The sequence below is a fragment of the Sphingobacterium sp. genome (assembly GCF_039596235.1).
Taxonomy (GTDB): domain Bacteria; phylum Bacteroidota; class Bacteroidia; order Sphingobacteriales; family Sphingobacteriaceae; genus Sphingobacterium.
Genome location: NZ_JBCNKE010000001.1, coordinates 749729 through 865071, shown reverse-complemented (window position 1 = coordinate 865071; position 115343 = coordinate 749729). Strand labels below are relative to the sequence as shown.

Annotated in this window: 109 protein-coding genes and 3 tRNA genes (2 of these 112 running past the window's edge); 60 read left to right on the top strand and 52 right to left on the bottom strand. The window is 40.8% G+C overall.

Features of this window, described 5'->3' with window-relative positions:
• The 3 genes from gdhA to ABDW32_RS03720 form a co-directional block, all read left to right on the top strand.
• Window positions 1–781 carry the 3' portion of an NADP-specific glutamate dehydrogenase gene (gdhA, locus tag ABDW32_RS03730; RefSeq protein ID WP_343559495.1) on the top strand. 551 nt of this gene lie to the left of the window's left edge, so 781 of the gene's 1332 nt are visible here — the last part of the coding sequence; the start codon falls outside the window, past its left edge; the stop codon is at window positions 779–781.
• Between the two features lie 101 nt (window positions 782–882).
• Window positions 883–1128 carry a hypothetical protein gene (locus ABDW32_RS03725; RefSeq protein WP_343559493.1) on the top strand — a complete coding sequence of 82 codons (246 nt, stop codon included), beginning with the start codon at window positions 883–885 and terminating at the stop codon, window positions 1126–1128.
• A gap of 8 nt (window positions 1129–1136) precedes the next feature.
• Window positions 1137–1475, top strand: a complete 339-nt coding sequence (locus ABDW32_RS03720) for a hypothetical protein (RefSeq protein ID WP_343559491.1) — start codon at window positions 1137–1139, stop codon at window positions 1473–1475.
• A 32-nt stretch (window positions 1476–1507) separates the two neighbouring features.
• On the opposite strand, the gene ABDW32_RS03715 is transcribed toward ABDW32_RS03720, so the two are convergent.
• The 3 genes from ABDW32_RS03715 to ABDW32_RS03705 form a co-directional block, all read right to left on the bottom strand.
• Complete coding sequence (locus ABDW32_RS03715) at window positions 1508–2164, bottom strand: MgtC/SapB family protein (RefSeq protein WP_343559489.1); 657 nt, start codon at window positions 2162–2164, stop codon at window positions 1508–1510.
• 62 nt (window positions 2165–2226) lie between these two features.
• A complete protein-coding gene (locus ABDW32_RS03710; protein ID WP_343559486.1) occupies window positions 2227–4599 on the bottom strand; it encodes an endonuclease MutS2 in 2373 nt (790 codons plus the stop codon).
• Window positions 4600–4620: 21 nt separating this feature from the next.
• The gene (locus tag ABDW32_RS03705) at window positions 4621–5379 is read right to left on the bottom strand and encodes a DUF4296 domain-containing protein (protein WP_343559484.1); all 759 of its coding nucleotides are present in this window, start codon (window positions 5377–5379) and stop codon (window positions 4621–4623) included.
• Window positions 5380–5451: 72 nt separating this feature from the next.
• Between ABDW32_RS03705 and ABDW32_RS03700 the strand changes: the two genes are divergently transcribed.
• The 10 genes from ABDW32_RS03700 to ABDW32_RS03655 all read left to right on the top strand — a co-directional run bounded on the left by ABDW32_RS03700 (window position 5452) and on the right by ABDW32_RS03655 (window position 13394).
• Window positions 5452–6144: a YggS family pyridoxal phosphate-dependent enzyme gene (locus ABDW32_RS03700; protein ID WP_343559482.1), complete on the top strand. Its 693-nt coding sequence runs from the start codon at window positions 5452–5454 to the stop codon at window positions 6142–6144.
• On the top strand, window positions 6137–6589 hold the full coding sequence (locus tag ABDW32_RS03695; RefSeq protein ID WP_343559479.1) for a GNAT family N-acetyltransferase: 453 nt from the start codon (window positions 6137–6139) through the stop codon (window positions 6587–6589). Before ABDW32_RS03700 ends, ABDW32_RS03695 begins: the two co-directional genes overlap by 8 nt.
• A gap of 26 nt (window positions 6590–6615) precedes the next feature.
• Complete coding sequence (locus tag ABDW32_RS03690; protein WP_343559476.1) at window positions 6616–7407, top strand: DUF4163 domain-containing protein; 792 nt, start codon at window positions 6616–6618, stop codon at window positions 7405–7407.
• Window positions 7408–7432: 25 nt separating this feature from the next.
• Window positions 7433–8695: an aspartate kinase gene (locus ABDW32_RS03685; protein WP_343559473.1), complete on the top strand. Its 1263-nt coding sequence runs from the start codon at window positions 7433–7435 to the stop codon at window positions 8693–8695.
• Window positions 8696–9880 (top strand): hypothetical protein, encoded by a 1185-nt coding sequence (locus tag ABDW32_RS03680; protein WP_343559470.1) that lies wholly within the window; start codon window positions 8696–8698, stop codon window positions 9878–9880. It abuts the gene before it with no gap.
• 46 nt (window positions 9881–9926) lie between these two features.
• A complete protein-coding gene (locus ABDW32_RS03675; protein ID WP_343559467.1) occupies window positions 9927–10916 on the top strand; it encodes an LLM class flavin-dependent oxidoreductase in 990 nt (329 codons plus the stop codon).
• Between the two features lie 59 nt (window positions 10917–10975).
• On the top strand, window positions 10976–11785 hold the full coding sequence (locus ABDW32_RS03670) for a hypothetical protein (protein ID WP_343559464.1): 810 nt from the start codon (window positions 10976–10978) through the stop codon (window positions 11783–11785).
• 9 nt (window positions 11786–11794) lie between these two features.
• Complete coding sequence (locus tag ABDW32_RS03665) at window positions 11795–12451, top strand: DUF1345 domain-containing protein (protein ID WP_343559462.1); 657 nt, start codon at window positions 11795–11797, stop codon at window positions 12449–12451.
• Window positions 12452–12494: 43 nt separating this feature from the next.
• Entirely contained in the window at window positions 12495–12884 is a 390-nt protein-coding gene (locus ABDW32_RS03660) for a hypothetical protein (RefSeq protein ID WP_077433276.1), read from the top strand.
• 90 nt (window positions 12885–12974) lie between these two features.
• The gene (locus ABDW32_RS03655; RefSeq protein WP_343559455.1) at window positions 12975–13394 is read left to right on the top strand and encodes a c-type cytochrome; all 420 of its coding nucleotides are present in this window, start codon (window positions 12975–12977) and stop codon (window positions 13392–13394) included.
• A 192-nt stretch (window positions 13395–13586) separates the two neighbouring features.
• On the opposite strand, the gene ABDW32_RS03650 is transcribed toward ABDW32_RS03655, so the two are convergent.
• Window positions 13587–13666 (bottom strand) — tRNA-Leu (locus ABDW32_RS03650).
• A gap of 182 nt (window positions 13667–13848) precedes the next feature.
• Here ABDW32_RS03650 and ABDW32_RS03645 point away from each other — a divergent pair.
• Window positions 13849–14805 (top strand): aldo/keto reductase, encoded by a 957-nt coding sequence (locus tag ABDW32_RS03645; RefSeq protein WP_343559452.1) that lies wholly within the window; start codon window positions 13849–13851, stop codon window positions 14803–14805.
• 243 nt (window positions 14806–15048) lie between these two features.
• On the opposite strand, the gene coaD is transcribed toward ABDW32_RS03645, so the two are convergent.
• Genes coaD through ABDW32_RS03630 form a run of 3 tightly spaced genes read right to left on the bottom strand, consistent with a single transcriptional unit; the run spans window position 15049 to window position 16854 of the window.
• A complete protein-coding gene (gene coaD, locus ABDW32_RS03640) occupies window positions 15049–15525 on the bottom strand; it encodes a pantetheine-phosphate adenylyltransferase (RefSeq protein WP_343559449.1) in 477 nt (158 codons plus the stop codon).
• A gap of 1 nt (window position 15526) precedes the next feature.
• The gene (gene rsmD, locus ABDW32_RS03635) at window positions 15527–16066 is read right to left on the bottom strand and encodes a 16S rRNA (guanine(966)-N(2))-methyltransferase RsmD (RefSeq protein ID WP_343559446.1); all 540 of its coding nucleotides are present in this window, start codon (window positions 16064–16066) and stop codon (window positions 15527–15529) included.
• Window positions 16057–16854 carry a DUF3822 family protein gene (locus ABDW32_RS03630; RefSeq protein ID WP_343559443.1) on the bottom strand — a complete coding sequence of 266 codons (798 nt, stop codon included), beginning with the start codon at window positions 16852–16854 and terminating at the stop codon, window positions 16057–16059. Before ABDW32_RS03630 ends, rsmD begins: the two co-directional genes overlap by 10 nt.
• Before the next feature lie 85 nt (window positions 16855–16939).
• Between ABDW32_RS03630 and ABDW32_RS03625 the strand changes: the two genes are divergently transcribed.
• The 3 genes from ABDW32_RS03625 to ABDW32_RS03615 all read left to right on the top strand — a co-directional run bounded on the left by ABDW32_RS03625 (window position 16940) and on the right by ABDW32_RS03615 (window position 21488).
• The gene (locus ABDW32_RS03625; RefSeq protein ID WP_343559441.1) at window positions 16940–18364 is read left to right on the top strand and encodes an AAA family ATPase; all 1425 of its coding nucleotides are present in this window, start codon (window positions 16940–16942) and stop codon (window positions 18362–18364) included.
• Window positions 18365–18453: 89 nt separating this feature from the next.
• Complete coding sequence (locus tag ABDW32_RS03620) at window positions 18454–20940, top strand: DPP IV N-terminal domain-containing protein (protein WP_343559438.1); 2487 nt, start codon at window positions 18454–18456, stop codon at window positions 20938–20940.
• Window positions 20941–20948: 8 nt separating this feature from the next.
• The gene (locus ABDW32_RS03615; protein ID WP_343559435.1) at window positions 20949–21488 is read left to right on the top strand and encodes a hypothetical protein; all 540 of its coding nucleotides are present in this window, start codon (window positions 20949–20951) and stop codon (window positions 21486–21488) included.
• Window positions 21489–21519: 31 nt separating this feature from the next.
• Here the strand turns inward: ABDW32_RS03615 and ruvB are convergent, their stop codons facing one another.
• From ruvB to pdxH, 5 genes are all read right to left on the bottom strand, one after another.
• Window positions 21520–22542: a Holliday junction branch migration DNA helicase RuvB gene (gene ruvB, locus ABDW32_RS03610; protein ID WP_343559433.1), complete on the bottom strand. Its 1023-nt coding sequence runs from the start codon at window positions 22540–22542 to the stop codon at window positions 21520–21522.
• Window positions 22543–22554: 12 nt separating this feature from the next.
• Complete coding sequence (locus tag ABDW32_RS03605) at window positions 22555–23292, bottom strand: polyprenol monophosphomannose synthase (RefSeq protein ID WP_077435741.1); 738 nt, start codon at window positions 23290–23292, stop codon at window positions 22555–22557.
• A gap of 346 nt (window positions 23293–23638) precedes the next feature.
• Window positions 23639–24763 (bottom strand): NADH-quinone oxidoreductase subunit D, encoded by a 1125-nt coding sequence (locus tag ABDW32_RS03600; RefSeq protein WP_343559666.1) that lies wholly within the window; start codon window positions 24761–24763, stop codon window positions 23639–23641.
• 77 nt (window positions 24764–24840) lie between these two features.
• Window positions 24841–25329: an NADH-quinone oxidoreductase subunit C gene (locus tag ABDW32_RS03595; protein WP_343559424.1), complete on the bottom strand. Its 489-nt coding sequence runs from the start codon at window positions 25327–25329 to the stop codon at window positions 24841–24843.
• 1 nt (window position 25330) lies between these two features.
• Window positions 25331–25984, bottom strand: a complete 654-nt coding sequence (gene pdxH / locus ABDW32_RS03590) for a pyridoxamine 5'-phosphate oxidase (RefSeq protein WP_343559422.1) — start codon at window positions 25982–25984, stop codon at window positions 25331–25333.
• Window positions 25985–26140: 156 nt separating this feature from the next.
• On the opposite strand from pdxH, the gene ABDW32_RS03585 reads away from it, so the two are divergent.
• The 4 genes from ABDW32_RS03585 (at window position 26141) to ABDW32_RS03570 (ending at window position 30595) form a co-directional block, all read left to right on the top strand.
• Window positions 26141–26704: a YqgE/AlgH family protein gene (locus tag ABDW32_RS03585; RefSeq protein WP_343559420.1), complete on the top strand. Its 564-nt coding sequence runs from the start codon at window positions 26141–26143 to the stop codon at window positions 26702–26704.
• Between the two features lie 250 nt (window positions 26705–26954).
• A complete protein-coding gene (gene htpG, locus ABDW32_RS03580; protein ID WP_343559418.1) occupies window positions 26955–28844 on the top strand; it encodes a molecular chaperone HtpG in 1890 nt (629 codons plus the stop codon).
• 261 nt (window positions 28845–29105) lie between these two features.
• Window positions 29106–29179: transfer RNA gene (locus ABDW32_RS03575), tRNA-His, on the top strand.
• A 384-nt stretch (window positions 29180–29563) separates the two neighbouring features.
• On the top strand, window positions 29564–30595 hold the full coding sequence (locus tag ABDW32_RS03570) for a Gfo/Idh/MocA family oxidoreductase (RefSeq protein WP_343559416.1): 1032 nt from the start codon (window positions 29564–29566) through the stop codon (window positions 30593–30595).
• A 128-nt stretch (window positions 30596–30723) separates the two neighbouring features.
• On the opposite strand, the gene ABDW32_RS03565 is transcribed toward ABDW32_RS03570, so the two are convergent.
• Window positions 30724–31608 carry a cation diffusion facilitator family transporter gene (locus ABDW32_RS03565; RefSeq protein WP_343559413.1) on the bottom strand — a complete coding sequence of 295 codons (885 nt, stop codon included), beginning with the start codon at window positions 31606–31608 and terminating at the stop codon, window positions 30724–30726.
• Window positions 31609–31753: 145 nt separating this feature from the next.
• On the opposite strand from ABDW32_RS03565, the gene ABDW32_RS03560 reads away from it, so the two are divergent.
• Both ABDW32_RS03560 and ABDW32_RS03555 read left to right on the top strand, forming a co-directional pair.
• Window positions 31754–32338, top strand: coding sequence for a Crp/Fnr family transcriptional regulator (locus tag ABDW32_RS03560; RefSeq protein ID WP_343559410.1), 585 nt, complete (start codon window positions 31754–31756; stop codon window positions 32336–32338).
• 61 nt (window positions 32339–32399) lie between these two features.
• A complete protein-coding gene (locus ABDW32_RS03555; RefSeq protein ID WP_343559407.1) occupies window positions 32400–33095 on the top strand; it encodes an alpha/beta hydrolase in 696 nt (231 codons plus the stop codon).
• Between the two features lie 92 nt (window positions 33096–33187).
• On the opposite strand, the gene ABDW32_RS03550 is transcribed toward ABDW32_RS03555, so the two are convergent.
• The gene (locus ABDW32_RS03550) at window positions 33188–33748 is read right to left on the bottom strand and encodes a TlpA disulfide reductase family protein (protein WP_343559404.1); all 561 of its coding nucleotides are present in this window, start codon (window positions 33746–33748) and stop codon (window positions 33188–33190) included.
• A 459-nt stretch (window positions 33749–34207) separates the two neighbouring features.
• On the opposite strand from ABDW32_RS03550, the gene ABDW32_RS03545 reads away from it, so the two are divergent.
• Entirely contained in the window at window positions 34208–35395 is a 1188-nt protein-coding gene (locus ABDW32_RS03545) for a pepsin/retropepsin-like aspartic protease family protein (protein ID WP_343559401.1), read from the top strand.
• 82 nt (window positions 35396–35477) lie between these two features.
• Here ABDW32_RS03545 and ABDW32_RS03540 read toward each other — a convergent pair whose 3' ends face one another.
• From ABDW32_RS03540 to ABDW32_RS03530, 3 genes are all read right to left on the bottom strand, one after another.
• On the bottom strand, window positions 35478–35699 hold the full coding sequence (locus tag ABDW32_RS03540; protein ID WP_343559398.1) for a hypothetical protein: 222 nt from the start codon (window positions 35697–35699) through the stop codon (window positions 35478–35480).
• Window positions 35700–35737: 38 nt separating this feature from the next.
• Complete coding sequence (locus tag ABDW32_RS03535) at window positions 35738–38155, bottom strand: heavy metal translocating P-type ATPase (protein ID WP_343559396.1); 2418 nt, start codon at window positions 38153–38155, stop codon at window positions 35738–35740.
• 169 nt (window positions 38156–38324) lie between these two features.
• Complete coding sequence (locus ABDW32_RS03530) at window positions 38325–40580, bottom strand: excinuclease ABC subunit UvrA (RefSeq protein WP_343559394.1); 2256 nt, start codon at window positions 40578–40580, stop codon at window positions 38325–38327.
• A 71-nt stretch (window positions 40581–40651) separates the two neighbouring features.
• On the opposite strand from ABDW32_RS03530, the gene ABDW32_RS03525 reads away from it, so the two are divergent.
• The 6 genes from ABDW32_RS03525 (at window position 40652) to ABDW32_RS03500 (ending at window position 46681) form a co-directional block, all read left to right on the top strand.
• A complete protein-coding gene (locus ABDW32_RS03525) occupies window positions 40652–41071 on the top strand; it encodes a MarR family transcriptional regulator (protein ID WP_343559392.1) in 420 nt (139 codons plus the stop codon).
• Between the two features lie 175 nt (window positions 41072–41246).
• Window positions 41247–42344, top strand: coding sequence for a DNA alkylation repair protein (locus ABDW32_RS03520; protein WP_343559389.1), 1098 nt, complete (start codon window positions 41247–41249; stop codon window positions 42342–42344).
• A 137-nt stretch (window positions 42345–42481) separates the two neighbouring features.
• Window positions 42482–44032 carry a M20/M25/M40 family metallo-hydrolase gene (locus tag ABDW32_RS03515; RefSeq protein WP_343559386.1) on the top strand — a complete coding sequence of 517 codons (1551 nt, stop codon included), beginning with the start codon at window positions 42482–42484 and terminating at the stop codon, window positions 44030–44032.
• Between the two features lie 254 nt (window positions 44033–44286).
• On the top strand, window positions 44287–45180 hold the full coding sequence (locus tag ABDW32_RS03510; RefSeq protein ID WP_343559383.1) for a metallophosphoesterase: 894 nt from the start codon (window positions 44287–44289) through the stop codon (window positions 45178–45180).
• A gap of 232 nt (window positions 45181–45412) precedes the next feature.
• A complete protein-coding gene (locus ABDW32_RS03505; protein WP_343559380.1) occupies window positions 45413–45997 on the top strand; it encodes a hypothetical protein in 585 nt (194 codons plus the stop codon).
• Window positions 45998–46129: 132 nt separating this feature from the next.
• Window positions 46130–46681 carry a dihydrofolate reductase family protein gene (locus tag ABDW32_RS03500; RefSeq protein ID WP_343559377.1) on the top strand — a complete coding sequence of 184 codons (552 nt, stop codon included), beginning with the start codon at window positions 46130–46132 and terminating at the stop codon, window positions 46679–46681.
• 84 nt (window positions 46682–46765) lie between these two features.
• Here the strand turns inward: ABDW32_RS03500 and eptA are convergent, their stop codons facing one another.
• The 9 genes from eptA to ABDW32_RS03455 all read right to left on the bottom strand — a co-directional run bounded on the left by eptA (window position 46766) and on the right by ABDW32_RS03455 (window position 58550).
• Window positions 46766–48289, bottom strand: a complete 1524-nt coding sequence (gene eptA / locus ABDW32_RS03495) for a phosphoethanolamine--lipid A transferase EptA (RefSeq protein WP_343559374.1) — start codon at window positions 48287–48289, stop codon at window positions 46766–46768.
• Window positions 48290–48548: 259 nt separating this feature from the next.
• Window positions 48549–49133, bottom strand: a complete 585-nt coding sequence (locus ABDW32_RS03490; protein ID WP_343559371.1) for a hypothetical protein — start codon at window positions 49131–49133, stop codon at window positions 48549–48551.
• A gap of 642 nt (window positions 49134–49775) precedes the next feature.
• Entirely contained in the window at window positions 49776–51047 is a 1272-nt protein-coding gene (locus tag ABDW32_RS03485) for a glucose-1-phosphate adenylyltransferase (protein ID WP_343559368.1), read from the bottom strand.
• Between the two features lie 287 nt (window positions 51048–51334).
• Window positions 51335–52519, bottom strand: a complete 1185-nt coding sequence (locus tag ABDW32_RS03480) for a metallophosphoesterase (RefSeq protein WP_343559365.1) — start codon at window positions 52517–52519, stop codon at window positions 51335–51337.
• A 154-nt stretch (window positions 52520–52673) separates the two neighbouring features.
• Window positions 52674–53336 carry a TetR/AcrR family transcriptional regulator gene (locus ABDW32_RS03475; RefSeq protein WP_077433207.1) on the bottom strand — a complete coding sequence of 221 codons (663 nt, stop codon included), beginning with the start codon at window positions 53334–53336 and terminating at the stop codon, window positions 52674–52676.
• Between the two features lie 84 nt (window positions 53337–53420).
• On the bottom strand, window positions 53421–54695 hold the full coding sequence (locus ABDW32_RS03470) for an aminotransferase class I/II-fold pyridoxal phosphate-dependent enzyme (protein WP_343559364.1): 1275 nt from the start codon (window positions 54693–54695) through the stop codon (window positions 53421–53423).
• 1014 nt (window positions 54696–55709) lie between these two features.
• The gene (locus tag ABDW32_RS03465; RefSeq protein ID WP_343559363.1) at window positions 55710–56360 is read right to left on the bottom strand and encodes a VTT domain-containing protein; all 651 of its coding nucleotides are present in this window, start codon (window positions 56358–56360) and stop codon (window positions 55710–55712) included.
• Between the two features lie 301 nt (window positions 56361–56661).
• The gene (locus ABDW32_RS03460) at window positions 56662–57816 is read right to left on the bottom strand and encodes an AhpC/TSA family protein (protein WP_343559360.1); all 1155 of its coding nucleotides are present in this window, start codon (window positions 57814–57816) and stop codon (window positions 56662–56664) included.
• A 71-nt stretch (window positions 57817–57887) separates the two neighbouring features.
• Complete coding sequence (locus ABDW32_RS03455; protein WP_343559358.1) at window positions 57888–58550, bottom strand: hypothetical protein; 663 nt, start codon at window positions 58548–58550, stop codon at window positions 57888–57890.
• Between the two features lie 184 nt (window positions 58551–58734).
• Here ABDW32_RS03455 and ABDW32_RS03450 point away from each other — a divergent pair, with 184 nt between their 5' ends.
• The 4 genes from ABDW32_RS03450 to ABDW32_RS03435 all read left to right on the top strand — a co-directional run bounded on the left by ABDW32_RS03450 (window position 58735) and on the right by ABDW32_RS03435 (window position 62535).
• Window positions 58735–59187 (top strand): DinB family protein, encoded by a 453-nt coding sequence (locus ABDW32_RS03450; protein WP_343559356.1) that lies wholly within the window; start codon window positions 58735–58737, stop codon window positions 59185–59187.
• A 48-nt stretch (window positions 59188–59235) separates the two neighbouring features.
• Window positions 59236–59703, top strand: a complete 468-nt coding sequence (locus tag ABDW32_RS03445; RefSeq protein WP_343559354.1) for an OsmC family protein — start codon at window positions 59236–59238, stop codon at window positions 59701–59703.
• A gap of 166 nt (window positions 59704–59869) precedes the next feature.
• Complete coding sequence (locus tag ABDW32_RS03440; protein ID WP_077433191.1) at window positions 59870–61105, top strand: TCR/Tet family MFS transporter; 1236 nt, start codon at window positions 59870–59872, stop codon at window positions 61103–61105.
• A gap of 134 nt (window positions 61106–61239) precedes the next feature.
• Window positions 61240–62535 (top strand): DUF389 domain-containing protein, encoded by a 1296-nt coding sequence (locus tag ABDW32_RS03435; protein ID WP_343559349.1) that lies wholly within the window; start codon window positions 61240–61242, stop codon window positions 62533–62535.
• A 294-nt stretch (window positions 62536–62829) separates the two neighbouring features.
• Here ABDW32_RS03435 and ABDW32_RS03430 read toward each other — a convergent pair whose 3' ends face one another.
• Window positions 62830–63750 carry an SRPBCC domain-containing protein gene (locus tag ABDW32_RS03430; RefSeq protein ID WP_343559346.1) on the bottom strand — a complete coding sequence of 307 codons (921 nt, stop codon included), beginning with the start codon at window positions 63748–63750 and terminating at the stop codon, window positions 62830–62832.
• Between the two features lie 197 nt (window positions 63751–63947).
• On the opposite strand from ABDW32_RS03430, the gene ABDW32_RS03425 reads away from it, so the two are divergent.
• Together ABDW32_RS03425 and ABDW32_RS03420 are read left to right on the top strand one after the other, a co-directional pair.
• Complete coding sequence (locus tag ABDW32_RS03425; protein WP_343559343.1) at window positions 63948–64937, top strand: helix-turn-helix domain-containing protein; 990 nt, start codon at window positions 63948–63950, stop codon at window positions 64935–64937.
• 109 nt (window positions 64938–65046) lie between these two features.
• Window positions 65047–65334, top strand: a complete 288-nt coding sequence (locus ABDW32_RS03420) for a hypothetical protein (RefSeq protein WP_343559340.1) — start codon at window positions 65047–65049, stop codon at window positions 65332–65334.
• Window positions 65335–65822: 488 nt separating this feature from the next.
• Here ABDW32_RS03420 and ABDW32_RS03415 read toward each other — a convergent pair whose 3' ends face one another.
• The 4 genes from ABDW32_RS03415 to ABDW32_RS03400 all read right to left on the bottom strand — a co-directional run bounded on the left by ABDW32_RS03415 (window position 65823) and on the right by ABDW32_RS03400 (window position 74024).
• Window positions 65823–67853, bottom strand: coding sequence for a heavy metal translocating P-type ATPase (locus tag ABDW32_RS03415; protein WP_343559338.1), 2031 nt, complete (start codon window positions 67851–67853; stop codon window positions 65823–65825).
• 37 nt (window positions 67854–67890) lie between these two features.
• Window positions 67891–69204: an efflux RND transporter periplasmic adaptor subunit gene (locus ABDW32_RS03410; RefSeq protein ID WP_343559336.1), complete on the bottom strand. Its 1314-nt coding sequence runs from the start codon at window positions 69202–69204 to the stop codon at window positions 67891–67893.
• Window positions 69205–69211: 7 nt separating this feature from the next.
• The gene (locus ABDW32_RS03405; RefSeq protein ID WP_343559333.1) at window positions 69212–73543 is read right to left on the bottom strand and encodes a CusA/CzcA family heavy metal efflux RND transporter; all 4332 of its coding nucleotides are present in this window, start codon (window positions 73541–73543) and stop codon (window positions 69212–69214) included.
• Between the two features lie 151 nt (window positions 73544–73694).
• Window positions 73695–74024: a DUF6660 family protein gene (locus ABDW32_RS03400; RefSeq protein ID WP_343559330.1), complete on the bottom strand. Its 330-nt coding sequence runs from the start codon at window positions 74022–74024 to the stop codon at window positions 73695–73697.
• 486 nt (window positions 74025–74510) lie between these two features.
• On the opposite strand from ABDW32_RS03400, the gene ABDW32_RS03395 reads away from it, so the two are divergent.
• A complete protein-coding gene (locus ABDW32_RS03395; protein ID WP_343559327.1) occupies window positions 74511–76124 on the top strand; it encodes a hypothetical protein in 1614 nt (537 codons plus the stop codon).
• 52 nt (window positions 76125–76176) lie between these two features.
• The gene (locus ABDW32_RS03390) at window positions 76177–76344 is read left to right on the top strand and encodes a hypothetical protein (RefSeq protein WP_343559324.1); all 168 of its coding nucleotides are present in this window, start codon (window positions 76177–76179) and stop codon (window positions 76342–76344) included.
• A gap of 87 nt (window positions 76345–76431) precedes the next feature.
• Here ABDW32_RS03390 and ABDW32_RS03385 read toward each other — a convergent pair whose 3' ends face one another.
• Window positions 76432–77601 carry an alpha-hydroxy acid oxidase gene (locus ABDW32_RS03385; RefSeq protein WP_343559321.1) on the bottom strand — a complete coding sequence of 390 codons (1170 nt, stop codon included), beginning with the start codon at window positions 77599–77601 and terminating at the stop codon, window positions 76432–76434.
• Window positions 77602–77977: 376 nt separating this feature from the next.
• Between ABDW32_RS03385 and ABDW32_RS03380 the strand changes: the two genes are divergently transcribed.
• Complete coding sequence (locus ABDW32_RS03380; RefSeq protein WP_343559319.1) at window positions 77978–78844, top strand: AraC family transcriptional regulator; 867 nt, start codon at window positions 77978–77980, stop codon at window positions 78842–78844.
• Window positions 78845–78873: 29 nt separating this feature from the next.
• On the opposite strand, the gene ABDW32_RS03375 is transcribed toward ABDW32_RS03380, so the two are convergent.
• Window positions 78874–80385, bottom strand: a complete 1512-nt coding sequence (locus tag ABDW32_RS03375; protein WP_343559316.1) for an FAD-dependent oxidoreductase — start codon at window positions 80383–80385, stop codon at window positions 78874–78876.
• Window positions 80386–80623: 238 nt separating this feature from the next.
• Here ABDW32_RS03375 and ABDW32_RS03370 point away from each other — a divergent pair, with 238 nt between their 5' ends.
• Both ABDW32_RS03370 and ABDW32_RS03365 read left to right on the top strand, forming a co-directional pair.
• Entirely contained in the window at window positions 80624–81361 is a 738-nt protein-coding gene (locus tag ABDW32_RS03370) for an SDR family oxidoreductase (protein ID WP_343559313.1), read from the top strand.
• A 59-nt stretch (window positions 81362–81420) separates the two neighbouring features.
• Window positions 81421–81912, top strand: coding sequence for a low affinity iron permease family protein (locus tag ABDW32_RS03365; RefSeq protein ID WP_077433161.1), 492 nt, complete (start codon window positions 81421–81423; stop codon window positions 81910–81912).
• Between the two features lie 191 nt (window positions 81913–82103).
• Here the strand turns inward: ABDW32_RS03365 and ABDW32_RS03360 are convergent, their stop codons facing one another.
• Window positions 82104–82334: a hypothetical protein gene (locus tag ABDW32_RS03360; protein WP_343559309.1), complete on the bottom strand. Its 231-nt coding sequence runs from the start codon at window positions 82332–82334 to the stop codon at window positions 82104–82106.
• Between the two features lie 256 nt (window positions 82335–82590).
• Between ABDW32_RS03360 and ABDW32_RS03355 the strand changes: the two genes are divergently transcribed.
• Window positions 82591–82908 (top strand): hypothetical protein, encoded by a 318-nt coding sequence (locus tag ABDW32_RS03355; RefSeq protein WP_343559304.1) that lies wholly within the window; start codon window positions 82591–82593, stop codon window positions 82906–82908.
• 86 nt (window positions 82909–82994) lie between these two features.
• On the opposite strand, the gene ABDW32_RS03350 is transcribed toward ABDW32_RS03355, so the two are convergent.
• Window positions 82995–83651 carry a response regulator transcription factor gene (locus ABDW32_RS03350; RefSeq protein WP_343559301.1) on the bottom strand — a complete coding sequence of 219 codons (657 nt, stop codon included), beginning with the start codon at window positions 83649–83651 and terminating at the stop codon, window positions 82995–82997.
• Window positions 83652–84001: 350 nt separating this feature from the next.
• Between ABDW32_RS03350 and ABDW32_RS03345 the strand changes: the two genes are divergently transcribed.
• Complete coding sequence (locus ABDW32_RS03345) at window positions 84002–84616, top strand: DUF4142 domain-containing protein (RefSeq protein ID WP_077433153.1); 615 nt, start codon at window positions 84002–84004, stop codon at window positions 84614–84616.
• Between the two features lie 76 nt (window positions 84617–84692).
• Window positions 84693–85196 (top strand): hypothetical protein, encoded by a 504-nt coding sequence (locus ABDW32_RS03340; RefSeq protein WP_077433151.1) that lies wholly within the window; start codon window positions 84693–84695, stop codon window positions 85194–85196.
• Between the two features lie 21 nt (window positions 85197–85217).
• Here ABDW32_RS03340 and ABDW32_RS03335 read toward each other — a convergent pair whose 3' ends face one another.
• The 5 genes from ABDW32_RS03335 to ABDW32_RS03315 all read right to left on the bottom strand — a co-directional run bounded on the left by ABDW32_RS03335 (window position 85218) and on the right by ABDW32_RS03315 (window position 89184).
• The gene (locus ABDW32_RS03335) at window positions 85218–87374 is read right to left on the bottom strand and encodes a mechanosensitive ion channel domain-containing protein (RefSeq protein WP_343559296.1); all 2157 of its coding nucleotides are present in this window, start codon (window positions 87372–87374) and stop codon (window positions 85218–85220) included.
• Between the two features lie 18 nt (window positions 87375–87392).
• The gene (locus ABDW32_RS03330; protein ID WP_077433147.1) at window positions 87393–87599 is read right to left on the bottom strand and encodes a hypothetical protein; all 207 of its coding nucleotides are present in this window, start codon (window positions 87597–87599) and stop codon (window positions 87393–87395) included.
• A gap of 116 nt (window positions 87600–87715) precedes the next feature.
• Window positions 87716–87961, bottom strand: coding sequence for a hypothetical protein (locus ABDW32_RS03325; RefSeq protein ID WP_343559293.1), 246 nt, complete (start codon window positions 87959–87961; stop codon window positions 87716–87718).
• Window positions 87962–88003: 42 nt separating this feature from the next.
• Complete coding sequence (locus ABDW32_RS03320; protein ID WP_343559291.1) at window positions 88004–88675, bottom strand: DUF6766 family protein; 672 nt, start codon at window positions 88673–88675, stop codon at window positions 88004–88006.
• A gap of 23 nt (window positions 88676–88698) precedes the next feature.
• A complete protein-coding gene (locus ABDW32_RS03315; protein ID WP_077433141.1) occupies window positions 88699–89184 on the bottom strand; it encodes a YetF domain-containing protein in 486 nt (161 codons plus the stop codon).
• Window positions 89185–89344: 160 nt separating this feature from the next.
• Between ABDW32_RS03315 and ABDW32_RS03310 the strand changes: the two genes are divergently transcribed.
• Window positions 89345–90163, top strand: a complete 819-nt coding sequence (locus ABDW32_RS03310; protein ID WP_343559288.1) for a hypothetical protein — start codon at window positions 89345–89347, stop codon at window positions 90161–90163.
• 2 nt (window positions 90164–90165) lie between these two features.
• Entirely contained in the window at window positions 90166–90900 is a 735-nt protein-coding gene (locus ABDW32_RS03305) for a metallophosphoesterase (RefSeq protein WP_077433139.1), read from the top strand.
• Window positions 90901–90943: 43 nt separating this feature from the next.
• Here ABDW32_RS03305 and ABDW32_RS03300 read toward each other — a convergent pair whose 3' ends face one another.
• Window positions 90944–92416: an MFS transporter gene (locus ABDW32_RS03300; protein ID WP_343559285.1), complete on the bottom strand. Its 1473-nt coding sequence runs from the start codon at window positions 92414–92416 to the stop codon at window positions 90944–90946.
• Window positions 92417–92650: 234 nt separating this feature from the next.
• Here ABDW32_RS03300 and ABDW32_RS03295 point away from each other — a divergent pair, with 234 nt between their 5' ends.
• The 5 genes from ABDW32_RS03295 to ABDW32_RS03275 are packed head-to-tail and all read left to right on the top strand — an operon-like array spanning window position 92651 to window position 98615.
• Window positions 92651–93592, top strand: coding sequence for a glycosyltransferase family 4 protein (locus ABDW32_RS03295; RefSeq protein WP_343559283.1), 942 nt, complete (start codon window positions 92651–92653; stop codon window positions 93590–93592).
• Window positions 93593–93603: 11 nt separating this feature from the next.
• Window positions 93604–95460 carry a glycosyltransferase gene (locus ABDW32_RS03290; RefSeq protein ID WP_343559281.1) on the top strand — a complete coding sequence of 619 codons (1857 nt, stop codon included), beginning with the start codon at window positions 93604–93606 and terminating at the stop codon, window positions 95458–95460.
• A 3-nt stretch (window positions 95461–95463) separates the two neighbouring features.
• Window positions 95464–96045 carry an HAD family hydrolase gene (locus tag ABDW32_RS03285; protein ID WP_077433133.1) on the top strand — a complete coding sequence of 194 codons (582 nt, stop codon included), beginning with the start codon at window positions 95464–95466 and terminating at the stop codon, window positions 96043–96045.
• A complete protein-coding gene (locus ABDW32_RS03280; RefSeq protein ID WP_343559278.1) occupies window positions 96023–97513 on the top strand; it encodes a PfkB family carbohydrate kinase in 1491 nt (496 codons plus the stop codon). Before ABDW32_RS03285 ends, ABDW32_RS03280 begins: the two co-directional genes overlap by 23 nt.
• A 1-nt stretch (window position 97514) precedes the next feature.
• Window positions 97515–98615 (top strand): glycosyltransferase family 9 protein, encoded by a 1101-nt coding sequence (locus tag ABDW32_RS03275; protein WP_343559276.1) that lies wholly within the window; start codon window positions 97515–97517, stop codon window positions 98613–98615.
• Here ABDW32_RS03275 and ABDW32_RS03270 read toward each other — a convergent pair.
• Window positions 98533–99540, bottom strand: coding sequence for a glycosyltransferase family 9 protein (locus ABDW32_RS03270; RefSeq protein ID WP_343559274.1), 1008 nt, complete (start codon window positions 99538–99540; stop codon window positions 98533–98535). The genes ABDW32_RS03275 and ABDW32_RS03270 overlap by 83 nt on opposite strands.
• Window positions 99541–99680: 140 nt before the next feature.
• On the opposite strand from ABDW32_RS03270, the gene ABDW32_RS03265 reads away from it, so the two are divergent.
• Both ABDW32_RS03265 and ABDW32_RS03260 read left to right on the top strand, forming a co-directional pair.
• Window positions 99681–100220, top strand: a complete 540-nt coding sequence (locus ABDW32_RS03265) for a type 1 glutamine amidotransferase domain-containing protein (RefSeq protein ID WP_077433125.1) — start codon at window positions 99681–99683, stop codon at window positions 100218–100220.
• A gap of 106 nt (window positions 100221–100326) precedes the next feature.
• Window positions 100327–100575 (top strand): Rho termination factor N-terminal domain-containing protein, encoded by a 249-nt coding sequence (locus ABDW32_RS03260; protein WP_077433123.1) that lies wholly within the window; start codon window positions 100327–100329, stop codon window positions 100573–100575.
• A 41-nt stretch (window positions 100576–100616) separates the two neighbouring features.
• Here the strand turns inward: ABDW32_RS03260 and ABDW32_RS03255 are convergent, their stop codons facing one another.
• Window positions 100617–100820: a hypothetical protein gene (locus ABDW32_RS03255; RefSeq protein ID WP_077433121.1), complete on the bottom strand. Its 204-nt coding sequence runs from the start codon at window positions 100818–100820 to the stop codon at window positions 100617–100619.
• 14 nt (window positions 100821–100834) lie between these two features.
• The gene (locus tag ABDW32_RS03250) at window positions 100835–101491 is read right to left on the bottom strand and encodes a response regulator transcription factor (RefSeq protein WP_077433119.1); all 657 of its coding nucleotides are present in this window, start codon (window positions 101489–101491) and stop codon (window positions 100835–100837) included.
• Between the two features lie 229 nt (window positions 101492–101720).
• Here ABDW32_RS03250 and ABDW32_RS03245 point away from each other — a divergent pair, with 229 nt between their 5' ends.
• Window positions 101721–101936 (top strand): hypothetical protein, encoded by a 216-nt coding sequence (locus tag ABDW32_RS03245; protein ID WP_343559266.1) that lies wholly within the window; start codon window positions 101721–101723, stop codon window positions 101934–101936.
• 146 nt (window positions 101937–102082) lie between these two features.
• On the opposite strand, the gene ABDW32_RS03240 is transcribed toward ABDW32_RS03245, so the two are convergent.
• Window positions 102083–102643 carry a DUF4230 domain-containing protein gene (locus ABDW32_RS03240; protein WP_343559263.1) on the bottom strand — a complete coding sequence of 187 codons (561 nt, stop codon included), beginning with the start codon at window positions 102641–102643 and terminating at the stop codon, window positions 102083–102085.
• Between the two features lie 201 nt (window positions 102644–102844).
• On the opposite strand from ABDW32_RS03240, the gene ABDW32_RS03235 reads away from it, so the two are divergent.
• The 3 genes from ABDW32_RS03235 to ABDW32_RS03225 all read left to right on the top strand — a co-directional run bounded on the left by ABDW32_RS03235 (window position 102845) and on the right by ABDW32_RS03225 (window position 104394).
• Window positions 102845–102918, top strand: a tRNA-His gene (locus ABDW32_RS03235).
• A 141-nt stretch (window positions 102919–103059) separates the two neighbouring features.
• A complete protein-coding gene (locus ABDW32_RS03230) occupies window positions 103060–103788 on the top strand; it encodes a DUF72 domain-containing protein (RefSeq protein WP_343559260.1) in 729 nt (242 codons plus the stop codon).
• A gap of 87 nt (window positions 103789–103875) precedes the next feature.
• Window positions 103876–104394 carry a ferritin-like domain-containing protein gene (locus ABDW32_RS03225; RefSeq protein ID WP_077433113.1) on the top strand — a complete coding sequence of 173 codons (519 nt, stop codon included), beginning with the start codon at window positions 103876–103878 and terminating at the stop codon, window positions 104392–104394.
• On the opposite strand, the gene ABDW32_RS03220 is transcribed toward ABDW32_RS03225, so the two are convergent.
• Window positions 104391–104516, bottom strand: a complete 126-nt coding sequence (locus ABDW32_RS03220; protein ID WP_343559256.1) for a hypothetical protein — start codon at window positions 104514–104516, stop codon at window positions 104391–104393. The genes ABDW32_RS03225 and ABDW32_RS03220 overlap by 4 nt on opposite strands.
• 392 nt (window positions 104517–104908) lie before the next feature.
• Between ABDW32_RS03220 and ABDW32_RS03215 the strand changes: the two genes are divergently transcribed.
• Together ABDW32_RS03215 and ABDW32_RS03210 are read left to right on the top strand one after the other, a co-directional pair.
• Complete coding sequence (locus ABDW32_RS03215; protein ID WP_343559254.1) at window positions 104909–107104, top strand: hypothetical protein; 2196 nt, start codon at window positions 104909–104911, stop codon at window positions 107102–107104.
• A gap of 208 nt (window positions 107105–107312) precedes the next feature.
• Window positions 107313–108197, top strand: coding sequence for an SDR family oxidoreductase (locus ABDW32_RS03210; protein ID WP_343559252.1), 885 nt, complete (start codon window positions 107313–107315; stop codon window positions 108195–108197).
• 227 nt (window positions 108198–108424) lie between these two features.
• On the opposite strand, the gene ABDW32_RS03205 is transcribed toward ABDW32_RS03210, so the two are convergent.
• The 3 genes from ABDW32_RS03205 to ABDW32_RS03195 form a co-directional block, all read right to left on the bottom strand.
• Window positions 108425–108925, bottom strand: a complete 501-nt coding sequence (locus tag ABDW32_RS03205) for an RNA polymerase sigma factor (RefSeq protein ID WP_077433107.1) — start codon at window positions 108923–108925, stop codon at window positions 108425–108427.
• Window positions 108926–109475: 550 nt separating this feature from the next.
• A complete protein-coding gene (locus tag ABDW32_RS03200; protein ID WP_077433103.1) occupies window positions 109476–109838 on the bottom strand; it encodes a helix-turn-helix domain-containing protein in 363 nt (120 codons plus the stop codon).
• 565 nt (window positions 109839–110403) lie between these two features.
• Window positions 110404–112650: a TonB-dependent receptor gene (locus ABDW32_RS03195; RefSeq protein WP_343559247.1), complete on the bottom strand. Its 2247-nt coding sequence runs from the start codon at window positions 112648–112650 to the stop codon at window positions 110404–110406.
• A gap of 97 nt (window positions 112651–112747) precedes the next feature.
• On the opposite strand from ABDW32_RS03195, the gene ABDW32_RS03190 reads away from it, so the two are divergent.
• Window positions 112748–113758 carry an AraC family transcriptional regulator gene (locus tag ABDW32_RS03190; RefSeq protein WP_343559245.1) on the top strand — a complete coding sequence of 337 codons (1011 nt, stop codon included), beginning with the start codon at window positions 112748–112750 and terminating at the stop codon, window positions 113756–113758.
• 16 nt (window positions 113759–113774) lie between these two features.
• On the opposite strand, the gene ABDW32_RS03185 is transcribed toward ABDW32_RS03190, so the two are convergent.
• The 3 genes from ABDW32_RS03185 to ABDW32_RS03175 all read right to left on the bottom strand — a co-directional run.
• Window positions 113775–114485, bottom strand: a complete 711-nt coding sequence (locus ABDW32_RS03185; protein WP_343559242.1) for a hypothetical protein — start codon at window positions 114483–114485, stop codon at window positions 113775–113777.
• 112 nt (window positions 114486–114597) lie between these two features.
• The gene (locus ABDW32_RS03180) at window positions 114598–114864 is read right to left on the bottom strand and encodes a hypothetical protein (RefSeq protein ID WP_343559239.1); all 267 of its coding nucleotides are present in this window, start codon (window positions 114862–114864) and stop codon (window positions 114598–114600) included.
• Between the two features lie 39 nt (window positions 114865–114903).
• On the bottom strand, window positions 114904–115343 hold the end of the coding sequence (locus tag ABDW32_RS03175; RefSeq protein WP_343559237.1) for a serine hydrolase. 1366 nt of this gene lie beyond the right edge of the window; only the last 440 of its 1806 coding nucleotides appear in the window; its start codon lies beyond the right edge, outside the window — the gene reads right to left on this strand; the stop codon is at window positions 114904–114906.

Genomic DNA, 115343 nt, shown 5'->3' with positions numbered 1-115343 from the left:
TCTTCAGAACAATTTTACTGGGGTTTTGACCGGTAAAGGTGAATTGTGGGGCGGTTCTTATATCCGTCCGGAAGCTACTGGATACGGTCTCTTATATTTCGTAGACTGTATATTTAAGCATAAGGGGCAATCGCTACAAGGAAAAGTAGCTACAGTGTCAGGTGCAGGAAATGTTGCATTCTACGCGGTTGAAAAAGCAATGCAATTAGGTGCAAAAGTGATTACCGTTTCCAATAGCCTAGGTACATTGTATGATCCAGATGGTTTTGATACTGAAAAAATGGCTTTCGGGGCAACTTTAGGACGCAATTTGGATCAATACCCTGCCCGTTATCCAAATGCGCAATTTTTACCTGGACAAAAGCCTTGGCAATTTAAATGTGATATTGCATTACCATGTGCGACACAAAATGAATTGGATGAGTCTGATGCAAAAACACTCGTGGCAAATGGCTGTATCTGCGTTGCAGAGGGAGCTAATATGCCTTCTACTGCCGAAGCCATTAAGGTCTTTCTAGATGCTAAAATCAGTTTCGCTCCGGGGAAAGCGGCCAATGCCGGCGGAGTTGCCGTAAGTGGTTTGGAAATGTCGCAAAATTCGATCCGTACACAATGGGGTACTGAGGAAGTAGATAGCCGCCTGAAAACAATTATGGGAAGCATTCATGAAACTTGTTTGAAATATGGCAAAGAAAACGATTTTGTTAATTACTTAAAAGGTGCCAATATTGGTGGTTTTATTAAAGTGGCTAACGCCATGAAAGCCCAGGGAGTAGTATAATCAGCCTTTTTCTAATCATATCATAATCCTGAACGCTCAAATGTATTTCATTTGGGCGTTTTTTTATACTTTTATGGTAATTTTTAAAATAAGACATTTACATGAGATTAATAGCGGAACTCCCCCATCCTGATTGCAAGATTTCCATTTTTGGAATGAACCAAAAATTCATTATCAAATTTGAACAGGGAAATTTGGAGCAATCTTATAAAATTGCAGAAGTTGATATCATAGGCGGCGTAAATGGTGTCTTTGAATTACTTGATGAGGATTTTCTTAAAAGTGTGATAGATCAGTTTGCTTTAATGCGTCAATCATTTAACAGTGCTTACAGTAGATACGAATAGCGATCATTATGTTAAACTATTTTTATTTCGCAGCTTTTTGGGCTTGCCAGATTGTCTCCTCTATCCTATTTAAACTGGGTGGAATTCATCCAAAATATAAATGGGCCGCGTTGATTATTGGAAATATTATTTTGCTTTCAGCAAGCTGGTTTCTAATCCAACTGTTTAAAAATGTCTCTCAGCCTATAGTTATTGCATTGTGTTCAGGTGGGACTTTTTTAACCGTTCAGCTGGCTATGGCCTTGTATTTCAAAAGCCCTCTTAGTTGGCAGCAGGTTGTCGGCATGTTTGTCATTATTGTGGGTATGGTAATGATCACCTTTGGTGGTAAAGAACAGACAGCTTAAGAGTTCTTATTATTCCAGGAAATTGATGAGTATTATTTATTATAATAAAACTCATCAATTACAATTGAACTTGCAAGCTGTTGATTAAAGCGGTCTAAATCTGTCATTTTTCCGGAAATATCATACATTACTTCCAGTTTCCCGCTGATTTTCTCGATTACACGACGTGAAGCTTTAATTTTAAAGTCCAGTGCCATTTGTTCAAATTCATGCAGAAGGTAAAATTCATTCGAACTAAATTTGATATGTAACGAACGTACAAGATAGTATCGCGATAATAGTACTTCTATCCGCTGGAAAAGTGCAAGGATAAGCACCATAAAAATGGCGAAGGAGATTGCATAAACTAATTCACCCAATCCCGCGAACATTCCAATTCCGGCTGTAGCCCAGATAACAGCTGCCGTAGTCAGACCGCTGACTGATAATTTACCTTTAAATATAACCCCAGCCCCAATAAAACCAATACCGGTAACGATATTGGCAGCTACACGGTCCGTACTATTCCCAATAAATAAACAGGATACAATCGTGAACATGGCAGAGCCAAAGCAAATCAGTACCACTGTACGGAATCCAGCCGATTTATTTCTGTATTCACGCTCAAAACCGATTAAACTGCCACACAAAATCGAAGTTAGGGCATTTAGTAAAGGCTTACTAGTCAAAAAATCAATAATGCTTTCCATCTTAAATGCTGTTGGACGATAATATAAAGAACTCCCACTGTTAAAACGGGAGTTCTTTTTTACTATAAATAAGCGTAAGTTATTCCATCACCACCACGGTCTTGGTGTTCATCCTCAAACCGGCTCACATGGCTGTATTTACGTAAGTAATCCCGAATGAATTTTCTCAAAATACCATCCCCTTTACCATGGATGATTTTTAAGGATGGATAGCCTACCATAACGGCCCTGTCCAGCACTTTTTCCAATTCATTCAGCGCATCTTCAGTTCGCATGCCACGGAGATCAATCTCCGGGTTAAAATCTGCCACGGTTCCAGCTGATAATGACTTTGATAAACTTTTAGCGGATTTTTTATTCTCTCGACCTTCAAGCTTAATGACATTCTTTCGCTTTTGTACCGTACGCAATTCCCCCATGGCAAGAATCAAATTGTTTTTTGCTATTTCAACAACCTGTGCTTCAGCACCATTATCAACAATTTGTACCCAGTCGCCTATACTCAGTTCCGAAGATTCTGTCGCTTTTTCTTTTATGACATGCTTAGCCGCCTGTTCTTTTGGCAAAACGGCTTTTAAAGCCCGATCCAAATTGTTACGTAATTCGCGGGTTTTCTCCTTATCAGCTTTCGCCGACTTAATCTGCGCAACCGTATTCTCTATTAATTTATTGGAATTTTTGATAATTTCCTGCGCTTCCTCTTTCGCCTTTTTCAGGATAATCCGCTTATTCTCTTCTAGATAACTTTGCAGCTCTAAATATTCCGATTTAAGAGATTCAAGTTCCTTTTCCTTTTTATTAATGGCAACTTTCGTGTCAAACACCTCTTTCTTCTCCCGTTCAAGGTCGATCAGTAGGGTATCTACCTTTTTCTGTTGCACACCAATTTTGCCTTTGGCAGATTCAAGGATTTCTCTGCCTAGGCCTATTTTCTGCGCGATTTCAAAAGCATAGGAACTTCCCGGTTTGCCGATCTGAAGGATATACATCGGACGCATCTCGCGGTTGTCGAATAACATAGAAGCGTTCTCCAGTCCAGTTGTATTACTCGCGAACACCTTTAAATTTGAATAGTGTGTTGTGACCACGCCCCTAATCTGCTTTTTATTCAATGACTCCAATACGGCTTCTGCAATTGGACCACCAAATAGAGGGTCCGTTCCGGTACCGAATTCATCAATAAGCACCAATGTGCGTCCACTGGCAAATTCTGTAAAATACTTCATTTTAGACAAGTGCGCGCTATAGGTACTGAGATCACTTTCAATAGATTGATCGTCACCAATATCAGCAAAAATTTGCTTGAAAACGCCTATTTTCGTTGTCGGTTCGGCGGGGATCAATAAACCCGATTGCACCATGATCTGCAACAAGCCTACTGTCTTCATACAAACTGATTTACCACCGGCATTGGGACCAGAGACGACGATAACACGTTGCAACCGATCGATCTGTATGTTTAATGGAACCACAGTGCCTTTATGATGTTCATTGAGCAGCAGTAAGGGATGGCGGGCGTTAACCAAATTGATTTCAGCTTCTTTAGATAGTTCGGGCATCTCCGCCTCGATGTCCAAGGCAAAAAGGGCTTTAGCCCTAACAAAATCGACTTTAGTCAATAAGCCATGATAAGACAGTAATAACGGAAGATGTGGCCGTACTTTATCCGTAAGTTCCACGAGTATCCGGATAACCTCCCTCCTGCGTTCAAACTCAAGATCCCTAATTTTATTGTTGAGTTGAAATACTTCTTCCGGCTCAATATAAGCAGTTTGCCCTGTAGCGGATTCATCGTGAATTAGCCCTTTAAGTTTCCTTTTGTTTTCAGCCAAAATAGGAATACATAGCCGCCCATCGCGCACAGTCAAATTGCCATCCGCTGTCCAGCCATTGTCCTGCGCATTTTTGAAAATACTGTTTATGCGTTTAAGGGCATCTTGTTCCGCGCGTTGTATTTGCTGGTTGATCTCAAGCAGTAAGCGGGAAGCATTATTTTTGAGTTTTCCACGCTCATCGATGACCATTTCAATATCACGAATGATTCCTTTCTCTATCGGCAAATGCTCGAATAATACCTCGAGATTCGGATAGAGACCTTCCCTTTCGTTAAAATAGCGGATAATGGCATAAACAGTTTTCAAAGATAATAAGACCCTAAAAAATTCTTCTTCAAGCAGAAAGGTACCTTCCACCCGCGCCTTTTCAATAATGGATTTTAAGGGAAAAAAATTTTCAACCGGAAATGCCCCATCATTGACAAGAAGATCTTTGAATTCGTTTGTCTGCCTTAAAAAACGATCTATCTGATCAAAGCGAGTTTGGGGTTGAATTTTTTCGACCAGTTCGCGGCCTGATTCGCTCAGGCATTTTTGTTTTATTTTATCTTTTATCTCGGAAAACCCGAGCTTATCTATCGCATTTAATGGATACACCATAAAATTATATTCTTTTGATGGTTAAAGTTTTGACACAGGCTTTAAAGTCTGTGGCGGAGTAAGAAGCGGTTGTGTGGGCTTCTGCTCCATTTGTTTTGGTAACCTTGCAGTGTCCTTTGCTGCCGTGCCAGGTGTTGTTGGCGGGACCACTGGATTTCCTGTCGAAGCAGGTGCTGCTGTTCCAATTGGTAAGATTGAACCACCAGTAGATAGCTGATTCATTAAATAGCTATCCAAACTAATACCTGTTTTCTGCTGGAAATTTTTATTAAACAATAACGAAGCCTCTTTAAAACTGAACTTTTCCTTACTTGGTTTGTAGTGGATAAGAGCATCAATACGTTCCTGATACTGTTGCTGTTGTCGCATCACACGACTTGTACTATCCTGGATCCGTGCATTGACAATAGAGTCTCTCGTACGGATAGAATCCAGCTTTTTGCGTTCGATATCCGTATAAAACTTATTCTCCTTGTTCAGGTTATCCTCCACTTTCTTGTAAATAGCCGACATGACCTCCGCATCTTTACCATAATAGTCCAGGTTCTTCTTAAAAGACACAGAGTCCAGTCCGTATTTATCAAAAGTTACCTGGTACAAAGGCACCATCACTTTGCGTGCACTATCAATGGGCAAGATATTGAGATATGAATCTATCAATTGAATTTCTGTCAAAGCATCTACAAATTTGCTTTGTGAGATAATATCCTTCTCTTCTGGTCTTACACAGGAACCAAATAAAAAAATCACCGCAAGTAGATTCAGTATTAATCGTAGCATTTCGTAGTTTTGTACAAATTTACAAAAAGCACCGACATTTGGCACTTTTTACATCATCAAACTATATCGGAAATGAGCATTGCGAGTAATTTAGAAGCTTTAAGATTGGAAACCGAAGCGAAGGGCGTGCAGCTTGTAGCGGTTTCAAAAACAAAGTCCAATTCAGAAATCATGGAAGCCTACGAGGCTGGTCAACGTGTTTTTGGTGAAAATCATGTTCAAGAATTAATTGAGAAAGCAGAGCTTTTACCCAAAGATATTCAATGGCATATGATTGGACATTTACAAACAAATAAAGTAAAATATATTGCGCCGTTTGTTAGCTTAATTGCTTCTGTAGACTCCTTAAAACTTTTAAAGGAAATTAATAAACATGCAATAAAGGCAGATCGTATTATCGATTGTTTATTGCAGGTTTATATTGCCGATGAGGACACTAAATTTGGTTTGGATCATGCGGAACTGATCGAGCTGCTCCGTGATGAAGAATTTCTCGAGTTAAAAAATATCCGTATTTGTGGACTGATGGGAATCGCATCCAATACAGACAATGAAAAAGTAGTAAAAGCAGAGTTCTATGAATTAAAGATGTTATTTGATGGCGTTAAAGCGAGTTTCTACCGCAAAGACGATTATTTTAAAATACTTTCCATGGGAATGTCATCGGATTACAAATTAGCGATTGAAGAAGGATCCACGATGGTTCGTATCGGAAGCACAATTTTTGGCAAAAGAGTAATTAAACACTATAAAAATAATGGCTAAAGCAATTATACGCGCTGCAACAAAATCCGACTGTCCACAGATGCTGGAGCTAATCAAAGAATTGGCAGTCTATGAGAAAGCGCCAGATGAAGTAACCGTTTCCCTCACGGAGTTTGAAGAAGCCGGATTTGGACAAAATCCTATTTGGGGAGCATTTGTCGCAGAAATGAGCGGAGAAATTGTTGGAATTTCATTATATTATGTCAGATACTCAACTTGGAAAGGAAGAAGACTTTACCTAGAGGATTTAATCGTTACCGAAAAAATGCGTGGCCTAGGAATGGGCAAACAACTGTTTGACAGGACACTTGCCTACGGAAAAGAATGTGGCTATCACGGAATGGTATGGCAAGTTTTGGACTGGAATGAGTCTGCCATAAAATTCTATGAACGATATAAAGCTGATTTTGATTCGGAGTGGATTAATGTGTCGATCACTTATTAAAAATTAACAGAGGAAAAATCAATTCAATGCGGCATTATCTCTTTTTGGAAATTTTATTTATAGGCTGCCTGTTGCATTCATGTCAAAACAAAGGCACCACCCCAGCTATAAAACAACTTGGGGATACCCTTGTTTATCAGAGAAAAATGGTTGATGAACATAGTAACTATTTTCTAAAGGAAGATGACCAATTGGATACTACTTATTTTCGGGCAAGTTATCCGGTCTTCGAGGAAGGTAAGATCAATGCCCTGATTTCTTCTATTGTTCATCTCGAGGGAGATACCAGTATGGAAGAAGCCGCCCGCCGTTTTATCAATGCTTATAACGAATATGTGGATGATAACAATGGTAAATCCACGGCTACCTGGAATCGAGATCTCCAGGTAGATGTTGTAGCAAATACGCCTGCTTATCTCGCTATACGAACAAAACAGGAGGAATATACAGGCGGAGCACATGGCGATCATGTAACCTTATATTCAAACTTTGATCGACAGTCGAATAATCCCATTACAATTGATGATATCATTCGTAAGCAGGATAAAGACAGATTCATGACCATAGCCGAACAGTGCTTTCGTAAACAGGAAGGATTGGCCACGGACGATTCCCTGAATGGAAAATATTTTTTTGAAGATGGTAAGTTTTCACTTGCAGATAACTTCACATTTGAGAAAAACGAACTTTTATTCTACTATAATATTTATGAAATTAAATCTTATGCTGAAGGCGGCACGGAGTTACGTATTCCCTATACAACTTTTAAAGATCTAATCTCAGAAAAAGGATTACATTATATCAATAGCATCAATTAGCAATCAACTAAACTCAATAAAATAAATGCAGGTTTTTAAATTTGGCGGTGCATCAGTAAAGGATGCGGAAAGTGTCAGAAATTCAGCGAAGATTATTTCGAAATACAAAGGTGAAGCTTTGTTGGTCGTTATATCTGCCATGGGTAAGACAACAAACCTTCTGGAAAAATTGACCCGGGAATATTATAATCATACAGGCTTGCAGTTTCAGACCCTTGAAGAAGCCAAAGCATTCCATTTTCAAATTCTTCAGGACCTATTTCCCAATACTGAGCATCCTATTTTCGATGAGATTTCCAACTGTTTCGTCGAGATCGAATGGATTTTGGAAGAGGATCCACAAGACTCTTATGATTATCTCTTTGACCAAATTGTGTCGATGGGCGAACTGATCTCTACCAAAATCGTGGCTGCATATGTAGCTTTTATCGGCGAAAAGGTCAAATGGCTGGATGCACGCGACTATATCCTAACCGATAATACCTACCGCGAAGCCGTGGTGGATTGGAGTAAAACAGAAGAGAAAATCCGTGCCGAACTTCCATCCATATTAGATGAATATATTGTCATTACACAGGGGTTCCTTGGTTCTACATCGGAGAATTTTACGACAACTTTAGGCCGCGAAGGGTCCGATTATTCTGCGGCTATATTTGCGTCATGTTTAAATGCTGAAAATGTAACAATCTGGAAAGACGTCCCAGGCGTTCTCAATGCTGATCCGAAATGGTTTGAAAAAACTGAACTGATTCCCGAACTATCTTATACCGATGCTATTGAACTTACCTATTATGGTGCGACAGTAATCCACCCGAAAACGATCAAACCGTTGCAGAATAAGAAAATTGCTTTAAATGTGCGCTCTTTTGTTGACCCAGATTCTCCGGGAACAATAATTAGAAGTACAAATCAGACATTACCGGTTCCTTCGTTTATATTTAAAGTAAATCAGATTTTTGTCTCAATTTCACCACGGGATTTTTCATTTATCGTGGAAGATAACCTCAGAGATATCTTTAATCTTTTCCACCAACATCGCATCAAAATCAATATGATGCACAATACGGCCATCAATTTCACCGTCTCGGTGGACGATACCGGAAAGAACGTCGTGGATTTAATTAATGATCTTGAACAGCGGTTTAAAGTTACCTATGAGTCTGGCCTTGAACTAATCACGATCCGTTATTATAACCAGGAGACTATTGATCGTGTTTTGGTTGATAAAGAAGTGATCAGTGAATTAAAGGATAGATATACTTGCCAGCTTCTCGTTAAGAAAATATAAATGAATACATTAATTCTTCAAAAGGAGGTACAGCTGTTTTTGGAAAAACACCTAAAAGAGTCTCCTGCTAAAATAGCTTTAAAGAAATCTCCTTTTGAAGGAATATCGTCTTCTGAACTAGCTGCACAGCTGGATGGTAAGCAGCGTGCGGGGACTAAAATCCCATTATGGACGACAACTCCGGGAATCTATTTTCCCGCGAAACTGAATCTGGAACAATGTTCATCTGAAAAAACAGCACTATTTAAAAGCTCGCTTATTCAAGAAGGCACACGTTTAATTGATGCAACCAGTGGTTTTGGCGTCGACAGCTTTTATTTTTCGACACGTGCAAAACAAGTCATATCCTGTGAGCTCAACCCGGATCTGGCGCAGATTTCATCGCATAATGCCAAGGTCTTATCTGCGACAAATATCGAGGTTATAGCGACAAACGGTGTAGATTATATCCTTAATAATTCACAGGAATATGATTATATATACTTGGATCCTTCGCGCAGGGTTCAGAATAAGAAAGTATTTCTGCTGGATGAATGTGAACCTAATTTGGTGGAACTACAGCATCGCTTTTTTGAACGATCTCATATTATTATCAGCAAGCTCGCGCCATTATTGGATATTTCTTCGGCATTAGGTATGTTGAGTCATGTAAAGGATGTGTATGTTGTTTCCTTACAAAATGATTGTAAAGAACTTATTTTCATCCAAAAGAAAGATTTTGAAGGTGAGCCGGTCATTCATGCCGTCCGACTGTTCAAAGAGGAACAACAGGTCATCTCCTTTACTTATTCGGAAGAACGCAGTACCCTTGTGGAGTACAGTGCGCCTCTATCCTATCTTTATGAGCCAGATGTTGCCCTGACCAAGGCTGGTGCTTTTAAAACAATTGCCTCTCTTTTTGGAATAAAAAAACTACACAAAAGTACTCATTTATATACGTCAGATCGGAAAATCCCAGATTTCCCAGGCAAAATATTTAAGATAAAGGAGGTTGAATCTTTTACAGAATTCAAGAAAAACAAAACTCCGTTACAAGCTGATATTATCGCAAAAAATTTCCCCTTAAAAACGGAAGAGATAAAAAAGAAATTTAAGATTAAAGACAGCGGCGACAGCTTTAGCTTATTCACCACAGTATTGAATGATCAGCTAATTGTCATACATACACAACGAATCATAGAATAGACAATTTCATTACAATTGTCCTATTTCTTCTATGTAATTTTAATGTATGGATAAAATCGTATTATCAGCATTAGATTTAGCTCCCATCAAAAAAGGAGAAAATACCGCCAGTGCAATTGATCGCAGTGTAAAAATTGCCCGACATATCGAACAACTAGATTTTAAAAGAATCTGGGTTGCCGAACACCATAATATGGAATACATCGCAAGTTCGGCCACCTCCTTACTTATACAACACATCGCTTCCAATACAAGCCGAATTAGAGTTGGTTCAGGCGGAATCATGTTGCCCAATCATGCACCCTTAGTGATTGCGGAACAATTTGGCACCTTGGAAACATTATTTCCGGGTCGGATCGATCTTGGTTTAGGCCGTGCGCCGGGTACGGACCAATTGACTGCAATGGCTTTGCGGAGAAACAATCTAAATACCGCATTCCAATTTCCGCAGGAGGTAAAAGATCTCCAACGGTATTTTAGTACCGATAATTATGATGCAAAAGTACGTGCATTCCCCGGTGAGGGACTGGAAATCCCACTGTATATTTTAGGTTCCAGTACGGATAGTGCTTACTTAGCCGCTAGCTTAGGGCTTCCCTACGCTTTCGCCACGCATTTTGCTCCAGCGCAATTTGCATCGGCGAGTATGATATATCATCAGAACTTTGTACCCTCGAAGGTATTGGATAAACCCTATTTTATTTCTTGTGTCAATGTGATTGCTTCCGATACGAACGAAGAAGCCGAGTTTTTGTCCACGAGCTTTTTTAATTTATTTGCCGGCATTGTAACGAATACAAGAAAACCTTTATCTCCGCCTACAGAAGAGGTCATTTATAAGGGAATTCCAGCCATCGAACAAGCTGTACAGAGCATGGCTTCCTGTGCCTTTGTCGGGGATAAAAATAAGATCGGCCCTGAGATAGAAAAATTTGTCAAAGATCATAAAGTTGATGAAATTATGGCTACATCCTATATCTTTGACGATGAAAAATGCCTCAAATCCTTTTCTTTACTTCAGGAAGCGCTCTCCTAAAAAAATCTTCAGGTCTTATATGTCGTGAATTTTATATATTTAAATAAAATTCACGGCATATGAACAATTATTCTGCTTTTACTTTCCTATTTACACTGCTTTTTATTCAAGCTTGTGATAGCCCTTTTACCAAAAAGAAAGGTACTGCGATAGATTCGACTATCACGAAAGATGACACATCTTTGATATCGAAAGATAGTGCCAGGTTATCCGTAGCTGCTACATCCGACAGCTCAAAGGGACAGATTTTCTTAGTACGCAGTTATCGCATCTGGGAAAAGGAAGATCCAACCGCAGTATTGAACAATGATTGGTTTGATCTTTATGAGCTCGAAGGAAAGTATTATTTGGACAAAGTGGATTATGAAGTCAAGGATGGTTATGATGAGTGTGCTCAGGTCCCCTCAAAAAGTGTTGAGTCGAAAAGGAACTCCCTTTTGTTTTTAAATATAAAAGGATTGAAAACAGGAGCATTGGAGAACGTAAAGATAAACCACTCAGAAATATGGCCCAAGGAATCCGTGGAATATAATTTTAGAAAGCAGCATGTTATACTCAAAGGGTCGGGAGATATAAAATCCACCGAAGTACAGACCGACGAAAAAGGACATGAAAAAATATTTCACGAAGTAGCCAATTATAAGCTCAACGCAACCTTTGGAGGAAGGAATGAATTGACATTATTTCAAAAAGATCAATATGAACATGTATTTATGTCCACGCAGTTTGTCGGCGATATAGATCGGGACGGACAGTTGGATTTTATTTTTTCCAATCCAAGTCACTACGAGGAAGAAGCGCTCCTATTGTTTCTTTCCAATAGTGGAAATCCATTGATTTTCGAAGCAAATGAGCAATTTGATTGTTAATCTACGACCATGGGAAAAATAAAAACAGCCCTACATCAAATGAAGTCCATTCATCGGGCTTTAATAGCAATTTGCGCCTTTATCCTTACATATCTGCTCTCCCCGATTAAATCCTTGCCCTTGCTAGGCCTGGTGTTATGCTGGTTTGGATTTTGTGTTTCTTATATACTGCTTTCTTGGTACACATTCTATACAATGCCGGTGTCTTCCATAACAAAAAAGGCACAACAAGAAGACGGCAGCCGACTTTTTGTGTCTCTATTTATTATACTAGTTACCATCAGTTGTTTTATTTCAGTCCTAATGATTATTATATCAAGCAAGAGTAAGCAACTTGACGACTCTTACATTATTGCCATTTGCATGCTTGCCATGGTGGCTTCGTGGTGCTTGGTTCATACAATATATACTTTTCATTATGCTCGTCTGTACTATGAAAACGGTTCCGATGGTAGTGGCCTGGAGTTTCCGGGGAATGATAAGCCAGACTATTTGGACTTTGCTTATTTTTCTTTTGTTATGGGCTGTACATTCCAGGTTTCTGATGTGGGTATCTCGTCAAAAAAAATTAGACGTATCGTCTTATTTCATGGCTTACTCTCCTTTACATTAAATACTTTTGTTGTCGCATTGACGATCAATATCATTTCCGGTCTGATCAATTGAGTTTTTGATCCAAAAACCGTATTTTAGTCCAAAATATATACACATGAAGTTTTTCCATCCATTAGTCGCGCTTGTTTTATGCCTTATTACAGTTGTTTCATGTAAAAAGAATGAAACTTCCGATGGAGAAACAACAGATGCCTCTGGAAGTTTTATCGGTAGAGTCCAATTTCAGAGCAGCTCGTTGTCGGTTGATCGATCCAATCGATTGATCCGTATTCAGCGCGAGGGAAATCCGGAATCTTATAAAATTGAGTTTTTTACCGGGGTTCCGAATATTACAGGTGTTCGCTTTACTAAGGTCAACGACAGTACCTGGATCTCCAACGATACCGCCAAACTAAAAGATGTGAGAATCCAGGGGAAACTGTTAAAAATTGATTACCAATTGGAAGGTCAGTCCTGGACGGTTACAGAAGCTATTCGTAAATAATAATCAATCTAAATTGTCATAATAATTTCATTTTTCATTGCTTAAGTATTCCATTATTCTTACATTTAGTTAAGCATAAGGAAAAGAGAAATGAAACACATAAAAAAGATTGGAGCTATTGCTTCTGTATTTGCTATAGCCATTGCCTTGAGTGCATTTAGTTTCCAACAGGAAAAGCCTCAGGAAGATCCTAAACCAACAAATCTGAAAGTTCTCCCAAAAAACATTTCGCATGACGAATTGATCGCAACAATGAAAGAGTTTAATGTTGCATTAGGTGTCAAATGCGGATTTTGCCATGCGCCTTCAAAAGAAGATCCTAAAAAGATGGACTTTGCGAGCGACGAAAACCCTAAAAAAGAAGTTGGTCGCGCAATGATCAAGATGACACAAAAGATTAATAAAAAGTATTTCAATCGCAGTTGGGACAGCTCTCCAGCTAAAGCGATTTCCTGTAAAACTTGTCATGGCGGTAAAGCCGAGCCAGAGATGGTATTAGCGAAAAACTAATCAAACTATATATTTTACGTAACACCATCGGATTCCTACCCGATGGTGTTTTTTTATTCGTTCAATCTTATTCGCTGAGTTTTATTTTTGTTGTTTTCGAATGCGATTTTGCATTTAGCCTATCCAAAACATGTTCTGTCAGAAGGAAAATATAAATAAAAAAGGCTTTTCAATATGAAAAGCCTTTTGTTGTACCCGGAGCCGGAGTCGAACCGGCACGGTTTCCCACTGGTGTTTGAGACCAGCGCGTCTACCAATTCCGCCATCCGGGCATATCCGTTTGGGATGATGCAAAAGTAAGGAAAGTTTTTATTTTTCCAAAGCCCCCCCTATTACTTTTCCTAAACTACCTGAAAATGAATCAGAAATTTTTTATAAAATTATTTATAATGCCGTTTCGAAGGTCTAACTGGCATTTTTTTATTAGTTTTAAAAAGGAAATAATAGGCAACTCATGGAAAAGGTTAAGTTAGGCAATAGTGAAATTGAATTTAAACCGATCATTTTTGGCGGGAATGTATTTGGTTGGACTGTCGATGAGCAACAGTCCTTTGCTCTTTTGGATGCATTTGTCGATATGGGCTTTAGCTTTATAGATACATCCAACAACTATTCTCATTGGGTCCCAGGTCACACCGGATCAGAGTCCGAATCCATCATTGGGAAATGGATCAATAAACGGGATATCCGGGATAAAATTCAAATTGCCACCAAGGTTGGTGGTCGTCGGGCCGGCAATGACAGGCCCAATTTAAAAAAAGAACACATTATAAAGTCGGTTGACGAATCGCTCATGAGATTACAGATTGACACCATAGATCTTTATCAGTCACATCATGATGATCTTTCAACGGCAATAGACGAAACACTTGAAGCTTACCAACAATTGGTACTGGCAGGCAAAGTAAAATGGATTGGAGCCTCCAATTTAAGTCCCGAGCGTATTAAAGAGTCCTTACTGATCGCAGAACAGAACAATCTCCCTGCCTATATTTCCATTCAGCCCGAATATAATTTATATGACCGCTCAAAATATGAGCAAGATTATGAACAGCTCGCACTCGAAAATCATTTAGGTGTGATCACTTATTATTCTTTGGCCAGCGGATTTCTTTCAGGAAAATATAAGTCAGTGGATGATATTAAAAATGCGAAACGCTCCGATGCGCTAAAAGGCCGGTTTAATGACCGAGGACTCCGTATTCTCGACGCCTTAGCCCAAGTAGCCCACGGTCGACAAGTCGCGATGCCTACAATTGCGCTCGCATGGATTCTGCATCGGCCTTCAGTAAGCGCGCCCATCGTAAGCGCTACTTCTCTGCAACAGCTTGAAGAATTAACCCATGCAACCAAGATAAATTTGTCTTCCGAAGAAATGTCTCTATTAGATACGGCTAGTGCCTATGGATAAATCTGGTCCAGACATTCTAACAAACTGACGATAAGTCGTTTAATCTCAACCTTATCATCATTCAGAATATTATTTGGCACCTATATGGCTAAAATCGTCACACTAGCGACCTAAAACTAAACATACGATTCACAACAAGATACATAAAATACTGTTTTTCAATTAAAAACAAATGCGGGCAAAATAAAATTTTGTCCGCATTTCGTTAAAAAACATATGTGTTTAGCGCCTAATGACGAACTATTATGGCTTCCTCTCATTTAACAATGCGAGCACTTCAGTGGGCACCATCGCCCTGATATCCCCTCCATTAAACCATACATCCCGCACGATGGTTGAAGATATATGTGCTTTCCCAGACCTACTCATCAAAAAATAACTTTCAACAACCGGGTTTAACAACAGATTATTTTGTGCGATCGCATTCTCAAATTCAAAATCTCCCGTATTTCGCAAACCACGTAATATAAATTTAGCACCAACTTTCTGGCAGAAATCCACAGTCAAACCATTATACTTCATCACTTCGATTACATTGACATCCCGAAAGACCTCTTGTATGCATTTGACCCGTTCATCATGGTCCAACATGCCCTTTTTATTTGCATTATACCCAACAGCAATTATGATTTTATCAAATAACGGCAAAGCTCGTTCGACTAGATCTTGATGGGCTAACGTGAAGGGATCAAATGAGCCTGGAAAAACAGCAATTTTCATACTATAAAGAATTTGTGTAAAATGAGAAAGATGAATACCCGTACTTTCTGGTTTCTATAAAATTCGGATGTTCTTCCATTTGCCTTGTAGATGGATGTTCGACAATAAGAAGCCCATTATCATTTAATAGATTGTTTTCGAGAATCAATTTTGGCAGTTGAGGTAGCTTTGGAATATCATAAGGCGGATCTGCAAAGATTAAATCATAGGTACTTTTGCAGCTGGTAATAAATTTAAAAACATCCGCTTTCTTGGCTTTTATCTGCTCCAGCTTCATTTTTTTTGCTGTGTCCATAATGTATTGTACACATTTAAAATTTAAATCGACCGAATCCACATGTTCCACTCCTCGTGAAGCTAACTCAAAACTAATATTCCCCGTTCCAGCAAAAAGATCAAGGCAATTTAAGCCATCAAATTCTAAGCGGTTCTGCAGAATATTAAACAGAGCTTCCTTCGCGATATCTGTGGTTGGCCTTACCGGTAAATTGCTGGGTGGATTCAGCCTTAGACCACCGATTTTACCCCCTATTATTCGCATAATATTGAATCAAATAACACATTATATGCTGTTAAATTACCACTGACCTCCTGATCTGCCAAAGCTACTTTTGTTTTTAGATCCAATATTTCAACATCTCCCGCATAGGATGCAATTCGTTTATAATACGAATCATTGGGCACCTCACCGGAAAGGAGTACCTTATCAATTGACCCGCCAAGGTTAAATTGACTCAATATATTCAACACATAATAACTAATATCATCCAGATTATGGATTTCAAAGCTATTGTAAAGTTGGAAAACTCCATTTTTGAATAGGTAAAAGTCAACAATAGTATCAGCGACGAAATGTAGCCCCAGCACACTACCCCTAATTGCTATGCGTTCCTGCGCCCGATCCAATACAACTGCAAACTCAGGAAGAATAACAGCATCCGGAAACAGTCTTAGCCAACGATTCAAAAGCAACTTATCAAATTGATATAAAGCAACAAAGCCAAGGTTATCTAAATGGTAAATAAATGTATTTTCAAGATCTGAAGTCCCTAGGAACTGTACATATTGCGCAATATTATCCTCCTGAAAGACCTCTTTAGGTATAAATGTAAAACTCTGGTGCGGAATAACAATCCGAACGAACCGAAAAGGTAAACTCATTATTCTTGTCGCATCTAAGATTGGCTCCTCCGAAGGGTATTCTATCAGTATAGGTACCACTGACTTCTTATCGACTACCGCTAACACATCTTTTTGAAAGCCAGCTTTTACCAAAAGATTATACTCAGGTAAATAATGAATGTTAAATTGTTTTGAAATATAATTCATTCGCTGAATTGTAAAAATAAAAACTTGTTAAAGCAAAAATAGCTTTTTCTGAAGGATAAGACAAACCTTTTAAATAACTTTGGGCGTGTTCATCAAAAACCTGTTAATACAACAATTCCCTTGGCAGCCCACTGCACAGCAGCTGGAAGCATTCGAGTTATTGGAGGAGTTTCTGCTCGCATTTGACAAGCAGTCCTGTTTTGTCCTTAAAGGCTATGCCGGGACTGGAAAAACAACATTGATCGCGGCGCTGGTCAAAGTACTGCCTGTGCTAAAAAAACGTGCTGTGCTTTTGGCCCCCACAGGTCGAGCTGCCAAAGTGATGAGCTATTATTCCGGGCGAAAAGCACTGACCATCCACAAAAAGATTTATCGAAAGAAATCCGCTATTTCCTTTCAACTCGACTTTACATTGGCGGAGAATTTACACGAGGACACCCTATTTATCGTTGATGAAGCTTCTATGATTTCCAATGAATCGGTAAGCGTATTTTCAAAAAGTCTCTTAAATGACCTGTTCAGATATGTACAATCCGGCAAAAATTGCAGCCTCCTGTTCGTTGGTGATACTGCCCAATTACCGCCGGTGGGCTTATTGGACAGCCCCGCCTTGAACCCCAATTATCTTGAACATGAATTTCATCTTTGTGTGTATCCCTACGAATTGACCACTGTGGTCCGACAGGCTCAAGATTCGGGAATATTGTACAATGCAACAAAAATACGGAACGAGATCATATCCGCTGAGGAAGGACAGCTTGACTTTCCTTTTCCAAAATTCATAACAAAAGGATTTAAAGACCTTTACCGCATGACAGGAGAACGATTGATTGAAGGGATAAATTACGCTTATGACAAATATGGCATTGAAAATACCATGATTATATGCCGTTCAAATCGCTCCGCTAACCTATACAATCAGAACATCCGCAATAGAATACTTTTTAGAGATGAAGAATTAACGGGTGGAGATTACATCATGGTGGTGAAAAACAATTACTTCTGGCTACAGGAAAATAATATGGGCGATGGTTTTATTGCAAATGGTGATATGGCTAAAGTCCGGAAGGTAAGTAATATCCACGAGCAACATGGCTATAGATTCGCGGATGTCACACTCGAATTTGTGGATATTGATGAAATCGAACCCATTACCTGCCGTGTTATCTTGGATAGTCTTTATACGGATGGCCCCAACCTCTCCTATGAAAGTCAAAAAAATCTGTATGAAGAGATTGGTATGGACTATGCAGATATTTTAGATAAGAAAGATCGACTGGAAGCCATTAAAAAAGACCCCTATTATAATGCACTCCAGATTAAATTTGCATTTGCAATTACCTGCCACAAAGCACAAGGTGGCCAATGGCCGATTGTTTTTGTTGACCAGGGCTATATCAATGATGAAATGTTGGATCTTGAATTTCTGCGTTGGTTGTATACCGGCATTACTCGGGCAACAGAGGAACTTTTTTTGGTAAATTTTAATGAAAACTTCTATCCATCATAGGATTATTACATGAATCATTCGTATGACTGTATAATATTGAATATTTTAGTGGCCAAAACCAAGATTACACAATTATCTATATTTATTTGATGCATAAGTTCTATTTTATTTTTGCAGCCAGTTTATTACCCTACTTTAGCTCGGCGCAGCAGATTCCGGAGCATTCGGTAAAACCTAACTATCAATTGGCTGCCAAATTTTCCCCAGAGAAATTAAAAAAAATGATTTTCTCGACGACCATCAAACCAAACTGGATCAACTTCTCAGATCGCTTTTGGTACGATTACGCAAGTCCACAAGGCAAAAACTGGTATATCGTCAATCCATCACTTAAAAAGAAAGAACCTCTTTTTGATAGCGAAAGCGTTGCTGCACAAATAACAAAGATTGTCAAAAATCCCGTTGATGCACAACACCTGGACTTACAAGGCTTAAGATTCACTAAAGATGAAAAAAAGATCAGATTCCAGGTTCAGAGCACGAAAGATACCCTGAAGTCCAAAGATGAGATTGAAAAACTTAAAAACAAGTCAGACACAACAAAGAAAAAGCTCTTTTATTTGGAATATGATTTCGCATCGAAAACAGTAAATGAAATCAGTGATTCTACAAAGGTTAAAGCTCCGCTGGCTTGGGCAAGCTTTTCTCCGGACACCAATACGATCTATTTCGCCAAAGACTTTAATCTGTATTGGATGGATAAGGCCAACTATCTCAAAGCAGTCAAAAATGAGAAGGATAGTACGATTGTCGAGCACCAGATCACGAAGGATGGCGTACAATATTACGCTTGGGGTGGCGATGAATATAGTACTACCACGGGCGACGAAAAGGACAAAGACAATGAAACGAAACGTAAACGCGTATGGATAAGCTGGTCACCGGATGGCCGCTATTTTACCTTGACCAGAAAAGATAACCGGTCGTTGCGACCTTTGTGGGTGATCAACAATGTTGGTTCAGCCCGTCCTACCCTGGAGACTTATAAATACCAAATGCCGGGTGAAGTTGATTCAACTGAAACTGAATTCTATATCTTTGAAGCAGCGACAAAGACCCCACGCCGCATAAATATAGCCGCTTTTAAAAACCAGACCATTTCCAACTGGACCAAAACCCCGGACAAAAATTCATATAAGGAAGATTATTATATTAACTACTGGCTGGGTAACAACGAAGAATTTTATATTTCACGCTCCAGCCGTGATTTAAAAAGAATAGATCTCCTAAAGGTAAATGTAAATGGAACTGTAAACCCTATTATTCAGGAACGATCCAATGTGTATCTGGATGTTCAAAAACCGCTTTTGACCGAAAATGGCAAGCGATTGGTTCACTGGTCAGAAAGAGATGGATGGGGACATTACTACTACTATGACACGAATGGTAAGCTTCTTAATCAAATCACTAAGGGAAGTTTTCACTGCGAAGAAATTACAGGGATAGATCCGACGACACAGACACTGTTTTTCACGGCGTCTGGCCGCGAGAAAAATGAAGATCCCTACTACCTCCACCACTATAGCGTCAATCTGAACGGAAATGGAATTAAACTTCTGAATCCCGGAAACTTTGATCATCAGATTGAAATGAGCGAGTCGTCCAAATATTTTGTAAACAACTCTTCAAGAGTGAATACAGTGCCCGAATCTGTGTTATTGAACAGCAATGGACAAAAGATCATGACTCTCGAAAAGGCCGACCTTTCGCTTTTATTTGCTGCGGGCTATAAATTCCCCGAACCATTTAAGGTAAAAGCCGGAGATGGCACGACGGACCTCTATGGCGTCATGTACAAGCCTTTTGATTTTGATAGCACAAAGACCTACCCCATTGTAGAATATGTTTATCCAGGGCCACAAACAGAGGCTGTCAATAAATCTTTTGGACGTAGCATGGACCGAATCGACCGATTGGCTCAATTTGGCTTTATCGTAGTCACTGTCGGTAACCGAGGTGGTCACCCATCCCGTTCACAATGGTACCATACCTATGGTTATGGCAATCTGCGTGATTATGGATTGGAAGACAAAAAGGTGACAGCGGAACAGCTTGCTGACCGTTATAAATTTATCGACATCAATCGTGTAGGTATCACAGGCCACTCTGGCGGTGGATTTATGTCCACAGCAGCTATGCTTGTCTACCCAGACTTCTTTAAAGTTGCCGTATCCGGAGCCGGCAACCATGAGAATCAGATTTATAACCGCTGGTGGAGCGAGCGCCATCATGGCGTCACAGAAAAAGTATCGGCAAAAGGCGATACGACTTTTTCATACCAGATCAATAAAAATACGGAATTGGCCAAGAATCTAAAAGGAAGGCTCTTGATAGCGACTGGCGATATTGACAACAATGTACATCCTGCAAACTCGATTCGGATGGTCGATGCACTGATCAAGGCAAATAAGCGATTTGATTTCCTGCTCTTACCCGGTCAAAGACATGGATTTGGTGATATGACAGAATATTTCTTCTGGAAAATGGGTGATTATTTCAGTCAATATCTCTTGGGTGATTCTAAAATGAACGAAGTCGATATGACAGAGATGAACAGAGAAAAACCTCAAAAGTAAGCGGGTTTATGACCTACACCGACAAAATAAAGTTTTTATCCGTTACCTTAAGATCATTTGAGGTAACGGATTTTTCTTTAGATATGCTCGCGGGCATTAGCCTTCAGGATTTGCTCAGCCTTTCTCTGGAAAAAGATAAAAAGATTTCTTTCCGGGCCGCATGGGTATTCGAAACAATTGTACTAAAGGATACAACTTTGCTACAAGGGCTTTTACCGCAATTCTTTGATAATTTGAAAAACCAGAAAAATTGGAGCTGTCTGAGAAGCTATAGTAAAATTTTGATATACCTGACTTCTAAAAAGAATAAGAGCTATCTTCTTGATGACAAGACCGAAGAACAACTCATTGAACACGCTTTTCAATGGATGATAGACCAGCAATGCCCTGTTGCGGTTTTGGTCAATTGCTTGGATATCTTAAATAATCTGAGCAAGAAACATCCTTGGGTAAAAGAAGAACTCCTTGCGCAGATAAGTCATTTTCAAAAGATAAAACCTAGCCCGGCATTACTAAGCCGCACAAACCGAATCCTCCAAAGAGGCTGAGCAAAGCACTTTTTTTAATAATTCGTGGAAATTAAAACAAGGTATTCCCTTTTGGATTAGCTGTACGACCGAGGTGTCTATAGGCAGCTTCAGTACATTCACGTCCTCTCGAAGTACGCATAATATAACCTTCCTGAATCAAAAAGGGCTCGTATACCTCTTCGATTGTCCCCTCATCTTCTCCTACAGCTGTCGCAACAGTTTTAAGCCCTACAGGCCCGCCTTTGAATTTATCAATGATTGTTGTCAGGATCTTATTGTCCATTTCATCGAGGCCATTTTCATCCACGTTCAGTGCATTCAGCGCATATTTCGCAATTTCTTGGTCGATACTTCCATTTCCCTTTATCTGCGCAAAATCTCGTGTACGACGTAATAATGCATTGGCTATCCTTGGCGTACCTCTACTCCTACGCGCAATTTCAAAGGCACCTTCATCAGAAATCGGTGTATTCAGGATTTGTGCAGAACGAAGCACGATCGTGGTCAATAGCTTTGCATCATAATATTGAAGCCGAGAATTGATCCCAAAACGCGCACGCAATGGAGCTGTTAGCAGACCCGACCGCGTCGTTGCTCCAATAAGCGTAAAAGGATTCAACGAAATCTGCACGGAACGGGCATTAGGGCCTGTCTCCAGCATGATATCGATCTTAAAATCTTCCATCGCTGAATAAAGATACTCTTCCACCAAAGGACTTAAACGATGGATCTCATCGATAAACAGTACGTCGCCCTCCTCCAGATTTGTCAATAGCCCCGCCAGATCTCCCGGCTTGTCCAATACAGGGCCTGAAGTAATTTTTATACCCACCCCCATTTCATTCGCAATAATATGCGAAAGGGTTGTTTTACCCAGTCCCGGAGGACCATGTAATAAGACGTGATCCAACGCTTCTCCTCGCAATCGCGCAGCTTTCACAAAAATATTTAGATTCTCCAATATTTTTGCCTGCCCCGTGAAATCTTCAAAAACCTGAGGACGCAATGCCCGTTCGATATCGCGATCGGTATTGCTCAAACGTTCAGGATTTGGATCTAAATTCTCGTTCATCAACCAATAACATTAATTTCTATTATACCTTTTCCCAAGACTTCCCAATTTCAGCTGGATCACACCAAAAAAAGCCTCCTTAAAGATACTTGTACTCATTTTGGACGTACCCTCAGTTCTATCCGTAAATATAATAGGAACTTCCACAACATCAAAACCATATTGAATGGCCGTAAACTTCATCTCAATCTGGAAAGCATAACCTACAAATTTAATTTTGTCTAAAGGAATAGTCTTCAAAACCTCCCGTGTAAAACAGACAAAACCAGCCGTAGCATCCTGAATTTTAATTCCAGTAATAAAACGTACATATACAGATGCAAAATAGGACATCAATACCCGGCTCATCGGCCAGTTGACAACATTTACGCCTTTAATATACCGGGACCCTATACTCATATCAGCACCATCCACACAGGCTTGTCTCAAACGGATCAAATCCTCCGGATTGTGACTGAAGTCCGCATCCATTTCAAAGATATACTGATAATGCGCTCTCGCTAGCCCCCATTTAAATCCATGGATATAGGCGGTCCCTAAGCCCAATTTTCCTTTCCGTTCTTCTATAAATAAACGGTCAGAAAACTCATTCAACTGTAAATTTTTTACGATATCCGCCGTACCATCAGGTGACCCGTCGTCTACAATCAGAATATCAAATGCGTGTGATAAGGAAAAAACTTTGCGAATAATCTTTTCAATATTTTCCTTTTCGTTATATGTTGGAATAATTACTAAACTCTCCGCCACTTTCAATTATTTAAGACCAGTAAAGGTAACAATTTAAGCCAAATTCTCTCCAACAATTTGGCTTAAATTGTTACAAAAAGCATCCTTGGAAGGAATATAGCAACATCTGCCAAGCACTGAACAATAAAGTATCTGATGGTCAAAACAAGATGGCTAACAAAAGAAAAGCCCGCTACTATGGGAGTAACGAGCTTTCATTAACCAATTATAAACTTAAATTATGAGACTGCAAATATGGCGAATATTGCTTATATATGCAAATTTTAATGCGTTTTCATGCAACATTTTCAATACAAAGTCTCAATTTATAGCAAAACCATTTGACAGTATGCATAATTCTGCAATTTTATCGATCGACTTCTCCGAGAACAATATCAATTGATCCCAGTATGGCGATAAGATCAGCAATTAACACCCCTTTTCCTAACTCGGAAATCACGGAAAGGTTGTTGAAACTTGGCCCGCGAGATTTTACGCGTAAAGGAATATCAGATTTTTCTTTCGTTACAAAATAAAAACCGAGTTCGCCCTTTGGATTTTCTGCACGCACGTAGTAATCCTGTGCTTTTAAATTTACTTTTTTTGGAACGAGCGCGCGGGGATCAAAATCCGAAGTACGTTTAAAATCTTTCTCTAAGCGCTCAAGACATTGTTCAACGATACGAACGGATTCATATACTTCATCCACCCTCACTTTGTAGCGATCCCAGCAATCGCCTACACTCCCCATTCCCCCTTTTCCCACTGGAATCTCAAAGTCTATTTCCGGATAAACGGAATACCCATCAATCCGTCTTAAATCCCATTTAATGCCAGATGCGCGCAACATAGGACCGGAAACACCATAATTAATAGCAACATCAGCAGGCAAGATACCGATATTAGCAGTCCTAGAGATAAATATCTGATTCTGTGTCAGGATCTGATGCAATTCAACCAATTTCGGTTTAAAATAAGTGATAAACTCTGCACAACGCGCTTCAAAACCGACAGGTAGATCATAAAAAAGACCACCGACCCAGATGTAATTATATAACATACGTGATCCGGATGCCCATTCCAACATATTCATAATATGTTCGCGATCTCTAAAACACCATAAAAAGGGAGTTGTGGCACCAATGTCGATGCCGTAGGTACCGATAGCAATTAGGTGTGATGCAATACGATTGAGTTCACAGACCAATACCCGAATATATTCTATTCTTTTGGGAATTTTACGATCTAGCCCCAACATGCGCTCCACCCCCATGACAAAAGCATGGCTATTGTTCATTGATGCCAGATAATCTAAGCGATCGGTAAATGGAATTGTCTTCCCATAGTTTAGAGATTCCGCATGCTTATCAAAGCACCGGTGCAAATAGCCTAAATGCGGAACGACTTCCTTGACAATTTCGCCGTCCGTGATCAACTGCAAACGCAATACACCATGTGTTGAAGGGTGTTGCGGGCCCATATTCAAGACCATCTCCTGCGCTGAAATTTCCGTAAGATGCCTTTCATAGCGATCTAATGCCTCTTTATACTTTGGATTTGCCATACAGATCAATTAATGTTAATGCCATGATATTTTTCAGCTTCCTGATAGTCCTTCCGAAGTGGGTATCCCTCCCAATCATCCGGTAGGAGAATTCGTCGCAGGTCGGGATGTCCGGTGAAATAAATCCCCATCAGATCAAAAGCTTCCCTTTCGTGCCAGTCTGCCGTACGCCAAATGGAAGTTACGGATGGAATTTCAGGCAGCTCATCCAATGAACGGTTGCCCTCCAGCTCCACTTTTAATACCAGTGCATGTTGATAAGGCAGGGAACTCAGGTGATAGACAACTGTAAAGTGATCTTCATAATCTACAGCTGTGATATTACTCAAAAAGTCAAAATAAAGACCTTCAGTATCTCTAAGAAAAGAGCAAACAGAAATTAAGTCTACCGCATGGATAAACAAAGCAGGCTGTAGCCCCCCAATCTCCTCTTTCACTATTATTGAGTCTCCCAATGAGGAAACCAGTTGTAATTTAATTTCTTCAAATGTCATATTACGGAGCTAGACGCGTGATTTTCCAAGAATCTGATACCTTTTTATAGACGATGCGATCGTGAAGACGGCTAGCACGCCCCTGCCAAAATTCAAAATAGATCGGTTTTAAATTATACCCCCCCCAATGTGCTGGCCGAGGAATAAGCTCATCATGACCATATTGATCCAAAAGTTCTTCGACTCTACTCTCCAGAAAATTCCGGTTTGGGATCTCACGGCTCTGCGGTGATGCCAAAGCACCTATGCGACTACCTTTGGGACGCGATTGAAAATATTCATCCGAATCCGATTCATTCACAAATTCAATAACTCCTTCAATGCGGATTTGTCGTTGTAACTCGGGCCAGAAAAATAAAAGCGCCGCATGCGGATTGTCTTTCATATCCTCTCCTTTCCGACTTTCATAATTGGTAAAGAACACTAAGCCACCATCTGAAATATCTTTTAATAACACAATCCTTGATGAAGGCAAATGTTGTGACGACACCGTGGACAATACCATCGCATTGGGTTCAATCACCTCACTATGTATTGCCTCATCAAACCACTTTTTGAACTGGCGGATGGGATCATGATCCACATCCGATTCAGAGAGGTTACCCAATACGTAATCTTGTCTGATCGCTGCAATATCTTTATGTTGAATGGACATAGAAATCTATTTTTATATTCGTACAAACTTACTAAAATCATTGCTTTTTCTCTATAAACTTAGTAGAAATTACCAAAAACGTTTTTTTTGGCATAGATCTCGCATACGTTAAATAAAAAAGGATTTATTTACAATGTACACTTAATTCTGTATCCTATGTTTAACGAATTAGATCCACAAAAAGGAAGTTTATTAATCTCGGAGCCATTTATGCTGGATCCCCGGTTTTTAAGGTCTGTTATCCTGTTATGCGACCATAACACGGAGGGAAGTCTGGGTTTTGTACTGAATAATAAGACCAATGTTCAAATTGGCCAATTATTGGAGCCAATACGAGCCTGTACTTTCCCGATCTATCTTGGCGGACCGGTGGCGCAAGAAAGTCTTTTCTTTGTACACAGTCGATTTGATCTTCTACTGAGCGGCGAAGAAGTGGCACCGAATCTTTATTTTGGCGGGGATGAAGAAAAGCTTATCGACGCCATTCGGCAGGATCAGATTAAATCTGATGAAATTAAGTTTTTCATTGGCTATTCCGGTTGGTCGAGTGGTCAATTGGACAATGAAATTAAGGGTAATAGTTGGGCCGTTCAAAATAAATACCATCATGATATTATTTTTGAAGGAAATGGTGAACTGCTTTGGAAAGATGCCATTATCGGCCTTGGGCCAAAATACGCCCATGTCGCCAATTTTCCACGCAGCCCAGAATTAAATTAAGCTATTTGTAAATCAAAAGCGTTCTGTTTTTGATCAAATACCCATATTTGCTTACTTCTCACGTGAGCTTCAATATCTTTTCCTATTTAAATCAGCTGCTTGACAGTGATTCGAATTCGGTGACTTCCGTATTATTGAACGTTTATGACAAAATGAATGAATTTCTGCCATCCTGTCCTACTATCGCCATTTGGAACATGGATTGTACACTCATCACCAAAATCATAAAATTAAATATCGACATAAAATTATGAATCCAGAAAAAGGTAGTATTTCAATCCACACGGAGAACATATTTCCCGTAATCAAAAAATTCTTATACTCAGATAATGAGATTTTCTTGCGCGAACTGGTATCTAATGCAGTTGATGCTTCCCAAAAGATCAAACGTTTGGCATCTTTGGGGCAATACAATGGCGAAACAGGTGAATTAATCGTAGACGTCAAGTTTGATGAGGCGGCTAAAACCATTACGATTTCGGACAACGGTATTGGTATGACTGCCGAGGAAATCAAAAAATATATTAATCAAATCGCCTTTTCGGGAGCAACAGAGTTCATGGAGAAATTCAAGGAAGCCAATGATGCAAACGAAATTATCGGTCGCTTTGGTTTAGGTTTCTATTCCGCATTTATGGTGGCTGACACGGTAGAAATTCAATCCCTATCTTATCAGGATGGAGCCGAGCCAGCACATTGGACATGTGACGGCAGTACCTCATATGAAATTTCTACAGGGACTAGAACAACACGTGGTACAGATGTTATTCTGCATGTCAATGACGAGTCCACTGAATTTTTGAGCCAAGCACGTCTACAGGATATCTTGGATAAATATGCAAAGTTCCTTCCTATTCCAATTCGTTTTGGTACAAAAACAAGCTCAGAGCCAGATGGAGAAGATGAGGAAGGTAAACCAAAATATAAATCTGTGGAAGTTGACAATATCATCAACAATACCAATCCAGCCTGGACGAAGTCTCCTTCCGAATTAAAAGATGAGGATTACCTCGCATTTTACCGCGAACTATATCCATATTCCATGGATGAACCATTATTTTGGATCCACCTTAATGTAGACTATCCATTTAATCTGACAGGTATACTTTACTTCCCTAAAGTGAAAAATGAGCTTGAGATCCAACGCAACAAGATCAAGCTTTACTCACGTCAGGTGTTTATCACGGATGAAGTAAAAGATATCGTACCTGAATTCCTGATGTTGCTTCACGGGGTAATTGATTCACCGGATATCCCATTAAATGTATCGCGCTCTTTCTTGCAGGCCGACAGCAATGTCAAGAAGATCAATAGCTACATCACCAAAAAAGTGGCTGATAAATTAAATGAAATATTCAAAACTGACCGTAAAGGTTTTGAAGAGAAATGGACAGATATCGGCTTGTTTATCAAATATGGTATGTTAAGCGATGAAAAGTTCGCAGAGAAAGCGAATGACTTCTGTCTGGTAAAAAACACCGGTAATGAGAGCTTTACCATCAAGGAATATTATGAAAAGGTAAAAGATATCCAAGTTGATAAAGATGGTAATATCGTTTACTTATATACACATGATGCTGCACAGCAAGATGGCTTTATTCAAACGGCGTTAAACAAAGGATATGATGTATTGGTACTTGATGGACCACTCGACACTCATTTTACATCTTACTTGGAGCAAAAGGGCGGCGAAAAAGTTCAACTTAAACGTGTAGATGCGGACGTAATTGACAAACTTATTCAAAAAGATGAAAAGATCGAACTTTCATTATCTGAAGAAGAGTCCAAAAAAACTTTGGAAGTTTTTGAAAAAGCGATCGCTCGTCAGGACATGAAAGTTGAGGTAGATGCGCTCGGTGAAAATGACCTACCTGTATCCGTTACCATAGATGAATTTATGCGCCGTATGAAAGATATGGCAAAAACTGGCGGTGGTATGAATTTTTATGGTTCATTGCCGGATAATTATAAAGTAACGGTAAATGGTAATCACCCTTTAATCAAAAGAATTTTATCTTCTCCTGATGAAGAAAGTGCGAAATTGGCGAAACAAGCTTTCGATTTAGCGCTCTTATCGAGAGGGTTGTTATCAGGTGCGGATCTAACATCGTTTGTAAAAAGAAGCGTTGAAATGATCTAATACAGCGAAAAACCGTATAAAAAAAGCAATCGCCCAAATTGGACGATTGCTTTTTTTATACATTTTGATCTCATAATTCAACGAAGCATGCGCCTAATTTCAATAAAATTCTCAAATCGGGATTATTAAACCATTAGCATCGTTTTTTATTAAAATTTAATAAACTAATCTTCACCCAGTTGGCCTTAACCGCGGTTTTTTTTCATTCAAATATTTGGAGGGAATAGGGTTTAATCGTACTTTTGTATCATCAAAATCACGGTAGGTATAGCTCAGTTGGTTAGAGCACTAGATTGTGGTTCTAGGGGTCGTCGGTTCGAGCCCGATTACTTACCCAAAAGGGCAAATCAAAATATATTGGTTTGCCCTTTTCTATTTTTCTACCTTCCATAATCTTATTCGACCGCTTTTGATTTAAACGCTCTTTCCGCATAACTTTTATCCAGAAGCATTTATCAAATGTCATGTGGATTTCTCCTTCAGAGACTACTCCCTTGAACGGGCTGTGGACAACCATATACATGCATAAGGTTCAGAAAAAAACGGCATCAATGTAATTTTATGAAAGAAATCTATATATATTAAGTAGAATCCATAAAATAGAAGCGAGATATGCCTATATTTATACATGCCCCTTCCTGGGGTCTGACAGTTAGTAGAAATGATTTTAAATTAGTGTTCAATAGCAAATAATCTCGCATCAAGCAGATCAGATACATATGAAAAATACCAAGATCAATACCGGAATTTTAAGCTTTGGTATGTCGGGGCGTGTCTTCCATGCGCCTTTCATCCACTGCAATCCACATTTTAACTTAGTTGCCGTTGTCGAGCGCACGCAGAAAATAGCGCAGGAACTTTATCCCGAAATCAAAAGTTATGATACCGTGGATCAATTATTGGCAGACGACACAATAACACTTGTCATTGTCAACACACCGAATCATACACATTTCGAGTTTGCAACAGCGGCCCTAAAAGCAGGAAAACATGTCTTGGTCGAAAAACCCGTAGTAGAAAATGTCGCGCAGTTCAACCAACTTTGTGAAACCAGTAAAAAAACCGGAAAGCGCATTTTCTTCTATCAGAATAGACGTTATGATAGCCATTTTCTCGATGTAAAGAAAGTAATAGAAAGTGGCGATCTTGGCAAGTTAACCGAAGTGTCTTTTCGCTTCGACCGCTATAAAATAGAATTGGGTCAAAAATATTTCAAGGAAAATAACCAGTACATTTCAAGCGGACTCACTTACGATCTAGGCCCCCATATTATTGATCAGGCGATTTCACTCTTTGGAAAACCATTAAAATTCAGTAAAACAACCGCAGTTAATCGACCAGGCTCCCAAGTAGCGGATTACTTCCATTACCATTTACGTTATCCCGATGAACTGAACGTATTTCTAACAGGCAGTCTTGCTGTAGCCGAGCCTTTCCCCGCTTTTATTGTACATGGTACGAAAGGTAGTTTTATAAAAACGATGGCTGATGTACAGGAACAGCAACTAATAGACGGCATGCTTCCCGATAATCCAGCCTACGGAGTTGAGCCGAACGGCAGTGCGGGTAAGCTCGTTACTGTCGATAGCACAAATCAAAAACATATTTCTTACCCCGCTCCACATAAAGGAGATTACAATCTATTGTTTAACGCCATCTATGAGAATCTTGCACATGATGTCGAATATCCGATTACAATAGATCACATCAGATGGCAGATTGAAATGTTATCCGCTGATGATAACCTGTAATATGTGCTTATTGAGGAACCTGAAATTATAAGACAAAAATAACTGCGTTTTATACAAAAACCATCCCTATGCTCTTGGGATGGTTCGCGACAGGTTACGAATATGCGGTTCCCATCAAGCCTAGCATTTCAATTTGTGTATGCGCTCGGTTCGATATGAATCATCACATGACCGAGGTCAGGTATATGTTCAGTCAGATGGTCTTTAAGCTGATGAGCCAATGTATGCCCCTCTCTCACTGTAATTTCACTATCCACAATAGCATGTAGGTCAACGTGGTATTTTGTACCCGATTTCCGAACATAGCATTTTTCCGTGGCTTTTATACCCGCCACCTCCAACGCATATTTTCGGATATCGTCAATCACTTCTTCATAAACATTTTCATCCATGATCTCACCAAGAGCAGGTCTAAAAATATGATAACAATTATATAAAATAAAGCCAGCTGCAAATAGCGCTGCATAATCATCCGCATTTTCGTACCCCTTACCTAATACCAAAGCGATAGATATTCCAATAAAAGCGGCCACTGAAGTAATCGCATCGCTTCGATGATGCCATGCATCCGCTTTCAGCGAAGAACTGTTGGTCTCACGGCTCTTTTTCATAACGATTCTATAGGAACATTCCTTCCATATAATAATCCCCCCTAAGATGATTAATGTCCATGGTTTGGGCAATTCATGAGGTGTCCCAATATTTTCGATGCTTTCATAGGCAATGATCGTCGCTGAAACAATGAGAAAACCTACAACGATAAAAGTGATCAGCGGTTCTACCCTTCCATGTCCATAAGGATGATTTTCATCCGCAGGCCGCTGCGCATATTTTAATCCAAGGAGCACTAAAAAGGAAGAAAAAATATCAGCTGTGGATTCAATAGCATCTGCTATAAGTGCATATGAATTCCCAAAAAAACCTGCCAACCACTTCAGCAAAGCTAACATTGCATTTCCGACAATACTGAAATAAGTCGTTTTTATTGCTGTATGCTCTTTGAATTCAGACATATTACTATTATTGTGATGTATTACGAAGGTAATATTTTTATAGTCAATTAAAAGAAAGTATAGGATTCAATATTGCAACATACTATTAAAAGTTTTCAATAATTTTAATACATAATTATTTTTGGCTTTAAAATTACCATCAGCTATGATTGATATTGTAAACGAATACGCTAAGTTTGGACCTCTATTTTTGGTCGATGAAGAACACTATGCTGAATTTTGTAGTTATCTCAAATTGACAACCTATAAAAAATCTGATTTTTTTTTGAGAGAAGGCGAAAAATGTAAATACCTAGGTTTTTTAAAAACCGGTTTTATGCGAACCTTTTATATCAATGATAGTGGAGAAGACGTAACGTTCAATTTCCATTTTGACAATTACTTTTTTACAGATTATGAAAGTATTCTTTGTGATAGCAAATCTCGTATGAATATTAAAGCGGTATCAGATGCTGAGGTAATACTTCTTCACAAAGATGACCTCCAAAAGCTCTATCAAAAGGATGTTTATTGGCAAGAATTTGGACGAAAGATGACCGAAGTTATTTACCTGGAGGCAAAAAAGAGAATTGAAGAGTTGTTATATTACTCACCGGAAATACGTTATAATAATCTACTGGCCGAAAATGCACAGATATTTCAGCTCGTACCCCAAAAACATATTGCCAGTTATCTCGGCGTTAAGCCACCCTCATTGAGTAGAATCCGACGGCGAATTTTAAAACGTTAACTTAAGTTAATGTTTTTAATAGCAACTTAAACATATCTTTATCGTATAAACTTCAACACATATGGAAAATCAGAATGTAACAATTATTTTAGTCCATGGAGCCTGGGGAGACGGATCCCATTGGAGGCATGTTATTACGAATCTTCACGCGGAAGGATATACGGTACGAAGCGTACAAAATCCATTGACATCTGCCGAAGACGATATCCAAAAGACCAAAGATTTGATCGACCTGCAAGCTGGTAAGGTTATTTTGGTGGGTCACTCTTATGGTGGTGCAGTAATATCCGCTGCTGGACATCATGAAAAAGTTGTCGGATTGGTGTACATCGCGGCCTTTGCACCGGACAAAGGTGAAAGCTTGGGTGGCATCTTCAGCCGTAGAGAACAGCCATCCGGTGCAGCAAGCCTCATCCCAGATAAAAATGGATTTATATGGATCAAATATGATAAATTTCACGAAAGTTTCGCTCAAGATTTAGATGACAAAGAAGCGATCACGATGGCTTTAGCTCAAAAACCGACACATGGAAGTATTTTCGCCGCCGAGGCAGGTGAACCAGCATGGAAAACTAAACCCAGCTGGTATCAGGTATCGGACGATGACAATATGATACCGCCGGCGACTCAACAAGAAATGGCCGAACGAATTAATGCGCGAAAAATTATTCATTTACCGACCAGTCACGCTTCTCTAGCAACCCATCCAAATGAAATTACAGCATTGATCAAAGAGGCCATTGAAGCAGTATCTTAAATTAAGAATCACAAAAAAAGAGCTAAATAGGACGCTAAACCTACCTAGCTCTTTTTTTTTTTGCTAGCGACATGCCCAATGCTTTAATAACCTTAATTTGCTTTTGTCAGTTCCTCTAACGCTTTAGCAATCTCAGGTGCAGCATAATCTCTGCTACCTTCCAGACGTTCTACAATTTTTCCATTTTTATCCAGGATAACTGTTGTTGGAATGGATCCACCTAAAAATTCTGGAGGTATCTCTCCAGCCGCTGTATATAATGGTAAATCATAATTATTATCCGCCATAAATGCAGTCGATTGATCAATGTCATTGTCCACATCCACCATGATGAATTCAATATTTTTATTGTCTTTGAATCCTTGCCTTAATGTGTTGATGGACGGCATTTCATGTATACATGGCGGACACCAGGTTGCCCAAAAATTGATAAAAACAACTTTCCCTTTCAATGCACTCAGCGTAACCACATTACCGGCTTTATCTTTAAAGGAAAGGTCGGCAACCTTAGGGGCCTCAACTTCTTTAACGGCTTGCTCTTCTTCCACTTTGGGTTTGTTAACCTTTGTGGCGTTTCCACAGGCAGTCAAAATACTTACTGTAATAATAAAAAGCCCAAAACCTGTAATAATCCTATTAAATTTTATATTCATTATAACATATATAAGTTTCTATATTTTAAATATTTATACGCAAAAACAAAATCTAGCTACGATTTATTTACCCTAAGCTCTCCCACAGGTGAATATTGAGGCTGTCCCATAGCCCGGACATCGCCCCTTCTGTCAGCGCTTTGGTTCCATTTTTTATTGGAAGGATGTAAGCAATACAGAATAAACATTACCGAGAATAGTAAGGTGTTGCCTATAGCTGCTGAGAATACTAGATTTAACTTCTGCCCATTAATGGCTAAAATAAGCTTATTTGTGCAAGGACACAAGCAACTTGTATTATTTTATTTGTTTTTAAAGACCAATCCTTATCTTTAACGATATCAAACCCAATAGGATCTCTTTATGAACAGATTGGCTATACCACGCAAAAAAAATATTCTGCTCTGCTGCCTAATGATACTTTTCACCCTGACAGGCTTTAGTCAAAATAGGCCCACGATGTTTGATCAGGTTTATGAGCAGATTAAACTTAAAAACTTTTTTCGAGCGCGGGATCTTTTCGAATCATACAGCAAACATATAGACACTGAAAAACAAAATATTATCCTCATATTTCTCAACAATGCGTTCAACAAACCGATGGTATCCAATCAGAAGATCAACACATTTTTTCAGTCCGGATCTTCACAACCTGATTCCCTAATACTAAAAATATACCGCGTCCAAGAAGACAATTTTGTTAAACTACACGACTATAAACAAGCACAACAGGTTGTATTGAAAATAATCAATAAATTCAAGCAACAGCTTTCTACGGATGAAAAGGCTGACCTGGAAAATAACCTAAAAATCTGGACAGCCCTAGCCGCTGTAAATCCGCAAAAAACCGTTATTCATTCCGACACACGTATCAAAATAGAAAGAGATAAAGCAGGATTAAAAAACCTACCCGTAGACATCAATGCTGTCAGTACAAACTTTATTTTTGATACAGGGGCCAATTTATCCACTGTCTCCCTTTCTACCGCCAAGCGTTTAAATATGCAAATTATCCCAGCCAATATAGCTGTTGACGCGATCACCGGGATTTCCATCAAGGCTGACCTCGCGGTCTGTAAAAAACTGAATTTAGGTAATATCACTATTGAGAACGTTATCTTCCTGGTTTTTGCTGACAGCGCGCTTCATTTCCCGCAGCTTAATTACCAGATTAACGGTATATTGGGATATCCTGTTATTGAAGCACTCAGGGAAGTACAACTTACACAGGACGACTATTTTATTGTCCCTAAAGTTGAAACAAAAAACGATACATTATCCAATTTAGCCATTGACGGCCTCTCACCACTTATTAATATCGAGGGTCAACATTTTACATTTGATACCGGAGCCGAGCAAACAATACTTTATGCAGCCTTCTACGAGCAATCTAAAAAGAAATTTGATCAGCAGTATACTACGACAAAGATTAGAATGGGCGGTGCTGGCGGAACAACCGAATATAGCGGATTTAAGATTGATCCTGTCTTTCAAGTCATGGGCAGGTCCATTTCACTTAAAAATGTCAGTTTACTCACGGCGAAAATTGATAAAGAGACAGTTTACGGCAATATTGGTCAAGATTTAATCCGTCAATTTAGCAAAATGACGATCAATTTTGATCAAATGTTTATACGTTTTGAATAGCAGCTCCCTGCATAGCTATATGCATACAAGCGAGAAAGTCGTCCCTTATCCGCGACGACTTTTTCTGATTCCTGCGCTCAATTTATTCAACAAGAGGTGCGGCTATGAAACCTTTTCTTTTAATGATTTCAATGACTTCCTCTTCAGAGATACCGTTCGATTTCACTGTCAGAATTTTATCGCTGTTTGACGTATCCACGCTCCATTCGCAGATCCCAGCGGCATTGTCTAGATCCGCACTCACTTTTGATACACAACCTCCACAGTTGAGGTTTGTTTTGAATTGAATATTTTTGTTTTCCATATTATTGAATTTTAATGTTATTATTTATGATTATTTATCTATTTTTTCCATTTTAAACGTAAGCTATTGCTGACGACACTAACGCTACTCAAGGCCATTGCCGCTCCAGCGAGCATGGGATTCAAAAGAAAACCATTAATTGGGAAAAGTATACCTGCAGCAACCGGAATACCGATCACATTGTATATAAACGCCCAGAACAGATTTTGTCTGATGGTGGCCACCGTTTGTTTGGATAGCCGGATCGCTTGCGGTATTTTAGTCAAATCCGAGGAGATAATGGTCATTTTTGCGACATCCATAGCGATATCACTTCCTTTCCCCATCGCGATACTGACATCTGCTGTTGCCAGCGCAGTGCTATCATTGATACCATCGCCAACCATCGCCACCACCTTTCCGCGTTGCTGGAGTTCTTTCACAAAATCCGCTTTCTGCTGGGGCATTACTTCGGCTTTATAATGCTTAATGCCCGTTTGTTCTGCAATAGCTTTGGCTGTAGATTCATTATCACCAGTGAGCATATAGAGTTCAATACCCATTTCCTGCATTTCTTGTATCGCCAACACCGAGCTGTCTTTAATTTTATCAGCAATCGCGATGACCGCTAATGCTTGGGTACTGTTAGCAAACCAGATAACCGTTTTTGCGGCTGCGCTCCATGCTGTTGCCTGCTGTTGCAATTGCTCTGCCACAGCGATTCCATTTTCCATCAAAAGTTTTCTGTTACCTACATAGTAGCTGTCCGAACCATGATTGGCTTTTGCGCCCTTACCGGTAATACTATCAAATCCCGATATTGATGTCGCCGATACAGCATTAAGGTGGTTGACTACTGCTTCTGCAAGCGGATGTTCCGATTGTTTCTCTATACTCAATAATATCGCGCTCGGGCTGTCATCTTCGTTCAACCAGCGGATACCTGTCACCTGTGGCCTACCTTCGGTAATGGTACCGGTCTTATCCAATACAATGGCATTTACACGCTTGGCAAGTTCTAAGCTCTCGGCATCTTTGATTAGGATACCATGCTCTGCTCCTTTACCTACACCGACCATGATCGCAGTCGGTGTTGCTAGTCCTAGCGCACAAGGACAGGCAATGACCAATACCGTCACTGCAGCGAGCAGCCCCTGTACCACCGCATTATCGCCGCCCAGGATAACCCACAATGCAAAAGTCAATATGGCAATACCAATCACTACCGGGACAAATATTCCAGCAATCTTATCAACCATTTTCTGCACCGGAGCCTTGCTCCCCTGCGCATCTTGTACCATCTTAATGATCTGTGCCAGCATTGTCTCCTTACCGACTTTAACTGCGCTGAATCGGAAGCTACCTTTTTGATTAATCGTACCGGCAAAGACCTTCTCATTTTCTTTTTTTAGTACGGGAACAGGTTCGCCGCTCAACATGCTTTCATCCACATAGGAGTAGCCCCAAATGACCATCCCATCCACGGCAATTTTCTCTCCGGGTTTGACCAGAATAATGTCTCCGGCTTTTACGGCTTCTATAGCGACCTGGCGTTCAGACCCATCGGCTTGTATGACTACTACTGTTTTGGGCTGTAGTCCCATCAACTTTTTTATAGCCGAAGAGGTGTTACCTTTTGCTTTTTCCTCCAATAATTTCCCTAACAAAATAAAAGCGATAACCACTGCAGCAGCTTCGAAATAGACATGCGCATGCAGACCACGCTGATGCCAGAAATCGGCAAATAACATATTGAAAACACTGAATATATAGGCGATTCCCGTGCTCAATGCCACCAGCGTATCCATATTTGCGGATCGATGTTTGGCTTGTTTCCACGCATTGATAAAAAAGTCCTTACCTAACCAGAGTACCACAGGTGTTGCAAAAAACCACATGATTGGATTCGCATAAGGCATATCCATAAAAAACATACCGATCACCACCACAGGCAGAGAAAGGATAATCGCCCATATTGTTTTGGTTTTAAGGGCCCTGAATTTTTCAGCGTGGATAGATTCCAAAGTTTCCTGCTGTGTCGCTTCGTCTTCCACTAACAGATCGTATCCCCCGGCCTGCACTGCTTTTTGGATTTTGGTCGCATCAGTGATATTCGGAAGATATTCTACGGTCAAGTTTCCGGTTGCAAAATTTACGGATGCATTCACTACACCTGGTTCGTATTTTACCATACTCTCTGCACTGCCTGCACAGGAAGCACAAGTCATTCCCAGGACAGGAAATGTTTTAACTACTGTAGACACGCCATAGCCAAGATCCTTTACCGCTTTCACCGCACTGGCTACAACCTCATTATTTTTGACCGTAATAACCGCCCTATGATTATTCAGCTCAACTTTGTGGCTTTCTATCCCTTTTATTTGGGCCAGTTCTTTTTCAACAATTAATGCACAGTGTTCGCTGTCTACATCTTCCAAAGGAATATAAATTGTCTCGTTATAATTATTTGTAGCCATATCTGTATGTTTTAATCTTACATTACAAATTTGGCTACAAACCTGGAGGATATCGTTACATAATTACAGAATTGATTTGTAATATTATGGCCTATTTTCTGTCCTCCAATTTTTAAATGAAGAATGAAAATTCTAACCAAGCACAGCAGTATGGGCTAGCCTTTAGATGCTAGGCCATTTTTAAATGTTTTCTTAGATATACCGCCGTCGGTGACGTCTTATCCCTCAATAGATGGGCCACAGTTCCTTCGAAGAGCAGCTTACCACCATATTTACCAGCTCCGGGACCAATATCTATAATCCAATCCGCCTGGGCAATAATATCAAGATTATGTTCGATCACAATAACAGTATTCTTATTTTCCACCAGTCTGTCGATAAAGTCCAGTAGCTTTTGGGTATCCGATGGATGCAATCCCGTACTTGGCTCATCGAGAACGATAATGCCGTCACTGTGGTTGAGTTCCCGTGTCAGTTTCAAGCGCTGACGTTCACCACCGGAAAAACTATCCAAGCGCTGTCCTAAGCTGAGATAACCAAGGCCTAGACGAGATAACATGTTAAATACCCCATAGAAAGGCTCCTCCGGAAAAAATACAGCTGCCTCTGCAACCGTCATATGCATTATATCGACTATATTTTTGCCTTTATAACCATAATCTAGTATCTTGGGCGTAAATCCTGATCCATGACAGCGCTCACAGACCTGCACAATATCATCCATAAAAGCCAGATCAATCCGCTCAACCCCTAAGCCCTTGCAATTTTCGCATGCACCTAAACTATTTCTACTGAACAGTTTATCAGATACATTATTGGCCTTTGAAAAAAGTTTCCTGATAATATCTGATAGATTAAGATAGGTAAGTAGATTTGAGCGCGCGCTGGAAGCAAATAACGCCTGATCAACGACGATAACCTCTGGATAATATATGGGCAAAATTTTATTGATCAGCGTACTCTTACCTGAACCGGCAACACCCGTAACCACCGATAGTACCTGTTTTGGTATCTTCACATGGATATTCTTCAAATTATGTAAACTCGCGTTTTTAATCTCCAGGTAATCTTGGGCTTGCCGTGGATGCTGATTAAAATCAAAATTTTGGTTAAAATAAGATCCCGTTTTTCCTTTTGAATATTGAATTCCTTCAAACTCACCTTCGTAGACTATTTCACCGCCCGATTTTCCGGATTCTGGCCCCATATCGATAATCCAATCTGCAATTCGGATGAGATCCGGATCGTGTTCCACAATAATTACGGTATTGCCCTTCGCTTTGATCTGTTGAATAATGCTTGCGATGTTTTGCAGGTCTTTAGGGTGAAGACCAATACTAGGTTCATCAAAAATATAGAGTAAATCGGTTAAACTATTACCCAGATTGCGTACCATCTTGATACGTTGCGATTCCCCTCCGGATAAGGTGTCTGTCCGTCGATCTAAAGTCAAGTACTGGAGGCCGATATCGACTATATGTTGCAATTTCTTGCGCAGTTCGTCCAATAAAACACCATAAGTTTTGGAATTTATTGTACCCATAAAATCGAGCAGCTCGTCCACTGATAATGATGCGCAATCCGCGATACTTTTGCCTAATATTTTACACGACAGCACCTTACTATTTAGCCTTGCACCACAACATGCAGGACAGCTTTTTTTAATTATGATACTTTTGAGAGCTTCTTTACGAGTCCTGTTCTCCCTCGAATCTTTTTTTAAAAATGCTTTTTCAATACGCGGAATTAGGCCTTCGTATTTCACTGTCTTTCCCCACTGTTTGTCTGGAGATTTGGGCCTGTGTTCCACTGCATTTAGAAGCATCTCCAGCTCATAGTTGCTATAATCTTTTAATTTCTTGTCATTGTCGAAGTATCCAGATAAGGTATATCGGGTTAAACGCCAGCCGCCAGGCTGAAATGTAGGAAATGCTATTGCGCCTTCATTCAAAGATTTTTCCATATTCAAGAGCTGAGTAACGTCAATGGTCTGTACGAAACCGAGTCCCTCACATTCCCGGCACATGCCAAGCGGGTTGTTAAATGAAAACACATTGGAATATCCTACAAATGGAGTACCCATTCTTGAAAAAAGCAACCGTAGTGAACTATAGATATCCGTAGCTGTACCTACGGTAGAGCGGGCGTTTCCGCCTAATCTCTTCTGATTGATAATAATAGGTACATTCAAATGTTCAATCTTATCCACTTCGGGGACACCGATATGCTGTAAGCGGTTTCGGATAAAACTGGCCTGAGTTTCGTTAAACTGCCGCTGTGCTTCTGCGCCAATTGTTTCAAATACCAAAGATGACTTTCCCGAACCGGATACACCTGTGAAAACAATGATTTTTCTTTTAGGAATATGGAGCGATATATTCTTTAGATTGTTTTGCTTTGCATTTATAATAACAATATTATCCATTTTAATTATCTTTGATATTAATTAACCAAGTTAAATATAATACTTAACAAAGTTAACTAAAGTATTGTTTTATGAATAAGAGTGAAACCAGTTTCTATCAAGTCTTTACAGACCTACAGTGTTTTATATTGGCCAATATGAATCGAGGAAATATCCATGGGGTAACGGCTACACATTACAATTTAATTGAATATGTTTATAGGCATCGCGGGGTTACAGCGAAGCAGATTGCAGAAGCCTTTCAAATTAGTCAGGCCGCCGTTTCCAAGCAACTTAAATTTTTGACGGAAAATAAATTGATTGAGCAACAGCAATCCGCGACCGATCGTAGATTTTTTGAGCTGACCATGACCGATGCAGGTCGATATATCATTGATAATTCAGAAAACTTCCGGGAAGGTATGGCAAAAAAAGCCTCGCGGACACTCACAAAGGAGGAGTTGAAAACACTTACTTCACTTCTTTATAAGCTCATGCAACAAGTAAAATAGGGATGCCATTGTTTCGTATTGCTATTGACAATCTGTTGTCATCTACGGCTGATAATTTTGCCTATCGTTTACAACTTATCAAAAATGATACTTTATTCAAGTAAATGTTGTTATACGATGCCATACTGCATGTCGGTATGTAAATTAAATATATGCTGAACTATATATACTATTTATGAGTCTTATAAAGGATATTTATTCCAGGAGTTTTTATCAACTACTTGCTGATCAATTTGGTCGTGTAAGGCCCGATTTCGATGGAGAGCAATTTATCACAAGAATCTTCAGCAGTAATTTCGACCATATGGAATGGAAGCAAAGGACCAAACATACGACACAAACTTTGCATGAATTTATGCCGTCCCATTTTCCGGAAGCAATAGCGTTAATCACTCAGGTTGTCGAGAATTTGATTGCGGCTGGATATTCTGGTGGGCTTGAATTTATGATATTCCCCGATTACATCGAAACTTATGGCATTGATCATTTCGAAACCTCCGTTCGATCGCTTGAAATAATCACACAGTTCATATCCTGTGAATTTGCTGTCCGCCCCTTTATTATCAAGTATAAAGAACAGATGATTACCGTAATGGAACAGTGGGCCTCCAGCCCGCAAGCACAGGTACGTCGTCTGGCAAGTGAAGGTATTCGCCCACGACTCCCATGGGCTATGGCGATACCCTTTTTGAAGAAAGACCCCACTCCAATTTTACCCATTTTGGATTTACTGAAAAATGACCTATCAGAATCGGTAAGAAGAAGTGTCGCCAATAATTTAAACGATATCTCTAAAGATCACCCGGATATTTTGTTGACCATTGCAAAGAACTGGAAAGGCATCGGTAGAAATACTGACGGAATTATTAAACATGGCTGCCGTACCTTGCTCAAACAAGGACACCCGGAGATTTTGTGTTACTATGGCTTGGAGGGTAAAGATTTCGAGGTTTCTGATCTTCAAATCGAGACGCCTTATGTGAAAATTGGAGAATACCTTACTTTTTCATTTCAGATCGAAAACACTCATGCACAATCAAAAGCACTCCGGCTCGAGTATGGATTATATTATCAAAAATCAAATGGCCTCATGTCGCGTAAAGTTTTTAAAATTAGCGAAAAGACCTATCTATCGGCTGAAAAAAATAGGATTGAACGCAGACATTCGTTTAAATTAATTACAACCAGAAAATTCTATATTGGCAAACATAAGATTTCAATTATTGTCAATGGCAGGGAAACCTTGGAGCAGGAATTTGAATTGGTCGAATAATTTTTAATGAATAGTTGTGCTGATTGATTGAGGCCGTAACTTCCAGCTAAAACAAAGTGGAAGGTATGATGTTTTTATCCATAGGTTGCTGTCTAAAACGACATTCATTTAAAGGTTTCACCACAAACAACACGGTTATGAAGAAGCTACTTTTGGTGCTATTGCTATTACTGATTGTGATTTTTATTGGTTTATTGATCAACACATTAATTTTTCCTTTCGCCAAAACAAAAAAATCCGATACACCAGCATTTCAGCCCTTAGCCAATGATAGCATCTTATCCAGATTAGCTGGGGGAATTAAAATACCATCCGTTTCCAATAGTGACCCAAATCTATTTTTATATGCTCCATTTGACACTTTTAAGCAGTACATCGCAGCGACTTATCCCTTTCTTCATCAGCAGTTGGAGGTCTATACCATTCATTCGTATGGCTTAGTTTTCAGACTTAAGGGTGGCAATAGCAACTTGTTACCCCTCCTATTTTTATCCCATTACGATGTTGTTCCCCCCGGCTCAGCTGAAATTAAAAACAAATCCGAACAGATCTTCCGCCCATCGGATCCCCCTAGCCCGCCGGTCACCGCAATAGCTGAAGATTGGGATTATGCTCCTTTTTCAGGTGCTGTAGCAGATGGCCGGATTTATGGACGAGGGACCTTGGATATGAAAGGGATGCTCTTTGCGTTGCTTGAAGCTATGCAAAAAATGGTGCTGGATGAGCAAAGACCACAACGTGATATCTATCTCGCTTTTGGTTTTGATGAAGAAGTAGGGGGCAAACTCGGCGCAAGTGAAATCGCCGCGGATTTTAAGCGTAAGGGACTTCGGTTTGAAGCTGTCTACGATGAAGGTGGGCTCATTATGGAACGGGGATCTGTTAACGGAATTAATTCGGATGTAGCATTAATTGGCTGTGCCGAAAAGGGATTCCTGTCTTTAAAAATTAAGGTTAAGGGCTTAGGCGGACATTCTTCAATGCCACCTTCGGAAACGGCTATCGGTAAAGCAGCGGTAATCATGCAGCGCCTCGAAGAACAACAGATGAAACCAATGATCAGCCCCCTTATTCAGCGTTTTTTTCAGCAGATAGGCGGTACAATGCCATTTATTTCCCGCTTTGCCATCGCAAATAGATGGTTGATGGAACCGCTGTTACTTGCCCAGTTGACTAAAAATCACGCTACAAATGCTTTGGTCCGCACCACGACAGCCCTTACCATGATGAAAGGTAGCGATGCGCCCAATGTACTCTCACCAGAGGTGGAATTTGTTGTCAATTTTAGGTTATTGCCAGAAAATACAATTCAGCAGCTGCTAGCTCATGTTAAGAAAGCGACCAGGGGTTTTGATGTCGAGATAGAACAGGTGGATAATGCCCGGGAGGCCTCCAATGTATCTCCAAGTGAAACTAAAGCTTACCAAATGATGGAATCTTCCATCCGAAGGTTATACCCAGATCTGATTGTCACGCCATACCTTACCGTCGGCGGTACAGATGCCGTCAAATACCAGGAGCTCAGCAAAAATATTTACCGATTTATGCCCATCAAAATCAATCATTCCGAACAACAGAGTATACACAGTACCAATGAATACATCAGTATCGAAAACTATATGAAAATGATTTCGTATTTCTATTATATTATGCGTAATTATGATGAGCCAACGCCTTTATCTAAATAAGACCGATCAGTCCCATCCTATGGTTTTCTGAATTTCAATCAATCGTGTGCGATCAGTTTCCGCTTTTAAAAGTCAAAAAAAAACGTATGTTTGTAATAACTACTGATTAAACAAAAAAATCAGAAATTAATAGCACAGTCATGTGGCTGCTGTTCTTTTTGATTCAGAGGCCCAATAGCATGTCGCTAAAATATAAGTAGAGAAATATAACCAATTGGATGCCTGATGGCATCACAAATCTTAAAAAACTCAGAATGAAAATTAAAATCATATTTTTATCGCTCTTATCTGTTCTTTTCTATAATAAAGGTATTGGCCAACAAAAGAACAGCCCCTTGAAAGTTGGCTTAATAGCAGACCCTCAATATGCGGATCAGGACACAAAAGGGACTCGATTCTACCGTAATTCACTTTCGAAATTAGATTCAGCAACAAACGCAATCAATACAGCCGGAGTGGATTTTACGGTTATGGTAGGAGATTTAGTCGATATGGGAACAAAAGATCTTGCTCCAGCCTTACAGCACCTGAACAAACTCAATGCGCCAGTCTACAATTTGCTGGGCAACCATGATTACGTCAATGTAGAAAAGGGAGCCACACTCTACAAGGCCTATCGCATGCCAGCCCCCTATTATACTGTAGAGAAAGAACATTGGTTATTTGTTCTCCTCAACACCAATGAACTCAGCGAATATGCAACTACAGCAACCTCAGCAGAACGCACGGCATGGCAATCTTTAAATAATCGGCTAAAACTTGAGCAACGGAAAAATACCCAGCCATGGAATGGCGGGATCAGCATAAAACAGCTTAAATGGTTGGAAAAGCAGCTAAAAAAAGCAGAAAAGGATTCCAAAAACGTGATCATTTTCACCCATCATCCTTTATTTCCAGAGAATGGACTTGAAGCACTAAACAACAGAGATATATTAGCGCTTATCGAAAAATACCCTGCTGTGAAGGCAGTTATCTCGGGACATCATCACCCCGGCAATTTCGATAACTATAAAGGAATTCCCATGATTACCCTTGAAGGAATGATCGAAACCAGCAATGAAAATGCTTTCGGGGTTTTGGAACTTTCCCCTGGGCAAATAGAACTGAAAGGACAAGGTCGCATGACTTCCAGAAAATTTAAGTTTTAATACCAGGTCCTCGAACTTGCTGCTATTCAAACTCAGGTTCGGCATTCCATTAAATAGCCCGTTTTGCCTTCGATAACGCAATCATGGATCGATCAGTTGGATAACCTGTTGCCTAAACGTTAGCTTACTGTTAAATTAGATTCGATTCAAATTACAATTAGATGCCTATAAAGAGGTAGAAAGCTAAGTTTTAAAATTATCTTTAAAGTGCTAAATATAATGAGCAACGGATATGGAAAAAATAAGAACTTTTCAGCAATATGAATTAAATAAAATCAGGAAAAATGGCAAAGAGAGCGGGCTTCAATTCGAAAAGTTTGGGAGATCTTCAAATATAATGGATTATTCTGATAGAGAAATCAACGAGATGATCCTGGGTATCTATAAAGATAGTAAGCATTTAATGGTTGATGGAGGTTATTTTATCAATGTTTCGACTGTTCAGAAGGCTACTTGCGTTTTAACCGACATCTCCTATTCCCGCAGGATAAAACTGGATAGAACCGTTCCGATCAAATTAAAAAATATCAGAAACTTTTATATTCAGGATTATTTCCTCGAGACAAGTGAAAAATTTTCAAATTCAGCTAAGCACAAAATAACCGGCTACCTAAAAAAAATAGGCGGAATCAGTCTTGGCAAAGGAAAATACAGTCATGCTTATTCTATTCCAAACGATTTCAAAACTTTCTATCATGGTATCCCGATTGACCTTTTTTACCCCATTCAGCAATATATCAATGGTCTATTTTTCGGAGATGATTACCACATATCAACTTTCGATGTAGTCACTGATTTAACGATTATAGACGAGTAGGCTTTCCGTTCTCCCCCAACAAAGCCGATCCATTCCAATATCTGTAATTGAGCAAGTTGCACAGCTTATTTTCCATCAGTCAATATTTCCCAGTTTTTTGTAAATTTAATTCACACAATACAACCATGGGATATGAGAAAAGTAATTGCGGCAATAAATATGAGTCTGGACGGTTTTTGCGATCATACGCTAATGCTTCCTGATGATGAAATTCATCAACATTATACGGACTTATTACGTGAATCTGATACCATATTATATGGTAGAATAACCTATCAACTCATGGAATATTGGCGGGCCTTCCTGACGACCTCGAGTGGTAATAAGTCCTCAGACGAATTTGCGCAGGTCATGAACAGCATTCCCAAAATCGTTTTTTCCAGAACCCTAAAAAATCTGGATTGGGATAGTGCCAGATTGGCCAGCCGAAATATCGTCGAAGAACTTACAGTCCTTAAAGAACTACCGGGCGGAGATATCTTGGTAGGAAGCCCGAGTCTAATTGTTGCTTTAACAAAAAGTGGCCTAATAGATGAATATCAAATTTGTATCCATCCCGTTATCGCCGGAAGTGGACTGCCCTTATTTAACAACTTAAGTAAAAAAATACGGCTGAAATACCTAAAAACAAAAAACTTTGGTGGTGGCGCTACAATTCTATATTACGAGCCTATACGCCAATAAGACACTCCTGTTCTTATAAGTACCAACAGCCATGAAAATCATAAAGGCTCTTTCGCTTTCCCCCCGCTAAGCAATTGCCAGAATCTATTTGAAGATATCGAGACTTTCGTCATAAATAGGGCTTTGTATGTTCAAAAAGTTCAGAACACTGTGAAATACATGATTTTGAGACAATATTTTATTGGGCTTTAGCTGTTTTGTAGGGTCAGAAACCCAAACGATAAAAGGGATATCGTATTGCTCTTTAGGTGCAATACTCATGGGCAATCCATGCATATATAAGTTGTTTTCGCCTAAAGATTCACCATGGTCAGATACAAAAAGCATCGCACTTTGGTATTGCTTCAACTCTTTTAAGTCTTCAATCAAGCGATTTAAGATATAATCGGTGTACACAATAGTATTGTCATAAGCGTTGATAAGTTCCTCTTTGGAACATTTCCCCAACTCTACACTGTTGCAAACAGGTTTAAACATTTCAAATTGAGCAGGATATTTTTTACTATAAGTAGGTCCGTGACTTGTACTTGTGTGTAATACAATAAATATCTTATCTTTTTTACTCCTTACTATCTGCTCTTTTAATCCAGCTAAAAGCACCTCATCATAGCTACAGGCCTCACCTTGACAATTTCCCAATTGCTCTGCCTTTTTGTAATCATTGATGTGAACCGGCGGTTCTCCCCAGTTTGACGTCCTCCAGACAACATCTACATTATTTCTGAACAGATAATTTGGTAAGATCTCATATAAATCACTACTATTTTTATGTTCCAAAATACACTTCACACCAGCAGTTGTATAGGTCGAACAAGAGGTCGCCTCAAAATGGTATAAATTCGGAACCTTAGATAACAAGGGATTTGTATTTTTCTTATAGCCATATAGCGAAAAATTCTGGCTTCTGGCAGATTCACCTATTACCAGAACAACAACTGACTTTTTGTTATCCATAATTTTGGCATCCGGAAGTAGCATTTCTTTTTTGTTCTCCTGGTGTTGATGGATATAAAAACGTGTAAAATTTACCGTGTAAGACCAAGGCATCGCTAATCCTCCTAGCGTCTTCGAATTTTTGTCAATCCATAACCAGTTACTGGCATTTGCAAAAATCAGCACCACTATAAACAACAAGCTCAGTCCAGAAGTAATAAGAAAACGCTTTAATTTCACATTCACTATATGCAGTTTTGCAATGTAGATACTGGGCAGGATACCCAACAAAACAACATATAAAACCAGTTTTAACGAAAAATAACTGCTTGACTCAGCGTAATTGGTATTGAGTATATTGCCCACCATCGTTTCGTCGATGATAACACTATAGGTATTGATAAAATAAACTGCGATTGAATTACCGATGAAAAAGAACATCAGTAAAAGTTTGCCGACAGCACGCGATAGAAAAAAGATTAAATAAAGTACAAAGGCATTTAAAACCAGCATCAAAACCACTAAACTGAGGATCAAGACAATGCCATTCAGACTGCCGTATTCAATATTATTAAAAACAAAGGAAAAAAAAGGGAGATGGAAAAATATAAAATTAAGAACACTCATCAATAACACGAAATGAGTTATCTTTAGGTTATTTTTTAGCTTAAACATTGTCGTTTTATAATGTGAAATAACTGTATCCGCCAACGAAAAACTGCAGATTTCTGTTAGCTACTCCGAGGATTAAAACCCTGCCGAAAATAAGAAATAATAAAATAAAAAACGGATAATATTTCCTAATATTAATCGATACGAGATTTCACAAAAAATCACCGCCATCCCGCGTATGATTGATTCACGAAATTGCCCCTTAAAAGCTTTAGCCTATTCTTTAGAGGCAGAATAAGCTAAAGCGTGGCTTATTTTAAGTTTATAAACTAAAACTGTTCAAAAAGTTTTCCAATTCTTCTATCGGAACCTGGTTTGCCGAAGCAACAACAGCATAGCGATTGCCCTCTAAGTATTGTATACTCGTCATGCCATCGCTTTCGAACATACTCCAGTCAAATGAGACGAGCCAGCCCTTATAATTTTTCACTGCAGACTTGTCTTCCGGTGTATAAATTTCTTTCAGTTCTAAATAATTCAATAAATTAGCTTTCACCTGCTCCGATCCGGGGCCAGCGCCATCCGTTATCATGAGATAAACATTCCCTCCATCCTTTGCATAGTTTGCCGAGGCAAAGGAGCCAGTTTCCGGGTCTTCAAATGCCTTAACTTCCGTCAGTTTAAATCCATTGATCTCTTTTTTAAACTTTGCTTCAAAATCAGTGGTACGGATAGGTTTAAGTTTCTTTAATTCTTTCACCAGATTCTCCACTTTTGTGGAATCCGAATTAATCTGCACGTTTTCAAAAGAATGAACACTTTGTTGATGGCCAGAAACAGTATTATAACGCATCATTAGCGCTAATCCGACACCTAACGTTGCCATCCCTAAATAAAAAGATTTCATATTGATATAAATATTTTAAATGTCAGGCTACACAAAAAACGCACCAATTCCCACCTTGAACAGCATCTTTGGCAATTATTTGCTCCGCATTTTTTACAATCCAATTAGTATAAACAACTTATAAATATTAAAATATGGCCTAGGAAAATACTTTTTTCCATTCACGCCATCGGATGGTCGAACTTCAGTAACTCTTGGCAGAGACCATTTCGATAAGCACATTCGACGGTTTTGCAGCAGAAATTTGACAAACATTTATTATTAGGAAATAAAAAGTACATAAAATAGCCTTTCTTTAGCATTTAAACTAAATCAAGTCGCTTTTAAGTTTTTTTTACAAAATCAATTAAACCAATAAGTTGTAGATATCAAACTACAGTTTCAATAATCACTAGGAGGGCAATTTACAATGGGCATGACTTTTGCAAATTAAATTAATAAGTAATAAATAAAAAAGATCATGAGAAGAACACCCTATACAACAACTGTCATCGTTTTATTGGTCATATGTGTTGTCGTATTAATGACAACCTGTACTAGCCTCGTTTAATTGCCCTTGCGAATTCCGGCCCAATACAATAGACCAATAAAAGACCAGGTGCTTACTGCACCTAGTCCTCTACTATTGATGTCGAAACATCGCTAACAGCCTATGCTTACACTATTTGAAATAATAGCATTTTTCTTGACAACAACAATACCATCGCAGATGGTATGCGTCTGAAAATCACCGTCTTTCAGATGTGAGCCTCCTTTTATTCTGACATCATTGCCAATCCTGCAATTTTTATCCAAAATAGCATTTTCGATATAACAGCGTTCTCCCACACCGACCGGTGGCGGTTTTTGTGTATTCCCTAATTCAATGACCTCTTCAAGTTGCTCGTAATAGTCCGAGCCCATCATATAAGTAGACTTCATGACTGTACCTTCACCGATACGCGAACGTATACCGATCACAGAACGTTCGAGTTTATCTGCATTAAGAATGCAGCCATCTGCGATGACCGTATTATTCAGTGTTGTTCCCGAAACCTTAGAGGGTGGTAACATACGCGCGCGTGTAAATACGGTCTCATCAAATAAATTGAAATCAGGAACATCTGCAGTCAGGCCAATATTGGCATCAAAAAATGATCTAATCGTTCCGATATCCGTCCAATAGCCATCGAATTGGTAGCTGAGTACTTTATACTTGTTAATCGCATCTGGCAGTATTTCCTTGCCAAAATCCATACCCGGATTGGCAAGCAATAAATTGAGCAGGACACCTTTCGAAAAAACATAAATACCCATTGACGCCAGATAATTCCGACCACATTTCGCCATCTCACCCGAGACCTCTGAAGACCAATTTAACAGCTCCTCTTTATTGGGTTTTTCGGTAAAGGCTGTAATTACATTTGCTTCGTTCGCTTTAAGGATACCAAAGCCCGTTGCATCATGGACATTAACAGGAATGGTTGCAACGGTGATGTGCCCCCCATTCTGCACATGGAAGTCCACCAAAGCCGAATAATCCATTTGATAGAGCTGATCACCCGATAAGACCAGTACATAATCGTAGTCAACATTCAAGAGGTGCTTATGTGTACGTCGCACAGCGTCAGCTGTCCCCTGAAACCAACGGTCCCCCTCATTTGTTTGTTCCGCAGCCAGAATATCCACAAAACCCTTACTGAAAATACTGAAATTATAAGCGTTTTTGATATGTGTGTTCAATGAAGCCGAATTGAACTGCGTTAAAACGAATATCTTATTATATCCGGAATTTAGACAATTCGAAATAGGAATATCGACCAGTCGATATTTTCCAGCAATAGGAACAGCCGGCTTCGAACGCTGTTGTGTCAATGGATAAAGTCGAGACCCTCTACCCCCTCCCAAAATAAGGGAAACTACTTTGTGTGCCATACCTCAAATTAAATAATTGGTTTATAAATCTAATTAACTATCGAACGCATCCCTCAAAGGATCTATAGGACAATCCGCCTGATCATATTTAGCTATTTTATGCCCGGCACAGGATATTCTTCTCTTGTCTTTTGTTTAATTTGACGCAATTGGTTATTATTAGCCTTAGCTTATCGCCCCTTTTGGACCACGCTAGGCTACCTAAATATAATAAAATAAATCTCCGAAACAAAAAAATATTGGCCAACCTAACCCTCGGACAACATCGTCACCGCAGTACCCGAAAACTATAAACCCGATTTTTTCAGCGTGATAACAGTAATTTCTGGCCATACACCGATCCTACCTTTGAATCCATGATAACCAAAACCCCGGTTAACATACAAATATTTACCTTGTTTTTGATATAAGCCCGCCCACTGTTCGTAGAAATATTGTATCGGGCTCCATTTAAATCCAAATAACTCTATCCCAAATTGCATCCCATGGGTATGCCCCGCCAATGTCAGGTGCACGTGTTTGTCGTGATCTAAGGTCACATGATCCCAATGTGACGGATCATGTGACATCAATATATTAAAGGAGTCCGTCGACAGCCCAGATGTCGCTTTGCTTAGATCCCCATATTGATGGAAACCACCCTTTCCCCAATTTTCCACACCGATCAATGCAATGCTTGAACCCTTTTTCTGAATAGTAATAGATTCGTTCAATAACAGCTTAAATCCCATCTCCTGATGAATTTGTTTCAACCTGACAAGATTAGACGCCTTTAACGCAGCACTATCCCAGGCGGTATAATCTCCGTAATCATGATTTCCGAGTACAGAAAATTTGCCAAAAGGAGCTTTTAATGAAGTAAAATCCGAGATCCAGGATTCCATCTCAGCCGCTTTGTTATTCACAAGATCTCCCGTAAACAGAAGCAGATCACTCTGTTGCGCATTCGCCAATGCAATCCCTTTTCGGACAGCCTTTATGTTGGATAAACTCCCGGAATGTATATCCGAGATCTGTGTGATCTTAAATCCATCAAACGCATCGGGCAGGTCCGAAAAACTCAAAACTTCCTCTCTTACCCGATATAAATACCGCCCTCTGGTAAGGCCAAAAGCAATAATTAAAACCATTATTAGCGCCAATGCGAGTACAAATTCGCTCAAATACGTATTTCGTGGTGGAAAATTCTGCAATACCCGGAACAAATCTTCAGTCAATAAGATTGGAAACGCCGGTAATTTGGGAATAAATACAATTAAAAAAGATGTAACCAGATTTCCAGCCAATTGTTGAATATCTTTCCCTTGTTGCCGAAGAATAATCAGGGCAAATAACCCGATAAGCAACAATAAATCCAAATACCAATAAACCTTATGTAAAAATGCGGTATGAATAACAGTTGTAAATGCCTGAAAGAAATAAACATCAGCAACTACAAACAGCATGAATATAAGCAATAACCTCTTTGCCATGTTTTAAATTATTTAAATCTAAACCGGCGAATGATATGCCAAAAAAATGGACATGACCAACAAGATCGCTTCCTAAAGAGAATAGTGATAACACCGTGACAATAGAAGTGCTTATCAATCGAGTCCCTTTTCTATTAGGGACAGATTGGCAGTGCTATACTTTGTCTCCACTTTCAATCCGATCTTTTTCATTTTCTCCATAGGCCCAAGAGAGAATTGTTTTAACCGCATTGCGAATTCTGTCCAAACCATCTGCGTTCAGTTCAATCTCACAGAAGGTGCTGTCTGTATTGATGGAATGAAGTACCAAATAATAGATCCCCGCGGTAAGAATACTACTGATAGCCCGCAAATCGACATTTTTACCCTCCATTTCCCGATCGGCGAAGGCGAAAAACAAAGCGCTCATCTTTTCTCGTTCCCTTGTGATCTGCGACATAATTTCAGACTTTTCACTGATCTGCCAAAGAACGGCTTTCTGCATTTCAGTGTTCTCCAGAAAGCTATCCATCTGATTGAGCAGCAATGATTCGAGAAAACCTTTTGACCCCTCGGTTGGGGCAGTACCAAAATATTCAACGGCACCTAGCGTAGCAGCTACCCAGTAGTCTTTACTCCTGATGTACGTTTCCACTAAATTTTCAACGGAACCGAAATAAAGCGAAATGAGCTTCCTATCAACACCTGCTGTTTTAGAAATATTAGCAATTGTTAATCCGGTATACCCCTTATCCCGAAGAACCTTACCAACAGACAAAATAAGTTTGTTCATGGTACGTTCTTTATCATTCTTTTCTCCTTTATAAGTTTTACGCATGCGTTATTGATATGGTATTGATCTGAACCCTAAAATTAAGTATTCAGATCAATATAATAAATATTTAAATAGTATAAGATTTATTTATCTTGACTTTTTTAAACTTACGAGCTTACTGATATCCGCCAAAGTATTTAATACTTTATCCAAATGTTCTTTGGTATGAGTGGCCATCAGGCTTGTACGGATACGGGCATCCTTTTTTGCCACACCGGGATAGACAATGCAATTGGCATAAACACCACGTTGTAATAACATACGCGATATCTGTGCGGTACGGATTGGATCACCAATCTTGATTGGAATGATTGGCGAAGATGATGCCCCAATATCGACACCCAAAGCAAGCAATCCATTCTTAAAATAGTTTATATTATCCCTAAGCCTTGTCCGCCAGTAAGGTTCTTCATCAATTAAATCAATGGCCTTCAATAGACCAAAACTTGCCGGTGTTGACGTAGAAGAAAATACTTGTTGCCTGGACTGATACCGAAGGTAATTGATGATTTCTGGCGTGGAAACTATAAAACCGCCGATATGACCGAATGCCTTACTCAAGGTACCGGCAATGATATCGACTTTGTCCAGAAGATTATAGACTTCCATGACCCCTCTACCGGTATCGCCCATCACCCCTATGCCATGCGCATCATCCACCATTAAATAGGCACCATACTTCCTTGTTAATTCATAAATTTCATCCATTGTCGCTAAATCACCATTTTGGGAATAGACACCATCAATGATCAACAGTTTGGTTCTGAACTTATTCTCCGCGTCAGCCAATGCACGTTCAAGATGAATCATACTATTATGGGGAAAGCGTTTGACATTTGTATTCAATAAACCCTCATAGACGCTAGCATGTACTTCCATATCAACAATAGCACAGTCTTCCTGTTTCAATAAGCTCAGTAACGTAGCGCTATTTGCAGTATATCCAGTTGTAAAAACGATACTCGATCCTTCCGGACGATTGAAAAATTTACAAATCTTATCTTCCAGTGCGACATGATATTCATGGTGTCCTCCTATCAACGGTGATGCACCGGCTCCAGTACCATATTTTTCTATTCCAGCTATGGCTGCGGCTTTTACTTTGGGATGTTGGGAAAAATTAAGATAATCGTTTGACACAAGACTAATGCATTCCGTTGGTTTCTCTAAAAATGCTGAGCTAACTATAGCAGTCGGACCGCAGCCCTGTGTTACAAACCTAAAGTTAAGATGTTGATTTTCTTTCATATAATTGATATAGGAACTGAAATACTTTGCAGTATCCACCATATCAAGGCCAGCAATATTCTCAAATTCTTTGAAACTTGCTGTCGCAAAATCAATGTGATCATTAATTTTCATAGATAGTTTTTTAGGTATTCATAATAATACCATAAATATAAAGTAAAAATCAGATCGTTATCTCTTCGGCAAGCCATTTAGAAGAAATTATTCAGCATGTCATTGGAATAGCACAAAACAAGCCAGTCTGGAAAAATCCAATTTTAACAAAAAACATCTGGGATGACGAAACATCTGGCGAAGAAAAGAAAATAGGAAGGCCAATAAACCGCGATTATAAACAACAGTGGCAGCCCCTACAGCTACCACTGTTAAATTATACACCTACCTACAGTATACATATCAAATTTACATTTTATAGGGAAATACCCCCTATTTAAAAGCTTATTCAGATTGCGCATTAAAACTGAATAAGTAAAAACGTCGTATTGATGTACAAATATAAAAAAATAAAATTTCCCTTTTATGTCAAAATTAAAAAAAAATAATAAAAATACTTTTGAGCGCCTCTGGCCACAGTTTTATACAAAACCAAATTACGTGTTTGAACTTTATAACTATAGTTATGATATTTTTTCATTCCTATAAGAAAATACCAGTACTATCCTCTATTTGAATAATAAATTTTCTCAAAAGAAGGAATATTATAAATTATTGTTATAAATTTGAATAGTAAAAAGGGATAAAATAACCTATTGTTACTTTATGCAATATGTCAGGCGAATTAGCAGATGAATCAACCATAAACTCCGCATAGCGTAATAAAAGAAAAATGGCCACTAATCTGTTGATTTGTAGCCATTTATGATAGGTATACTGTAGGGTGCTGCGCAATAATGCTGTAAATCTACGGAAAAATACTGTAAAACATTTCTTTTTCGTAAAAAAAAATGTTTAAAACACAGATGAAATTAGTAATAATGTAGATAATAATTTCCTTGAAACCTGTTCAAAAATCCGTAGGATATCTATTTCACCCTATCTTATTTATTGAATTACCATGACAATACTCCGCCGTTGTCACGCTTCATTGAACATCTTCTTCCTTTGGATTAAGAAGATGCGGGCCAATTCTTATTGTGCAATCTTTGCTTTATCTTTCGAAGTAAATGCTTTTACAATGACCGGCGCAGTTGCAATTAATACAATAACGATAATAACAAGCTCCAGATTTTCCTTCACCCATACATTCTCGCCCAACAAGTAACCCAGGGTAACCAGGCTTCCTGACCAGACAATTGCGCCAATCACATTGTACAACACAAATTTTCTGAATTCCATTCCAACAATACCGGCGACAATGGGCGCAAAAGTACGAACAATAGGAAGAAACCTTGCAAGAACAATGGCACCGCCCCCCCTTTTTTCGTAAAATTCCTGTGCTTTAAAGATGTAGCTCTTTTTGAAAAACCAGCTATCCTCCATGCTCATAATTCTCTTTCCAAAAACCTTCCCACACCAATATCCTACAAAATTACCCAAAATTGCAGCTAAGGACACAAGCACAATCCAATACAATAAAGTCGGTATCTGCTCCGAAGGTGGAATGCTCATATTGGAAACTATCATGCCAGCAATGAAAAGAATAGGGTCTCCGGGAAGAAAAAATCCAATAAGTATACCCGTTTCAGCAAAAATAATAAATAATAAAAGGTATAAACCGCCATGAGAAACAATCCAATCCGGATTTGTGAGGTTATTTAGAAATTCAAAAAAAACATCCATCAAATAAGTCGAATAATATCAAAAACAAAAATAATCAGTCTCTCTTCCAACGACCTGACGCCCTTATCCTACCAATTGTATTAAAATAAGATACAAATGAAAAGTAATTTTTTTAAGTATCAAGCGTTCAGTTAAACCCACCTAGAGCCCGAATATCGTATAGCCATGTGATCTTTAATTAAAGGCGCAAGATAGAAAATAGCTTCCAATTGTAGGCAATTTTTCGCACTTATTTTTGGAACAAAAATCCATTTTAGAAAAGGTCTGTTGAAGGGGATATTTGGATTAAAATATGGCGTTCTTACGGATTCGATCGGTCTATAAAGATCTTTTTTAGTAGATCATGCAAATCGTCCCCCCTTAGGTCACGGGCAATTATTCTTCCTTCTGGATCGAGCAGAAAACTGGCCGGAATAGCATTGATTCCATAAATTTTTGCAGCGAGACTATCCCAGCCTTTTAGATCAGAAACCTGAGGCCATAATAGGTTGTCTTTCTTTATGGCTTCGACCCAAGCATCTTTCCGTGCAGCATCGTCCAGGGAGATTCCCAATATCTCAAATCCTTTATCATGATATTTTTGATAAGCTTTTACCAGGTTGGGATTTTCTGCACGACAAGGGCCACACCAACTCGCCCAAAAATCTAACAATAAGTACTTTCCCAAATAGTCCGAAATTTTGATGGCCTTCCCCGCCGGGTTGTTGAGCGTTAGGTCTGGCGCCTGCTGCCCGACTTTGGTCTTGAACTGGGCTTGTAACTGCAACGGAATTACCTTTCCCAACGGACTTTCTTTTAGCCTATTCGAAAGACCATCATACGCTGACTTAGCCGATGCATAAAATTTCTCCTGACCGGCAACAAAACTTAAACCAATTACACTGATGTATGAATCAGGATGGCTTCTAGCAAAATCCAGATAGACACTGTAATTTTCATCCATAAGATTCTTTTCACGCATGACAAACTGGGCAAATATGACAGAATCTTTCTGTTGTTCTGGTGGAAGTTTGGCAAATTCTTTATTTAATGCGTCAAATTTATTGTCAACAGTTTTTTTCATCTCTTGGAGCTCCACATTTTCCGTATTGAGCTTGGAACCATTCCACACAATATTTTTTAGTGAATCCTTCGCGTTCATACCAATCTGAGCAGCCTCTAAATAAAAGCGGATGTAGTCCAGCTTTTCATTGGGCTGCAACTTGGTTCTATAGGGATTTTTATGGAGATAAAGTGTAGAATAAACCGGATACCCGAGCTGCCCCTTAAAGGTAAAACGCCCATCTTTGGCTGCTGTTGAATCGACAAACGAAACACCATCATTGTTATAAACCAGAAAAAGCTTACTGCCATCTTCCAATTGATCTACTTTACCTCTAATTATGTAATGACCCTGAGCAAAGGTCAAAATAGGAAGTAGCAAAAATAAGGATAAACACCGTAAAGAAGTTCTCATCAAGCTCAGCTTTAAGTCTATTAATCAGATAATTATTAAAAATAGTAAATTTATTTCAATCAATTGAATATTTAAATATCCTGAGATATCCGTGTATGGGGAAATAATTTTTTCATGACGGCAATCAATTGCTTAATTTCTTTCATATCAGCACCTATTGGAACGGCGATATGTGAATCTTCTAAGTTATATAAAGCGGGATCCTTTATCTTCAGAAGCATTTCACTTTTGCTCTTTCCAGGGTAGCGTTTAAAATTGATCTCCTGGATATCATTGACAAAGACAAATTGATAATCACTCATGTATATCCCGTTGGGAGCCAACTTGATGATTGTTTTCGTGCTAAATGGAGTCAGCAAAAAATGCCCGCCAAGCAATAAGATGAAAACTCCAAAGATTGATTTCTCGTACAACATACCAATTCCCGAAAAGCAAATAATTGATCCAAAAATCATCATCGCTAATATACTTTGACTTACTGTATATGTCTCTTTGTAATTTATCGTCCCTTTACTCAATGAGCGCTGATGAACTGCTTTATATTTTTGTATAAACTCCCTTTTTTTTGCATCTTTTTTCCATTCCAGGAAATAATATAAATTGATCAGGGTCAAACCAATAACACAAAAGCTGAGCCCTGTCGATTTCATTTCGAATCGATAATACAACAATAGACTGGATACAACATACATGACATTGTATCCTATGACCCTATAAACTCTTTTATTATTCATCCAGCATCCATTAATTATCTACAAAGATAATCATTCCACCTATCATTCATTCCTTAATCAACTGACATCACATGTTCATTTATGAACAGACCGCACTTACCCGATCAGCAATAAAATTGACGTTTCAATCCACATTTACATAGGTAATTTACGTATATTTATTACCGCAATTAAGTAATCAGAGATGTCAAGCCCGTTAGTACAATTATGGTTATATAACGATTGGGCGAATAACCTGCTCATCGAAAAAATGAAACAGGAAGTTGAAAAAACTCCCCCGGTTTGTCTACGGCTATTCAGTCATATAGTGAATGCGCAACTGATATGGTTATACCGGTTGGATGGAGAAAAACCACCCGTAGGAGTTTGGGATGAGCACAGTTTGTCAACATGTGAACACTATCATGGACTCGCCTCTTCGGGATTTAAAGCAAAAGTCCTCGCTCAGGAGGCTGAGATAGCAAAAACTATATCCTATACCAATACAAAGCATGAGCAGTTCCAAAATTCGTTTGGAGATATCCTTTTACATGTGTTTAATCATGGCACCTATCATAGAGCACAAATAGCTTCCGAAATGAGAAGAAATGGACTTGAACCTATCAACACGGATTATATTTCTTTTGTTCGAACATAAAGTTGGTATTAAAAAGTAGAAATTAATAAAAAATGCTAAATTCATTGCATGAGTTTCAAACATTACTTTAAGGCTGGTTTAACCTGGTTTCGCCAGGAACAGTCGGCATCGTTATCCAAAATATACCACAAGAGTCATCGGATTTCCATCCAGGGCAAGCCGGATTTGCAGGTTTCGGCAGCAAAAGCCTTCAAAGGTGATCCAACATTACACAACCCCGAAGATCTTTTCCTAAGTAGCCTTGTTTCCTGTCATATGATGTCTTATCTCTATGTATGTTCCAAAAATAACATCGACGTGATTTCTTATACGGACAATGCAGAGGCAGTTTTAGAAACTCGTTCTGATGCCAGTGGTAGATTTGTGCAGGTTGATCTGTTTCCAGAAGTCATTATTTCGGATCCTGATAAAATAGCGTTGGCGACATCACTACATCTAGAAGCAAATCAACTTTGCTTTATCGCCAATTCCTGTAACTTCCCCATACGACATCATGCTGTTTGTCGCGCTATTTAGGCGCTGAAAACAGGGTCAATACAAATTTATTTTATCCGGCAGATTCGAGACTCACAACATGAACAGTGGCATGATCGGGCAATTTTCTCAATTAGCCCGATAGTTTACCACAAATTAACCTTTTAAAATATAGATATATTTTTCAGGAATTTTCTATTTTTAGGCCATGATTGACAACTCCAAGAAAAAGGCCGCCATAGGCTTTATATTTATCACTTTACTTATTGATATCACAGGATGGGGTATTATCATTCCAGTGGTCCCCAAGTTGATTGAAGAACTGATCCACAGCGACATCAGTGAAGCTGCAAAATATGGTGGCTGGCTGGGTTTTGCTTATGCTTTCACACAGTTTATATTCTCACCTGTAGTGGGTAATCTGAGTGACAAATATGGACGAAGACCGATTATTTTGATATCGTTGTTCGGTTTTGCAGTAGACTACATTTTTCTGGCCCTCGCCCCTTCTATAGGTTGGCTATTCTTGGGACGGGTTATTGCAGGATTGACCGGAGCAAGTTTCACGACTGCCAGCGCTTATATTGCGGATATTTCTACCGATGAGGATCGGGCCAAAAACTTCGGATTAATTGGCGCTGCCTTCGGCTTGGGCTTTATTATTGGCCCCGTAATCGGCGGATTGCTTGGCCATTATGGCGCGCGGGTTCCTTTTTACGCAGCGGCAGGCTTATGTCTGTTAAATTTTCTGTATGGGTATTTTATTCTGCCCGAAAGTCTGGATAAGGATAAGCGACGGGCTTTTGACTGGAAACGTGCTAACCCCATCGGATCCTTTCGCTTTCTGGGAAAACACCCCGAGATTTCTGGTTTGATCGTAGCATTGATCCTAATCTATATTGCAGGCCATGCCGTACAGAGCAACTGGAATTTCTTTACCATATACAAATTTGATTGGACCGAAAGAATGGTTGGTATCTCACTTGGCGTCATCGGTCTTTTGATTGGTCTGGTACAAGGAGTCTTGATCCGTTGGACCACACCAAAACTCGGTGAGCAAAAAAGCATTTATTATGGGTTGATATTTTATGCGATAGGGTTATTATTGTTTGCATTTGCCAATCAGGGCTGGATGATGTTTGTCTTTCTTATCCCTTATTGCCTGGGTGGAATATGTGGTCCTGCACTGCAATCTGTCATTACCAAAAATGTCCCATCAAATGAACAGGGCGAACTTCAGGGAGCATTAACCAGTTTAATGAGTGCCACATCGATTATTGGCCCTCCGATGATGACCAATCTGTTTTACTTTTTTACACATGACAATGCCCCATTCAAATTCTCGGGCGCGCCCTTTTTTCTCGCGTTTATTCTAATGACAATCAGCGTCATTATCGTATATTCAGCCTTTAAACGAAAGCGTAAAGAACAGCTTGAAAATTAAATTTCGAAGATTATACCATCCAACAAAGGCCAGCCCATTTATTGATGGGCTGGCCTTTGCTTTTATCAAATATCAATCTGATACATCTCACGAATTAAAACATATGTATATTCGCATAGAGAAAACAATTTGTTATGAATAAGATGCTCCGATTTTTTGATCTGCACCCGGGAGAGGAACGAAAAGAGGCCGTTCTTGATAATGTGATCAGCAACATTTCATTCCGTGGCGCCAATGCATGGATCTTGGCATGTGCCATTGTGATTGCTTCTGTTGGTCTCAATGTCAATTCAACAGCGGTAATTATTGGTGCGATGCTTATTTCCCCACTCATGGGCCCGATTGTGGGCGCCGGCTTTGCGCTGGGTACATTTGATTTTCAGCTCTTAAAGAAATCCATTAAGAATCTATTGATCGCAACCCTGATCAGTCTGGTTGTATCCTATTTCTATTTTCTTCTAAGCCCATTTAAAGAAGCGCAATCCGAATTGCTCGCCCGCACTTCACCCAATATCTATGATGTACTTATTGCACTTTTTGGGGGATTAGTCGGTGTTATCGCCATAACGCGGGTAGATAAAGGTAATCCAATACCCGGGGTGGCTATTGCGACAGCGCTGATGCCGCCGCTCTGTACCGCAGGCTATGGACTGGCGATCGGCAACCTAAGTTATTTTGCTGGGGCTTTATTCCTCTACATTATCAATTGTGTATTTATATGTATAGCGACATTTACGATCGTAAAGTACCTCAGATATCCCAAGAAACATTATGTTGATCCAAAAAGGGAAAAAAGAATAAGTCAGAGCGTCACCCTGATTATTCTGGCCTTGGTAATACCAAGCTTATACTTCGCCTATAATCTGCTACAAGAGAAGAAATACACGAATAAGGTTAAACAATTTGTTCAACAACAATTTAGTGATAAAGGTTACACGGTCGTCTATGAAAAATTGCTCACCAAGCCGAAACGTTTGGAGCTAGCCTTCTTAGCAAAGAAATTTAGTGACCAGGAAATTGCTGCATTAAAAAAATCCATGGAGTCATTTGGCATCACGCATACCGACCTGATCATCCGTCAGGATAGCCTCGATCTGAAAACCACAATCCTCAGTGAAATCGACAAACGAAGTGCTGCTGTGAATGATAAGGATTTAACCATCCGGGCACTCAACAATGAGCTTGCTAAATATCAGGTCGCAAGCCCACAATTAGCTAACGACTTAGCAGTACTTTTCCCCGAACTACAGTCCTATAGCATAGGACAACAACAGTACTATGCAAAAAAGGATAGTTTAGCAAATATGGTTGCCTTTATTTATTCATCGAAAGTTCCTTTAGCTGAAATACAACAAATAAAATTGCGTCTTTGGTTAAAAAACCGTTTTCCAAAAGACAGCCTCGAGATCATAGACCGGAACTTCAAATAATCCGTGAACTATTCAATTTCCAAGTATGAACAGTTGATCGAACAGGGATCGTCTATGGAGCAATCCGGTATTCACCGGTTCCGCTGTGCACTTCCAGTCGTATTTTGCACCGAGCTGCAGAGAGAAACGTCTCCTGCTCCATATGGTAGTCCCAATTATAAAGATATAATTGGGACTGTTTTGCACCTGCATCTCGCTTAAATATTTCGAGCACTTTCCTCAATAGGTCAATGCACATATAGGGAGCGAAATTTAACCAAGCCCCTTATCTGAATCCGTGAAAACGATTCTGCTTTATTTATTGAATTCAGGATAAGGAAAACCTTTTCCTGTTTCACACAAAAATTTCAGGCTCCTAAAGAAAAGCGCCCAATCATAGCTACAGGAGGCAAATTCCTCACTATATTTAGCCCAACCGTCATGATGGAACAAGAGCGTACAGCCTTTCTGATGTGGAATCAATTCAAATGTCAGTGTTGTTCCTATCCATTCCTCAAAGCCCTCCTTACATTGCCATGCGACAAGTGCATAAGGATATAATGCAAGGACTTCCATTTTTTTGAAATAATCAGGGCCAAAGCCAAACCGCAAGATGCTTCCTATTTCCGGTGCTGCAATGGTATCGGGCGTCCACCAGCCCGCCAGCCCTTCCTGAGTAGTGATTGCCCAGTATACTTTTTCAACTGGTGTTTTAATCAATAATCTATGATAAATACTTTTACCCTTTTGTTTTGCCAACAATTGCTCCCTAATTTCCGCTAAGGACAATATGTTCTCTTTGGGCGTAGCAAGCCCCTGTCCTGTTAGAATCAATTGCTGCAGACTTTCTTGGATATAATATGTCCATGCAGCCTGACAGACATCATAACATTCCATATCAGGCACCAGCCCCTGATGAGTAAATTTTAATTGCGTCTTACCGCCGAGATCAATGATATCAAAGATCACATAGCTCTCCACCCATTCCTGTTTATCGGTCGTAAATTTGAAATCGTTCTCCAACACCCGCAATACAACTTTGACATTGCTCTGCACTTCAACGAGCTTTACTTTACACTCGTGTATATCCTGGTAGTGATAAGAAAATACATCATGTAGTGCTGTGCCGCCTTCAATGTTTTCTGACCACCAGCCACGAACATTGATAATCGCGTCAAATACCTGTTGCGGCTTCGCTTCAACGATTATATCGGTTGTAAAATCTTTTTTTTCCATCCTCTATTTTTTTGTTAATATTTATTTTTCAACCACTTAAATATCCAGCCTCCACTAGAATAAGTCAAAGTTATAGACATTTAAGATTTAAAATAGGGTGCCAAATAGACATTCTGAGCGGTTGATTTGGACAACACATTTCCTTATATTTGAATAATACACCACACATCGGATCATTCAATTTTAAACCAAGAAAGATGAAACACTTAACAATTTTGGTACCTGAAGTTCAGACTGGCCCAAATACACTTTCATGCATTATTGGCACTTATCATATCTTTACCGAAGCCAATAGGTACTACCAACAACATCATGATAAAACGGTATTTGAAATTGAACTCGTCGGACTTTCCAGACAATCCGTTTTCCTGAATGGTTTACTCGCTGTAATGCCGCAGAAAGAAATTACTGCCGTCCAGCGGACAGATCTGATTGTAATTCCCGCCGTTGCCCCAGACTTCACTGTATTAAACACCGAAAACAGACCATTTATAGACTGGATATGTAAACAATATCGCAATGGAGCTCAGGTTGCCAGCATGTGTACCGGAGCCTATATCCTTGCCTCAACAGGTCTTTTAGAAAAGAAAAACTGTTCAATCCATTGGAGCGCCGAAACAAATTTCAAACAGTTATTTCCCAATGTCATCATGAAGACCGACCGAATTATAACAGATGAAGAAGGCATTTGTACCAATGGTGGTGGATATTCATTTCTGCACCTGCTCATTTATCTAGTTGAAAAGTATTATGATCGAAAGACGGCAATCTATTGTTCCAAGATATTCCAGATTGACCTTGACCGGCAACAACAATCTGATTTCGTTATCTTTAATGGTCAAAAAAGGCATGGCGATGAAATGATCATCAAAGCTCAGGAGTATATTGAGCATAATTTCGCCCAGAAGATTTCCATTCAACAACTTTCAGAACGATTTACCATTGGCCGACGGAACTTCGACCGGCGATTTATAAAAGCTACAGGTAATACACCAATTGAATATCTCCAAAGGGTCAAAATTGAATCTGCAAAAAAAGAACTGGAAATCTCCGGAAAAACAGTGAACGAAGTCATGTACGAAGTAGGCTATTCCGATTCAAAAGCCTTTAGGGAAATATTTCGCAAAGTTACCGGCCTCTCTCCTTTGGCCTATCGCAACAAATACAACAAATCCGCAATGAAATAATGATTCTTTGTCCTGCATTCGTAATGGGTCGGTAAAAATTATTTCCAATCTCATCAGGATAGAAAATAGAAAAATACAACAAATTTGATCCTTTCGGTGTTCTACGATTATGGAAAGACACTATCACAAAGGAAACAGCATTTACAGTGGTCACAGTGCCCACAAGGGGGACAATACAAGAAAGTACATCGTCAGTGAAATTATCCGCGATGGTGAGCTTGCTGGCGTGGGCATTTATTATGATGGAACTGAGGAACTTCGTGCCGCTGTCGTAAAGAATGAGCAAGGGCAAGCTGTTGAAATCCGTAATTTACATGATGAGCATTATCCCGAAGCCCAATCAGATGACGACTTGACAGTGCTCTGGCCGCTCTATGAGAAACTTTTAGCAGAATAAGCATCAGTTCCCCGCCACTCAACAACTCTTTTGTTAAAAAAAGTATATAAAAAATATACTTTTATATCGATAAAACTAAAATTATTCATTTTATTGTAGTTAATAGCTATACAAAAGCTAAAAAAAATAATACATTTTAAAGGATTAAACAAACGCTATTATAGCTTTTAGGAACAGAGTCCGAGTCTTTGCGCTTATTCGACTTATAGTTGGCCCTTCTTTTGGACTTAATATGCCTTTATTCGCCCCTCAGTCGATATGCGAGCATAGTCAATACATCGTCACACCACCATGAAACCGTGTTAGACTCGGACTCACCACGGACTCACCACGGATGCATGTTGGACACAGAACGAAGCAGGTACGACGCAAAACAGACGGAGGTTCGACGAAATCCCATGCAATACCCGCACCCAGCTGGGACATCAGAAGCCTACCCTTCCAGCATTTCAGCCCGAAGGGTAAGCACATCTTTAACGAAAATTAATTTAGAACTTCATCTTCTGAATGCGAATCGCGTTGAGTATGGCAATAAGTGAAACACCAACATCTGCAAACACAGCTTCCCACATGGTCGCCAGCCCTCCGGCGCCAAGGATTAGAACAACTCCCTTGACCACAAATGCCAACCCTATATTTTGGTAAACCACTTTTTTGGTCTGTTTACCAATATGAATCGCCATTGGTATCTTTGATGGTCTATCATCTTGGATAACTACATCTGCCGTTTCGATGGTTGCATCACTGCCTAGTCCCCCCATAGCTATACCCACATCACTCAAGGCCACGACAGGCGCGTCGTTGACGCCATCACCAACGAAAGCCACACTTTCACCAACAGAATTTATCTCCTTGACTTTATTTACCTTATCTTCGGGAAGAAGATCTCCAAAGGCTTTATCAATCCCCAATTCCTTTGCCACATACGCGACAACCGTACTCTTATCGCCACTGAGCATGGTTGCTTTCACTCCAAGTTTGTGCAAGAGTTGTATGGTCTGTGCAGCATCTTCTTTGATACTATCTGCAATGGTAATATATCCGACGAAGCGATTATCCCATGCAATGGCTATTGTGGTATAAACGATTGTATCCGGATCGATGGTATAGCTGATATTAAACTTGTCCAAAAGCTTAAAGTTACCAACCAAAAATACCTTGCCGTCCACATTACCCTTCAGTCCATGCCCTGGTATTTCTTCAACATCGGTCAAATTTATAGATTCATCGACCTCTCCCACATATTCCCTGATTGCTGTGGCTACAGGATGGCTGCTATGACTTTCGATTTTATTGACCAATCTAAGCATGGTTGCTTCCTCAAAACCTGGTTCCAAACGAACTTCCTGCACTTTGAAAACTCCTTCGGTCATCGTACCGGTTTTGTCCATAACAACATTCTGTATCGCTGCCATCGCATCCAGAAAGTTGCTTCCCTTGAACAGGATACCGTTTTTACTCGCCGCACCGATGCCCCCAAAATAGCCCAATGGAATCGAGATCACCAGTGCACAGGGGCAGGAAATTACGAGAAATACAAGTGCGCGATAAAGCCAATCGTTAAATACATATTGTTCGACAAATAAGTAAGGCAATAGACAGATGGCTATCGCCAAAAGCACCACGATAGGTGTATATATTTTCGCAAATTTCCGGATGAAGAGTTCCGTCGGTGCTTTTTGTGAAGTTGCATGCTGCACAAGTTCAAGGATTTTACTCAGTTTGCTGTCCTGGTATGCAGTTGTCACTTTTACCAAACTCACCGTATTCATGTTGATCATGCCAGCCAGCACAACTTCACCTTTGGTCTTTGTATCGGGTTTACTTTCTCCTGTCAATGCTGCTGTATTGAAGGAAGCCGTATCCGAAATAAGTTCCCCATCCAGGCCCAGCTTCTCCCCGGGCTTCAATTGGATGATATCACCGATTGCTGCGGCCTCAGCTTTAATGACCCTGCTACTACTTCCCTCAACGATCGTCACCTCATCTGGACGCTGATCCAGAAGCGCTTTAATATTACTTTTGGCACGACTGACCGCCAATGTCTGAAACACCTCACCTACCGCATAGAAAAGCATTACGGCAACTGCCTCGGGATATTCTTGAATTGCAAAGGCTCCAATGGTGGCGATACTCATCAATAAGAATTCAGAGAATATTTCCCCTTTTCCAATACTTTTCAATGCATCTTTAATCACGGGCAGTCCAACAGGAATATAGGCCAGCACATACCAGGCAATCCGGATCCACCCTCTAAACCATTCTTGCGCTATCCAATTGTCGAATGCAATGGCTGCAATCAGCAGGACAAATGAGATTATTGCTGGCAGAAACAGCTGCAATGTACTCCCTCCTGCCACTGAATGATCATGACCGTCATCATCACTGTGACTGTGTGCCTGATCCTGTGCAGCTGCGCCCTGTATTAAACGTTGGGCGCCTGCCTGATTATATATTTTTTCTGTCTGTGTACAACAAAGTTGTTTACCTTGTGCATCATAAATATGTTTATGTTCCATACCTTATCATGATTACTTTGTTTACAAATGTGAATGGTTAATGTTCGTGGCCACCCGTATTGCTCATTTTGGCATTAATAAAAAACGCTCCTTTCACTACGATTCTGGTCTGCGCCGGAATTTCCTGTACCGGCGTGATTGCTGTATAGCCCAATGCGGAGACACCTTTTTGGATTTCAATCTTTTCAAAATTCACCTTCTTGCCCTGCTCAGACGCATGTTTAGCAGCTTCTGATTCATCTTTATGCTGGTGTTTAGCCTCACCTTCATCATGCGAATGACCATGATCATCGTGTCCTTCTTCATGCTCTTCAGCTTGCTTGCTTGTCTCCACAAAAATGTAGAACTTCCCATCTGCTTCGACAATCGCATCGTTCGGTACAGCCGGAGTGGTCACATTATTGATCCCGATCATCCCTGTAATATTCATACCGTCTATCAGTCCGACTTTGCTACCGATCACTGTACTATGTACGGCAATGGTTTTGCTATCATTTTCAAAAGATGATCCGATTGTAAACACTTTAGCAGAATAAGTTTTATCAGGGTTATTGGTCAGCTGAAAATTAATAATCTGTCCGATTTTGATTAACGGAAGATCCTTCTCAAAAACCTGAAGATCGAGATGCAGCAGGCTATTATCGATAATCTCAATAACCGGAGAGGAAACATCCACATAGCTACCTATCTTGGCAAAGACATTGCTCACCGTACCGTTAATCGGGCTAGTCACCACCAGTGAAGCGCGCAAATTGGAAAGGCTAACACTGTTGGGATTGATGCCCATCAGTTGAATCTGCTGTTGCAGTGATGCCTTTCTGGCGCGAAGGGTATTGAACTCTGCTGTTGCCGACTGTAAATTTTTCCTTGCGCCTGCATTACCTGCATTGAGTTCCTGCTGTCTCGCCATCTCCTGCTCTGCCAGCGTAATTTTGCTTGCCAGCGCAACATACTCTTCCTGAAGCTGGATAAATTGCGGATTTGTAATGGTCGCTATGACCTGCCCCTTGCGCACAATGTCACCTAACTGCACATTCAACGTTTTGATTACGCCCCCATACAAAGTTGTTGCATTGGCTTTGTTATTATTGGGAACACTCAGAAGGCCATTGGCCTTGATCGTTGCTGTCAGCTCTTTTTCCACTATACTTCCAAAGACAATACCTACAGCCTTCATCTGCTGTTCAGTCAATGCCGCCACGGTGACCGGTCCTTCGGCATGACCTGCTTCGGCGGCAGCTTTCCCTTCCTCCTTGCCTTGGGGCTCACCAGCGCCCTTTGAATCTGATCCGCAGCTATATAGAACTGTTGTCATCGCTAGTGCAAAAAATATTTTTATGATAACTCTCATTGTTAACTTATTTATTATTGAAGTAATTGTATTGGATTGCCGATTGATTATATTGATTGAGTACATCTAAGTAGTTCTGTCTAATGCCGATGGCCTGACTTAAAAACTGGCTCATTTCCCCAAAACTTATTTCACCGGTTCTATAACCAAGGCTTGCTGCCTTAATAATGGCATCCGCTTGCTTAAGGCCTGAGGACTCATAGAACAGCAATAGCGCGCCATTTTTCTCCATATCAGCCAACGCATTCCCCTTGTTTGTCTGGAAAACCTGTGTATCATATTCAAGCTGCCGCTGTTGCGCTTCTAGCTCTGCATTTGCAGCTTTTACCTTGCTTTTATAAGCCCCTAGGCCAAATACCGGAAATGATGCCGATACCGAAAAACCCGTAAAGGGGTCTTTTGCCCCCCATAGGCGCTGCGAAAAGAATCGGCCCGAAAATTCAGGTTTATTTGTATTTTTCTGTACTGCAATATTGGAAGAAGCGATATTGACATTCTGTTGTTGCAAAGCTAAAGCGGGATGCGAGGCATCAGCTGCCGGATTTTGTATTTCCGGATCCATCTTTATTTTTTCCAGCGATTGCTCGACAGGCAAGATCCATTCATTGCGATTCAGGAGCATCATCAATTGCTGTTGCTGAACCAGCATATCCTTCTTGTTCTGAAGCAATTGAGCCTGCAGTTCCCGTAGCTTCGCTTCCGCCGCAATTTTATCCAGTGCTGCGACATCCCCGGTTTTAAAACGTAATTCGGTCGCCTTAAACATCGCCGAGTAGATGCTATCCAGCTCCACATAGAGCTTCTGTTTATCCTGAAGATACCAAAGCTGATAATAAGCGCTACGCACATCTTTCTTGATATTCGCATTCAGCACCTCGGTATTCAGATTGGCATATTTTAGCTGCTGTTTAAAATATTCCCTGCGGGCCGAATAGAGTCCCGGCCACGCGATACTCTGCGTGATGCCGATTTTCATGATCCCTGCCTTATCGCTTGGCCGGTAATCCTCATTCTCCACAAATACACCCGTCTTCGGAATTTCATTGGCAGTCTTGACATTATAACTTGCTCCCGTTATTTCGGCCGCATTGACCTGAAATTGGCGATTGTTCTTCAATGCCAAGCCGATCGCGTTATCAATTCCGATGCGTTCTTGTGAAAACGCCTTAAATCCAGTGGCAGAAAATAGGAAAACCAATATCGTCGCAATAGTTTTACCCGCATTTCCTTTTTTCATATTCAGTTTTGAGTTAAAAATAATATAAAGTAAAGGCAGTACGAACAAGGTCAGGAAGGTTGCGGTCAGCAGTCCACCGATCACAACTGTGGCCAGCGGTTTTTGAACTTCTGCACCAGCACTCGTACTGATTGCCATGGGAAGAAAACCCAGCGACGCTACCGTAGCAGTCATCAGCACAGGGCGCAACCTGGTCAGTGTTCCCTCCTTTACACGCTGAAAAATATCATCCATACCCTCCTTCTTCAATTGATTGAAAGTCCCGATCAATACGATCCCATTTAGTACAGCAACACCAAAGAGGGCAATAAAACCGATTCCCGCACTGATACTGAAAGGCATGCCACGGAGCATCAGGGCAAATACACCACCAATTGCGCTCATCGGAATTGCCGTAAAGATCAGTGTTGCTTGCTTAAAGGAATGGAATGTAAAATACAATAACATAAAGATCAGCAAGAGGGAAACAGGCACCGCAATCATCAGACGGGCACTCGCTTTCTGTAAGTTCTCAAACTGTCCGCCATAAGTAAAATAATAGCCCGAAGGCAATTTAACTTTGTTGGATAGCTGCTGCTGAATATCCCGCACTACGCCTTCCACATCTCTTCCCGCTACGTTGAAGCCAATGACAATACGCCGTTTACCCGCTTCTCTACTGATCTGTGCCGGACCGAGTTTATAATCGATGGTCGCTACCTGCGACAGTGGAATCTGAATACCGGTATCAGTTGGGATCATCAGATTGCGTACATCGTCTATACTATTGCGATGCGCCGTATCCAGACGAACAACTAAATCAAAACGGCGTTCATTTTCATAGATCTGTCCTGTGCTCTTACCTGCGAATGCTGTACTCACCACATCATTGACATCTTGAATGGTCAGACCATAATTGGCAATGCGCGTACGGTCATAGACAATATTGATCTGTGGCAATCCCGATACCCGTTCCACCTGCGGGGAAGTAGCCCCTTTAACGGACTGGATCTGTGCTGCCACAATATTAGCGTAGGATGCCAGAGAATCGATGTTCTCACCGAAAATCTTCACGGCGACATCCTGACGAATTCCGGTCATTAGCTCATTGAACCGCATCTGTATCGGCTGGTTCTTTTCAAAGAAAACGCCAGGGATAACTTCCAATTTCTCCAGGATAGCAGCTCCGAGTTCATTATAACTGCGACCTGACTTCCATTCCTTTTGAGGTTTCAGCACCACCATCAAATCTGTCGCTTCGGGCGGCATAGGATCGGTAGGAACCTCCGCGGCTCCGGTTTTTCCCACCACCATTTTTACCTCATCAAACTCCTTAATAATCCGGGAAGCCTGCATGGAGGTTTCTATACTTTGAGAGAGCGAGCTCCCCTGTGGTAATATGCAGTGAAAAGCATAATCCCCTTCCTGTAATTGCGGGATAAACTCTCCACCCATATTTTTAAAGAAGAAAACAGCTAAGGCAAAAAAAGCCAGCGTCAAGCTAACGATGATATATTTGAAACGAATGGCTTTCTGCAGTAAAGGCGCATAGATCCGCTGAAGTTTTTCGATCAAACGATCGCTAAAGGTCTTCTTGTCATGATGCTTTTTGGGTAAAAACAGCGCACACATCATCGGGATATAGGTCAGTGAGAGAATTAGTGCACCAAAGATCGCAAAACCCACTGTTTGCGCCATCGGACGGAACATCTTGCCTTCCACCCCCACCAATGTCAGGATGGGAATATAAACAATCAGAATAATAATTTCACCAAATGCTGCACTGGTCCGGATTTTTGACGCAGATTCAAAGACCTCATGATCCATTTCCGACTGCGTCAGCTTTTCAGTAGACTTGCGTAAGCCAAGATGATGCAGCGTCGCTTCCACGATAATGACCGCGCCATCGACAATAAGACCAAAGTCTATTGCACCTAAACTCATTAAATTGGCACTCACACCAAAAACATTCATCAGTCCCAAAGCAAACAGCAGGGATAATGGAATGGCTGAGGCGACAATAAGACCGGCACGAAGGTTTCCCAAAAACAGCACCAATACAAATATAACGATCAGCGCTCCCTCGATTAGGTTCTTTTCAACAGTACCTATTGCGCGGCCAACAAGATCTGTCCGGTCCAGGTAAGGCTCGATCACGACATCGTTAGGTAAGGATTTTTGGATCGTAGGCAGCTTCTCTTTTACACGCTTGACCACCTCATTGCTATTCTCGCCCTTCAGCATCATCACGACACCACCCACGGCATCCACTTCCCCGTTATATGTCAGCGCACCATACCGGACCGCATGTCCAAAACGCACGTCGGCTACATCTTTGACATAAATAGGTACAGCACCCGTCTTTTTGATCGCAATATTCTTCACATCCTCCAGTGAGGTTGCCAGCCCAATGCCGCGAATGAAGTATGCATTCGGTTTTTTGTCAATATAGGCACCGCCGGTATTCTCGTTGTTCTTCTCCAGTGCGGTGAAAATTTCCGGGATAGTGATATTCATCGCTTTCAGACGGTTAGGGTCTACCGCGACCTCATATTGTTTTAATTCACCGCCAAAGCTATTGACTTCGGCAATACCGGGTGTACCGTACAGCTGGCGGGCAACGATCCAGTCCTGCATGGTCCGTAAATCCTTTGCATTATACTTGCTTTCGCTTCCCTTTTTGGGGTGAATAATATATTGATAGACCTCTCCCAAACCTGTACTGACAGGAGCGAGTTCGGGCTTACCGATACCTTGCGGAATTTGATCTACGGCTTCCTTTAACCGCTCGCTGATAAGCTGGCGGGCAAAGTAGATGTCGACCTCCTCTTCAAAAACAACGGTAATAACCGAGAGTCCAAAACGTGAAATACTTCTGATTTCTTCGATCTTTGGTACCGTAGCGATACGCTGTTCGATCGGGAATGTAACCAGTTGCTCCACTTCCTGACCGGCCAAGGTCGGACAGGAAGTAAAAATCTGTACCTGATTATTGGTAATATCCGGAACGGCGTCTATGGGCAGCTTTGTAGCACTCCAACCACCCCAAATAATAAGTAACAAGGTCATTAAACCAATAATGATCTTATTCTTGATGCTAAATTTGATAATACTATCTAACACAATATGCTTGATTTATACTTAAATAATAGATATATAGAAATATCTCATTTCCCTGTAAACACAAAGTTTACAGCCATACACCTGCCGCCAACATAAATTAGAAAAGCAGTATGCTCCAAGAATGTGTGCGTACGGTTATAAAAAGTTGAAATTAAGCATCTACCTTAGGCGGCTGCCAGATAGTTCCGAAGTAGTTGGATGAAATAGGTATATCGAGAACGGGCATACGATTATCAAAATAAATTGAGATCGGAATACCCTCGATTTTTGGCAACTGATATTCGAAGACCGTAATATTTCCGCTACAACAGTTGCAATAACAGAAAATAGAACAGCTATCGCTTGTATCTTCACGATGGTCATGGGGTTCGTTCAACTGCGTTTCCATGACTGTCACCTCGCTGCGCATATTCGCATCGCTGCATGGAACAAAGGAAAGTCCCAAGATATAGGTGATCAATATGAAAACAATTACCCTCATTGTTATACAAATGTAGAAAAATAATTCAAAAATTTATTCTTTTATAATAAGGCCGCTATCATATTTACCCAACCATATAAATAGTTCACACGAAAACTGTGCCACAGTGTTAGGCTGGCTCGCCTTTTCGTCTGCCCGGCTTGATTCTTTCACCTCCGCTCACCATTAACTCAAAGGAAATTATTCCTCCAGTAGATTTATAAATAAAACAATAGGCAATTAATTGCAAAATGCTAAAAATCAGCATTTAACGCACAAGGATCACTTGTAGAAGTTTCTCTACAAGAAAAATAACTTAGCGAAAATCATAAGGATTAAACAGGATGTGATATCTATAATTGCAGCGTAAAATTTAATACTGATCAAAAAACACAATGAAAATAGGCTTTAATAATTATTAATGTCACAGACAAAAAAATAAAAAATCATACGTACAAATCAATCAAAAACACTAAAAATCCAAGTAAAATTAAAATGTCTACTTACATGAAAATGAAAAGTTATCGCAACCTTAGAAATGGACTCATGCTGGGCTGCATGGTACTGGTTGCTTCAAGTATTTACTCTTGCAAAAAGAGTGGTGAAAACACAGCCCTGGCTGATGAAACAATTGTCAAGATCAATCTTCAGGGAGTTGAGGCCTATGGTGCGGATGAAAGCAACAGCATTGGCCAGAAGCAGGGTTCCACAAAAGCTGCTGCCAACAATGCTCCTGAAATACAGGAGATGACTGTCCCCTTTGGCAATAGCTCTTCCATTGATGTTGTCTTGACAAGTAGCTCTGCTCCCGCGGTCAATAAGGGATTATCGGCCTCATCGGGTACCAAAGCAGCAACTACAGCTCAGGTAACGGAGAAGAAGCTGGACAAGGACGTCAAATACAAAGTAGTAGTCTATGACAGCCAAGGCAATTACGTTACCGAAAAGACCTATAGCTATGGTGGAGAAGCTGCAGCAGAAGGGATTGCTCTTGATGCCGGAAAAACGTATACGTTTGTCGCTTATTCAACCAATAGCACGAGTACAGTACCGAACATTAGCAACCAAAGTACTTTGTCATCGGCAAGCCTCAACAATATCAGTGGCGACCTCATGTATTTCGCGAACACGCTGCAAGTAAATAAAGGTGTCAACAACCTGAATGTCATCTTAAAGCACCGTTTCAGCCAAATTACAACAACAATGACCATGGATGCGAACATGACCGGAGCGATTACTAAACTTGAAAATGCTGTATTTAAACCTAGTCATACCTCTGCCAACCTCAAACTGTCGGATGAAGCACTTACCTACAACGGTTTGAACGATGCTGGTGTAGCTGCACAATTTCCGGCTTTGGGTATCGGTTTACGTACAGTTGTCAGCACTCCTTCCCTGTTGATCCACCCTGCGACAAATGCGGGAACATTGAAATTGGGAACATTGACCATTGACGGTGAAACCAAATCAAATGTTAGCATCCCAAATGTAAAAATCAACCCAGGACAGAAGTATGACCTGCAGCTTAATTTCAAAACCTGTACACAAGATGTGACCACAAATGGACTAAACTGGAGCTACCCTGTCGCATACTCCAACGGGAAACCGGGAATCCGGATCGACGGTGTCTTCTATCCGAGCGGAACGACAATATCCAAAAGCTTCACCGCACCTGCTGCAGATTATGGATTTGTGTTTGACATTACCGAACTGGACAATGCCTTCAACATGGAGATAAACGGCGTAAAACTGGCAAAAAACGAAATTCAGTTTGAAGTTGGCGCATCCTCAGCACAAAACATCCAATTCCTTGACGGAAGTAAATATGCGGGCACAAATGTACAAACAGGCAGAAGAATTGACCAGATTTACAATATGCAGGGAACTGCTGCCAATCCATTGATCAAACTTGTGATCAGCAGAACCGGTAAAGTGACGATGTTCGGAAGCAAAACAAATGGCGGACCGCTTTATGAGCTTGTATTGGTCAATGGCAATTCCTTCAATACTTTCCCATGGGGAAGCACACAGAGCAATACCGTAAAAGTCACTCAACTGGTTGATGGCCGTACAATCATTAAAGGTGTAGGAGCTGGAAAGAAGAAAATACCTTGCAGCTAAGAACCTTTAGATCAAAACAAAGAAAAGTTTATCACATATAATAATAAAGACTATGAAAAAGAAAATGGCCTATATCGCACCGGAGGTTAGGGCGCACCTGATCGAACTTGAGCAGGGCATCGCAGCCGGTTCAGCAAGCGCTAGACCCGAAGACTCCAACGGACAAGTCAGTGAACAATGGGATCTTGGCGACAATGACAGCAGAACGATAGACTGGTAACAAGCCCCACAGCATCAGTATGCATAAAGCCGTATTAAGCACAACAATAGCTGTGTTTAATACGGCTTCATTTATTTTTAAGGCTATTTATGCCAATATTTTCTGTAAACGTTTTGGAAATTCTTCAATCTTTGAAATACTCAGCTGTTTCATTACCTGAAATAAGTGTGCTTTGAACATATTGATGGTATGTTCTCCCCCCGCGTTTCCTAAGGCGCCAACACCATACATAAATGGCCGCCCCATAAAGTTAAATTCAGATCCAACAGCATGCGCACGGGCCAGATCCACTCCGGAGCGGATACCACCATCCAACATAATCTTGATTTTGCTTTTATAATCCGGATTACCCGCCAGATGAATCAAGGAGTTAATGGATGATTCACTTGCATCAAGCTGTCTGCCGCCGTGGTTAGAGACGATAACCCCGTCTACCCCCAATGCAATGGCAGCCTGCATATCTTCATCTGTCGCAATTCCTTTTAATACCAAAGGCCCCTTCCATAGATCCCGGATGGCCCTGATCTTTTCAACATCCACTTTACCGGTGAATGTTCTGTTCATAAATTGCCCCAGCTGCGCCAGATCCAGGCCTTTTTCCATATAAGGCTTTAAAGTCGCAAAAGACGGAATACCATGTTTGAGGGTTTCAATGCCCCAGGTAGGACAGGCAAATGTCTGTAAGATATTGGCGATGTTCATCTTTGGAGGCATGGACAGCCCACTTTTAATCTCTTTGTACCGAAGTCCAAAAGCCGGAACATCGACCAGGACAACAAGCACAGGACATTCCACCTCCTTCAGACGTCGTAAGATATCATCACGCAGCTTGTTTTCCGTCGGATGATAAAGCTGAAACCAGGCTTTACCCTGTGACACTTCGGCAATACGTTCGATACTACTGGTCGATACGGTACTCAATATATATGGAATATCATGCGCTGCAGCAGCTTTTGCCAGAATTTCTGGTGCATTGGGCCACATCAGCCCTTGCAGACCAATAGGTGAAACCCCAAACGGAGCACTGTACCGGCGACCAAAGAGTTCTACAGACATATCAATCTCCGCGCTCGCCTGAAGGTACTGCGGCTTTAATAGAATATTGTCAAAATCATTTTCATTTCGCGCAAGGTTCAGCTCTTCATTGCAACCGCCTATTAAATAATCAAATGCAAATTTTGGAATTCTTTTCTTGGCTTGTTTTCTCAAGTCTTCAACAGCTGGAAATCGGGTATTGTATGTAAACTTCTGGCTCATGATTGATGTATTAAGTATTGGCAGCGATTTATCTGCGCGCCAAATATAGTATATAATTTGAAATTAGTTCGTCATTTATCATTATCTCCTCACTATTGCGTTTGGCTGCCAAACGCTGTTCCCCCACCGAAAGGCAGTTCATGTCCATGATACACCCTGCATGATCGGAAGCAGAATGTGCCGCTACAAACGGGTCCTGTATCATCCGGCAGACCTTACTCCTTTTAAATATCGCTAAGCTAGTATTCCTGGGAGAATAAAACTGTACCTGGATTGCTCAATATTGACACTATATTAACAGTGTTTAGATTACTATTTCATATTTAAGATAAAATAAGCTATTTTTAACGTCCAAGTAATAATACAATAACCCTAAATGAAACCCATCTTCACAAAAATACTGGAAGGATCAGAGATTGCGACATATGCCACAAAGGAAGTTTGTCTGCCTTTTTTTTCTACGGAATTCCATTTTCACAGGGCCTGCCAGATGACCTATATTGTCCAAAGTGAAGGTAAACGTATTATAGGCGACAGTATTGACAGCTTTTCGACCGACGAATTGACTTTTGTAGGACCTGACCTTCCCCATGTTTGGTATAACAACAGTTCAAACCGGGATGCCACACATTTATCGCGCTCAATGACACTTTATGTCGAACCTAAATTACTGCTAGAGGTGTTGGGGCAGCTATTTAAAACACATAAAATCGAAACTTTTTTGACCGCATCCAAACGGGGACTTCTATTTCGGGGCGAAACAAAACAGCAGCTAAAACACAAACTGGAGCAGATGATTCAGCTTGACTATGGTTTTAAAAAAACAATATTGCTTCTTGAAGTCATTGAATTATTAATCACAACCGATGAATATGAATACCTTTCCAGTCCAGGTTATACACACAATTACAGTTCGATGGATAACGAGAAAATCGACCGTATCTTTAAATTTGTTTTCAACAATTTCACAAAAGAGATTCCATTGGATCAGGTTGCGGCACTAGCGAATATGTCCAAACATTCGTTTTGCCGTTATTTTAAGTCGCGTACACAAAAGACTTTCGTACAGTTCGTCAATGAAGTACGCGTCAGCGAATCATGTCGGCTGATTACTGAAAACAAATTACAGATCACCAATATAGCCTTTTCCTGCGGATTCAATAGCTTATCTAATTTTAATAAGATTTTTAAAGCTATAAAGGGGATAACGCCAAGTACATACAGAGCTCAGTTACGGATATAAAACAATAATTCCATATAGGAGAATCTGCATCAGCGATCCATCTCCTGAAGTCCTGAGGTCGCTGGTCCGTTCAATAACTTGCCTTCAATATCAAAACGGGATCCATGGCAAGGACAATCCCAGCTCTTCTCGGATGGATTCCAATTTACCGTACAGCCCATGTGTGGGCAGACTGAACTTAGACAGTGCAATACAGCCTGTTCATCACGATAGACAGCAAATGTCTTGCCCTCGTATTTCACGATGCGTCCTTCCTCCAATGGTATATTTTCAAATGCATCAATCTTATCGGCGGACAATTTATCCATGATAAAATGCTGCGATGCGCTCCATCCTTCCGACAGTACACTTTTTGCACTAGCAATCGGCTTAATACGGGCGGGCGAGAGCAATTTGGCCAATGCTGTTTCTTTATTTAATAACAGGTCGGGAATAATTAATGAAGCCATTGAACCGAAGGTCATTCCATTTCCACCATAGCCGGTAGCAATATACACGTTAGGTTCATTCGGCATACGACCAATATAGGGTAAACCGTCAGCTGATACATAATACTGAGATGACCATTGCGCTGTTACTTCCTGGTATTCAAAATTCTTATTTACCAGCTCTTTGAGATCGTAAAAATGTTTTTCTGTATCCCGTTCATCCCCGGTTCTATGATCAAAACCACCGGCAATGAGATAGTACCCGTCGCCAGTGCGATGATATCTAAAGTAATGATAAGGATCATACAGGTCTGCGGTCTGGGCAAGCATCTCCGGCGCATGCTGAAGTTTCAACGTAAGGGCATAACTCCGATAGGGTGCTACCAATAGATCAAACCTATTTCTCCCAGGTGGTATATGGGTAGCCCAAACGATATTTTTTGCTGTAAAGATGCGTTCATCACTTGTTTTCAAGGTGATTTCGCCCTCTTTATTTTCATATGCGACAATGGATTGATTTGTCAAAATCGCCCCGCCATTTTTCCCGAAAGCATCCAGGAGCCCAAGTAGATATTTCAATGGATGAAATTGCGCCTGACCTTCAATTCTGATCGCTTTTACAAATGGAAGGCTAAAAGGCAAGGTATTACTGGGAAGAGTTTTTAAACCCAATTGTTGATGTGCGGCAAGAATACGATCGAGCTGTTCGTTCTGACTTTCTTCGGCACTGAAGAGAAAAAAATCACATTCTTCAAAATCGCAATTTATATGGTACCTAAGTACATTCTTCTTTATATGATCCAAGGTATCCTTCGTACTATTGACCAATAACCGAGCGGCCTGTTCGCCAAAATTCGCGATAATTTCATCGTAGGATGCATCGTAAAAATTATTGATATGGGCCGTTGTTCCACCTGTGGTGCCGAATCCGGGATTTTCCTTATCCAGAAGCAGACATTTCACACCGCTATCCTGCAGTTTCTTCGCGAGGGTCACACCAGTGATTCCTGCTCCAACAATAATGGTATCAAACACCAAGTCAGTGAAATCCGTGGAAAAATTTCGTCCCTCGAGAGTCTGCCAAAAGCTCTTGTTTCTACCGTCACGTTTCATCTATGATTCAATTTTAAAGACTGGGCGCAATGCGCCCAGTCTTTGGTGGTATAACTAATTATGATTTGTAAGGAAAGAACCAATCCCCCAGATAATCGTTTTGGGAAGAAATACGTAAAAAAAAGAAGAAGTACGCCATCGAATACTGGACCAAACCTTCTCAATTCAGCCATTGTTCTTCACGAAACAAGCAAAAAGTAATATGACAAATCACCCCAACGCGTATGTAAATTCCGTTATGCATCCCTGGATAAAGGATAAAAAGATAATGATTACCGGCGGGACTACAGGTATCGGCCGGGCCACAGCCCTATTGCTTGCCAGCCTAGGCAACGATGTTTTTATTTGTGGTCATCATGAAAGACAACTCGAGGATACGTTGTCTGATTTTGAAAAATTAAATGCCTTGGGTTCGCTGACAGGGCTTGCAATTGATTTAGCCACAGAAGAAGGCATAGCTGAGCTTTTTAAAAAATTCGACAGTATGTATGATCATATAGATGTCCTTGTTAATAATGCCGCAATTGCTTTTCAATCGGTCAAGGAAGGCAGCTATGACGATCAGGCTTACATCTTACGAACCAACATCCTTGCTTACCTTTCCTGTGCGCAGGCTGCATTGTACCGCATGGAACCACGAGGTGAAGGTCACATCGTTAATGTAGGGTCGATGAGCGCGGATGTAAGGGAAGCGCAAAGCTCGGTTTATGTGTGCACAAAAGGTGGAATTCAAGCTTTCACCGAATCCTTGCGTAAAGAAGCTAACCCCAAGGGCATTCAGATATCACTTATCGAACCAGGATCTGTTGGAACAGACATGCAGCCCTACTCTCCAGCAGAGCAGCGTAAAAAAATTGAAGCGATGGAAATGCTATACGCGGAAGACATCGCCCGATCCATCGTGTTTATGCTATCTCAGCCAACACGCACCTCAGTCGTAAGTATGCAGGTAAAACCTTTACGTCAAATTATATAGTAAAACGGCGTGCAGCCTGTATCAATATAGCAAATGATTATACGATCAAAATAGAACGCATGAAAAAGAAGAAAAATTTATTCGAACGGTTTTCGAACTGGGCCACACATGCTACCGGAAGTTCAGCGGCATTTATTTTGGCAACCTCCACTGTTATTGCCTGGGCAGTAAGCGGTCCTATCTTTGATTACTCTGAAACCTGGCAACTGGTGATCAACACAGGTACAACAATTGTTACCTTTCTCATGGTATTTCTCATCCAAAAATCACAGAATAAAGATTCCAAAGCACTCCATTTGAAACTCAATGAGCTGATTGCATCCCATGAAGGAACTAGCAACCGGATGGTGAGCTTAGAGGACTTGAGTGAGGAGGAATTGGACCAGCTTGCCAAGTTTTATGCACACATCGCAAAACTTGCCCTCAAAGAGAATGATCTCACCCATACACATTCCATTGATGCAGCGCAGGAAAACCATAACTTTAAAAATAAACAGCGTCAAAAACGAAAAGACAGTAGTCCGTCAACAAAACAGCCGAAGGACTTATAAACAAAACGTATAATTTAATTCCGCATCCCATCAAACTTATCGCTTAATCCATATTTCTTTATCCCAGGATCGGGAAAGAATTAGCGGGCCTAAAAATCTGTTAAGCAATAGTTTTAAAACAAAAAAACAGGATTGTCCAAATTCTTTGGACAATCCTGTTTGGTTTTCCTTCAGTCAGAAGAACAGCGATCCTAGTCGTGGCCTTCAGTTTTAACGATCTTGTTGTAGATACCCAATAATAAAAATGGTGCAGCCCATTGTCCAACGAACAATGCCGTTTTATCTTGCATCATACATTTTAACGTAGCCGATACGCCCATTGCGAGTAAAGCTGCCCCTAAGAATACCGTTGAAGGGACTTTAGAAGTTTGTTTTTCAATTTTTTTGGTGATTTCACCCTCGTTTCCAGTTGTTAGTGCCATAATGCTAAATGTTTATGCTCAAAGAGCGGTTCATTTAACTAAACAGCGTCAAAAGTTTATTCGTTCGCTTAGATGATTAGAAATCTTCAAAACACGCATATAATCCTTATAAAAGGTAAAAAACTCATTTTCAAACGATAAAACCGCGTTGTATAAAATGATTGCTTTTACGTACTAATCGTCCCCGAAATCGTACTAATTCTACTAACTATTTGCAGAATAGATCTGTTCGTCCTATGAAACTAATATAAAATAAATGAACAGCAATCTGATTACGCAAGAAAGGTATCAAGGTATACCGATCATTGCATTCACCGTCATTCAGGGTGGTCCAAATGATTTTCCGGAGGATATACCGGATCGACCCGAAGAAGAGTTACCGGAAAATGATCCCAATGATCAACCCGAAATCGATCAGGAGGATTTGGACACAGACGAAGAATTAGACCTTGTTGAACAGGAAGAAGTTCCTGAGCTAGATGAAGAAGAAATCGACGAAAGCGCCAACGATGCGGAAGGTGTCCCCGTAGAACCTCGAAATCCCCCTTCGGACTTAAACGAGACAACAATTTAACAAAAAAGGTATGCATAATGGGCCGTATTAATTTCAATACCGGCCCATTTATCTGGCTTGACAGTGCCATTAAGGCAGCGAATCATTTAACTTAACAGTTTGGTTTTAAATCCAAATCGGATCAATCCGGCTGTATTGCGGGAATTTGTTTTCTCCAATAGTTGTTGCCGATGCCCTTCCACAGTACGTTTGCTTAAAAATATTTGGTCCGCAATCTCGGCATTGGTATAGCCTTCGGCAATTCGTTCCAGTACCAATAACTCACGGTCAGAGAGTTCATACCTTTCCATAACATCGTTTTTATTTACCGCCCTAGGGATATGCTGGGACGAATAATCCATCAGATCAAATGAGAGTGCTGAACTGATATAACGTCCGCCGCGCTGAACCTGTCTGATGCCAAATAGAATCTCATCCAGGTGTGAACTTTTGAGCAGATAGCCATCAACACCGAGATCAAATGCGTCAGCTACGAGATGAAAATCATTATCCATGGTTAATATAATAATTTTGATGTCCGGAGAGCGGGCTTTTACCGCCTTAATAAATCTTATCCCATCCATTTTATCCATATGGAGGTCCGTAAGAATGAGGTCCGGCTGAGGAGCCCCTACAAGATACTCCAAGGCATTTTTACCATTTTCTGCCTCTGCAATTACAGTTATATCTTCTTGAGCCTCTAAAATTAATCGGAAACCTGAACGTACCAGTGCATGGTCGTCTACTAAAAGTAACTGTGTCATAGCTCTCTGTTTTGTCTTCGTGGTTTAAGTATGAATAAATTTATTTTTTACTGTAACAATTCACCTCGGGGAATAGTTTTTTTAATTTGTTTTCCACAAAAACGCACTTCTACGATAAGGCTGCGTATCAGTCTCAAATTTTGCTTTAAATACCTAAAATAATGGTTTTCAAAACGCTGCCTTGTTCAGCCATGTTCCTAAAGTGACATTTTAAAGGAGGAAGCTATGTTTACATCTATTATTATTGGTATTGTCTTTATCCTGGTGGCTACTTACATCATTATTAATTATAGGCACCGGAGGAGCGATACGCGCAACAGGAAAAATCGTTAATATTAAATAATTGCATTATGAAAATCATTTTAAGAATCGTTGGCTTATGTATAGCCATAATGACCTGGACAATGGTCATTTACGCACAGGACAACAGTCAGACCCAGGCACAGTCTGGCGATATAGACTTTGCTAGCAAAGCAACAGCAAGCAATAACTTCGAAATCCAGGCTGCAAATATTGCGCTGACAAAATCGCAGGATCAAAATGTCAAGCAATATGCGCAAATGATCGTCGATGATCATACAGCCGCCGGAAACGAACTGTCAACATTGGTTAAAAACAAAAACTGGCAATTGAGCACGCCCGATAACCAAAATTACACGCAGTTAATCGATCAGTTGAACAATGCGGACCCAGCCAATTTTGATCGTACTTATGTTGATCTGATGGCCAAAAGCCACCAGGATGCCATCACCCTGTTTAAGGATGCCAGCACCGGCACTGCCACTACAGACGCAGAACTGCGTAAATTTGCAACTGACAAAATTCCGGCTTTCCAGAAACATCTCGATCAGCTAAAGACGATGCAGCCCGCGGCAGATACCACAACAAAAGATACATTAAAAAATACGAGCCCAGGCGCACCAAGCCCAAACAAGTCAAAAATGCCCAAACCCATGTTAAAATAAATTATATTACTCCAACTTTCCAATGTTGAGGACAAAGTTATAGGCTTTGTCCTCCTCTTTTTAAATAAACTTTTTTATGGAACAGACATTCGATTATATACACGAACTTTTAAATAGACAGATGGCCCTTCGGGCGAAAATTGAAGCTAGTCCCAGCGCCGGTGAAATTAGTTTTAGTTATGGCGAGGATTATTATCAAGAAGAAGTCAGGAGTATGGGCCTGGCGATGATCCGTGAGGGCATGAACGATGAAGGTGAGCAACTGATCCTCGACTTTACCCAGGAGCATTATCCAGATAAAATTGATAATGAGCGCCTATGGATACAAAAAATGATGCGCTATCTAAATGCCATTACCGATACATTGATTGATAATTTACATGCGGAAGGTTACAAATGGCTACAGGGAAACGTCGATATGCCCAACGAGCATGCCATATTCTATCCCCTGTTTGACCTTAATGCCGATAGCTTACAATCGTTGGAGCTGGGACTAAATACAATTGTTGATTTGAGTAAGCCCGAGGAATTGGAAAGTCTACATGGCTGGCTTTATTATCGATCCGAAAAAAAATGCTAATGGTAAGGGTGCATTGTTTCGCTAGGCAGAACTAACTTTCGTGTCGTATTTAATCGCTTCAATCCTGACGGTCTCCAGAAACTTACTTCTGAAACGTTCGATCTGTTGTACATTCTGAATCCCAACCTGCACCGACAGAATATAGGCTTCTGCTGTTATATCCTTGGTGAATATTTTCAATGGGATTCCCGGATCAATTTCGTCAAAGGAAGGGATTATCTCCAGAAGCCATTGTTTCCATTGCGCAACAGCTCTTGTGGAAATAAAAGTCAATTGTAGATTTAAGCGGATATCAGCTTCACCAAATGTCCAATTAACCAAACGTCCGGACAGAAGGTCACCATTGGGAATAATGACCTGAGCCCCTTGGTCAGTAAGCAATATACTGGATCGGATACCGATCTGCAATACTTGTCCTTTTTTGTCGGCTAGCTCTACATAATCACCGACTTTAAATGGTCGTTCAAAAACCAAAATAACCCCTGAAACAAAATTATTAATAATGTTCTGCAGGCCCAAACCAATACCAACACTCAAAGCACCTACGATTACCGTAAGTTTATCCATGCTGAGCCCAAGAATCCGTATACCGATCAGAAAGCCAACGATGAAAATAAATACACGGACCAAAGGCAGAAGGGCCGTCCGACGCTGATTTTTCTTGGAGATCGGTTCGTCCAGCAGGTCTTTCAGATTTTTTTGTATCCAGTTTGCAAGGGCAATTACCGCAATTGCGAGAACAACGTCACCATAGGTATATGTTAGACCTCCTATACTGTGACTGCTATTCAACAATCTATCCAGCAGACGGCGCACCTCACTTGTGAGGTGCAGGTTATTTGTCCAAACGATCAGGACAAGAATAAAAGCAAAAAGCCCCACAATCCGGCCCAAAGCCTGGACCATTTTTGTCTTGTCGAACCGGCGTATGAATCGTTCCTCACCTGCCTTCTCGTAAGAATTGACCAGATCATGTGCTAACATATCCCGAAAAGCCCGTAAAGATAAAGCCTGTAAAAGGCCGATACCGACCGCGATACTGCATATCCGTGCTAGATTTAGAAAACCAAAAAGGTTAAATAAAATGGCGCATGTACCTACCAAAAACAATATCCATCGCATAAGATAATGCAGGTGATCAAAAGGATTGTCTTCGTCCGTCTGTTTTCCTAAAGCCCAGACCAAACGTAAGCCAGCCAAATTGACAGCCACAGCAATGCCTCTAGTCAGCAAATCGCTGTCCACGACCAGGTGAATTCCTAACAGGGCAATATAATAAAGGAAAACTAAACGCATAATGCGAACTTTCACGGCCGAAAGTTCAACATGAAGTAGGATATATAAAAAGGTAAATATTAAGAGGTAGCTTAATTCGAGCACCAGCACTGGAATACGGAATGATGTCAGGGGCAACATAATAAGAAAGAAAATCGCAAATTTTAACAAAGGAATCCACCAGGGCTGATTACGGTGAAGTGGTAGCTCCTCCCCGGCCCCTACGGCTCGCCGCCGCATCAAATATAAGCAATACAAATAGGTTAGGCTCACCAGTATCAACAGCAGCCGCCCGTCCCAGGCGGAATCGTAATAGCGTAACGATAATCCATCCTGCTCGAGATTTTTCCGTACCACTTTCTGTAAATGTGACCAAAACGTACCTGCTTGCGCTGCCTGAATGACCTGTTGCTGTTGTTTTGCTTTTATGCCCATATCCCTCAAGTCAACAAGCAGCTGTTCGGCATCGGTTGCCAGGGCAGCTACACTATCTTGCACGCTTTTCCAGGATGAGGCCAGGGAGTCTGGCAGTATGACCTGCTTCTGTGCAATTCTGATTTTATTTCCTAGATTCTGTACCGGTGGAATGGTGCGGCTGATATAGCGCTGTACCTCCCGTGTAATCGACTGGTTGTATTCTTGACGCTGCCAGGCGAGCATACGCTTGACGCTGTCCAGTTCGGAATAATAACGATCCAGCTGTGCGCGCCATTGATGGGCATAATTTCTTAAGGTAATAAGGGGGCTCTCCGGTAGCGAGTCCCTTAGACTTGCTGAATCTAAAGCAGCCTTAGTTGAATCTAGCGGCTGCCCATACAGCAGCGCACAAAAGAGGCTCAGGTAAACTAAGCTACCCAGCCTCCAAATGCTGCATTTTGATAGAATTCTTCTTCCAACCACCATAACTGGTATTCAGGCTCACTATTGTGGTTTCGCCGGAGATGGCTGACGTTGTAGGCTATCCGTACTATCTGAAGCAAGCGTATCCCTGCCGGCTGGAGGAGTCTGCCCTTCGTCCGGTGTCATGGACGAATCATAGGAACCGTTTGCCTGATTTCCCTTATTGCTACTGTTGTCGCATCCCCACAATCCGAGAAGTAATACGACTAAAAGACTGATTTTTTTCATATACAAGTGTTTAAGTGTTCAAACTATTTGGATGTTGAACCTTATCAAAAATGGAAAAGTTCTCCTAACTTCCAATTTGAGTACTTCCTTACAATAACAGGTAGAACTACGTAAACTTATTCGCCGTCCTTTTCCCGGTCAAGATTGTCCAAAGGAACACCCTGATCTTTCATGGCAATACTGTCCTGAAGTGTATCTGCGGGGCGACTACGGTGAATATTATCCAGCGGGACACCCTGACTGTTCGCTGCGGTATCGGTTACAGGTATATTGTCTTCAGCGGTTTTATCCGTTCTGTCCCTGCATGCAAGCAGCACGAACATTAGAGCTAGGACGCCCATTATTAATTTCGATCTTTTCATTTTAATCCAATTTATATTGATAATATTCTGAATCTGTATAGATCAGTTCTTTCCGGTTTGCGCATGTGGCGCATCTACAGGTTTGGATTCCGGGGATCCTTTTTGTCTTAAGAAAATGGTAAAAAATACAATTGACAGTACGGATAAAAATTCACTCTGCCAGTTTTGAAAGGTTTCAAACCAGAATTGAGGCATCAGCAGATAAGTCCAGGCGGCATCAGGCGGCAAACCATCAAGTATTTGTTCCATATTATGCTGGCGCCAGCTTCCATAAAAATGTACGACCCAACTGATCAGGAATAGCAGCGCAAAACAAATAAACAAGGATGAACTGTATATACGCAGCAGCCATCCTCCTTTTCGAACAGGATAAGGTGCGTCCGGCCCGGGTTTTGGTTCACGGTCCACCTCCTCAGGTTCATCCAGCTTTTTTGATTCCGCGGATCCCCATTGGCGCAATCCCACCGTAAGCATGACGTAAAGCGCCATCTGTAAAAATTCACTTTCAAAATTTTCAAAAGTGGCTGAAATAAAATGTCCGGTTCTGAGGTATGAAACTAATGTCAAAGGCGCTTGCTGCGCTTGTTGTAACTCCTCGTTGTGTACCTTCCAACCTGTGACAAATTGCATTCCGAGCGCAAAAATAAAAAGGATTAAGAATACCAGGCTCAAACCATTCCGGTATAAAAAGGAATAAGAATCTTTCGTTTTCATAACTGTTATTTTATGATAAGATATTATGCTTTTGTTTTCAGGGTAAAGCTGATCCTTCCATTGGGTTCCATGAATGCGATATCAACTTCATCGAGATGCTTACTGTGCGTCTCCAGGCGCAAACTGGTCAATAAATCTGTTCGGCTAACTCCCAAACGATCCATCTGATCCCATTGAATCTGATCATTTTTATATAATACAGCAGGTTTCCCTTTGACGAGATTACCCAAATAAGGGAGGCGAGCCGATACTTGTGCCAAAATCTTATTGACCATAATCATTACAGCTCCTGCAAATACAGTCGACATAAAAGGCGATGCACCTACTATGCCCCGTGCCAATACCGAACCCAACATGATTATAATCACAAAATCCACTCCTGATTTTCTGCCCAATATCCTGATTCCACCCAAACGAACTAAAAATAGGGCTACCATAAACATAATCAATGCACGCATTCCCATCTGAACCATTGAGAGCTCCTCACCCGAGCCGAATAAACTTTCCATGATTTTTTCAGTTTAATTTAATTGTTCGATAAACAAGAGTAAAGCCGTTTAAGGTTGAATCCTTTGTCACAAAACAGCTCCTTTTGCTTTAATGAGAACCTCTGCAGGCATTGAAGCGGTTTGCCTGAGAATGGAAATCAAGTACTTATACCCGAGCTAAATGTGGGGAATACGTTTTCATGAGCTGAATCCAAACTACTACGATTTTAAGGCTGTTTTAACTAAAAATGATACTATGATCGATCTTGATAATCCCCCTAAAGAATGCATTACATTCTTTCAGGATACACTACAGCTGCTACACAGCAGCGGCAGCTCTTTTATGGTTGGCGGTGCGCTGGCAATGTTTCATTATACGGGGATTATCCGGCCCACCAAAGATCTCGATATTTTTTGCAAAAGCAGTGCTTATCCGGCAATACTGAAACATTTTGCCGCCAATGGTTACCAGACTGAATTGACCGATGTCCGCTGGCTTGCCAAAATTCATAAAGCACCTTATTTTATTGATATCATATTCGATAGTGTCAATCATAATTGCACGATAGAACAAGATTGGTACGATCGTGCACCGGAAGGCATCTTATTTGACACGCCGGTGCGCTACGTTCCGGCAGAAGAACTTGTCTGGTGCAAATTATACGTACAAAATCGGGAACGTCATGATAGTGCTGACATTAATCATCTGTGGCTCCGTTATGGAAAACAATTCGACTGGAATCATTTATTGATGCGCATGGATCAACATTGGCATCTTCTACTGGCGCAGCTGATTATATTCCAGTTTACTTATCCACATGATTATCGCGATATTATCCCACGGGATTTGTTCGACGAACTGATCAAACGTGCGCAGGAACAGTATGATCTTCCTCCCTGCCTCGAAAAAGTGTGTTTGGGTCCGCTGATTGATCAGACGCAATACCAAATTGATATCAAAGAATGGGATTATAAATCATATACGATAAAAACTGTATAGCGATGGCAAAGAAAACAACAATTGCAGCAATAGGTGATATTCATATGAATCAGAGCCAACATGGAAAATGGAAAACTATATTTGAGGAAATTTCCACAAAAGCCAAAGTTCTGCTCTTATGTGGCGATCTGACAGATACGGGTGACGAAGAAGAAGCGGAAATGCTCGTTGCGGAATTACAGCACTTAAAAGTTCCGGTGATTGCAGTTCTGGGAAATCACGACTATGAAAAAGGCCGTCAAAAGCAGATTCGTCAGATTCTGACAGATAGCAAGGTCAGCGTCCTGGATGGGGAGGCTATTGTCACAGCAGGCATCGGTTTTGCTGGCGTGAAGGGGTTTGGCGGCGGCTTTGACCGCTATATGCTCTCGATGTTTGGCGAAGATGCGATGAAAAGTTTTGTTCAGGAAGCAGTTAACGAATCCCTCCTATTGGACCGGGCGCTAGCAAGGCTAGAGCAGGAATATACAGACATAAAAAAGGTAGCGCTGCTCCATTACGCTCCCATCGCCGAAACTGTAGTGGGCGAACCCAAAGAGATCTACCCTTTTTTGGGTTCTACGCATCTGATGGAACCTATTCAGCGCCGAAATGTCACAGCCGCATTCCACGGACATGCACATGCGGGCAAATTTAAAGCGCAATCCCCCGCAGGCATCCCGATTTACAATGTGGCCGTTCCTGTTTTGAAGGCGCATCATGGCGACGATACCAGTTTTGCCCTCATCGACATCTAGCGGGCGACCGCCTCCGGCCTTGCTGGGCAGTCCGGGCCTTAGCTCATTCCTTGGCGGGGAGATCCTTCCGTTTCAAAATCTGCTTTAACTGCGCATGTAAAGTAATAATATTCCCCACGAGCAGACGTTCCTTTAACCCGGCCCGAAACCGCTTTTTCATAATACGCTTTACCAATTGGTGACTTACCTCCCCGTTTTCCTGCACTTTGCCAAGCCAGCGGAGCGAAAAAAAGGCCAGTATTGAAGCCAGTAGAAACAGAAAATTCCATTCATGCAGATAAATCAATTTTGCGACGGATTCCAAATTCGGACTTTTCCAGGAAATACTGATCTGCAGTTCGCGCGTCGCGAAGTAGTCTACCAGTAAACCGCCCAATATTGGCCCCAGTGCGGTAAAAAAAGAGGCGACCATATTCTTTACGGTGATATATATAATAGCGTCGGTTTTTGGCGCGAGTTTCAGGCCAATATTTGTGAGCGCCAAATTGATGCCTCCCGTCGAGATTCCGGTCATGATATGGAGAAGAACCAAAAGAATCAGGTTGGGCAGTGCCCGGGAATAGATGCCAACAAATATCCATAAAAGAATACAACAGATATAGATCGGTGCCGTCAGGTAAATTATACTTTTATTACTGTACCGATCCGACAATTTGCCCCATAAAGGCAGGCCGGCAACACTGGCGACCTGGCTGACCACGGTCAGCAAAATAACGACTTTCATCGACAGCCCTAAGGTTTTAAGCATAAACACGGTGAAAAAGGGAATCGCTAAGTTGATGGCCAGTACCCATGCCGCATTAAAAATAAGCAGATTTTTAAAGTTTGTGTTTTTTAGGGGCTCAAGCAATAAACTGCCTAAATTCCCGCCAGATATTTCCTGTTTGGGTTCGCTGGCCTGTACGAGAAAGAACGCACCAATTGCACCTATCAGACCAGCAGCAAAAAAATAAATGCCGTACAGATTGGGTAATTCATCCCCCCTGTTCCTGGTATAGTAATCAACCAACGCTGCCACAGCCAGACTTATCGCAATATTTGTTAGCTGCATGAGCCGTGTACGTTTGGAAAAATAAGTTCCCAGCTGCTGTTCGGGAACAAGATCCTTAATCCAGGCATTCCAGCCGGCCCCACCTAGGGCACTCAGAAAATAATGTACAAACATAAAAATCAGCAGGATACTGAAGGATAGCTGTGTATTTCTCCATAGCACGATTCCAATAATCAACAGCGGTATCTTTGCCAGAAATACCGCTAACACCGTAATTAACTTTCTGTTGGGGTAACGTTGTATCAATAAAATGGTAAGCAGTTGTGCCAAGTTACAAAGCGTAGGAAAAGAAGCAAGTAAGCCGATCTGGAAATTGCTTGCTCCGAGCAGCAGTGCAGCACCGATTAAAATCGCGCCACTGCTCAAACAGACAACCACTTCAGAACACAAGCCATCGATAATGACCATGCGCAGACTTCGATTAATTTCTGCTGGTTCCAGATGCAGCTTTGGCTTGATATCCATAACGTTTTCTGATGTAACGTCTGCCTAGATAGTTTGGTTGCTCAAAAGTTAAAATATAGTTTTTATACGCAACACAGCGTATTTCTTTCCTTTAAAAGGGTATTAGTCCATTCAACCAACTGCCGCCGTCAGCAGTTCATTAATCAAAAGATAAGTTGACTAGGCTTGGTCGGGACGAACGTGACCTCGATAGTTGGATTGATCCTTTTACATTTTTATTAAACAAGAAAAATTATGGCACACAAACCACGCGTCCTCACTTGGCACATCCATGGTTCTTATTTATACTATTTATCCCTGGGGGATTACATTCTTTATGTTCCCTATACCCCGGAACATGGCCCAAGATATGTCGGCCGGGGCAGCACCTTCCCTTTTGGAGAAAATGTGATCGAGGTTCCGGCGAGCGAGGTGCGGAATCTTGAACTGGACCTTATTCTCTTTCAATGTGATGAAAATTATCTGCAGGATCAATATGATATCTTATCGTCGGAGCAGCGTCAACTCCCGGGTATTTATATTGAGCATGACCCGCCCTGGCAGCATCCCTGTGATGAGGTACATCCCGTGACAAATCCTGCAGTAACATTGGTGCATGTGACGCATTTCAATCAATTGATGTGGAAAACGGATCTCCCGGACGTACGGGTTATCACCCATGGTGTGGAAGTGCATGGCGTTAAATATACAGGTCTTCTCGACAGAGGGATTGTGGTTGTTAACAACCTGCCTTCCCGTGGTCGCATGCTGGGTAGTGACTTATTTGAGCGCGTCCAAAAACAGGTGCCGCTAGATCTGATCGGCATGGGCAATGAACCTTGGGGTATTGGGGAGGTACTGCATCCAGAACTCCCTGAATTCATTAAAGACTATCGTTTTTTTTTCAATCCGATCCGGTATACGAGTCTCGGGCTGGCGATCTGTGAAGCGATGATGGTCGGCTTGCCCGTCGTGGGTTTGGCGACCACTGAGCTATCAACTATTATCGAAAATGGAAAAACGGGATATATAGGTTTGGACATCGACATTTTGGTCGAAAAAATGAAAATGCTACTTGACAATCCGAAGCATGCGCAGCACTTAGGCGAACAGGCCGCACAGAAGGCCGCTGACCTTTTTGATATCCAGCGTTTTGCACAGCAATGGACTTATCTCATTCATCAAAAAATTAACTAACTCAAAATATCATGCAAAAGAAAATAGCTTTTATCAGTGATCATGCCTCTCCATTGGCCACTTTAGGTGGCAAAGATAGTGGTGGGCAAAATGTTTATGTTGCGGAGGTTGCCACTCAGCTTGCTTTGCTGGGCTACCAGGTCGATATCTATACACGAAAGGAAAGCGAGGAGCAAGAACAGATTATCTACTGGAAACCGCTGATCCGTGTGATCCACGTGGAGGCTGGTCCAGCTCATATACTTCCGAAGGAAGAGCTTTATGGATACATGGACGAATTCAGTTCAGCAATGATCAAGTTTATCCAAGGTAATGAGCTCAGCTACCATTTGGTCCATGCCCATTTTTGGCTTTCAGGGATGGTAGCAATGGCACTAAAAAAACAACTTAAAATCCCTTTTGTTATTACTTTTCATGCCCTAGGTGCTGTCCGTCGATTACATCAGGGCTGTTCGGATAAATTTCCTAAAGTGCGGGAACAAATCGAAAAAGATATCATTTGGCAGGCGGAGCGCATTATCGCTGAATGCCCAAATGATCTAAAGGATCTGATTCAACATTATCAGGCCCCACAGGATAAAATAGAAATTATCCCATGCGGTTATAACCCCAATGACTTCCACCCCTTGGACCGGACAGAAGCAAAAGAAAAGTTGGGACTCGATCCAGCATTTACCTATATTTTACAGCTTGGACGTATGGTGAAACGTAAGGGCATCGACAACGTGATCGAAGCGTTTTCCCATGCCCAGCACCTGCTTCCCGAATTAAGGCTGCTGGTTGTTGGCGGGAACCTGGAGGCCGCGGATGACCAAGCAGAATTTATGCGTCTTCAACAGCTTTGTTCCGCGCTGAATGTAAGCGATAAGGTGATTTTCACTGGACAGAAAACACGGGATACACTCAAATATTATTATGCTGCAAGTGAATTGTTTATTACCACCCCTTGGTATGAACCTTTTGGTATCACTCCTTTGGAGTCGATGGCCTGCGGTACACCTGTGATCGGTGCTGACGTCGGGGGTATTTCCTTTACCGTACGCAACGGGGAGACAGGCATCCTGGTGCCGCCGCAGCAACCGCAACAGCTTTCCGCGGCGATAGTGGATTTAATTAATGATGAGCGAAAACGTACCCGGTTCGCGGTTAATGCACTGAAACATGTGCGAAGCTTTACCTGGAACAAAATCAGTGAAAGTATTGCGCAACTGTACGAACAATGTATACCAATGCGGCGCGAAAAAGAAGCGATTGAGCAGATTAAGGATACTTTTATGGGCTCCTCCCGGACCTTTGAACTGGCGGCCGAAGTTTTGGCCGGAGGCATTGCCAGACTGGCTTACAAAATGGTGGATGTCTTGCGTCAGGGCAAGAAGATCATGATCTGTGGTAACGGCGGCAGCGCTGCTGAAAGCCAACATTTTGCGGCGGAGCTGATCGGCCGTTTTGAAATTCCACATCGGCCGGGGTATCCTGTAATTTCCCTGAATACGGATTCTTCGGTCCTGACCGCATGGGCAAATGATTTCGGTTACGACAGTATTTTCTCACGGCAAGTTCAAGCATTGGGACAGCCGGGGGATATGCTTATTTGCCTGAGCACGAGCGGAAAATCGGAGAATATCATCAATGCACTTAAGGAGGCTAACAAGATGGATATTACCTGTGTAAACCTCCTCGGAAAAGACGGTGGACAGGCGACAGCCTATGGCGAATACAATCTGATAGTTCCCTCCGAGAATACCGCACGCATCCAGGAAGTCCAGCTCCATATCATCCATCAGCTCTGTGCCCTGGTCGAGCAGCAGATGAACCTGGGTTCCATTTCCAAGCAACATCATCTCGTTCACAAAAAACTGATCGCATAAACAATGGAAAAAGCAATATTTTTGGACAAAGACGGAACGCTCATCAAGGATGTGCCTTACAACGTTGATCCTGCCCGTATCAAATGTTACCCTGATATTTTTCCTGCACTCCGGCTACTTCAAAAAAGAGGCTATAAATTAGTCGTGATCAGCAACCAGTCTGGCATTGCCAAACGGTATTTTACCGTAGCAGATCTGGAAATCGCGTTTTCGGAGCTACGGGATCAGCTGAAAACCGAACATATCATCTTGGACGGTATTTATTATTGCCCACATTCGGATGTGACAGCGGAGCCACAGTGTGACTGCCGTAAACCACTGCCCGGTTTACTTTTTAAGGCAGCTGACGACCTCCACATCGACCTCAAAAAATCCTGGATGATCGGTGATATTCTCAACGATGTAGCCGCGGGCCGGGCAGCGGGCTGTCATACCATTCTGGTAGATAGAAACAAAAGAGAACGTTTAGACGACCGGATTAGCAATCCCAAATTTACACCCGATTTTGTTCTTGATGATTTCACGGAGCTCAATCAGCTTATTGCGTTAAAAAACAAACATTATGAAGGATACGAGATTAAATGAATTGGTAGAGAATGGATTTAATAAACCAAAGGTTTTGGTTCTTGGAGATTGTATGCTGGATATCTATCTGGACGGTGCGTGTAAAAGGCTTGCGCCCGATGTAGGTGTTCCGGTACTTGATGTGAATACCGTTGTGCATTGCCTCGGCGGAGCTGGAAACGTCATCGTTAATCTTCACAGTATGGGAGCAATCGTATCTGTTGTTACCGTGCTTGGGGACGATTCCAATGCTGCCCTTATTGTAGATCAGCTGCAGCAAAAAGGAATTGAAACTAATGGAATTTTGTATAGTAAAAGCTGCCAGACGCTTACCAAGACACGACTGCGAAGGGAGCAACAGTGTTTGCTACGTTACGATATCGGTCAAAAATATAGCTTTGACGATGCCATGCTACAATACTACCTGCTAGCGGTTAAAGATGCCCTTCAATCGGTTGATATTGTTTTCATTGCGGATTATGATAAAGGCAGCATTCCGGACGAATTAATTCAGATGCTCTATCAGGAGCAACAACTGCATCCTAAAATAATTGTTGTGGATAGTAAAGATTACCGGAAATACAGCTGCCTTCGTCCGAATCTGATCAAACCGAACTATGAAGAGGCGCGCCTGATATTAGGCCAGCGAGAAAATGAAGATCGCGCCTGTCAGGGGATGCAGTGGTCGAAGCAGCTGGCTGAAGTCGCCAATGCGCACTGGGTGGCGCTTACATTAGACAAAGATGGTGTTATTCTATTCAAAAGGGACAGCGCCCCTATCCATTACCGGGTGCCTGAGATAAAAGAAGGTAATTTTTCGGGCGCCGGCGATACATTTCTGACGGCGCTCTGTCTCGCCTATTTTAACGGGCTCGATCAGGATAACGCTATTGATCTGAGTATCAAGGCAGCACATATCGGAATAGCAAAAAGTGGAACCGCATCTTGCAGCTGTCAGGAACTGGCGCAAAAGATCCGCGAACCGAATAACAAAGTTATAGCTGACCTGAACGAATTAGAAGCACTATGCAATAGGCTCCGCAAAGAACATCGCCTGGTCTTTACCAATGGCTGTTTCGATATTTTCCACGCCGGGCATGCCCATTACCTGGGCAAGGCGAAAGCAACGGGCGATATCCTTATCGTAGGCATCAATACGGATGATAGCATTAGCCGGTTGAAAGGAGCTTCGCGCCCAGTGAACAGGCTGGAAGATCGTATTGAAGTGCTTTGCGCGCTGGAAGCCGTGGATTACGTCGTCCCTTTTGGCGATGCAGGCTCCGATAATCCGATCCCACTTTTAGAAAAGGTAAGACCACATGTATTTGTAAAGGGCGAAGCTTACCGGGATGAAGATATACCCGAAAAGGGATTGTTGCACTCCTTGGGGACCAAATTGGTTTATGTTGAGCATGTGCACCAGCAATCAACGACCAAAATCATCCAGCGTGTGCAGGAAAATAAGCAAGTATTAAAGAAAATAAGCTAATATGGGACAGTGGAAAGATTGTAGAAACCTATTGGTCATTCGCCTCGATAATATGGGTGATCTTATTATGAACAATGCAGCGCTCCAGGAAATTAAACATCAAATGCCATCCTGCAAAATTACGCTGCTTGCCTCAAAAATGGCCATTCCAATTATACCGTATCTGGGGACTATTGATGACTATATCCAATACGATGCCCCCTGGATGAAACTAACAGAGCAAGATTCAGCAGCAAGCACCGAAGCCCTTATTCACGTTATCAAAGCACTGCATTTTGATGGCTGCCTGATTTTTAACGTTTATAGCCAGAATCCCATGGCTGCTATCTTCCTGGCGTATATGGCAGGCATTCCCAAACGGGCAGCGTATATGCGGGAGAACCCCTATGCCCTGCTTACTGATTGGGTGCCAGACCAAGAACCATTATTTCAGGTTCAGCATCAAATTATACGAGATCTGGGGCTGCTAACTCATTTAGGGATCTCATCGCATACAAATAGGCTTCCTACCTTAAAAATGCCGGATCATCCCTGCAGTTTAAGATTAGCAGCGCCACTTAGTCACTATATCATCCTTAATTATGATGTTTCGGAAGAAAAGCGGCGTATTCCGGTAGAAATCGCGCAGGAACTTATTCAAAAGTTGCTCGACCTGCATTATCCGGTGCTACTCGTGGGTAAAAATGATAACGATTACTTGGCTGCCTGCCGAAAAAATATCGGGTCGCGACAAATGTTCAACCTCATCGGTAAGACATCTATCCCGGATCTACTCTCACTTGTCAAGGGTGCGAGGGCCGTGATTACAGTCAATACAGGTTTGGTTCACATGGCTTGTGCCTTAAAGACCCCGACCCTAGTGCTTTATGCACAGACAAATCCTCAACATATCCCTTGGTCGCAGGAGTCTACCTTTATATTATACCCTGTCAGTGCTGGCAAACGCTCCAAAAATTCCATCAATATTTTTGTCGATCAGCAACACACTCAGGCGGAATATACCCCATTCACGGTGGATACTATCCTCGAGAAATTTTCGGAGTTGCTGCTACGTTTTGACCGACGGGAGACTGAAATTCAAGAAGGGAATCAATTGCACTAAAAATATCAGTTAATTGGATGGGTTTTCTTGCGTCAAAGGTTTTATGTATGCACTTATTCTGAGGTCCCCATCGTTCGGGCTCGCCGTCCATGCTGAGCACAATACTTCGGGTTTCCAAGGCGGCCGCGATATGTGAGATTCCCGTGCAGTTACAGATGACCAGGGAAGCTTGCTGCACAAGACAGCCCAGTACGCCCAGATCGAGCTGCGCGCATAGGTTGAGCACCCTGAAAGTCAGCAGATTTTCAAACGCAGCGATCCTTTGCTTCTCCGCTGAGACTCCTGTCAGCACAATTTGGTAACCTTTGGCATGGAGGTGCTCTGCTAACTGTACAAAATTTTCAAGCGGCCACTGCCTGTTTGTATCCCGGCTTCCCACATGGACAATAACAAAAGGATAAGCAAGCCTATTTTTTATTACTTCAAAGCCAGACCAATCCGAGCTAAATAAAGGATAGTACATGGTCCTATTTGGAATTTGGAGACCCAAGAAGTCAATAAGTGCCAAATGCCGATCTACTTCATGCAGCTTATCGGGATATTCAAGCCAGCCGCTGTCCTCCGCTGATCCACTCGGTCGAAAGCCAACCAACCGCTTGGCTCCAAAATTCTTTAAGAAATCATTTACGATTGTACCATTTCCTTGTAGTTGTAGAAGGAGATCAAACTTTTCAGCTTGCATTCGTTTTACAAAATCTGCCAAAGCCAAAGGATGACAAGGGAGTTCCGGGAGTTCGGGATGCCCGGGAAAGGCTACAAATTCATCCACACAATCGAAGCGCTGCAATAGCGGCCTCATATGCGGGAGGCCAATAAAATATAACCTAGATTCAGGATAATTATATTTTAATGCGGTGATTGCGGGCATTGCACAGAGCAGATCACCCAATTGAAGCGCACGGAAAACAGCAATTTTAAGCATCATAGTATGATTTACAAAATGGACAATGTTCAAGGACAAAGGGTTTGCGGAAATGCAGTTTAATTTCAGATTAATCAAACTTTCCATGAAGGAAAACCGTTCAATATAAGAACAAAACATATAAGAACAAAACATTTCTTCACATGGAAAAATTAAAAGATAAAAAGATCGCTATCCTGGTTGCCGATGGTTTTGAAGAAATCGAGTTGAGCAGTCCGAAAGAAGCATTGGAAAATGCAGGTGCCAAAACCCATATTATCTCACCTTCAAAGGATAAAGTCCGCTCAAAAAAAGGCGATGAATGGTCTAAAGCGTATGCTGTCGATGTCACGCTTCAGGAGGCCGAGGAAAATAAATACGACGCCCTCCTACTACCCGGTGGTGTCGTCAATCCCGATAAACTTCGCACCAACAAGACTGCCATTGCATTGATTAACGCTTTTTGGGAGCGTAATAAACCAATTGCTGCCATCTGCCATGGGCCACAGCTTTTGATCAATGCAGATCTTGTCAGAGGCAAGAAAATGACTTCGGTAGAAGCAATTAAAATAGATTTAATCAACGCTGGTGCCAATTGGGAAGATAGTGCTGTTGTCATTGACGAGGGACTAATAAGTAGCCGTACACCTGATGATTTACCTGAATTCAATAAAGCAATTATTAAAGCTTTTGCAAAGACATAAATCCCTTAAAAAGACGTAGAAGTACATGATCTTTACGTAGTAAATCGGTCAACATTTAGGTTCACTAAGCTGTTCAGCTATTAAGTAACACGTAAATCAAAATATTATGAACACAGCGAAACGTACCGCCAGTAACACGTCCAAAGGACAGTCACATGGCAACACTGACAAAGCAAAAAGCATGAACAAAAGTAACACAAAAGGTTCGTCAGCTCAACGAAGTACCGAAAATGGCAATGCCAGTAAAACAAAAGATGAACTCTTGCAAATGGCCAAAAAACTTGAAATCACTGGCCGTCACGATATGACCAAGGATGAGCTGATCAAGGCTATTGAGAAACAAGGCAAAAACTAGGAAAAGGAAATAAAGAAAGTCGCCTACTGAAGCGACTTTCTTTATTTCCTTTTCTCTTTGGGCCGGTCCGTAGGATCATTTGGCATATCATTCAGTTGGTCAACCTGCGGATCCACTCCCGCTTCAGCGTCCCCCCTATCCTTATGATCCACATCTTTTAACACTTCACCATCGGTACCAAGTTTCACTTTTTTCTTTTTCTCCATTTCTTTTCCAACCAGTCTATTTTCATTTTTTGTCGCCATAACTATTTATTTTATTAATGTAAAAGCATATTATGAAAACCGAATCTGACCAATTCAGCTGTATTTCTCGTTCTCGTTTTTTCGATCAGGCGCTGCCGATGTCCTTCCACTGTACGTTTACTTAAAAATATACGATCAGCGATCTCTGCATTGGTATAGCCTTCTGAAATCAATTCAAGCACAGCCAATTCCCGTTCAGAGATATCATATTTAGTCATTATAAACCCTTTATCCGGATTATTTTCCATGTATAGTCTGTAATTCTCTATACAGGAAAGGCCTAATGAAACACTTAGGTATTTCTCTCCATTCGCAATCTGGCGAATCCCAAAGACGACCTCATCAGCGGAACTATCTTTGACGAGATAACCGTCTCCGCCAGCACGTAACACTTCAAAAACTGTCTGTATATCGTTCATCATCGAAAGGGCAAGTACTTTGATTTGCGGATATTTTTCCTTGATACGTCCTATGAATGTGATGCCATTCATTTTTTCCATTTTCACGTCCGTTAAAATGATATCCGGGAGCTTATTTTGTGCCAACAAATCCAAAGCTCCTTCCGCACTCTCGACATCAGCCAATACAGCCATATCTTCTTGAGTTTCCAAAATTAGTCGAAAACCATTTCTCACTAAATGATGGTCGTCTACAAGCATTAACTGTATCATAATTTCCAATTTACATGAACTTATTATCTATACTAATAGGAACATAAGTAAACTGTAAAAAGTTTTTCACAAAAATATATCAACGTATAGAGCTACTAAGACGGGGGGTTATCGAATAGATAATCAAAAAAACTAAAATTTAAAAAATTAAACGACTTTTGAGATGGAGCTGTTCTATTAATACAATGCCTGCTTGACAGCGCGCAACAGATTAATAAATGTAATCCTTATGAAGAAGACAATGAAAGCCTTTATGGCGACATCAGCCATTCTATTCGCAATTTACGGATGCAATGGTAAAACCACTGATCAGAAATCGAGTGAATTAATGCGTGATTCTGTACCAAATGACACGACAACAATCCAGTATCGAGATACGAATTCAAGGGAATCGCGAGGTGATATTCCGCCTACGCCACAACCAGACACATCTGCAAAAAAATAAAACGATATGGTTTTGATTATTGTTCATCCAGTGATAATAGCATAATTATGTGCTCTTCCGTCGGGAGACGGCCGGAGATAGATTTATTGTAGGAAGCTAGACACGGAGGTGTCTAGCTTTTTTATTTTACCCAACAAGCAGTGAATTTATTCGAATGTCAGGTTGATTTTTGAAAATCCCAATCCTTGTAATAATGGTTTAAAGACCGTAGCTGCATTTGCTTTGGTCTGCTGCAGAATATCGGATTTTTTCACATCATCGGCTACCGCTTTTTCAGCAGTTTTATAGGCTTCATCAACCAGTTCTGCCTCTCTTAGGAAAGCCATCTTCGTATCATAGACTTTTGAGGCCTCGTGGTCAATCTTGATGTAACAAATTTCCGGTGCTGGCAGTTTAATAGAAACAGAGTCTCCAACCACCTTAATATCCTCGGGTGTCAGTTTTGTTAAATTAACACAACCAACGGCATCAGCCTTCACAATAAGCAAAACGCTAGCCGTAGGCAAAAAAGTATTGATGTTTTTATGTTCTACGACATCGCTGTAACGGTATTTGACCAATTCCAATTTCCCCATGGCTTCAATACGGTCCACCAAAAGCTGGTGTTTACTTTCCACTCTGGGTCCACTGTTATACTTTTGATAGACAAACCAAGCCCCCACTGCCAAAATGGCTACGATAATTAAAAATTTTAAAAATTTTCCCATAATTAGTAATGTACAAATAATAGACCAAGGTCCAATAATGGATATTTGCAGCGAAAATATTACGCGAATATTATCTTTTACTGCCTTATCATACCATCTGATAAAAATATACCATTTGATAGACAATTGTTTAATTAAAAAGTTTAAAAAACATTTGGAAGATATGGCGTATAATACTACTTTTGTGACATCAAAATCACGGTAGGTATAGCTCAGTTGGTTAGAGCACTAGATTGTGGTTCTAGGGGTCGTCGGTTCGAGCCCGATTACTTACCCAAAAAGGCAGATCATAAAATGATTTGCCTTTTTTAATTTATAGGGCATCATTTCAACAGCCTTTTATTCCTAATCTTTAATTTTTGCCAACCATTCAATTGATAGCCCTGTTCATTTCCAGTAAGCTTAACAATACGAAGATGAAAAAGGGAAAGATTTATGTAGGAACATCAGGTTGGCATTATAAACATTGGAAAAACACGTATTATCCGGCGGGGCTTAAGAACGAAGACCTGTTGAATTATTATTCGAAACATTTCTATTCCGCAGAGATTAATAATTCATTTTATAGGTTACCTACAACGGGAATGTTTGAAAACTGGTATAAACAGGTTCCTGAGGACTTTGTGTTTGCGGTAAAAGGTAGCCGCTTTATCACACATTTGAAAAAACTTCACGTCGAACCTGCGGACATCGACCAATTTATCGAAAGAGCGTCTTACCTAAGGGAAAAACTAGGACCTATCCTATTTCAATTGCCACCAAAATGGCGGGTTAATCCAGAACGTTTGGCGTATTTTCTAAAATTGTTGCCTGCCGATCACAGGTTTGCATTTGAGTTTCGAGATCATTCCTGGAATGTGGCGGAGGTTTACCAACTGCTTGAGCAGCACAATTGCGCCTATTGCATTTATGACCTTGCTGGATATCAAAGCCCACGACTGCTAACCGCAGATTTTGTTTACATTCGTCTGCATGGTCCCGGAAACAAATATGAAGGGAGCTACACTAGGGAAAATTTAGAAGCTTGGGCGGACTACTGCACAAACTGCCAAAAAGAAGGAAAAGATGTTTACCTCTATTTTGATAACGACCAGCAGGCTTTTGCGCCAGCGAATGCGCAGACAATACGAAATTTTTTGAAATAAAGCATTCATTAAAAATGATTTTAAAAAGAATCAAACCATCACTTTCTTAGCGCTGTTCCCTTTATAAAATTATAAAATATTAAAATTATGGCAACATCAACGCAAAACAATCAACAAATGCCGAATGCGCATTTACATGAGTTATTCGTAGACGAGTTAAAAGATATCCTGGGTGCGGAGAAACAACTTCTGAAAGGCCTTAAAAAGCTGAGCAAGGCAGCCGAGAGCGATGAGCTGAAACAAGCATTTGATCAGCACTACGAACAGACAGAAGGCCATGTTGAACGTTTAAAAGAGGTCTTCTCCAGTTTGAATATGAGTGCAAGAGGCAAAAAATGCAAGGCAATGGAAGGTTTGTTAGAGGAAGCTGACGAGATTATCGACAGTTTTGAAGGCGACCCTGCATTGGATGCAGCACTTATTTCGGCTGCACAAAAAGTAGAACATTATGAGATTGCGAGCTACGGCTGTTTGGTGACCTATGCAAAACTTATGGAGCATAGCGAAGCTGAACAACTGCTCCAGCAGACTTTGGATGAAGAAAAACAAACAGATAGCCTGCTGACAGATATCGCGATCTCCAGCGTTAACGAGTCTGCATCCTAACGATTAAAAATGCCCGAAGATTCGGGCATTTTTAATTTTAATTCTGACCTCTCCTTAAGCGCAAAAAGACGGAACAGCAAGGTGTTCGTTTCCTCCCAAAATAGTGCATCAAATTTTGCCATCGCAAGGTTTACTTTATGTTGTAAAGAAGCCAACAAGACTTTTAATCATTTCAGGCTATCAATAATAGCCATGAGGATGCCCAAGGTGTTCGAACCGAAGCGGTATAAAAGAAAATAGCTAGGTTGGAAAGAACCTAGCTAAAAAAAACTTTCTTCATGACTGGGACAAGCAGTCTTCACTAAAAGGACAAGAGCTAACATGTGTTTGTTTGCACTAAATTATTTTTCTTTAAATAGCTAACAGTTTATATTAATATATCTACCATTTGACAAACCATATATCTCTCAATCGCAAGATTTGAAATATTTAATAAAACTTTTGCTGGAGCAGCACGCTTCATCAGCTAGTTGGGAATAATAGGCCAAAGAAAATAAGCTTTAATTTTGATACTATGATAAACCCTGTTACACCATGGATGGCAACCGTTCAAGCAGATATCGGTAGACATAAGCATATATGTGAACTGTCTATTGAAAATTACAATATCAAACTATTCAATACCGGAGATTCCATATGGTTAGTTTCCACCTGGCCAAATGGTGGGCGGATCGCTTTCAGACTGGCCTTTGGAATGAATAGTAACTTTGAAAAAGTAAATATCGACGAGAAGCCTAATGAAATTCTTGTAACCGCTACCACGCGATTAGGATACTATCGTATGACTATATCGATTCCTGCTAATGAAAAAGCAGTATTTCGTTATACAACCAGCTTTCGGGGAAACTTACCAATATTGATACCCTTCTGGCCACGGGATATCGCCCCTCTTACCAAGGAAGGGAATGTCCAAAATACGGCCGGTATTATTCATGCACATCAAGTAGGAACAAGGTCGGGCCAGCTTTATTTTAGCATGACCAAACCGACTGTCGGTTCGGTGTTTTATTTCCAAAATCTGACGGCAATATCGGCATATTGCCAGGCAACCGAAGCGTCCCTTCGGGAAACTGTAGGTGGGAACTGGCCAGAGATAGGTTTCCAGCTTCCCATAAACGCTCAAAAGCCGCTTCCAGCGGATACCGAATATATCCTATCCGATGCATTTGTTTTGTTGGACCAGCATATCCCCGTAGCGGATAATGACATTGCTACAAAATTTCTCGATCATTTATCCAGCATTTATACCCTCATACCAAAACCCGAACCAAAATATCATGACTGGATAGCGATCGCCAAGAATGTAATGAACGATCTCTATCATAATAAGGGCTGCTGGACTCAGACGAATGGTATTCCTTTTCTAAATGCCTATGTAGCAGATTACGAAACTCCTAGTGAAATTATGGTGCAATTGGCCGTACTTTTGCCATTACAGGAATATTTGACATGGGATGGTTCTGATCATCCGCTTTTTAATGATCTGGATAGCGGGCTGAAAGTGTTTTACGACGAACAGCTAAAAACTATTGTACGCTGGCATCCAGCACTCGAAGACAAGCTCGACAAATCCGAGGAACAGAAACGTGAAATGGTAATGGATTCCTGGTATCTTCACCATCCGCTGTTGAATCTTGCGCGATTGGCATTACGGGGTGGGCAGACGGCAAGAAAACTTTTTTTGGATTCAGTGGATTACGCTATTCATGTAGCCAGACATTTTGAATATAACTGGCCGGTGTTTTATAAAATGACGACCCTGGAAGTATTAAAAGCGGAAACTTCGCCCGGGAAGGGCGGCGAAAAAGATGTTCCGGGTTCCTATGCTCATGTGATGCTGATGGCCTGGCACCTAACAGGCGAAAAACGATTTATTCGTGAGGCCGAAAAAGCCTTAAAAAGCCTGGATGGCTTAGCTTTTGACATCTTCTATCAGGCCAATAATACCACCTTTGCTGCAGGCGCATTGGTCGAAATGTACAAAGAAACGGGAGAATCACGCTACTTAGAATTGAGTTACTGCTGTCTGGCAGGTATATTCAAAAACTGCCAGATTTGGGAATGTGATTACGGGTATGGGCAAAATTTCCCCTATTTTTTTGGCGTTTTTCCATTAAATGATGCGCCATATACAGCAGCTTATGAAGAATTGGAAGTGTTTGCAGCCCTTCATCATTACCTGGAGGTCAGCAATGGAATAGAAATTCTACCCGCTTTAAAAATACTTATTCCAGAATTTATTAAATATGCGCTGGATAGGTTAGCTTACTATTTTCCACCAATGTTACCTCGTGAAATAATCTCGGAGGATGTTAAGACGGGAGAAGTTCAAAATGATCTATGGATTCCCCTTGAAGATCTCCACGACGGCTGGGAAAAAAACGGAACCGTTGGTCAGGAAGTATACGGTGCGGGTCTCGCCTTTGGGATTGTCCCGCGACAATATTACAGGCTAGCTGATCCAGATCTCCTTATCTTTATAGATTATCCGGTCACAAACTTTCAGACCAGCAAAAAGTCAGCCTCATTCGATCTGACGGGCAGTTCTCGATTCAAGTGTACGATCAGGCTGATCCGCACGTCCCAAATAGGGCTTTCAACATTTGAAGTCAGACAGAAAAATAAATCCAACTATCAGACCATTAAAGAAAAATCGCCTGGCCTGTTTGAGCTAGCAGGAACGGGTACCGTACGGATAACCTGGAAATAACGCATTACTGTTCCAGCACTTTCATATTGATCCGACCAACTTCACGGGTTAAATTTTTCGAAAAAATAATCGAAAAAGCCGCCTATGCAGGTGATGACTCGATTGCCGTCAAGTAGAAATGACGATTAGGTTTATAATTTTTATGAACTATTTCGAATTTCCAGCGGTTCTTTTTAGCGAGAGATAAGTTAAACTTAAAATCAATACTATGACACAATTTAAAAATCCACACACGAAATATCCAGTTCCCCCTTTTCCTAAACAAGAACAACAGGTGCCCGGCATTGAAGCCGAAATGAAGCCTTTGGCCGATCATGGTGAAGAAAGCTATGTCGGCAACGGAAGGCTTAAAGGGGCCCGCGCCATCATCACTGGTGGAGATTCAGGCATAGGTCGCGCCGTAGCCATTGCCTATGCCCGAGAAGGGGCAGATCTAATCATTAGCTACGGCTATGATATGGAGGACGGGGATGCGGCCGAAACTGCCCGTCTGGTGGAAAAAGCTGGTCGCAAAGCCATTCTTTCCAAAGGTGATCTGCGGGACGAAACCTATGCTAACGGACTTATCGATCTCGCTGTCCGAGAATTGGGAGGAATAGACATTCTCGTCAATAATGCCGCCTACCAGATGGCCCATAAAACGCTGGAAGAACTGACGTCCCAGGAATGGGACCGCACCTTTGAAACGAATATTCGCAGTATGTTTTATTTATGTAGGGCAGCCGTCCCATATATGGAGGCAGGGAGTTCGATCATCAATACAGCCTCCGTCAATTCCTATCATCCCAACGCCGTGCTACTCGATTATGCTGCAACGAAAGGCGCCATTCAGAATTTCACGGCTAATCTTGCGCAGATGCTTCTCGAACAGGACAAAGGAATTCGCGTCAATGCCGTTGCTCCCGGTCCGGTGTGGACACCCCTAATCCCTTCAACGATGCCCGAACCTGAGAATTTCGGGAAGGATAGTCCTATCAAAAGACCTGCACAACCAGCCGAAATTGCACCGGCTTATGTTTTCTTGGCCTCTGAAGAGAGCAGTTATATCGCTGGAGCTACGATCGCTGTTACAGGCGGGAAAATTGCGATGTAAGTTGTATTGTATTGCATTGTATTGTATTGTCCAACCCCTTGCCGGGTTGGCAATTACTTTATTTCTTGGCCTTTCTACAGCAAAATAAGAAGACCTTACAAGACGATTGCCCAATTTATCAAAGTGTGAATCACAAAAATCAAACAACAACACGGGAAACCTTTAAAGTGGAGTCCACGAGCTGAAGTTTGATTTCACTTTGTAATCATAAAATAAACAGTGGAAAATTAATTCAATTTATATAATTTAAGCTGCTTCTGTAATTTTTTACGGGATACATGAATCCGCGTCTTTATTGTTCCTTCTGGCATATTAAAGTAGTCGGCAATTTCATTGTATTTATAACCTTCCAAAAACAAGCGGAAGATCTCATAGTTTTCAGGTGTTAACTTACACATTGCTTTCTCGATATCTTCTGCCATAAATTTATTAACTTCCTTATTATGGACTATATTATTGGAGCTTTCTAAGGCAACATATGTATCCTGAATTTCATCAACGCGTTTTGTTTTACGGTACTTATTAATATAAACATGTTTCATAATCACATACAACCAGCTCATTAATTTAGGATGCTGTACAAACTTATCGAGCGATTTTAGGGCCCGGATCCAAGTTTCTTGAATCAGATCTTCCTTTTCATCCGGATCGGTGGTAAATTTAGCTGCGAAGTGATTTAACATACCTCTTTTCTCGTTAATAAGTACATTTAAATTGTAGTTGTCCATAACTTATCCTCTCTTTTGTTTAAATTGATATTATTAAGGTTGATCTGTACATGGTACTACAAGAAGGGTGCTAAGAGTGAAGGCATTTATCAACAGCAATATGCCTTCGACAGTTTAGCGTAGTAATACGTTTTATCAATAGAAGGTAGAAAGGAGGAAGTTTTAAATTTGTTTTAAGGTATTTAATTTACAATTATTTAAAAAAAGTAACTAAACTGAAAAATAAAAATTAGGTAATAAACCGTAGCGGTAATGTTAGAAATACCTTGGTATTGTAGAAAAATCAACGATTATGGCTGCGAGCAGTGTAGCTTTTTGCAGACCCTCCACATGCCTTCCGAGGAGCGTTGATTCGATTGATTAAGAAAAAGGATAAAATAGCGCTCCAAACCCTGATTAGCGTACAGCATGCTCACGATGAAGGATTAGAAATTCAGATGGTCTTAAACCTGATTTTAGGATTAAAAACGCTTAGTTCACAAAAGGAAGCTGTGAACCAAAGGGTGACGAAAGTTGCAATGGGTAGTAGGTAGCCCTATTGGATAGCCAGCTATTTTTCATACTTAAGCGCCCTATACTGGCTAGGAGTCATACCAGTGCTCGATTTTACAAACCGTGTCAATGTCGATGCCGAAGCAAAGCCATACTTGTCACACAAGGTTTTCATGCGAATTTCCGTTGTTGTCAAATCTTTCTTAATGCGCTCCACTATAAAATTCCGTAAAAACTTTGCAGGAGATAAACCCAACACATCGGCCGATATCCGCTCTAATTCCAGTTTTGAAATATTAAGCTTGGACAAATAAAAATCCAGTCGTTTGTGTTTATGAAGATACTGCTCAATGAGTGTTTTAAATGCAAGGATTGTCTCCTCATCATTTTTTTTCCAAAAATCTCTTCCGTTGATCATCATCGTTATAAATTATGTTTTAATCCAATCTATACGTTACTTACAGCAACTCAATAGATTCTTCGTTGGCAATAAAGTTAATATTCACTTTGCGTTTAGATATAGGACGAAAACCTCAATTAATGGAACAGAAACAGGAAATATTGGTACAATTGATGACTACCTTCAGATCTTACCCGAAATACGCGATTCGAATACCCTACTCTTCAACTTCGCGCTTAAAATTGTCTCATTGGCCCTGCCCTCCAGCGTAACTAAAAATAACTTGTACATAGCAGCTCGTCGGACTCCATTTTCGGTATTCTATTGATACAAAGAGAGCTGTTCCCTGGCACAGCTATAGCGCTTGTCAAGCCCCCACAATGCACTTATTTATGACAAGGTCGTATGTGTCTCTATGGAGCCATAACAGGAGATAAGGATTGTTCCTATTTACCTTGTTTAGAATCTGTAACCTGAATAACGCCACTGCAGGACCTGTAACAAGGTAGAAAACTAAGGGCGCCAGATTTAAGGGCACCCTTAGGTAAGATTTAGGAAAACTAATTTTAACGTATCCTGGTTTTCATTAGAACTTATAGGCGAGGTTTAACCTGAACCCCTGTGGGTTGACCGTCCGCCAGCCATAATGGGTATAGCCCCAGGCTCCGGGATAGAAACCAACGTAATTATAGCGGTTTGTCACATTATTGACCAAAAGTGCAATGTGATAGTTATGTTTTTGATAAGACGCGCTCAAATCTATAGAAAACAGATCATCAGGTAGGTACTTATGATCCTGGACAACTGGCCAGGTTGCACGCTTGGCCTGATATTCGTAGCCTGCGGAAAATCCAAGGCCTTCTAAACTCCCTTCTGTAATGGTATATTTTATCCATGCATTGCTAATATGACGGGCTGTACCGTATAACATTCCACCGATCTTTTTGGGATCTTTATCTTTCGTAACCTTGGCGTCAGTATAAGCATAATTGAATACCAGATTCCAGTTTTTGTTAATAAGCCCGTTGACATCCAATTCGATTCCCTTTGAAGTTGCTTCGCCAGATTGTTCAAACTTTCCGGGATTGTCCACTCCGGCTGCAGTAAGCATATTGGTCTTCGTCAGATGATAAGCGGTCAAATTGGTTATCAGTTTATTCTGAAACCAGGTTTTCTTCAGGCCGACCTCTTTATTTCGCCCGTAGGATGGTTCGGCAGTTCCTCCATTCAACAGTACCCCAGTCTGTTCCTGAAATGTCTCGTCATATAACGCATAGAGGGTAAAGGTAGGCGTCAACAGCCCTGCCACACTAAATCGCGGTGTAAACGCCTCATTTTTAACTTCATTACCCTTATTGGCCATAGACACTTTCTTCGTCTCCGTATATCTTAGGCCGGCGGCAACCCTCAACTTATCCTCTAAAAAATGGACTTCGTCCTGAATATGGACAGAAGTATACGAATAATCCGATAGATAATTGGCGCCACGTTCCCGCAATGACTTGGATCGATCATACACCGGTAACATCTCCTTGGTCAAATTGCCATAGATAGGATTATAAATATTAAAGATCACCTCTCCATCGGAATTGACTGGCAGCCTTTTGCTGGGATCGACAATACTACCGGCTTCGGACCAATCCGCCACATAGAATTTCTTGCCCATGTCTAATCCTGCAAGAATATGGTGGCTGATCTCTCCTGTTTTGAATTTACCCCGCGTAAATATCTGCCCGACAGTTGAGGTATTCAATGCATCGTTTATACTGAGGTTACGGGTTACATCTCCCTTTTTTACACCATCAGCACCATCTTTTAAAGCAATCGTATTGTAATTCGCATACAGGGAAGCTCCTTCCATTTCGGAGCGGACGTAACCGAACTGTGCCGTCAACAGCCAGTTTTCGTTAAAGTTATGATTAATTGTACCGAAAATGTTGTGTTCCCAGGACTTGGTCGGATCTATAATCGGATCGCTAAATGAAAAGTTCTTCTTTACCTCCTTAAAACCATCAATACCATAGGCATATTTTGCGAATCCACCCTCAAAATTATTTTGTGAGAGAATATATTCGAATATTACATTTGTATTTTCGCTGGCGTTATACTTAAAAGATGGGTTCAGCACAAATTGTTCGTGACCGACATTTTGCTGAAAATTCCCCTTCTTGGTTCCCATAACGTTAAACCGACCTAAAAACTTACCATCACTGCTCAAGCGCTGGTCAATATCAACCGCCGCGCGTAATAAATTATAACTCCCCAAGGTCATTTGCGCTGTTTTTTGATTATTTCCCGACGGTTTTTTGGTCACGATATTATAGAAACCGCCAGGCTGCGTATTGCCCATCATAAAACCTGCTGGCCCTTTCACAAATTCAACACGCTCCACAAATGCCATATCTTCACGTAGTGGTCCAAAACTGCCACTTACGTCCATCCCATTCCGAAGATTTGAGGCTTGAAATCCACGTACAGCAATTCCGACATTGCCCTCTTCCTGATGTGTGATTGTCCGTACACCACTTACATTGCGCGACAAACCTTCCGCAGTCGTTAATATCATCTGATCCTGGAGCAGGCGCTGATCGATAACCTGAATATTTTGTGGTGTCACCAAAAGATTTTCGCCAAGACGTAAGGTCGAAGATGGTATTGTTGTTCTGTTAGCAACAACGTTCGCTGTCGATAGCACATATGATTTTGTACTATCCACCTTTGTGGAGTCAACTGCAGGATTTATTTTATTGTTCCCTTTTTCCGTTTTATTGCTTTGAGCCAATACAACGCTGGGCAAAACCAAGATGCTCCAGAGTATACTTTTCTTTAACATGCTCTACTATTTAGAATTAATATAATTAAATTTACATCGCAAAAGTAGAGTACATTTGGGCAATCAAATTTCGAATTCGGGAGAAAAACATTAGAATATGGGAGCAATTAAAACAAATCGGGAACTGATGGACGAAGTATTATGTTTTTATGCTCAGGATGAAGATGAGCAAACGGTAAAGCATCTGACAAGTCCTCTAGGCAGTTTTACCACAACCTATATTTACGACAGCCCGGAATTTATCATCAGGGATTATGCTTATACCTATGCTCAGGATATCACATTAACCTATAAAACTTCAACAAAAAACTATATTCAAATCGCCTTTTTCCTGAATCAACATCTGCTCAAGGACAGCATTAACCATAAGCACAACAGCTACCTACCCCAGCATAATTATATCTATTTCACGCCATCTGAATCAGATGTGGAAATATTTTTCAGGAAAGACATCGCTTATCGCAATTTTGATATCTATGTGGAATCTGACTATTTCCATCAGTTTGTTGCGGAAACACAGCTGATAGATTCATTTATCGCTCAGGTTGACAAGAATAATTTTGTCCGACTTGTTGAAGACGGCATTCCAATCAGTCCACAGATGCTTCATATCCTTGAGGAAATGAGATCCTGTCGCAAAAAGGGTATTCAACGACAGTATTTTATGAAAGGTAGAACGATGATCCTGCTGCAATTACTATTTGAATGGATCGATCAAGAAAAAACGCGAAGCGATATGAGCGGTAGTTTTGGAGAAACCGAGGCCAATTTATTCTATACGATCCAGGATTTCATTGTAAAAAATACCAGAGAATTTTATACAATCGAGCAACTGGCTATCAAATTTGGCGTTAATGAATATAAACTGAAAAAGGAATTTAAGAAAATATTTGGCATGGGCCTCTTCCAGTTTGCAACAAAAATACATATTCAGGAAGCAATCTCGCTATTAAAAACAACTGATCTATCCATCAAAGAGATTGCTTTCAAAACAGGGTACTCATCACCTTCCTCCTTTTCCGTCGCATTTAAAAAGCAATGTGGCATAGCCCCCAATCAATTTCGCAAGAAAGCGGATACATATGCTGAGAAAGATTCAATAAAATAAAACTTACGGCAATCTGCTATTCTTCTATCACCGGTTTATTGTTTTCACAACGTACACCTTTGGGAGAAGCAAGTAAATTTTCACATTTTACATAGCTGGGATCCAATTTAGCCAGTCTACGAGATAAGGCTTTATGTTGACGATAAATAGCATTAAAATCCCTTCTGCTTTCGTTATTTGAATCATTTTGAAATAGCACATATTTCAATTTGCAGTCTTTAACTATCGGTAGCGCATACCAATTACTCGGGTTAGCACAGATTGGGTTAGCATAGAAAGTTTCTAATGCGCTTATATTCGTATTCAATTTTTCTCTCGTTTGCTCAAGGTTAAAATCTGATGCCAACAGTACTTTCGGGGAGCCATCCATACAACCAATTCCAAAGTGAGGCTCAGATTCAACCAACATAGCCAATATTGGCCGTTCATCTAATTTTCTAGCGGCCTCCAACAACGACATATACTCGGATTTCAGTTTGTTGTAGGCATTTTTTGTCTTATTACCTACAGGGAAGTATCTGTAAACAGCATTGTAGCCACCATTATACCCGCCACTAACACTATCAATTCGCAAACTGCTGAGATTGCTACACGATGATGTCTTGATCAACTCCTCAATTTCAACAAGTTTTTCATCAGCTTTTTTATAGAGCTCTTCGTAGGACTGATTATCTTTTTTACAAGCTGCACAAAGAACTATCAAGGAAAACACTCGGATTAATTTCATAATTATTTGGTTTACTATATAATGTGCTATTTACATCATACGTAAAACATATCTTCCACGCTACAAAAAATAAAAAATATTCACATATGTGTTAGAGAGAAGTCCAATTCGCTTAATCTTCTTCCAAATAAATACTATGGACCACAAACTTAATATTTTTGCTGAATAATAGCATATCCTCGACATCCTCCGAATCAATCGCATAAAGCGTATCCTGTTCTCCTCCATCCAAAAGCTCCGAATCAGGTATCAGCTCAAAAAAGGTAATTCCTTCGATGGTAGACAATTCTTCCACTTTAATATAGGAGACATCTTGGTTTTTCCAGATCGATAGAATCTCTCTGGAAAATAATTGATAGCGATTTGCGTGCATTGACATGTGCACAAATTAGCAAAAAATTAGTTCATCACAATTTTATTATAAGGTTTCTAAAATCCTATTTACTTTTTCATTTTTAGGATTGATTTCGAGCAGCTTTATATAGCATTGCCTTGCTTTGTCTCTCTGACCTGCTTTCAGATATGCTTCTGCCAGACTATCATATACATTTTCGCTCTTTGGGTATAAGATAGTATTGACCTTAAAAATATCGATCGCTTGGGTCAATTTCTTTTGAGAAAGGAGCTCATAACCTGTGCCATTCAGAAAACCTTCTGAAAGCAAGCGATGCCCACTGTCCTCTTGTTTTGCCCGTTGATAAGCTTTAACTCCCCGTTCAAAATGACCTTCTAAAATCAGCTCCAGCGGAATAATATCGCCTGCATTAAGTTTTGGATTTCTGGCATGGATTGTTTTATCACGCAAGACCTGAACAAGCTCCTGCTTACCTGTAGCTTTATCTTTTACAAAGGCCATTT

Bases quoted from the DNA above. Each gene is read 5' to 3' on its own strand.
- ABDW32_RS03245 (WP_343559266.1), top strand. From the start codon at position 101,721: ATGAAGAAGACAATGAAAGCCTTTATGGCGACATCAGCCATTCTATTC.
- ABDW32_RS03665 (WP_343559462.1), top strand. From the start codon at position 11,795: ATGGGAAAAATAAAAACAGCCCTACATCAAATGAAGTCCATTCATCGG.
- ABDW32_RS03450 (WP_343559356.1), top strand. From the start codon at position 58,735: ATGTCAAGCCCGTTAGTACAATTATGGTTATATAACGATTGGGCGAAT.
- ABDW32_RS03240 (WP_343559263.1), bottom strand. From the start codon at position 102,643: ATGGGAAAATTTTTAAAATTTTTAATTATCGTAGCCATTTTGGCAGTG.
- ABDW32_RS03345 (WP_077433153.1), top strand. From the start codon at position 84,002: ATGAAAATCATTTTAAGAATCGTTGGCTTATGTATAGCCATAATGACC.
- ABDW32_RS03440 (WP_077433191.1), top strand. From the start codon at position 59,870: ATGATTGACAACTCCAAGAAAAAGGCCGCCATAGGCTTTATATTTATC.
- ABDW32_RS03295 (WP_343559283.1), top strand. From the start codon at position 92,651: ATGGCACACAAACCACGCGTCCTCACTTGGCACATCCATGGTTCTTAT.
- ABDW32_RS03545 (WP_343559401.1), top strand. From the start codon at position 34,208: ATGTTTGATCAGGTTTATGAGCAGATTAAACTTAAAAACTTTTTTCGA.
- ABDW32_RS03390 (WP_343559324.1), top strand. From the start codon at position 76,177: ATGAAAAAGAAAATGGCCTATATCGCACCGGAGGTTAGGGCGCACCTG.
- ABDW32_RS03365 (WP_077433161.1), top strand. From the start codon at position 81,421: ATGAAAAAGAAGAAAAATTTATTCGAACGGTTTTCGAACTGGGCCACA.
- ABDW32_RS03320 (WP_343559291.1), bottom strand. From the start codon at position 88,675: ATGAAAACGAAAGATTCTTATTCCTTTTTATACCGGAATGGTTTGAGC.
- ABDW32_RS03540 (WP_343559398.1), bottom strand. From the start codon at position 35,699: ATGGAAAACAAAAATATTCAATTCAAAACAAACCTCAACTGTGGAGGT.
- ABDW32_RS03555 (WP_343559407.1), top strand. From the start codon at position 32,400: ATGGAAAATCAGAATGTAACAATTATTTTAGTCCATGGAGCCTGGGGA.
- ruvB (WP_343559433.1), bottom strand. From the start codon at position 22,542: ATGAACGAGAATTTAGATCCAAATCCTGAACGTTTGAGCAATACCGAT.
- ABDW32_RS03220 (WP_343559256.1), bottom strand. From the start codon at position 104,516: ATGGCAAAATTTGATGCACTATTTTGGGAGGAAACGAACACCTTGCTG.
- ABDW32_RS03215 (WP_343559254.1), top strand. From the start codon at position 104,909: ATGATAAACCCTGTTACACCATGGATGGCAACCGTTCAAGCAGATATC.
- ABDW32_RS03435 (WP_343559349.1), top strand. From the start codon at position 61,240: ATGAATAAGATGCTCCGATTTTTTGATCTGCACCCGGGAGAGGAACGA.
- ABDW32_RS03525 (WP_343559392.1), top strand. From the start codon at position 40,652: ATGAATAAGAGTGAAACCAGTTTCTATCAAGTCTTTACAGACCTACAG.
- ABDW32_RS03300 (WP_343559285.1), bottom strand. From the start codon at position 92,416: ATGGATATCAAGCCAAAGCTGCATCTGGAACCAGCAGAAATTAATCGA.
- ABDW32_RS03490 (WP_343559371.1), bottom strand. From the start codon at position 49,133: ATGAAATCTTTTTATTTAGGGATGGCAACGTTAGGTGTCGGATTAGCG.
- ABDW32_RS03660 (WP_077433276.1), top strand. From the start codon at position 12,495: ATGAAGTTTTTCCATCCATTAGTCGCGCTTGTTTTATGCCTTATTACA.
- ABDW32_RS03205 (WP_077433107.1), bottom strand. From the start codon at position 108,925: ATGGACAACTACAATTTAAATGTACTTATTAACGAGAAAAGAGGTATG.
- ABDW32_RS03480 (WP_343559365.1), bottom strand. From the start codon at position 52,519: ATGGCAAAGAGGTTATTGCTTATATTCATGCTGTTTGTAGTTGCTGAT.
- ABDW32_RS03410 (WP_343559336.1), bottom strand. From the start codon at position 69,204: ATGAGAGTTATCATAAAAATATTTTTTGCACTAGCGATGACAACAGTT.
- ABDW32_RS03255 (WP_077433121.1), bottom strand. From the start codon at position 100,820: ATGGCGACAAAAAATGAAAATAGACTGGTTGGAAAAGAAATGGAGAAA.
- rsmD (WP_343559446.1), bottom strand. From the start codon at position 16,066: ATGCGAATAATAGGGGGTAAAATCGGTGGTCTAAGGCTGAATCCACCC.
- ABDW32_RS03385 (WP_343559321.1), bottom strand. From the start codon at position 77,601: ATGAGCCAGAAGTTTACATACAATACCCGATTTCCAGCTGTTGAAGAC.
- ABDW32_RS03705 (WP_343559484.1), bottom strand. From the start codon at position 5,379: ATGCTACGATTAATACTGAATCTACTTGCGGTGATTTTTTTATTTGGT.
- ABDW32_RS03565 (WP_343559413.1), bottom strand. From the start codon at position 31,608: ATGTCTGAATTCAAAGAGCATACAGCAATAAAAACGACTTATTTCAGT.
- ABDW32_RS03305 (WP_077433139.1), top strand. From the start codon at position 90,166: ATGGCAAAGAAAACAACAATTGCAGCAATAGGTGATATTCATATGAAT.
- ABDW32_RS03425 (WP_343559343.1), top strand. From the start codon at position 63,948: ATGAAACACTTAACAATTTTGGTACCTGAAGTTCAGACTGGCCCAAAT.
- ABDW32_RS03690 (WP_343559476.1), top strand. From the start codon at position 6,616: ATGCGGCATTATCTCTTTTTGGAAATTTTATTTATAGGCTGCCTGTTG.
- ABDW32_RS03430 (WP_343559346.1), bottom strand. From the start codon at position 63,750: ATGGAAAAAAAAGATTTTACAACCGATATAATCGTTGAAGCGAAGCCG.
- ABDW32_RS03570 (WP_343559416.1), top strand. From the start codon at position 29,564: ATGAAAAATACCAAGATCAATACCGGAATTTTAAGCTTTGGTATGTCG.
- ABDW32_RS03655 (WP_343559455.1), top strand. From the start codon at position 12,975: ATGAAACACATAAAAAAGATTGGAGCTATTGCTTCTGTATTTGCTATA.
- ABDW32_RS03315 (WP_077433141.1), bottom strand. From the start codon at position 89,184: ATGGAAAGTTTATTCGGCTCGGGTGAGGAGCTCTCAATGGTTCAGATG.
- ABDW32_RS03680 (WP_343559470.1), top strand. From the start codon at position 8,696: ATGAATACATTAATTCTTCAAAAGGAGGTACAGCTGTTTTTGGAAAAA.
- ABDW32_RS03285 (WP_077433133.1), top strand. From the start codon at position 95,464: ATGGAAAAAGCAATATTTTTGGACAAAGACGGAACGCTCATCAAGGAT.
- ABDW32_RS03485 (WP_343559368.1), bottom strand. From the start codon at position 51,047: ATGGCACACAAAGTAGTTTCCCTTATTTTGGGAGGGGGTAGAGGGTCT.
- ABDW32_RS03550 (WP_343559404.1), bottom strand. From the start codon at position 33,748: ATGAATATAAAATTTAATAGGATTATTACAGGTTTTGGGCTTTTTATT.
- ABDW32_RS03710 (WP_343559486.1), bottom strand. From the start codon at position 4,599: ATGGTGTATCCATTAAATGCGATAGATAAGCTCGGGTTTTCCGAGATA.
- ABDW32_RS03190 (WP_343559245.1), top strand. From the start codon at position 112,748: ATGGGAGCAATTAAAACAAATCGGGAACTGATGGACGAAGTATTATGT.
- ABDW32_RS03225 (WP_077433113.1), top strand. From the start codon at position 103,876: ATGGCAACATCAACGCAAAACAATCAACAAATGCCGAATGCGCATTTA.
- pdxH (WP_343559422.1), bottom strand. From the start codon at position 25,984: ATGTCCATTCAACATAAAGATATTGCAGCGATCAGACAAGATTACGTA.
- ABDW32_RS03420 (WP_343559340.1), top strand. From the start codon at position 65,047: ATGGAAAGACACTATCACAAAGGAAACAGCATTTACAGTGGTCACAGT.
- ABDW32_RS03200 (WP_077433103.1), bottom strand. From the start codon at position 109,838: ATGATGATCAACGGAAGAGATTTTTGGAAAAAAAATGATGAGGAGACA.
- ABDW32_RS03340 (WP_077433151.1), top strand. From the start codon at position 84,693: ATGGAACAGACATTCGATTATATACACGAACTTTTAAATAGACAGATG.
- ABDW32_RS03265 (WP_077433125.1), top strand. From the start codon at position 99,681: ATGGAAAAATTAAAAGATAAAAAGATCGCTATCCTGGTTGCCGATGGT.
- ABDW32_RS03475 (WP_077433207.1), bottom strand. From the start codon at position 53,336: ATGCGTAAAACTTATAAAGGAGAAAAGAATGATAAAGAACGTACCATG.
- ABDW32_RS03250 (WP_077433119.1), bottom strand. From the start codon at position 101,491: ATGATACAGTTAATGCTTGTAGACGACCATCATTTAGTGAGAAATGGT.
- ABDW32_RS03335 (WP_343559296.1), bottom strand. From the start codon at position 87,374: ATGGTGGTTGGAAGAAGAATTCTATCAAAATGCAGCATTTGGAGGCTG.
- ABDW32_RS03230 (WP_343559260.1), top strand. From the start codon at position 103,060: ATGAAAAAGGGAAAGATTTATGTAGGAACATCAGGTTGGCATTATAAA.
- ABDW32_RS03400 (WP_343559330.1), bottom strand. From the start codon at position 74,024: ATGAGGGTAATTGTTTTCATATTGATCACCTATATCTTGGGACTTTCC.
- ABDW32_RS03670 (WP_343559464.1), top strand. From the start codon at position 10,976: ATGAACAATTATTCTGCTTTTACTTTCCTATTTACACTGCTTTTTATT.
- ABDW32_RS03645 (WP_343559452.1), top strand. From the start codon at position 13,849: ATGGAAAAGGTTAAGTTAGGCAATAGTGAAATTGAATTTAAACCGATC.
- ABDW32_RS03620 (WP_343559438.1), top strand. From the start codon at position 18,454: ATGCATAAGTTCTATTTTATTTTTGCAGCCAGTTTATTACCCTACTTT.
- ABDW32_RS03685 (WP_343559473.1), top strand. From the start codon at position 7,433: ATGCAGGTTTTTAAATTTGGCGGTGCATCAGTAAAGGATGCGGAAAGT.
- ABDW32_RS03465 (WP_343559363.1), bottom strand. From the start codon at position 56,360: ATGGATGTTTTTTTTGAATTTCTAAATAACCTCACAAATCCGGATTGG.
- ABDW32_RS03330 (WP_077433147.1), bottom strand. From the start codon at position 87,599: ATGAAAAAAATCAGTCTTTTAGTCGTATTACTTCTCGGATTGTGGGGA.
- htpG (WP_343559418.1), top strand. From the start codon at position 26,955: ATGAATCCAGAAAAAGGTAGTATTTCAATCCACACGGAGAACATATTT.
- coaD (WP_343559449.1), bottom strand. From the start codon at position 15,525: ATGAAAATTGCTGTTTTTCCAGGCTCATTTGATCCCTTCACGTTAGCC.
- ABDW32_RS03260 (WP_077433123.1), top strand. From the start codon at position 100,327: ATGAACACAGCGAAACGTACCGCCAGTAACACGTCCAAAGGACAGTCA.
- ABDW32_RS03180 (WP_343559239.1), bottom strand. From the start codon at position 114,864: ATGTCAATGCACGCAAATCGCTATCAATTATTTTCCAGAGAGATTCTA.
- ABDW32_RS03350 (WP_343559301.1), bottom strand. From the start codon at position 83,651: ATGACACAGTTACTTTTAGTAGACGACCATGCACTGGTACGTTCAGGT.
- ABDW32_RS03195 (WP_343559247.1), bottom strand. From the start codon at position 112,650: ATGTTAAAGAAAAGTATACTCTGGAGCATCTTGGTTTTGCCCAGCGTT.
- ABDW32_RS03460 (WP_343559360.1), bottom strand. From the start codon at position 57,816: ATGAGAACTTCTTTACGGTGTTTATCCTTATTTTTGCTACTTCCTATT.
- ABDW32_RS03500 (WP_343559377.1), top strand. From the start codon at position 46,130: ATGAGAAAAGTAATTGCGGCAATAAATATGAGTCTGGACGGTTTTTGC.
- ABDW32_RS03370 (WP_343559313.1), top strand. From the start codon at position 80,624: ATGCATCCCTGGATAAAGGATAAAAAGATAATGATTACCGGCGGGACT.
- ABDW32_RS03415 (WP_343559338.1), bottom strand. From the start codon at position 67,853: ATGGAACATAAACATATTTATGATGCACAAGGTAAACAACTTTGTTGT.
- ABDW32_RS03325 (WP_343559293.1), bottom strand. From the start codon at position 87,961: ATGAAAAGATCGAAATTAATAATGGGCGTCCTAGCTCTAATGTTCGTG.
- ABDW32_RS03560 (WP_343559410.1), top strand. From the start codon at position 31,754: ATGATTGATATTGTAAACGAATACGCTAAGTTTGGACCTCTATTTTTG.
- ABDW32_RS03290 (WP_343559281.1), top strand. From the start codon at position 93,604: ATGCAAAAGAAAATAGCTTTTATCAGTGATCATGCCTCTCCATTGGCC.
- ABDW32_RS03355 (WP_343559304.1), top strand. From the start codon at position 82,591: ATGAACAGCAATCTGATTACGCAAGAAAGGTATCAAGGTATACCGATC.
- ABDW32_RS03275 (WP_343559276.1), top strand. From the start codon at position 97,515: ATGGGACAGTGGAAAGATTGTAGAAACCTATTGGTCATTCGCCTCGAT.
- ABDW32_RS03360 (WP_343559309.1), bottom strand. From the start codon at position 82,334: ATGGCACTAACAACTGGAAACGAGGGTGAAATCACCAAAAAAATTGAA.
- ABDW32_RS03510 (WP_343559383.1), top strand. From the start codon at position 44,287: ATGAAAATTAAAATCATATTTTTATCGCTCTTATCTGTTCTTTTCTAT.
- ABDW32_RS03185 (WP_343559242.1), bottom strand. From the start codon at position 114,485: ATGAAATTAATCCGAGTGTTTTCCTTGATAGTTCTTTGTGCAGCTTGT.
- ABDW32_RS03585 (WP_343559420.1), top strand. From the start codon at position 26,141: ATGTTTAACGAATTAGATCCACAAAAAGGAAGTTTATTAATCTCGGAG.
- ABDW32_RS03695 (WP_343559479.1), top strand. From the start codon at position 6,137: ATGGCTAAAGCAATTATACGCGCTGCAACAAAATCCGACTGTCCACAG.
- ABDW32_RS03470 (WP_343559364.1), bottom strand. From the start codon at position 54,695: ATGAAAATTAATGATCACATTGATTTTGCGACAGCAAGTTTCAAAGAA.
- ABDW32_RS03530 (WP_343559394.1), bottom strand. From the start codon at position 40,580: ATGGATAATATTGTTATTATAAATGCAAAGCAAAACAATCTAAAGAAT.
- ABDW32_RS03210 (WP_343559252.1), top strand. From the start codon at position 107,313: ATGACACAATTTAAAAATCCACACACGAAATATCCAGTTCCCCCTTTT.
- ABDW32_RS03310 (WP_343559288.1), top strand. From the start codon at position 89,345: ATGTGGGGAATACGTTTTCATGAGCTGAATCCAAACTACTACGATTTT.
- ABDW32_RS03280 (WP_343559278.1), top strand. From the start codon at position 96,023: ATGAAGGATACGAGATTAAATGAATTGGTAGAGAATGGATTTAATAAA.
- ABDW32_RS03700 (WP_343559482.1), top strand. From the start codon at position 5,452: ATGAGCATTGCGAGTAATTTAGAAGCTTTAAGATTGGAAACCGAAGCG.
- ABDW32_RS03455 (WP_343559358.1), bottom strand. From the start codon at position 58,550: ATGAATAATAAAAGAGTTTATAGGGTCATAGGATACAATGTCATGTAT.
- ABDW32_RS03715 (WP_343559489.1), bottom strand. From the start codon at position 2,164: ATGGAAAGCATTATTGATTTTTTGACTAGTAAGCCTTTACTAAATGCC.
- ABDW32_RS03375 (WP_343559316.1), bottom strand. From the start codon at position 80,385: ATGAAACGTGACGGTAGAAACAAGAGCTTTTGGCAGACTCTCGAGGGA.
- ABDW32_RS03395 (WP_343559327.1), top strand. From the start codon at position 74,511: ATGAAAATGAAAAGTTATCGCAACCTTAGAAATGGACTCATGCTGGGC.
- ABDW32_RS03630 (WP_343559443.1), bottom strand. From the start codon at position 16,854: ATGAATTATATTTCAAAACAATTTAACATTCATTATTTACCTGAGTAT.
- ABDW32_RS03520 (WP_343559389.1), top strand. From the start codon at position 41,247: ATGAGTCTTATAAAGGATATTTATTCCAGGAGTTTTTATCAACTACTT.
- ABDW32_RS03615 (WP_343559435.1), top strand. From the start codon at position 20,949: ATGACCTACACCGACAAAATAAAGTTTTTATCCGTTACCTTAAGATCA.
- ABDW32_RS03535 (WP_343559396.1), bottom strand. From the start codon at position 38,155: ATGGCTACAAATAATTATAACGAGACAATTTATATTCCTTTGGAAGAT.
- ABDW32_RS03600 (WP_343559666.1), bottom strand. From the start codon at position 24,763: ATGGTCTTGAATATGGGCCCGCAACACCCTTCAACACATGGTGTATTG.
- ABDW32_RS03515 (WP_343559386.1), top strand. From the start codon at position 42,482: ATGAAGAAGCTACTTTTGGTGCTATTGCTATTACTGATTGTGATTTTT.
- ABDW32_RS03725 (WP_343559493.1), top strand. From the start codon at position 883: ATGAGATTAATAGCGGAACTCCCCCATCCTGATTGCAAGATTTCCATT.
- ABDW32_RS03720 (WP_343559491.1), top strand. From the start codon at position 1,137: ATGTTAAACTATTTTTATTTCGCAGCTTTTTGGGCTTGCCAGATTGTC.
- ABDW32_RS03505 (WP_343559380.1), top strand. From the start codon at position 45,413: ATGGAAAAAATAAGAACTTTTCAGCAATATGAATTAAATAAAATCAGG.
- ABDW32_RS03380 (WP_343559319.1), top strand. From the start codon at position 77,978: ATGAAACCCATCTTCACAAAAATACTGGAAGGATCAGAGATTGCGACA.
- ABDW32_RS03270 (WP_343559274.1), bottom strand. From the start codon at position 99,540: ATGATGCTTAAAATTGCTGTTTTCCGTGCGCTTCAATTGGGTGATCTG.
- ABDW32_RS03445 (WP_343559354.1), top strand. From the start codon at position 59,236: ATGAGTTTCAAACATTACTTTAAGGCTGGTTTAACCTGGTTTCGCCAG.
- ABDW32_RS03595 (WP_343559424.1), bottom strand. From the start codon at position 25,329: ATGACATTTGAAGAAATTAAATTACAACTGGTTTCCTCATTGGGAGAC.
- ABDW32_RS03675 (WP_343559467.1), top strand. From the start codon at position 9,927: ATGGATAAAATCGTATTATCAGCATTAGATTTAGCTCCCATCAAAAAA.
- eptA (WP_343559374.1), bottom strand. From the start codon at position 48,289: ATGTTTAAGCTAAAAAATAACCTAAAGATAACTCATTTCGTGTTATTG.